The sequence below is a fragment of the Micromonospora sp. LOL_024 genome (genome assembly GCF_048060415.1).
GTDB lineage: Bacteria > Actinomycetota > Actinomycetes > Mycobacteriales > Micromonosporaceae > Micromonospora.
On the sequence record NZ_JBHMIS010000003.1, the window covers coordinates 1 to 115,343 of the forward strand.

The 115,343-nt window shown below is 71.7% G+C and carries 106 protein-coding genes and 1 pseudogene (1 of these 107 running past the window's edge); 23 read left to right on the forward strand and 84 right to left on the reverse strand.

Annotation, left to right across the window (positions count from 1 at the left end):
* Nucleotides 1-540: 540 nt before the first annotated feature.
* Nucleotides 541-1,827 carry a tyrosine--tRNA ligase gene (gene tyrS, locus ACFHWY_RS05680; protein WP_416579277.1) on the reverse strand — a complete coding sequence of 429 codons (1,287 nt, stop codon included), beginning with the start codon at nt 1,825-1,827 and terminating at the stop codon, nt 541-543.
* 106 nt (nt 1,828-1,933) lie between these two features.
* On the opposite strand from tyrS, the gene ACFHWY_RS05685 reads away from it, so the two are divergent.
* The 8 genes from ACFHWY_RS05685 to ACFHWY_RS05720 all read left to right on the forward strand — a co-directional run bounded on the left by ACFHWY_RS05685 (nt 1,934) and on the right by ACFHWY_RS05720 (nt 10,011).
* Entirely contained in the window at nt 1,934-2,323 is a 390-nt protein-coding gene (locus ACFHWY_RS05685; protein ID WP_416579278.1) for a PaaI family thioesterase, read from the forward strand.
* Between the two features lie 279 nt (nt 2,324-2,602).
* Complete coding sequence (locus ACFHWY_RS05690; protein WP_416579031.1) at nt 2,603-3,673, forward strand: Gfo/Idh/MocA family protein; 1,071 nt, start codon at nt 2,603-2,605, stop codon at nt 3,671-3,673.
* Nucleotides 3,674-3,743: 70 nt separating this feature from the next.
* Nucleotides 3,744-4,709 carry an NAD-dependent epimerase/dehydratase family protein gene (locus ACFHWY_RS05695; RefSeq protein WP_416579032.1) on the forward strand — a complete coding sequence of 322 codons (966 nt, stop codon included), beginning with the start codon at nt 3,744-3,746 and terminating at the stop codon, nt 4,707-4,709.
* Nucleotides 4,710-4,726: 17 nt separating this feature from the next.
* On the forward strand, nt 4,727-5,839 hold the full coding sequence (locus tag ACFHWY_RS05700; RefSeq protein WP_416579033.1) for a DegT/DnrJ/EryC1/StrS family aminotransferase: 1,113 nt from the start codon (nt 4,727-4,729) through the stop codon (nt 5,837-5,839).
* On the forward strand, nt 5,839-6,582 hold the full coding sequence (locus tag ACFHWY_RS05705; RefSeq protein WP_416579034.1) for an acetyltransferase: 744 nt from the start codon (nt 5,839-5,841) through the stop codon (nt 6,580-6,582). The genes ACFHWY_RS05700 and ACFHWY_RS05705 overlap by 1 nt, the downstream gene beginning before the upstream one ends.
* A gap of 1 nt (nt 6,583) precedes the next feature.
* A complete protein-coding gene (locus ACFHWY_RS05710) occupies nt 6,584-7,705 on the forward strand; it encodes a DegT/DnrJ/EryC1/StrS family aminotransferase (protein WP_416579035.1) in 1,122 nt (373 codons plus the stop codon).
* A gap of 117 nt (nt 7,706-7,822) precedes the next feature.
* On the forward strand, nt 7,823-8,971 hold the full coding sequence (locus tag ACFHWY_RS05715) for an MFS transporter (RefSeq protein ID WP_416579036.1): 1,149 nt from the start codon (nt 7,823-7,825) through the stop codon (nt 8,969-8,971).
* Nucleotides 8,968-10,011, forward strand: a complete 1,044-nt coding sequence (locus tag ACFHWY_RS05720) for a TolB family protein (RefSeq protein WP_416579037.1) — start codon at nt 8,968-8,970, stop codon at nt 10,009-10,011. The genes ACFHWY_RS05715 and ACFHWY_RS05720 overlap by 4 nt, the downstream gene beginning before the upstream one ends.
* Before the next feature lie 18 nt (nt 10,012-10,029).
* Here ACFHWY_RS05720 and ACFHWY_RS05725 read toward each other — a convergent pair whose 3' ends face one another.
* The 5 genes from ACFHWY_RS05725 to ACFHWY_RS05745 form a co-directional block, all read right to left on the reverse strand.
* Nucleotides 10,030-11,088, reverse strand: coding sequence for a hypothetical protein (locus ACFHWY_RS05725; protein WP_416579038.1), 1,059 nt, complete (start codon nt 11,086-11,088; stop codon nt 10,030-10,032).
* An 83-nt stretch (nt 11,089-11,171) separates the two neighbouring features.
* On the reverse strand, nt 11,172-11,435 hold the full coding sequence (locus ACFHWY_RS05730; protein WP_416579039.1) for an acyl carrier protein: 264 nt from the start codon (nt 11,433-11,435) through the stop codon (nt 11,172-11,174).
* Nucleotides 11,436-11,460: 25 nt separating this feature from the next.
* On the reverse strand, nt 11,461-12,684 hold the full coding sequence (locus tag ACFHWY_RS05735; RefSeq protein WP_416579040.1) for a pyridoxal-dependent decarboxylase, exosortase A system-associated: 1,224 nt from the start codon (nt 12,682-12,684) through the stop codon (nt 11,461-11,463).
* A complete protein-coding gene (locus ACFHWY_RS05740; protein ID WP_416579041.1) occupies nt 12,681-14,243 on the reverse strand; it encodes an acyl-CoA ligase (AMP-forming), exosortase A system-associated in 1,563 nt (520 codons plus the stop codon). Before ACFHWY_RS05740 ends, ACFHWY_RS05735 begins: the two co-directional genes overlap by 4 nt.
* 49 nt (nt 14,244-14,292) lie before the next feature.
* Nucleotides 14,293-15,153, reverse strand: a complete 861-nt coding sequence (locus ACFHWY_RS05745; protein WP_416579042.1) for a hypothetical protein — start codon at nt 15,151-15,153, stop codon at nt 14,293-14,295.
* A 368-nt stretch (nt 15,154-15,521) separates the two neighbouring features.
* On the opposite strand from ACFHWY_RS05745, the gene ACFHWY_RS05750 reads away from it, so the two are divergent.
* Both ACFHWY_RS05750 and ACFHWY_RS05755 read left to right on the forward strand, forming a co-directional pair.
* Entirely contained in the window at nt 15,522-16,655 is a 1,134-nt protein-coding gene (locus ACFHWY_RS05750; RefSeq protein WP_416579043.1) for a hypothetical protein, read from the forward strand.
* Between the two features lie 116 nt (nt 16,656-16,771).
* Complete coding sequence (locus ACFHWY_RS05755) at nt 16,772-17,434, forward strand: class I SAM-dependent methyltransferase (protein ID WP_416579279.1); 663 nt, start codon at nt 16,772-16,774, stop codon at nt 17,432-17,434.
* Between the two features lie 4 nt (nt 17,435-17,438).
* Here the strand turns inward: ACFHWY_RS05755 and ACFHWY_RS05760 are convergent, their stop codons facing one another.
* From ACFHWY_RS05760 to ACFHWY_RS05785, 6 genes are all read right to left on the reverse strand, one after another.
* Complete coding sequence (locus ACFHWY_RS05760; RefSeq protein ID WP_416579044.1) at nt 17,439-18,896, reverse strand: lipopolysaccharide biosynthesis protein; 1,458 nt, start codon at nt 18,894-18,896, stop codon at nt 17,439-17,441.
* Entirely contained in the window at nt 18,893-20,116 is a 1,224-nt protein-coding gene (locus ACFHWY_RS05765; RefSeq protein WP_416579045.1) for a glycosyltransferase family 4 protein, read from the reverse strand. The genes ACFHWY_RS05760 and ACFHWY_RS05765 overlap by 4 nt, the downstream gene beginning before the upstream one ends.
* Nucleotides 20,117-20,216: 100 nt before the next feature.
* Nucleotides 20,217-23,915: a DUF4082 domain-containing protein gene (locus tag ACFHWY_RS05770; RefSeq protein ID WP_416579046.1), complete on the reverse strand. Its 3,699-nt coding sequence runs from the start codon at nt 23,913-23,915 to the stop codon at nt 20,217-20,219.
* Nucleotides 23,916-24,113: 198 nt separating this feature from the next.
* The gene (locus ACFHWY_RS05775) at nt 24,114-24,956 is read right to left on the reverse strand and encodes a glycosyltransferase (protein WP_416579047.1); all 843 of its coding nucleotides are present in this window, start codon (nt 24,954-24,956) and stop codon (nt 24,114-24,116) included.
* Nucleotides 24,953-26,296, reverse strand: coding sequence for an O-antigen ligase family protein (locus ACFHWY_RS05780; RefSeq protein ID WP_416579048.1), 1,344 nt, complete (start codon nt 26,294-26,296; stop codon nt 24,953-24,955). Before ACFHWY_RS05780 ends, ACFHWY_RS05775 begins: the two co-directional genes overlap by 4 nt.
* 35 nt (nt 26,297-26,331) lie before the next feature.
* Nucleotides 26,332-27,312, reverse strand: coding sequence for a hypothetical protein (locus ACFHWY_RS05785; protein WP_416579049.1), 981 nt, complete (start codon nt 27,310-27,312; stop codon nt 26,332-26,334).
* A gap of 370 nt (nt 27,313-27,682) precedes the next feature.
* On the opposite strand from ACFHWY_RS05785, the gene ACFHWY_RS05790 reads away from it, so the two are divergent.
* The 3 genes from ACFHWY_RS05790 to ACFHWY_RS05800 all read left to right on the forward strand — a co-directional run bounded on the left by ACFHWY_RS05790 (nt 27,683) and on the right by ACFHWY_RS05800 (nt 31,071).
* Nucleotides 27,683-28,993: a glycosyltransferase family 4 protein gene (locus tag ACFHWY_RS05790; RefSeq protein ID WP_416579050.1), complete on the forward strand. Its 1,311-nt coding sequence runs from the start codon at nt 27,683-27,685 to the stop codon at nt 28,991-28,993.
* A gap of 83 nt (nt 28,994-29,076) precedes the next feature.
* Nucleotides 29,077-30,072 (forward strand): glycosyltransferase, encoded by a 996-nt coding sequence (locus tag ACFHWY_RS05795; RefSeq protein WP_416579051.1) that lies wholly within the window; start codon nt 29,077-29,079, stop codon nt 30,070-30,072.
* 24 nt (nt 30,073-30,096) lie between these two features.
* Complete coding sequence (locus tag ACFHWY_RS05800; RefSeq protein WP_416579052.1) at nt 30,097-31,071, forward strand: glycosyltransferase; 975 nt, start codon at nt 30,097-30,099, stop codon at nt 31,069-31,071.
* On the opposite strand, the gene ACFHWY_RS05805 is transcribed toward ACFHWY_RS05800, so the two are convergent.
* Nucleotides 31,055-31,720: a polysaccharide deacetylase family protein gene (locus ACFHWY_RS05805; protein ID WP_416579053.1), complete on the reverse strand. Its 666-nt coding sequence runs from the start codon at nt 31,718-31,720 to the stop codon at nt 31,055-31,057. The genes ACFHWY_RS05800 and ACFHWY_RS05805 overlap by 17 nt on opposite strands.
* A 385-nt stretch (nt 31,721-32,105) precedes the next feature.
* On the opposite strand from ACFHWY_RS05805, the gene ACFHWY_RS05810 reads away from it, so the two are divergent.
* A complete protein-coding gene (locus ACFHWY_RS05810; protein WP_416579054.1) occupies nt 32,106-32,447 on the forward strand; it encodes a divalent metal cation transporter in 342 nt (113 codons plus the stop codon).
* Nucleotides 32,435-32,635, forward strand: a complete 201-nt coding sequence (locus ACFHWY_RS05815) for a hypothetical protein (protein WP_416579055.1) — start codon at nt 32,435-32,437, stop codon at nt 32,633-32,635. The genes ACFHWY_RS05810 and ACFHWY_RS05815 overlap by 13 nt, the downstream gene beginning before the upstream one ends.
* A 291-nt stretch (nt 32,636-32,926) precedes the next feature.
* Here the strand turns inward: ACFHWY_RS05815 and ACFHWY_RS05820 are convergent, their stop codons facing one another.
* From ACFHWY_RS05820 to ACFHWY_RS05830, 3 genes are all read right to left on the reverse strand, one after another.
* Complete coding sequence (locus tag ACFHWY_RS05820) at nt 32,927-34,282, reverse strand: hemolysin family protein (protein WP_416579056.1); 1,356 nt, start codon at nt 34,280-34,282, stop codon at nt 32,927-32,929.
* Between the two features lie 188 nt (nt 34,283-34,470).
* Nucleotides 34,471-35,106: a hypothetical protein gene (locus tag ACFHWY_RS05825; RefSeq protein ID WP_416579057.1), complete on the reverse strand. Its 636-nt coding sequence runs from the start codon at nt 35,104-35,106 to the stop codon at nt 34,471-34,473.
* Nucleotides 35,103-35,636 (reverse strand): GNAT family N-acetyltransferase, encoded by a 534-nt coding sequence (locus ACFHWY_RS05830; RefSeq protein WP_416579058.1) that lies wholly within the window; start codon nt 35,634-35,636, stop codon nt 35,103-35,105. Before ACFHWY_RS05830 ends, ACFHWY_RS05825 begins: the two co-directional genes overlap by 4 nt.
* A 220-nt stretch (nt 35,637-35,856) precedes the next feature.
* On the opposite strand from ACFHWY_RS05830, the gene ACFHWY_RS05835 reads away from it, so the two are divergent.
* Nucleotides 35,857-36,753: a universal stress protein gene (locus ACFHWY_RS05835; RefSeq protein ID WP_416579280.1), complete on the forward strand. Its 897-nt coding sequence runs from the start codon at nt 35,857-35,859 to the stop codon at nt 36,751-36,753.
* A 97-nt stretch (nt 36,754-36,850) separates the two neighbouring features.
* Complete coding sequence (locus tag ACFHWY_RS05840) at nt 36,851-37,717, forward strand: universal stress protein (RefSeq protein WP_416579059.1); 867 nt, start codon at nt 36,851-36,853, stop codon at nt 37,715-37,717.
* Nucleotides 37,718-37,759: 42 nt separating this feature from the next.
* Here ACFHWY_RS05840 and ACFHWY_RS05845 read toward each other — a convergent pair whose 3' ends face one another.
* The 22 genes and pseudogenes from ACFHWY_RS05845 to ACFHWY_RS05950 all read right to left on the reverse strand — a co-directional run bounded on the left by ACFHWY_RS05845 (nt 37,760) and on the right by ACFHWY_RS05950 (nt 59,558).
* Nucleotides 37,760-38,404 (reverse strand): FMN reductase, encoded by a 645-nt coding sequence (locus ACFHWY_RS05845; RefSeq protein WP_416579060.1) that lies wholly within the window; start codon nt 38,402-38,404, stop codon nt 37,760-37,762.
* On the reverse strand, nt 38,401-39,537 hold the full coding sequence (locus ACFHWY_RS05850; RefSeq protein WP_416579061.1) for an LLM class flavin-dependent oxidoreductase: 1,137 nt from the start codon (nt 39,535-39,537) through the stop codon (nt 38,401-38,403). The genes ACFHWY_RS05845 and ACFHWY_RS05850 overlap by 4 nt, the downstream gene beginning before the upstream one ends.
* A gap of 286 nt (nt 39,538-39,823) precedes the next feature.
* On the reverse strand, nt 39,824-41,287 hold the full coding sequence (argH, locus tag ACFHWY_RS05855) for an argininosuccinate lyase (RefSeq protein WP_416579281.1): 1,464 nt from the start codon (nt 41,285-41,287) through the stop codon (nt 39,824-39,826).
* Nucleotides 41,288-41,360: 73 nt separating this feature from the next.
* On the reverse strand, nt 41,361-41,876 hold the full coding sequence (locus ACFHWY_RS05860) for an arginine repressor (RefSeq protein ID WP_416579062.1): 516 nt from the start codon (nt 41,874-41,876) through the stop codon (nt 41,361-41,363).
* The gene (gene argF, locus ACFHWY_RS05865; RefSeq protein WP_416579282.1) at nt 41,873-42,784 is read right to left on the reverse strand and encodes an ornithine carbamoyltransferase; all 912 of its coding nucleotides are present in this window, start codon (nt 42,782-42,784) and stop codon (nt 41,873-41,875) included. The genes ACFHWY_RS05860 and argF overlap by 4 nt, the downstream gene beginning before the upstream one ends.
* Nucleotides 42,753-43,947: pseudogene (locus tag ACFHWY_RS05870) on the reverse strand (acetylornithine transaminase); the annotation flags it as partial. The pseudogene ACFHWY_RS05870 and the gene argF, both read right to left, overlap by 32 nt.
* Before the next feature lie 44 nt (nt 43,948-43,991).
* Nucleotides 43,992-44,879: an acetylglutamate kinase gene (argB, locus tag ACFHWY_RS05875; protein WP_416579063.1), complete on the reverse strand. Its 888-nt coding sequence runs from the start codon at nt 44,877-44,879 to the stop codon at nt 43,992-43,994.
* Between the two features lie 2 nt (nt 44,880-44,881).
* Nucleotides 44,882-46,054: a bifunctional glutamate N-acetyltransferase/amino-acid acetyltransferase ArgJ gene (argJ, locus tag ACFHWY_RS05880; protein WP_416579064.1), complete on the reverse strand. Its 1,173-nt coding sequence runs from the start codon at nt 46,052-46,054 to the stop codon at nt 44,882-44,884.
* 55 nt (nt 46,055-46,109) lie between these two features.
* On the reverse strand, nt 46,110-47,111 hold the full coding sequence (argC, locus tag ACFHWY_RS05885; RefSeq protein WP_416579065.1) for an N-acetyl-gamma-glutamyl-phosphate reductase: 1,002 nt from the start codon (nt 47,109-47,111) through the stop codon (nt 46,110-46,112).
* A 148-nt stretch (nt 47,112-47,259) separates the two neighbouring features.
* Nucleotides 47,260-48,285 (reverse strand): NAD-dependent epimerase/dehydratase family protein, encoded by a 1,026-nt coding sequence (locus tag ACFHWY_RS05890; RefSeq protein ID WP_416579066.1) that lies wholly within the window; start codon nt 48,283-48,285, stop codon nt 47,260-47,262.
* A gap of 8 nt (nt 48,286-48,293) precedes the next feature.
* Complete coding sequence (locus tag ACFHWY_RS05895; RefSeq protein ID WP_416579067.1) at nt 48,294-49,073, reverse strand: glycosyltransferase family 2 protein; 780 nt, start codon at nt 49,071-49,073, stop codon at nt 48,294-48,296.
* Nucleotides 49,070-50,272: a nucleotide sugar dehydrogenase gene (locus ACFHWY_RS05900; protein ID WP_416579068.1), complete on the reverse strand. Its 1,203-nt coding sequence runs from the start codon at nt 50,270-50,272 to the stop codon at nt 49,070-49,072. The genes ACFHWY_RS05895 and ACFHWY_RS05900 overlap by 4 nt, the downstream gene beginning before the upstream one ends.
* A gap of 235 nt (nt 50,273-50,507) precedes the next feature.
* On the reverse strand, nt 50,508-53,087 hold the full coding sequence (gene pheT / locus ACFHWY_RS05905; protein ID WP_416579069.1) for a phenylalanine--tRNA ligase subunit beta: 2,580 nt from the start codon (nt 53,085-53,087) through the stop codon (nt 50,508-50,510).
* A 38-nt stretch (nt 53,088-53,125) separates the two neighbouring features.
* Entirely contained in the window at nt 53,126-54,196 is a 1,071-nt protein-coding gene (gene pheS / locus ACFHWY_RS05910; protein WP_416579070.1) for a phenylalanine--tRNA ligase subunit alpha, read from the reverse strand.
* Between the two features lie 211 nt (nt 54,197-54,407).
* Nucleotides 54,408-55,205: a TrmH family RNA methyltransferase gene (locus ACFHWY_RS05915; protein ID WP_416579071.1), complete on the reverse strand. Its 798-nt coding sequence runs from the start codon at nt 55,203-55,205 to the stop codon at nt 54,408-54,410.
* A gap of 69 nt (nt 55,206-55,274) precedes the next feature.
* The gene (gene rplT / locus ACFHWY_RS05920) at nt 55,275-55,667 is read right to left on the reverse strand and encodes a 50S ribosomal protein L20 (protein ID WP_088645192.1); all 393 of its coding nucleotides are present in this window, start codon (nt 55,665-55,667) and stop codon (nt 55,275-55,277) included.
* 32 nt (nt 55,668-55,699) lie between these two features.
* Complete coding sequence (rpmI, locus tag ACFHWY_RS05925; RefSeq protein WP_416579072.1) at nt 55,700-55,894, reverse strand: 50S ribosomal protein L35; 195 nt, start codon at nt 55,892-55,894, stop codon at nt 55,700-55,702.
* 20 nt (nt 55,895-55,914) lie between these two features.
* Nucleotides 55,915-56,550 (reverse strand): translation initiation factor IF-3, encoded by a 636-nt coding sequence (gene infC, locus ACFHWY_RS05930; RefSeq protein WP_416579073.1) that lies wholly within the window; start codon nt 56,548-56,550, stop codon nt 55,915-55,917.
* Nucleotides 56,551-56,865: 315 nt separating this feature from the next.
* Complete coding sequence (locus ACFHWY_RS05935; RefSeq protein WP_416579283.1) at nt 56,866-57,339, reverse strand: PH domain-containing protein; 474 nt, start codon at nt 57,337-57,339, stop codon at nt 56,866-56,868.
* 35 nt (nt 57,340-57,374) lie between these two features.
* Nucleotides 57,375-58,403 carry a DMT family transporter gene (locus ACFHWY_RS05940; RefSeq protein ID WP_416579074.1) on the reverse strand — a complete coding sequence of 343 codons (1,029 nt, stop codon included), beginning with the start codon at nt 58,401-58,403 and terminating at the stop codon, nt 57,375-57,377.
* A complete protein-coding gene (gene hisG / locus ACFHWY_RS05945; protein WP_416579075.1) occupies nt 58,400-59,245 on the reverse strand; it encodes an ATP phosphoribosyltransferase in 846 nt (281 codons plus the stop codon). Before hisG ends, ACFHWY_RS05940 begins: the two co-directional genes overlap by 4 nt.
* A 43-nt stretch (nt 59,246-59,288) precedes the next feature.
* Nucleotides 59,289-59,558, reverse strand: a complete 270-nt coding sequence (locus tag ACFHWY_RS05950; protein ID WP_416579076.1) for a phosphoribosyl-ATP diphosphatase — start codon at nt 59,556-59,558, stop codon at nt 59,289-59,291.
* 132 nt (nt 59,559-59,690) lie between these two features.
* On the opposite strand from ACFHWY_RS05950, the gene ACFHWY_RS05955 reads away from it, so the two are divergent.
* From ACFHWY_RS05955 to ACFHWY_RS05965, 3 genes are read left to right on the forward strand one after another with little or no spacing between them, the layout of a single operon-like run.
* The gene (locus tag ACFHWY_RS05955) at nt 59,691-60,551 is read left to right on the forward strand and encodes an ABC transporter substrate-binding protein (protein ID WP_416579077.1); all 861 of its coding nucleotides are present in this window, start codon (nt 59,691-59,693) and stop codon (nt 60,549-60,551) included.
* Nucleotides 60,548-61,393 (forward strand): amino acid ABC transporter permease, encoded by an 846-nt coding sequence (locus ACFHWY_RS05960; protein ID WP_416579078.1) that lies wholly within the window; start codon nt 60,548-60,550, stop codon nt 61,391-61,393. The genes ACFHWY_RS05955 and ACFHWY_RS05960 overlap by 4 nt, the downstream gene beginning before the upstream one ends.
* Nucleotides 61,394-61,395: 2 nt before the next feature.
* On the forward strand, nt 61,396-62,205 hold the full coding sequence (locus tag ACFHWY_RS05965; RefSeq protein ID WP_416579079.1) for an amino acid ABC transporter ATP-binding protein: 810 nt from the start codon (nt 61,396-61,398) through the stop codon (nt 62,203-62,205).
* A gap of 81 nt (nt 62,206-62,286) precedes the next feature.
* On the opposite strand, the gene ribH is transcribed toward ACFHWY_RS05965, so the two are convergent.
* The 7 genes from ribH to rpe all read right to left on the reverse strand — a co-directional run bounded on the left by ribH (nt 62,287) and on the right by rpe (nt 68,547).
* Nucleotides 62,287-62,787 (reverse strand): 6,7-dimethyl-8-ribityllumazine synthase, encoded by a 501-nt coding sequence (gene ribH / locus ACFHWY_RS05970; protein WP_416579080.1) that lies wholly within the window; start codon nt 62,785-62,787, stop codon nt 62,287-62,289.
* A 4-nt stretch (nt 62,788-62,791) separates the two neighbouring features.
* The gene (locus ACFHWY_RS05975) at nt 62,792-64,084 is read right to left on the reverse strand and encodes a bifunctional 3,4-dihydroxy-2-butanone-4-phosphate synthase/GTP cyclohydrolase II (protein WP_416579081.1); all 1,293 of its coding nucleotides are present in this window, start codon (nt 64,082-64,084) and stop codon (nt 62,792-62,794) included.
* The gene (pnuC, locus tag ACFHWY_RS05980) at nt 64,081-64,782 is read right to left on the reverse strand and encodes a nicotinamide riboside transporter PnuC (RefSeq protein WP_416579082.1); all 702 of its coding nucleotides are present in this window, start codon (nt 64,780-64,782) and stop codon (nt 64,081-64,083) included. Before pnuC ends, ACFHWY_RS05975 begins: the two co-directional genes overlap by 4 nt.
* Nucleotides 64,779-65,438: a riboflavin synthase gene (locus ACFHWY_RS05985; RefSeq protein ID WP_416579083.1), complete on the reverse strand. Its 660-nt coding sequence runs from the start codon at nt 65,436-65,438 to the stop codon at nt 64,779-64,781. Before ACFHWY_RS05985 ends, pnuC begins: the two co-directional genes overlap by 4 nt.
* Before the next feature lie 2 nt (nt 65,439-65,440).
* Entirely contained in the window at nt 65,441-66,502 is a 1,062-nt protein-coding gene (ribD, locus tag ACFHWY_RS05990) for a bifunctional diaminohydroxyphosphoribosylaminopyrimidine deaminase/5-amino-6-(5-phosphoribosylamino)uracil reductase RibD (protein WP_416579084.1), read from the reverse strand.
* Nucleotides 66,503-66,884: 382 nt separating this feature from the next.
* Nucleotides 66,885-67,874 carry a response regulator gene (locus tag ACFHWY_RS05995; protein WP_416579085.1) on the reverse strand — a complete coding sequence of 330 codons (990 nt, stop codon included), beginning with the start codon at nt 67,872-67,874 and terminating at the stop codon, nt 66,885-66,887.
* On the reverse strand, nt 67,867-68,547 hold the full coding sequence (gene rpe, locus ACFHWY_RS06000; protein ID WP_416579086.1) for a ribulose-phosphate 3-epimerase: 681 nt from the start codon (nt 68,545-68,547) through the stop codon (nt 67,867-67,869). Before rpe ends, ACFHWY_RS05995 begins: the two co-directional genes overlap by 8 nt.
* Nucleotides 68,548-68,793: 246 nt before the next feature.
* On the opposite strand from rpe, the gene ACFHWY_RS06005 reads away from it, so the two are divergent.
* Nucleotides 68,794-69,681: a septum formation family protein gene (locus ACFHWY_RS06005; protein WP_416579087.1), complete on the forward strand. Its 888-nt coding sequence runs from the start codon at nt 68,794-68,796 to the stop codon at nt 69,679-69,681.
* Nucleotides 69,682-69,812: 131 nt separating this feature from the next.
* Nucleotides 69,813-70,697 carry a septum formation family protein gene (locus ACFHWY_RS06010; protein ID WP_416579088.1) on the forward strand — a complete coding sequence of 295 codons (885 nt, stop codon included), beginning with the start codon at nt 69,813-69,815 and terminating at the stop codon, nt 70,695-70,697.
* Nucleotides 70,698-70,736: 39 nt separating this feature from the next.
* Here the strand turns inward: ACFHWY_RS06010 and ACFHWY_RS06015 are convergent, their stop codons facing one another.
* The 18 genes from ACFHWY_RS06015 to pyrR form a co-directional block, all read right to left on the reverse strand.
* Nucleotides 70,737-72,194 carry an RsmB/NOP family class I SAM-dependent RNA methyltransferase gene (locus tag ACFHWY_RS06015; protein WP_416579284.1) on the reverse strand — a complete coding sequence of 486 codons (1,458 nt, stop codon included), beginning with the start codon at nt 72,192-72,194 and terminating at the stop codon, nt 70,737-70,739.
* Nucleotides 72,149-73,075 carry a methionyl-tRNA formyltransferase gene (gene fmt, locus ACFHWY_RS06020; RefSeq protein WP_416579089.1) on the reverse strand — a complete coding sequence of 309 codons (927 nt, stop codon included), beginning with the start codon at nt 73,073-73,075 and terminating at the stop codon, nt 72,149-72,151. Before fmt ends, ACFHWY_RS06015 begins: the two co-directional genes overlap by 46 nt.
* 4 nt (nt 73,076-73,079) lie before the next feature.
* Complete coding sequence (def, locus tag ACFHWY_RS06025) at nt 73,080-73,640, reverse strand: peptide deformylase (RefSeq protein ID WP_416579090.1); 561 nt, start codon at nt 73,638-73,640, stop codon at nt 73,080-73,082.
* Between the two features lie 98 nt (nt 73,641-73,738).
* Nucleotides 73,739-74,722 carry an AAA family ATPase gene (locus ACFHWY_RS06030; protein ID WP_416579091.1) on the reverse strand — a complete coding sequence of 328 codons (984 nt, stop codon included), beginning with the start codon at nt 74,720-74,722 and terminating at the stop codon, nt 73,739-73,741.
* Nucleotides 74,723-74,987: 265 nt separating this feature from the next.
* On the reverse strand, nt 74,988-76,946 hold the full coding sequence (locus tag ACFHWY_RS06035) for a primosomal protein N' (RefSeq protein ID WP_416579092.1): 1,959 nt from the start codon (nt 76,944-76,946) through the stop codon (nt 74,988-74,990).
* A 65-nt stretch (nt 76,947-77,011) separates the two neighbouring features.
* Entirely contained in the window at nt 77,012-78,205 is a 1,194-nt protein-coding gene (metK, locus tag ACFHWY_RS06040) for a methionine adenosyltransferase (protein ID WP_416579093.1), read from the reverse strand.
* A gap of 100 nt (nt 78,206-78,305) precedes the next feature.
* A complete protein-coding gene (gene coaBC, locus ACFHWY_RS06045; protein ID WP_416579094.1) occupies nt 78,306-79,508 on the reverse strand; it encodes a bifunctional phosphopantothenoylcysteine decarboxylase/phosphopantothenate--cysteine ligase CoaBC in 1,203 nt (400 codons plus the stop codon).
* A 14-nt stretch (nt 79,509-79,522) separates the two neighbouring features.
* Nucleotides 79,523-79,786 (reverse strand): DNA-directed RNA polymerase subunit omega, encoded by a 264-nt coding sequence (rpoZ, locus tag ACFHWY_RS06050; RefSeq protein WP_007075826.1) that lies wholly within the window; start codon nt 79,784-79,786, stop codon nt 79,523-79,525.
* A 51-nt stretch (nt 79,787-79,837) separates the two neighbouring features.
* Entirely contained in the window at nt 79,838-80,371 is a 534-nt protein-coding gene (locus ACFHWY_RS06055) for a guanylate kinase (protein WP_416579095.1), read from the reverse strand.
* 25 nt (nt 80,372-80,396) lie between these two features.
* Nucleotides 80,397-80,714, reverse strand: coding sequence for an integration host factor, actinobacterial type (gene mihF, locus ACFHWY_RS06060; RefSeq protein ID WP_007458370.1), 318 nt, complete (start codon nt 80,712-80,714; stop codon nt 80,397-80,399).
* Nucleotides 80,715-80,884: 170 nt separating this feature from the next.
* The gene (gene pyrF / locus ACFHWY_RS06065; RefSeq protein WP_416579096.1) at nt 80,885-81,721 is read right to left on the reverse strand and encodes an orotidine-5'-phosphate decarboxylase; all 837 of its coding nucleotides are present in this window, start codon (nt 81,719-81,721) and stop codon (nt 80,885-80,887) included.
* A 176-nt stretch (nt 81,722-81,897) separates the two neighbouring features.
* Nucleotides 81,898-83,172, reverse strand: coding sequence for an adenosylmethionine--8-amino-7-oxononanoate transaminase (locus ACFHWY_RS06070; protein WP_416579097.1), 1,275 nt, complete (start codon nt 83,170-83,172; stop codon nt 81,898-81,900).
* Nucleotides 83,169-84,209 carry a quinone-dependent dihydroorotate dehydrogenase gene (locus tag ACFHWY_RS06075; protein ID WP_416579098.1) on the reverse strand — a complete coding sequence of 347 codons (1,041 nt, stop codon included), beginning with the start codon at nt 84,207-84,209 and terminating at the stop codon, nt 83,169-83,171. Before ACFHWY_RS06075 ends, ACFHWY_RS06070 begins: the two co-directional genes overlap by 4 nt.
* On the reverse strand, nt 84,206-87,562 hold the full coding sequence (gene carB, locus ACFHWY_RS06080; RefSeq protein ID WP_416579099.1) for a carbamoyl-phosphate synthase large subunit: 3,357 nt from the start codon (nt 87,560-87,562) through the stop codon (nt 84,206-84,208). The genes ACFHWY_RS06075 and carB overlap by 4 nt, the downstream gene beginning before the upstream one ends.
* Nucleotides 87,555-88,718, reverse strand: coding sequence for a glutamine-hydrolyzing carbamoyl-phosphate synthase small subunit (gene carA, locus ACFHWY_RS06085; protein WP_416579100.1), 1,164 nt, complete (start codon nt 88,716-88,718; stop codon nt 87,555-87,557). The genes carB and carA overlap by 8 nt, the downstream gene beginning before the upstream one ends.
* A gap of 54 nt (nt 88,719-88,772) precedes the next feature.
* Nucleotides 88,773-90,104 (reverse strand): dihydroorotase, encoded by a 1,332-nt coding sequence (locus ACFHWY_RS06090; protein WP_416579101.1) that lies wholly within the window; start codon nt 90,102-90,104, stop codon nt 88,773-88,775.
* Nucleotides 90,101-91,015, reverse strand: coding sequence for an aspartate carbamoyltransferase catalytic subunit (locus ACFHWY_RS06095; RefSeq protein WP_416579102.1), 915 nt, complete (start codon nt 91,013-91,015; stop codon nt 90,101-90,103). The genes ACFHWY_RS06090 and ACFHWY_RS06095 overlap by 4 nt, the downstream gene beginning before the upstream one ends.
* A 55-nt stretch (nt 91,016-91,070) precedes the next feature.
* Nucleotides 91,071-91,655, reverse strand: a complete 585-nt coding sequence (pyrR, locus tag ACFHWY_RS06100; protein WP_416579103.1) for a bifunctional pyr operon transcriptional regulator/uracil phosphoribosyltransferase PyrR — start codon at nt 91,653-91,655, stop codon at nt 91,071-91,073.
* A 314-nt stretch (nt 91,656-91,969) separates the two neighbouring features.
* On the opposite strand from pyrR, the gene ACFHWY_RS06105 reads away from it, so the two are divergent.
* Nucleotides 91,970-92,458 carry a transcriptional regulator gene (locus tag ACFHWY_RS06105; protein WP_007458348.1) on the forward strand — a complete coding sequence of 163 codons (489 nt, stop codon included), beginning with the start codon at nt 91,970-91,972 and terminating at the stop codon, nt 92,456-92,458.
* Nucleotides 92,459-92,535: 77 nt separating this feature from the next.
* Here the strand turns inward: ACFHWY_RS06105 and nusB are convergent, their stop codons facing one another.
* The 21 genes from nusB to alaS form a co-directional block, all read right to left on the reverse strand.
* On the reverse strand, nt 92,536-92,946 hold the full coding sequence (gene nusB / locus ACFHWY_RS06110) for a transcription antitermination factor NusB (RefSeq protein WP_416579285.1): 411 nt from the start codon (nt 92,944-92,946) through the stop codon (nt 92,536-92,538).
* Between the two features lie 23 nt (nt 92,947-92,969).
* Entirely contained in the window at nt 92,970-93,527 is a 558-nt protein-coding gene (gene efp, locus ACFHWY_RS06115) for an elongation factor P (RefSeq protein ID WP_416579104.1), read from the reverse strand.
* A gap of 314 nt (nt 93,528-93,841) precedes the next feature.
* Nucleotides 93,842-94,282, reverse strand: a complete 441-nt coding sequence (gene aroQ / locus ACFHWY_RS06120; protein ID WP_416579105.1) for a type II 3-dehydroquinate dehydratase — start codon at nt 94,280-94,282, stop codon at nt 93,842-93,844.
* Nucleotides 94,279-95,355, reverse strand: coding sequence for a 3-dehydroquinate synthase (aroB, locus tag ACFHWY_RS06125; RefSeq protein WP_416579106.1), 1,077 nt, complete (start codon nt 95,353-95,355; stop codon nt 94,279-94,281). Before aroB ends, aroQ begins: the two co-directional genes overlap by 4 nt.
* A 111-nt stretch (nt 95,356-95,466) precedes the next feature.
* Nucleotides 95,467-95,982: a shikimate kinase gene (locus ACFHWY_RS06130; protein WP_416579107.1), complete on the reverse strand. Its 516-nt coding sequence runs from the start codon at nt 95,980-95,982 to the stop codon at nt 95,467-95,469.
* Nucleotides 95,979-97,157 carry a chorismate synthase gene (gene aroC, locus ACFHWY_RS06135; RefSeq protein ID WP_416579108.1) on the reverse strand — a complete coding sequence of 393 codons (1,179 nt, stop codon included), beginning with the start codon at nt 97,155-97,157 and terminating at the stop codon, nt 95,979-95,981. Before aroC ends, ACFHWY_RS06130 begins: the two co-directional genes overlap by 4 nt.
* An 86-nt stretch (nt 97,158-97,243) precedes the next feature.
* Nucleotides 97,244-98,212 (reverse strand): glycosyltransferase family 2 protein, encoded by a 969-nt coding sequence (locus ACFHWY_RS06140; RefSeq protein ID WP_416579286.1) that lies wholly within the window; start codon nt 98,210-98,212, stop codon nt 97,244-97,246.
* Nucleotides 98,161-98,751 carry a glycosyltransferase gene (locus ACFHWY_RS06145; protein ID WP_416579109.1) on the reverse strand — a complete coding sequence of 197 codons (591 nt, stop codon included), beginning with the start codon at nt 98,749-98,751 and terminating at the stop codon, nt 98,161-98,163. The genes ACFHWY_RS06140 and ACFHWY_RS06145 overlap by 52 nt, the downstream gene beginning before the upstream one ends.
* On the reverse strand, nt 98,748-99,230 hold the full coding sequence (locus tag ACFHWY_RS06150; protein ID WP_416579110.1) for a UDP-N-acetylglucosamine--LPS N-acetylglucosamine transferase: 483 nt from the start codon (nt 99,228-99,230) through the stop codon (nt 98,748-98,750). Before ACFHWY_RS06150 ends, ACFHWY_RS06145 begins: the two co-directional genes overlap by 4 nt.
* The gene (locus ACFHWY_RS06155; protein ID WP_416579111.1) at nt 99,227-100,495 is read right to left on the reverse strand and encodes a hypothetical protein; all 1,269 of its coding nucleotides are present in this window, start codon (nt 100,493-100,495) and stop codon (nt 99,227-99,229) included. Before ACFHWY_RS06155 ends, ACFHWY_RS06150 begins: the two co-directional genes overlap by 4 nt.
* Nucleotides 100,492-101,394: a sulfotransferase domain-containing protein gene (locus tag ACFHWY_RS06160; RefSeq protein ID WP_416579112.1), complete on the reverse strand. Its 903-nt coding sequence runs from the start codon at nt 101,392-101,394 to the stop codon at nt 100,492-100,494. The genes ACFHWY_RS06155 and ACFHWY_RS06160 overlap by 4 nt, the downstream gene beginning before the upstream one ends.
* 7 nt (nt 101,395-101,401) lie before the next feature.
* Nucleotides 101,402-102,946: a lipopolysaccharide biosynthesis protein gene (locus ACFHWY_RS06165; RefSeq protein ID WP_416579113.1), complete on the reverse strand. Its 1,545-nt coding sequence runs from the start codon at nt 102,944-102,946 to the stop codon at nt 101,402-101,404.
* On the reverse strand, nt 102,943-104,181 hold the full coding sequence (locus ACFHWY_RS06170; RefSeq protein WP_416579287.1) for an O-antigen ligase family protein: 1,239 nt from the start codon (nt 104,179-104,181) through the stop codon (nt 102,943-102,945). Before ACFHWY_RS06170 ends, ACFHWY_RS06165 begins: the two co-directional genes overlap by 4 nt.
* 96 nt (nt 104,182-104,277) lie before the next feature.
* Nucleotides 104,278-105,870 carry a lipopolysaccharide biosynthesis protein gene (locus ACFHWY_RS06175; protein WP_416579114.1) on the reverse strand — a complete coding sequence of 531 codons (1,593 nt, stop codon included), beginning with the start codon at nt 105,868-105,870 and terminating at the stop codon, nt 104,278-104,280.
* Nucleotides 105,863-106,405, reverse strand: a complete 543-nt coding sequence (locus tag ACFHWY_RS06180) for an acyltransferase (protein ID WP_416579115.1) — start codon at nt 106,403-106,405, stop codon at nt 105,863-105,865. The genes ACFHWY_RS06175 and ACFHWY_RS06180 overlap by 8 nt, the downstream gene beginning before the upstream one ends.
* Nucleotides 106,406-106,496: 91 nt before the next feature.
* The gene (locus ACFHWY_RS06185; RefSeq protein ID WP_416579116.1) at nt 106,497-108,515 is read right to left on the reverse strand and encodes a hypothetical protein; all 2,019 of its coding nucleotides are present in this window, start codon (nt 108,513-108,515) and stop codon (nt 106,497-106,499) included.
* 164 nt (nt 108,516-108,679) lie between these two features.
* Nucleotides 108,680-110,407 (reverse strand): glycoside hydrolase, encoded by a 1,728-nt coding sequence (locus ACFHWY_RS06190; RefSeq protein ID WP_416579117.1) that lies wholly within the window; start codon nt 110,405-110,407, stop codon nt 108,680-108,682.
* 344 nt (nt 110,408-110,751) lie between these two features.
* Nucleotides 110,752-111,582, reverse strand: coding sequence for a shikimate dehydrogenase (locus ACFHWY_RS06195; protein ID WP_416579288.1), 831 nt, complete (start codon nt 111,580-111,582; stop codon nt 110,752-110,754).
* 222 nt (nt 111,583-111,804) lie between these two features.
* Nucleotides 111,805-113,001: an endolytic transglycosylase MltG gene (gene mltG / locus ACFHWY_RS06200; RefSeq protein WP_416579118.1), complete on the reverse strand. Its 1,197-nt coding sequence runs from the start codon at nt 112,999-113,001 to the stop codon at nt 111,805-111,807.
* On the reverse strand, nt 112,998-113,459 hold the full coding sequence (ruvX, locus tag ACFHWY_RS06205) for a Holliday junction resolvase RuvX (RefSeq protein WP_416579119.1): 462 nt from the start codon (nt 113,457-113,459) through the stop codon (nt 112,998-113,000). The genes mltG and ruvX overlap by 4 nt, the downstream gene beginning before the upstream one ends.
* A 99-nt stretch (nt 113,460-113,558) precedes the next feature.
* Nucleotides 113,559-115,343: the 3' portion of an alanine--tRNA ligase gene (alaS, locus tag ACFHWY_RS06210; protein WP_416579120.1), read on the reverse strand. 894 nt of this gene lie beyond the right edge of the window; 1,785 of the gene's 2,679 nt are visible here — the last part of the coding sequence; its start codon lies beyond the right edge, outside the window; the stop codon is at nt 113,559-113,561.

Genomic DNA, 115,343 nt, shown 5'->3' on the forward strand with positions numbered 1-115,343 from the left:
ACAATTGGCACTGGCTTATCAAGCACCCTGTTGAGTTCTCAAAGAACAACCACACACCATCAAGCAACCCACCCAAGCAGGCAACCCTCCGGGGCCACACCACACCCACCTCGCAGCGGGCACTTTTTACAAAACTACCGGATGGTTTCCAGCACGTCAAACTGGCTTGTGCCACTCTGTCGCGCTTCGTACCATTACCCCGGACACCATGGAAACAATCGGCGTTGCCGTCGTTTCAATAGTTTCGGCAGGCCAGCCGCCACGGTCTCCCGTGAGCGTGTCCGGCGCCCTGCCAGCGACCAACACTACCCGGTCGGTTCCGCCTCCCCAAATCCGCCTCGCGACGAATATGGGAGCACCACCCGGTCTCGACGTTGATGGGCAGACCCATCCAGCCCGAGAAAGGTTGACCTACGCTCCGGCCTGAGGTCCTTCGACCCGTTACGTCCGTTCCGCGCTGGCAAAGAGAAAGCTACGCGCCCAGCTGATCCGTCGTCAAATCAGCCGGACGCGTCCCGCGTCACACCGGCCGACGGACGACTATCCGTCCAGCTCCACGCCGGCGAAGGACCTCTTTCCGCGCCGCAGCACGAGGTAGCGTCCGTGCAGCAGCGCCCCCGGATCCACCACGGCGTCTGCCTCGGTCACGCGGTGGTTGTTGACGTACGCACCCCCCTCGGCGATCACCCGCCGTGCCTCCTTCATGCTCGGCACCAGGCCCGACTCCTTCAGCAGGGCGGCCACCTCCGGTAGCTGGCCGACCCGGACCAGGCCGGCCTCGGTGAGGGCAGCCCGGAGCGTCGCCGGAGACAGTTCCTCCAACGAACCCCGGCCGAACAGTGCCTGGCTGGCGGCGACCACCTGCGCCATCTCGCGCTCGCCGTGCACGAGGGTGGTCAACTCCTCGCCGAGAGCACGCTGGGCAGCGCGCGAAGCCGGGCGTTCGGCGGTCTCCTTCTCCAGCGCTTCCAGCTCCTCCCGGGAACGGAAGCTGAAGTAGCGCAGGTAGCGGCCCACGTCCCGATCATCGGCGTTGATCCAAAACTGGTAGAAGGCGTACGGGCTGGTCAGCTCGGGATCGAGCCAGATCGCGCCGCCCTCGGTCTTGCCGAACTTCGAGCCGTCGGACTTAGTCACCAGGGGCGTGGTGAACGCCTGCACCGGCCCCCCGCCCCGGCGTCGGACGTAGTCGACGCCTGCGGTGATGTTGCCCCACTGGTCGGACCCGCCGAACTGGAGCTGGCAGCCGTACCGGCGGGAAAGCTCGAAGAAGTCGTGGGCCTGTAGCAGCTGGTAGCTGAACTCGGTGAAGCTGATTCCGCTCTCCAGCCGGGCCCGGACCACCTCCCGGGCCAGCATCCGGTTGACCGGGAAGTGTTTTCCCACCTCACGCAGGAACTCGACCACCGACATCTCGGCGGTCCACTCCAGGTTGTTGACCAGCTGGGCGGCGTTGTCCCCGGTGTACGAGACGAAGGGCGCCAGCTGGTCACGGATCCGCTGAACCCAGGTCGCCACCACCTCTGGCGGGTTCAGGGTCCGCTCCGCGCTCTCCTTCGGGTCACCGATCTGCCCCGTGGCCCCACCGACCAGCAGCAGTGGCCGGTGCCCGGCGAGTTGGAGGCGCGCAGCGGTGGTGACCTGCATCAGATGACCGACGTGCAGGCTCGGAGCGGTCGGGTCGAAGCCCACATAGAAGGCGGCACCGGCGTCGTCGAGCAACGCGCGCAGGTCGTCGAGGTCGGTGGAGTCCTGGATCAGGCCGCGCCACCGCAGGTCGTCGGTCAGGGAGTCCCGCCCGGACGGCGGAAGGTTGCTGTCGGTCACGGTCACCGATTCTCCCCCCATCAGCCCGCACCCGCCCTGCCGGGTTCCGCCCCACCGTGGTCCGGCTAGGCTGGCAATCGTCAAGATCGAGGAGGCTGCCGTGGAGATGTCCACCATGTCGGGCGGTTTCTTCGCCCTACTCGGGCTGAAGTTCGACGAGGTCAGCGGTGACCGGGTGACGATCCGCTGGCAGGTCCGCCCCGAGCTGCTCCAGCCTTTCGGCATCCAGCACGGTGGAGTGTACTGCGCGGTGGTGGAGACAGCCGCCAGCGTGGGCGGCGGGCTGTGGCTGGGTGACCGTGGACAGGTGGTCGGCGTCTCCAACCAGACCGACTTCCTGCGGGCGGTCCGCGAGGGCGAACTCACCGCCGTCGGCACCCCGGTGCACCGGGGACGCAGCCAACAGCTGTGGCAGGTGGAGATCAACGACGCGGATGTCCGGCTGGTGGCCCGCGGGCAGGTTCGCCTCCAGAACCTCTACCCGAACGCCACCTGACCAGGCCGGCAGGGTTCGGCCACCCGTCCACCGTGCGGCGCTGTCGGCCGGCGGGAGAACGGCGGCCCCTCGTCGACAAGGCGAGGCGAGCAGGCCGACGCAGCGAACGGCATGGGCCACCCGGCTACGGCGAACAACCGAATGGCTTCCCCGCCCCGGCGGCATTGTTGGAATTCCGTCACTGCACTGGCGCCGCCGAGGAGGGTCTCGATAGCTTCCCGGACGGACCATTCTGACCCACCCCTCAGCGAACCCCGTCCTGCTAGCGAACGGATGTCCGTGAACTCAACGCACGATGCCGCCGACGAACCGATCGGCGTGGCCGTCGTCGGCGCCGGCTACTGGGGTCCGAATCTCGTCCGCAACTTCCAGGCCTCCGCCGACTTCCGGCTGCGCTGGCTCTGCGACCTCGACCTAGGTCGCGCCGAACGTGTGCTCGGCGGCTACTCGACCGTTCAGGCCACCAACGATCTCGCCGCGGTCCTCGCCGACGAGACGGTGCGGGCGGTGGCCATCGCCACTCCGGCGGCCAGTCACCTCGAGGTGGCGATGTCGGCGCTGCGGGCCGGCAAGCACGTGCTGGTGGAGAAGCCGCTCGCGGCCAGTTCCACGCAGGGACGGGCGCTGGTCGCCGAGGCGGAGCACCGGGGCCTGTCGCTGATGTGCGACCACACCTACTGCTACACCCCGGCGGTGCTGCGCATCCGGGACCTGTTGCACCACGGTGAGCTGGGCGAACTGCAGTACCTCGACTCCGTACGGATCAATCTGGGGCTGGTGCAGCGCGACATCGACGTGATGTGGGACCTGGCCCCGCACGACCTGTCGATCCTCGACTTCGTCCTGCCGCCCGGCGTGGCTCCGGTCGCCGTGGCCGCCCACGGCGCGGACCGGATCGGCGCGGGGCGGGCCTGTGTGGCCTACCTGACGCTGCGCCTGAACACCGGGGCGATCGCGCACATTCATGTCAACTGGCTCTCGCCGGTGAAGATCCGGACCACCATCATCGGCGGCTCCAAGCGCACCCTGGTCTGGGACGACCTGAATCCCAGCCAACGGCTCTCCATCTTCGATCGAGGGGTGGACGTGGCGTCGAGCGAGGAGCTCGGCGACGAACAGCGGCGGGACATGCTGGTGTCGTACCGCTCAGGGGACATGGTCGCACCGGCGCTGACCGAGCGGGAGGCGCTGCGGACCATGGTCGAGGAGTACGCCCGGTCCATCCGCACCGGCACCCCGGCGCTCACCGACGGCCGGTCCGGGCTGCGGGTGATCGCGATTCTCGAAGCCGCCTCCCGAAGCCTCGCCGACGGCGGACGGCTGGTCGAGCTCAGCGAGTGGACAGCGTAGTGACCGGACGCGGTACGAGACCTCGCGCGGCACAGTCGCGGGGCGGCCTGGATAGGAGCGGAACACTGTCATGAGCGCGGTCGAAATCGCCGGGGCGCGGGCCCTGGTCACGGGTGGGGCGGGCACGATCGGCTCCCATGTCGTGGACGAGCTGGTGGCCGGCGGTGCGGCCGAGGTGATCGTCCTCGACAACTTCGTCCGCGGGCGACGGGAGAACCTCGCCCGGGCGCTGCCGCACGGCACCGTGCGACTCGTCGAGGGGGACATCCGGGACACCACCCTCGTGCACGAGTTGGCCCGGGGCAAGGATCTGCTCTTCCACCTCGCCGCCATCCGGATCACCCAGTGTGCCGAGGAGCCTCGGCTAGCCAACGAGGTCCTGGTCGACGGCACGTTCAACGTGCTGGAGGCGGCGGCCGCCGCCCGGGTACGCAAGGTCGTCCTGTCGTCGTCGGCCTCGGTGTACGGCCTCGCCGACGACTTCCCGACCGACGAGCGGCACCACCCGTACCACAACGACACGTTCTACGGTGCGGCGAAGGCGTTCAACGAGGGTATGCTGCGCAGCTTCCACAGCATGTACGGGCTGGACTACGTCGCCCTGCGCTACTTCAACGTGTACGGCCCCCGGATGGACATCCACGGGCTCTACACCGAGGTGCTGATCCGCTGGATGGAGCGGATCGAGTCGGGCCGGCCTCCGCTGATCCTCGGCGACGGCCTGCAGACGATGGACTTCGTGCACGTCGCCGACATCGCCAGGGCCAATGTCCTGGCCGCCCGGGCCGACGTCACCGACGAGGTGTTCAACATTGCCAGCGGCACCGAGACCAGCCTGCGGGAGCTGGCCCAGGCGCTCAGCGACGTGATGAAGTCCGACCTGGCGCCGGAGCACGGGCCGGTTCGCGCCGTCAACGGGGTGACGCGCCGCCTGGCGGACACCGCCGCCGCCGCCGACCGGCTCGGCTTCCGCGCCGAGATCAGCCTGCACGAGGGGCTGCAGGGCCTGGTCGACTGGTGGCGGTCAGAGAAATGAGTGCGCAGATTCCGGTCATGATTCCTCGACTCGGCGAGGAGGAGGCGCAGGCCGCCGCCGACGCGGTCCGGTCGGGCTGGGTGGCCCAGGGGCCACGGGTTGCCCGTTTCGAACAGGAGTTCGCCGCGCTGGTCGGCGCCGGGCACGGGGTGGCGGTCAGTTCCTGTACAACCGCCCTGCACCTTGCCCTGGTGGTACTCGACGTCGGCCCCGGCGACGAGGTGATCGTCCCGTCGTTCTCCTTCATCGCCACCGCCAACGCGGTGCGGTACGTCGGAGCGACCCCGGTCTTCGCGGATGTCGACCTCGACACGGGCAACCTGACGGTGGACACCGTCGACGCCGTGCGTACCTCACGGACCCGGGCGGTCATCGGCGTCCACCAGGGTGGCGTGCCGTTCGACGTGGTCGCGCTACGCGAGGCGGCCGGCCGGTGGGGGGTGGCGCTGGTTGAGGACGCGGCCTGCGCCGCCGGCTCCACGGCGTACGGCCGGCCGGCCGGCACCGGTGCCGCGCTCGCCGCCTGGTCGTTCCATCCCCGCAAGCTGCTGACCACCGGCGAGGGCGGGATGGTCACCACCGACGACCCGGCGTGGGCGGCCCGGCTGCGGCGGCTACGGGAGCACGGCATGAACGTCTCCGCGGCCGAGCGGCACGCCAGCGCCCAGCCGGTGCTGGAGTCGTACCTGGAGACCGCCTTCAACTACCGGATGACGGACATCCAGGCGGCGGTCGGGTTGGTGCAGCTCGGCCGGCTCGCGGAGCTGGTGGCGCAGCGGCGGGCCCTGGCGGCGCGCTACCAGGACCTGCTCGCCACGATCGACGGCCTGGTGCCGGTACGTGATCCGGAGCACGGCGAGACCAACTTCCAGTCGTTCTGGGTGCTGATCAACCCGGAGTACCCGGGCAGCCGCGACGAGGTGCTCGCGGAGTTGGCCGTGGCCGGGGTATCGGCCCGGCGCGGCATCATGGCCGCCCATTTGGAGCCGGCGTACGCGGACCTGACGTCCGGGCCGCTGCCGGTGACCGAGCGGCTGACCCGTGACTCGCTCATCCTGCCGCTGCACCACGCGCTGACCGAGGACGACCAGGACCGCATCGTCGGCGTGCTGCGCAAGCTGGCGGGCTGATGCGCGACCTGGTCATCGTCGGGGCGGGCGGATTCGCGAGGGAGACCGCAGCGGCGGTACGGGCCATCAACGGCGTCCGGCCGACGTGGCGGTTGCGTGGATTCCTCGACGACAATCCGGCACTGCGCGGCACGCAACGGGCCGGCCTGCCGGTCCTGGGCGTGATCGACCTACTGGCCGACCTGCCCGACGCTGCCGTGGTGATCTGTGTCGGCAATCCGCGCGACTACGCGGCCCGGCAGCGGATCGTGCGCCGGCTGGGGCTGCCGGCCGAGCGGTACCCGACGATCGTTCATCCGGCGGCCCAGGTCGGCGCGGGAAGTGCGGTCGGCCCCGGCACCGTGCTGCTGGCCGGGGCGGTGCTGACCGCGGACGTCACGGTGGGTGCGCACGTGGCGGTGATGCCACAGGTGGTCCTCACCCATGACGACCGGGTCGCCGATCATGTCACCCTAGCCTCGGGAGTGCGGCTCGGCGGCGGCGTGGTGCTGGGTACGGGTGCGTACCTCGGCGCGGCGGCGCTGATCCGCGAGTCCGTGACAGTCGGCGAGTGGTCCCTGGTCGGGATGGGCTCCGTGGTGTTGCGCGACGTCCCGCCGGCCGAGGTCTGGTTGGGCAACCCGGCGCGCCGGCTGCGCGCCGCACGGCCGGGCCGGCTGGCACCGCAGGTCGAGCCGGCCGTGGTGTCCGGGCCCGATCCGGCGTCGAGAGAACTGACAGTGTCGAAGGTTGTGGGGAACTAGCATGCCGAAGATTCCGCTCGTCGATCTCGCCGCCGCGCACCTGGAGGTGGCGGAGGAGGTGGAGTCCGGGTTCAAACGGATCGTCGCGGACACCGCGTTCGTCGGCGGTGCCGAGGTCGCCGCCTTCGAGCGGGAGTACGCCGCGTTCAGCGGTGTCACACACTGCGTCGGCGTGGCCAACGGCACCGACGCGCTCGAACTCGCGCTGCGCGCCGTCGGGGTCGGTCCGGGTGCCGAGGTGGTCCTGCCGGCGAACACCTTCATCGCCACGGCCGAGGCGGTCGCCCGGGCCGGTGGACGGCCGGTCCTGGTCGACTGCGACCCGGAGTCCTACCTGATCGACGTCGACGCGGCGCTGGCCGCCGTCACACCGGCGACCCGGGCCGTGGTCCCGGTGCACCTGTACGGGCAGCTCGCCGACGTCCAGCGGCTGCGCGCCGGGTTGTCCGGGCGGGGCGTGGCGGTCGTCGAGGACGCGGCCCAGTGTCAGGGCGCGACCCGGCACGGCGACCAGGCCGGCGCCGGGGGGATCGCCGCCACCAGCTTCTACCCGGGCAAGAACCTCGGCGCGTACGGTGATGCGGGCGCGGTGGTGAGCGCCGACGCGGACCTCGCCACCACGGTACGCACGCTGGGCAGCCACGGCGGTCTGACCAGGTACGCGCACGACATCATCGGGATGAACAGCCGCCTCGACGGTCTTCAGGCGGTGGTGCTGCGGGCCAAGCTCGCCCGGCTCGCGGGCTGGAACACGCACCGCCGCACCGCCGCGGTCCGCTACGACGAGATGCTCGCGCCGTTGGACGTGGTCCGGCCGGTGACGCTGGACGGCAACGAGCATGTCTGGCACATCTACTGCGTCCGGGTCCCGGGTGACGGCACGCCGTCCCGCCGCGACGAGGTGCTGTCGCGGCTGAACGCGGCGGGGGTGGGCGCCGCCATCCACTATCCGGTTCCGGTGCACCGCACCGGCGCCTTCGCCCATCTCGGTCACCCGGCCGGCGCGTTCCCGCACGCCGAGCGTGCCGCTACCGAGCTGCTCTCGCTGCCGATCTACCCGCAGATCACCCCCGCCCAGCAGGCCCGTGTCGTCGAGGCCCTGGCCACCGCGCTGTCCGGCTGAACGACCAGACAGGGCCGGATCGTGTACGTGTCAGTGCGGGACCGACCCCACTCCGACGCAACGGGCAACCGGGGCTTGGGTCGTCGCGTCTCCAGCACCGTGCTCCTGCTGGGCGTCGTGAGCCTGCTGACCGACGTCTCCTCGGAGATGGTGGCCTCGATCTTGCCTCTCTATCTCACCGCAGTGGTCGGGCTCAGCCCGATCGCGTACGGCTTTCTGGACGGGATCTACCAGGGGGTCAGCGCCTTCGTCCGGCTCGCCGGCGGCTACGCCGGAGACCGGGGCGGGCAGCCGAAGTGGGTGGCGGTGCTCGGCTACGGGACGTCGGCGTTGAGCCGGATCGCGTTGCTGCCGGCCGCCGGTTTCGCCGCGATCACCGCGGTCATCACCGCCGACCGGCTCGGTAAGGGGCTACGCACCGCACCGCGGGACGCGTTGATCGCCGAAGCGTCCGAGCCCAGCATGCTCGGCCGCTCGTTCGGGGTGCACCGGGCGCTCGACACGTTCGGTGCGGCGCTCGGCCCGTTGGTCGCCTTCGCCCTGCTGGCCAGCGTGCCGGGCAGCTACGACTCGGTCTTCGTGGTCTCGTTCGCGGTCGCCGTGCTGGGCCTCGCGGTGCTGGTGCTCTTCGTACCGAACCTGCGTACGGCGGGCCGGGGAGCGCGGTTGGGTCTGCGTCGGGTGGCCGCCGAGGTCGGCGGCCGGCGGCTGCGTCGCCCGCTGCTCGCGGCCGGACTCCTCGGCCTGGTCACCGTCGGTGACGGCTTTCTCTACCTGGCGCTAAAGGACCGTGACGAGTTCGCGGCCACCTGGTTCCCGCTGTTGTACGTCGGCACCAGCGTCGCCTACCTCGGACTGGCCGTGCCGCTGGGCAGGCTCGCCGACCGCTTCGGCCGGGGCCGTGTCCTGGTCGCCGGGCACGGCGCACTGCTGGCCTGTTACCTGCTGGCGGCGTTGCCGTCGGGCGGGCTCGGCCTCACCCTCGCCGTGCTGCTCTGCCTCGGCGTCTACTACGCGGCCACTGACGGGGTGCTGCCCGCGCTGGTCAGCCGGCTGGTGTCGGCGCAGACCCGGGGCAGCGGCATCGCCGCCGCGCAGACCGTGGTGGTACTCGCCCGGTTCGGTTCCTCGCTGCTGTTCGGTCTGCTCTGGAGCCTGCAGGGGCCACGGTGGTCATTGCTGCTGTTCGCGGGGCTGCTCGCCGCCGTGGTGCCGGTCGCCGGCTGGCTGTTCCGTGGTGTCGAGCGAGACGAGGTCACGGTATGAGCGGAGAGCAACGGGGTGGCGGGATGAGCCTTCGGGTCCGTCTGGGGTTGCTCGGCATGGTCGCGCTGCTCGCGGTCGTCGGTGCTGCGGGCTACGTGTGGCGGGTCCGGCAAACCCAGGTCAGCCTTGAGGCCGCGGCCACACCGGTGGCCACCGGCGGTGCCCTCGGTCCGTTGCGCGGGCAGCCGCATCTGGTGTTCCGCAGCACCGCCCTCGGCCCACAGTACGGCCGCGTGGCCGTGGTGCCGCTGCGCGCACCCGACGGGCCCCGGACCTTCACCCCGGTCTCCTGTGAGCGGGTGTACGCGACCGCTGACCGCGCCGTCTGCCTCTCCGCCGAACGGGGCATCCTTACCACGTACTCGGCCCGGCTGCTCGGCGCCGACTGGCGGCCGACCCAGGATCTGCCGCTGACGGGGGTGCCGAGCCGCACCCGGCTCTCCGCCGACGGCGCGCTGGTCGCCACCACCAGCTTCGTCTCCGGTGACTCGTACGCCAATCCGGGCCAGTTCTCCACCCGCACGGTGGTCACCAGGGCCGACGGTGCGGTGGTGGGCGACATCGAGCAGTTCGAACTCGTCGTCGACGGCCGGACGGTCACCGCGATCGACAAGAACATGTGGGGGGTCACCTTCGCCGACGCCGACCGCTTCTACGCCACCGCCGCAACGGGTGGTCGGACCTGGCTGGTCGAGGGAAGCCTGGCCCGCCGGACAGTGACGGCGCTGCACTCCGACGTCGAGTGCCCGTCGCTGTCGCCGGACGGCACCCGGGTGGCCTTCAAGAGGCGCGGTGATCTGCCGCCGGGCCGCTGGCGGCTGGCGGTGTACGACCTGACGACCGGAGCCCAGACCCTGCTCGGCGAGGTCCGCAGCGTGGACGACCAGGTCGAGTGGCTCGACGACGACACAGTGCTGTACGGGCTGCCGCGGGCCGACGCGACCTCGGCCTCCAGCGACATCTGGGCGGTGCCGGCCGACGGCAGCGGGCAGCCGCGCCTGCTGGTCGCCGACGCCTGGTCGCCGGCGGTGGTGCGCTGAGGCGGTCAGCGCGTCGGGCTAGTCCGGTGGCAGTGGTTTGCCGTCGCTCCACACGTTGTCCCGCCAGACGTTGCCCGGCGCCGAGCGTGCCCAGGACGTCGCCGGCCCGTACCCGCCGCACTTGCCGTTCTTACCGCGCTGGAACACGTTGCCGGTGACCACGATCCCGCTGACCTGCGTGCCGTATTCCTTGTGCTCGTCGAAGCCGCCGTAGAAGCAGTACGACATCTGCCCGGACGCGACGAAGAGGTTGTTCTGGATGGTGTAGTTCGTGTTGGGCCCGAAGTCGCCGAAGATCGACGCGTTGGCCGTGCAGCCGCCGCCGGCGGCATTGGTGGGCCGATCGCAGGACAGGGTGTTGTGCACCAGCCGGATGTCGCTGCCGCCGTTGGACAGGAAGGCGTTGAGGTGCCAGTCCCCGCCGTCGGGCAGGTACTGGCTGTGCAGCCAGGAGTCCTGCACGTGGCAGTTGCGGTAGCAGTTGACGCTGGCCTGGCCGCCCCGCAGCTCTGAGCGCAGCACGGTGATGTTCTCGAAGCCGACGGCGGGTGCCTGCGCCGGGCCGCCGTCGATCTCGGCGTCCTCGATGCGCACCGAGTAGCCGCCACCCTCCAGCCGGACGGTGCCGTCGACCCGACTGGATTTGATCACCACGTTCTTCGCCTTGATGAGCAGCGAGCAGCCGACGTGCCGCTTGTCGATAACGGTCCCGGCCTTGGTGATCGTGCAGGGGCCCGAGTACCTGGCGAGCTGCACACCGTCGGGTATCCCGGTGTCGCCGGCCCCCGGAAAGCCCGTCAGGGTGGTGCTGGCCGGCGGTGCGGCGGCCGATCCCGTGGCGCTGGCCGTGGCGCTGGCCGACGGGGTGGGGCGGCTACCCAGTCCGGCGCTCGCGCCGGGCGCGGGCGACGACGGTTCCGGCAGCGGCCCGCTCGGCAGCGGGGGCGGTGCCACCGGCTCGGGGGTTCCGCCGGTCGCAGCGGCCGGATCGGCATCTCGGTCGATCATCCGCGCTGCCGCGACCGCGCCCCCGACAGTGACGGCGACCAGCACGGTGAGGGCCGCGCCGAGCGCCACCGGTGCGCGTCGACGGTGGCGCGGGGCGGCCGATGGGCGACCGCGGGTGGGTTCCGTTGGTTGCGGCACGTCTGGTCCGGCCGCTACGGGCGGCGGTCGGCGACTAAGGCGGCCAGGCTGCCGAGCGTCTCGAAGAGTTCGGTGGTCATGTCACCGTCGTCGAGGGCGAAACCAAAGCGCTCCTCCATTGCCGCGACCAGTTCGACGACGGCCATCGAGTCCAGCTCCGGCAGGCTGTCCAGCAGCGGTGTCGAGGCGTCCAGCGTGGCAGCCCGGTCCTCGATGCCGAGCACCGAGACCACGACCTCCCGGACCTCGTCGAGGGTTTCCGCGTAGGTGACGTTCACAATCTCTCTCCTAATTCTGCGGCGATCAGACCAGCACTTCGGCCGGAGCCGGGTGACTGAGGAAGGCGGTCGGGCTGGCGGTGAGGCCGTACGCGCCGGCCTGGAACAGGACGATCAGGTCGCCGACGTCCGCCCGGGGCAGCTTCACGGCGTCACCGAGCAGGTCCAGTGGGGTACAGAGGCAACCGACGACGGTCACCGTCTCGGTCGGCTCGGCGTCGATCCGCTCTGCCACCGCGATCGGATAGTTGCGGCGGATCGCCTGGCCGAAGTTGCCGGAGGCGGCGAGCTGGTGGTGCAGACCGCCGTCCACCACCAGGTAGGTGCGGCCCCGGGAAACCTTGCGGTCGACCACCCGGGTGACGTAGACACCACATTCGCCGACAAGGTAACGGCCGAGTTCGACGACGACCCGGGCTTCGGGAAGCGCCTGCCGGATCGGCCCGCGGACCAGGTCGGCGAGGTTGGCCCCGACGGCGTCGAGGTCCAGCGGCTGGTCACGGTCGGTGTACGGGATGCCGAAGCCACCGCCCAGGTTGAGGTAGCGCACCGGCAGCGGGGACTCCTCGGCCAACCGGATCGACAGTTCGACTGTGCGGCGCTGCGCCTCACAGAGACTGTCGGCGCGCAGGTTCTGTGAACCGGCGAAGATGTGGAAACCGAGCAAGTCGACGTCGGCGTTCGCGAGTTCCTTCAGCAACGCCGGTACCCGCTCGGAGTCCACGCCGAACTGTTGCGGCCCGCCACCGAGTCGCATGCCGGAACCCTTGACCGAGAAGTCCGGGTTGATCCGTACCGCGACGCGCGGCCGGATCCCGAGCAGGCGGCCCAGGGCGGCGACCCGATCGGCCTCGTTCTCGGATTCCATCTCGATGGTCACGCCGGCCGCCACGGCCTGGCGCAGCTCCGCGTCGGTCTTGCCCGGTCCGGCGAAGCTGACCCGGTTCGCCGGCATCGGGGTGTCGAGGGCGGTCCGCATCTCCAGGGCGGAGGCGACGTCGAATGAGTCCACCAGCCCGGCGAGGTGCTGCACCACGGCGGGCATCGGGTTCGCCTTCACCGCATAGCTGAGCTGCACCTCGCTGGGCAGCACCGCGCGCAGGCGCTGCACCCGACCGGTGAGCAGTCCCCGGTCGTACGCGAAGAAGGGCGTGCCGCCGACGCGGTCGGCGAGGCGGGCGACCGGGACGCCGCCCACGGCGAGCTGGCCGGCGTCGCGGGCGAAGGCGGCGGCGGGGTGGTTGGTCACGAGGTCAACTCCTGGCGTAGCAGGTTGCGGTCGAACTTGCCGTTGGGTGATCTGGGCAGCGCGGGCAGCACCACGATCTCGCGAGGCAGCAGATACGGCGGCAGTTCCTGCTTGAGGGCGGCGAGCAGCGTGCCCGGTTCCAGGTCACCGGCGTCGGGTGGGCTCACCACCAGCGCCACCCGCTGGCCGAGGGCCTCGTCGGGCAGGCCGAGGGCCACCGCGTCACCGACGAGGCCGCTGTCGTAGGCGACCTCCTCGATCTCGGTGGGGCTGACCCGGTACCCGGACGTCTTGATCATTTCGTCGGTCCGGCCGACGAAGTAGAGGAATCCCTCCTCGTCCCGCACGACCGTGTCGCCGGACCAGACGGCCGGCTCCGGCGGCAGCTGACCGGGCTGGTCGGGCACCGGGCGGAACCGCTGCGCCGTGCGGGCCGGATCGTTCCAGTAGCCGAGGGCCACCAGCGCACCCCGGTGTACCAGCTCACCCTCCTCGCCCGGTCCGCAGGGGGTGCCGTCGGGGCGGACCACGAGGACCTCCGCGTTGGGGACGGCCCGGCCGATCGAGTCGGGCCTGCGGTCGACCTCGGTCGGGTCGAGATAGGTGGAACGGAACGCCTCGGTCAGGCCGTACATCAGGTACGGCAGGGCGGTCGGGAAGATCGCCCGCAGCTTTTCCAGGGTGGCTCTCGGCATCCGTCCACCGGTGTTGGCGAAGTACCGCAGGCCGACCGTGGCCTCCGCCGGCCAGCGCTGGCCGGCCAGCTGCAACCACAGCGGCGGTACGCAGGTCAGCCCCGTGACGCGGTGCCGGGCGCAGAGCCGCACCACCTCTGCCGGCAGCAGGTAGTTCATCAGCACCACGTGGGCGCCGACGGTGAAGGCCGTGGTGAGCTGGCTGAACCCGGCGTCGAAGCTGAGCGGCAACGCCGCCAGGATGACGTCGTCGGCGCGGTTGTCCAGGTAGTGGCTGACGCTCTCCGCCCCGGCGAGCAGGTTGCGGTGCGAGAGCACGACGCCCTTCGGTCGGCCGGTGCTGCCGGAGGTGTAGAGGATGGCCGCCACGTCGAGGTCGACGCCGGTCAGCTGCGGCGGGAACGGTTCGGCGTCCCGCAGCGCCGACCAGACGGCTACCGGCTGCCGGGCGGCCGGCACGTTGCCCGCGGCACCGACCAGCACCACGTGCTCGACCGACTTGGCCTGCTCCAACTCGTCGCGCAGCAGCGCGTACCGTTCCGCGGTGGTGACCAGCACCCGCACCGCGCAGTCGGCCAGGATGTGGCCGACCTGCCGGGGCCGCAGCAGCGGGTTGACCGGCACGAAGACGGCGCCGGCGGCGGCGGTCCCGAAGATCGCCTCGACCGCCTCGATCCGCTTCTCCGTCCAGATCGCCACCCGATCGCCGCGGGTGACGCCGAGCCGGCGCAGGCCGGCGCCGACTGCGGCCACCCTCCGCCACAGCTGCGCGTAGCTGACCGTCTCCTGCTTGTAGGACAGCGCCGGCGCGTCGCCGCGCCGGGTGGCCGCGTCGGCGACGAGATGGTGAAGTGAGGTGCGCATCTTGGGGTTGGTCCCTCTCGTCGGGGCATAGGTCAGCAGCTCAAATCGGTCACCAGCTGAGGCAGACCAGCTCGCTGTAGAGGTAGTCGACGTCGTCGGGGTCGAGGCTGTCGCTGCGGAACATCTTGCGTCGGGTGTCGGGCAGCCGCACCGACAGCGGCGGGCGGTCACCGACCAACCGCAGTTCCGCCAGGGTCGCGAGCGCGCCGTGCCGCACCAGTAGGTGACGGAGCAGCATCCGGTGCATCCGGCGGAACAGGGCCCGGTTGCTGACGTGCAGGATCGACGCGAACAGCGGCAGCCGCTTGCGGCGGTCCCGCCGGAACACGACGTAGCACCACTCGTCGCCGTCGACCAGCACGATGTGCCGGGCCGCCGGGGCCCGGGCGTGGTCGAGGTAACGCGCCAACTCCGGTCCGGTCAGCGTCCGCCGGATCACCTCCGGGTCGGCGCTGACCCGGCGGCGGCCGGGCAGCGACGGCCAGGGCAGGTTCGGCGTCAGGGTGGTGGTGGTGTCCAGGAAACGGAATCCGTGCCGCTCGTTGATCGGCACCACGTTGCCGCTGGGCGAGAGGTCGGTGAAGTGGTAGCCGGGCTGGGCCAGCAGCGCCCTCAGCAGCTTGAGGCTGTGAAAACGGAACTCCGGCAGCACACACCAGGCACCGAGGTTGCAGAGGCGCTCCGTACGCCCGGCCACCATGCGTTCGGAGTAGAAGGCGAGCAGCGCGCCGACCACCTGCCCGTCGTCGGCGCGTAGCAGCATGCCGTGGTTCGGGGCGTCGACCTGCCACGGCACCTCGGCCGCGCGTACCCACGCCTGAACGGCGACTCGGCCATTGTGGTGGGCATGGAGGAACTCTCCCGCTGCCCTCACCCGCGCCTCGGTGATGGGCTCGACCCGGACTCCCATTCAGGTCGTCCGGCCCGGAGCAGGATTCCGGTCCATTACCGCAGACTCCCTCGAACGTCCGACATACCCGGCCCCGACCCGACATGAATGGTTCCGGCCGGGCGGCCGGCGCGTCGAGGGCTTCGCAGAAGATACCTCGCCTTCGGGTGGCCGGGCCGCCGCTGCGCCGGATATCCGTCACTCGTCGCCCGTAACCGGACCGGCCGGCCCGCCGTTGACCGACGGACGCGGGACCAACCCGTCCCAACCGGGTCATGTTCTCGGCCGTCCCGTCCTTGCCCGCCACCCCGCCCGGCTCCGCCGGGACGACACACCGGTCCGGACCGCGCCCGCGAGCCGCGCGGAGCCCCAACCGCGAGGAGCGCGCCATGAAGCCCAGAAGTGGGAACCGTCCCTACCGCAGACTCACCGTCGTCGGCGCCCTCGGGGTGCTGCTCGCGACGTCCGGGGTCCTCGCGGTCGACTCTTTCGCGGCGAGCCGCCAGCGACCGCCGGAGGCCCGCTCCGGCGAGGTGGCCGGGACTCCGACCGCGGAGGGCCGCCCCGGCGGGTACGACCGGTGGCGCCGCCGGCCGCCACAGCCGAGCCCGTCCACGCCGGCGCCAGCACCCGTACCGCCACCCCGGCCCACCTCGTCGCCGAGTCCCACTGCACCGCCGGGCCCGGCCCCGTCACCGAGCGCCAGCCGCGGCTGTGCTCTGCCGGGCTATCCCACCGCCGCCTGCACCGGGGTGCCGGCAGGCTGGACGCCCAGGGTGCGGCACCAGGGCGACCTCGTCATCACCCGGCCCGGCACCGTGCTGGAAGATCACCTGGTCACCGGGAGCATCCTGGTCAAGGCGGAGAACGTGGTCATCCGCCGCACCCGGCTGCACGGCACCGTCGACAACTTCGTCGGTGACCGCATCTACGGACGGCTGCTCATCGAGGACTCCGAGGTGGTGAATCCACCCGGCCAGCAGTTCTCCACCAACCAGCACTACGCGTTCGGGGTTGCCAACTACACCTGCCGCCGGTGCAAGGTGGTGAACCGGATGGAAGGCTGGCGGGTCGGGGCTAAGGAGTTCCCCGGCGCCGGACCGGTCACGATCGAGGACTCGTACGCCCGCCTGGCCGTGCCGGCCGGCATGTGCCGGAGCGTGGATCCGCACGGTGACGGCGTGCAGGGCTACCACGGCCCGACCGTGGTGCTCCGGCACAACACCATCGACCAGCGCCTCGACGACTGTCCCACCGCGCCGATCTTCATCCCCGACCAGCACAACGACGGCGGGACGATCCGCGACAACCTGCTCGCCGGCGGCGGCTACGCGCTGCGCGCCAGCGGCGGCTGGTTCCCGGCGATCACCGGCAACAAGATCGTGCACGACTCGTACGCCTTCGGCCCGATCGACATCAACTGCCGGAAGGTCGGCACCTGGAGCGCGAACGCCACGGTCCGGTACGACTGGACCACCGGCCGTGTGCTCGGCGAGGTCACGCCGCTCGCCCGCTGCGGCTGACTCCTCGGCGGGCTTCGGGCACTCCTCCAGCCGGGCGGCGGCGGCAGCACGACCGGGTGGGCGACCCACCACAGCGGTGGGTGCCAACGGTGAGCCGTGACGGTAATCTCGCCGCCATGCCCCGACTGCGAAATCTTCTCGTGGACACGGATCGATCCTGGGGCGGACGGCGCCGTGCCCGTCGCGCCCGCTGGCTGGCCGACACCTTCCCCGACCTCGCCGACATGACCGTCATCGATCTCGGCGGCAGGGTCGACACCTGGCAGCACACCCCGGTTCGTCCTGCCCACGTGCACGTCGTCAACCTGGAAGTGGCGCCCGCCGACCTACCCGACTGGGCCGAGGTTGACCACGGCGACGCCTGCCAACTACCCGAGCGGATCGCCGCCCGCCGCTACGACCTCGTGTTCAGCAACTCGGTGATCGAACACGTGGGGGGGCATGAGCGACGGGTGAGGTTCGGCGAGGCGGTACACCAACTCGCCGACCGGCACTGGGTCCAGACCCCGTACCGACACTTTCCGATCGAACCGCACTGGATCGCCCCCGGCATGCAGTACCTGCCGGTGTCGGCCCGCGCGCGACTGGCCCGACGGTGGCCACTCGCGCACACCCGCCCCAGCACGCGGGACGAGGCGGTGCGGGAGGTGCTGTGGACGGACCTGGTGGACTATACGCAGATGCGGATGCTCTTTCCCCGTTCGCGGATACTCACCGAGCGGCTGGCGGGGCTGCCGAAGTCACTCATCGCCATCGCCGGCGAAACCCTAGGGCGGTGACCGGCTAGCCGACCGTCCTCAGGTCCCGGACGACGTGCCGCAGCCGGTAACCGAGGATCCCGATGGCGGCGAGCGCGGAGACACCCGAGACCGCGAGCACCACCAGGTCGGCCGCACCGGTCCGAGCCATCAGCAGGGACACCGCCGCGACCGCCGCGGCACCCAGCAGCGGCGCTCCCAACCGGGTTGCCACCGGCCGGGGCCCGATACCGGTCCGGCGCAGCGACGCGAGGTAGAGCGGGAGGATGACCAGCAGCGCGACGGCGAACTGCACCGCCGAAGCGCTCCACAGCCCGCCGGACACGCAGGCCGCGTAGAGGGCGGGCAACAGCACGACGAACCACACCGCCTGGACGGTGAGCACCACCTGGGTGTCGGCGATCACCACGAAGTAGTCGTAGAAGAGCTCGAAGAGGATGCGTAGCGCCGCCAGCGGCCCCAACCAGAGCAGCACCACCGACGCCGGCTGCCAGACCTCGCCGTAGAGGAGACGGATCAGCGGGCCCGACGTCGCGGCGAGCAGCAGGCAGGCCGGGACGGTTATCGCGGCGAGCAGGCCGAGGGCGGAGAGCAGCGATCGGCGCATGGCCGGCGGATCGTGGTGCAACCGGGCCAGCGCGGCCGGCACCACTGCCCGGATCGGCTGGGAGAAGACGGTGACCGGCCACTGGGCGAGTTGCAACGCCAGCACGTAGTAGCCGAGCGCGGTCGGACCGAGCGTCACGCCCACCACCACCCGGTCGAGGTTGGTGGTGGCGAAGACGACGATGCTGGAGCCGGCGAGCGGCAGGCCGAAACGGAGCAGGGCGCGGGCCTTCGCCGGGTCGAAGCCGAATCGCAGGCCCTGTGGCGCGAAGGCGAAGAAGAGCACCGCGCCGGCCAGCGAGCCGGCGAGCTGCCCGACGGCCAGACTCATCGCCCCGTTGCCGGCGAGTGCCAGGCCGATCGAGACCAACGCGCTGGTCCAGTTCGTCACCAGGTCGGCCACTGTCTTGCGGCCCTGACGGAACGCGCGTTGCAGCAGTGCCACCGGCGTCGCGACGAGCCCGCTGACGATCACGCTCAGCCCGAGGATCCGGATGACGGTAGTCGCCTCTGGGTCGCCGAGCGCGCGGGCGAGAACGGGCGCACCGAGGTAGAGCGCGCCGTAGACGGCGGTGCTGGTGAGTACCGAGAGCGTGGCGACCGTCGGAGCGATCTCCCGGGGGTCGCCGGGCCAGCGGACGATCGCCAGGCTCACCCCCAGTTCGTTGAAGCTGAGCACCGCCAGCAGGACCACCAGGGCCACCGCGAAGGTGCCGAAGGCGTCGGGGCCGAGGATCCGGGCCAACGCGATGCCGATCGCCAGGGTGCTGAACCGGCCGATGATGGTGCTCGCCATGCTCCAGCCCAGGGCCCGGGACGCCCTGGTGAAGAGCGTGGGTTCGGCGGCCGGTGCGGACGGGCGTTCCTCGACACTCACCCGAGCAGCCGCCGGATCCTCTGGCGGGCGGCGGGCGGCATCAGGTCGGCGGCGGCCTTGTGCCCGGCCACCCGGAGCCCCTCCCGCAGCCGGGTACCCGCCGCGGGCCGGTGCCGCAGCGCCCCGGCGTAGACCTCCTGCAGGGTATGGGTGGCCGCCTTCAGGCTGAACCGGCTCAGCACGAGCCGCCGCCCCCAGTCGCCACGGTCGGCGCGCAGGCGCCGGTCGCCGATCAGTTCGCCGATCTGTGCCACGAGCGGGGCCGGATCCAGGTCGCCGTCGCCGACGCCGTAGAAACCCCAGCGGAGGAAGTAGTCGATGGTCTCCGGTGCGCAACTCCGGGAGAAGCCCCCGATGCCCAGCACCACCAGCGGACGGCCGAAGGCCATCGCCCGCAACGCCGAACCACCCATGCCCAGAGCGATGTCCGCGGCGGCGTACGCCTCACGCGGATCGTCCATCGGGCCGGTCAGCACCACCGCCGGTCGGCCGAGCATCCGGTTCACCCGCGCCGCCTCGGCCGCCACGTCGGGTTCCGACGGGCCGCCGCCGGTCACCACGAACCGGAGCCGGTCGTCGTCGAGCAGCGGCAGCGCACGGATCGTCCGCAGCACGCCCTCCGCCTTCATGTCCGGTTCGAGCCGGGAGACGACACCGATCACGATCTCGTCGGCGGAGATGCCGTGGCGCCGGCGGAACGAGTGGCCGTCGACGACCGCCGGATCGTCGACGTCGGTGTTGACCGGAGGCTCGATCAGCGCCGCTCGGGGCCGGATCGCGGCGGTCTCCGCCACCAGTTGTGCGGTGCCGACGACAAGGCCACCGTAGCGGGGCAGCCAACGTGGCACCCGCATGCCGTAGACGGTGGTGACCATCGGAGTGCCCAGGCGCAGGTGCGGGCCGTAGAAGGCGTCGAGGGCCACCGAGAACTCGTACGCGTGCACCAGGTCGGCCCGGAAGCCGCGGACGGCGCGGGTCAGCGCCCGGGACAGTCCCGGCCGGACCGGCATTGTGTGGCCCAGACGCTCGGCCCGGTGCCGTACCGCGATCACCGGTAGTCCCGCCTGCCGCGCCAGGTCGACCACCGGCCCCGGCTGGTCCCGATAGTTACCGAAGACCGCGACCTCATGGCCCTGGTCCCGGACGCTGACCGCGAGATCCAGGGCGTTGAGTTGACTGCCCCCGAGTTCCAGATGGTGCAGGCCGACGAGCAGTCGCACCTTGTCCCCCACTTCGAGCGGTCGGCGGACGTACCGCCGGTTGGTGGATCGACGCCACGGGCGGGGCGTCGAGATCCGCGACGCTCCCGCCCGCCGGCGGTCAGTTCGTGGCGAACACCAGATCGACCCAGTAGTTCGCGCTCGACGACGAGGACGGGAATCCGTCTCCGGAACCGTAACGGTAGGTCGCGCCCGAAGCGGGCACGGTCAGCTGCCCGACAGTACGCGCCTCGGCCAGTCCGCCACCTGTCACCGAGTACCGGCCGACCGTGGTGTGGTAGGAGACGATGTACTGCTGGCCCTCGCTGACCGGCACAACCTCCGGGAAGTACGCGGTCTGCCATCCCGATGCCGTCTCGTCGGTGAAGGTCACGGTGGCCAACCGGCTACCGCCGGCGGACCAGAGAGACCCGGTGTGGGTGCCGGTGTTTCCCGGTCCCTTGTAGAACCGCACGCCGTAGACCTCACCGTCGGCGGACGGGGTGACCCGCATCCCCACCTCGACCGCGGCGTTGTCGTCCCAGTTCGCGACCGCCGGCTCGTCGGTCGAGGCGAAGACACCGTGGGCGCCGGGTGGCGGCGAACCCGGCTGCCCCGCCGGTGGGATCTCCTCGTCGGTCAGGAAGAGCGGGTCGACCCAGTAGTTCGTCGACTCGTAGGACTGGCTGGGAAAGCCGCTGGAGCCGTAGCGGAACACGCCGTTGTTGCCGCCGGGAGCCACCAGCGGCCCGATCGTCTGGGTGCCGGCGAAGTACCCGTTGTCGCCCGGGTAGAAGCCGTTGGGAGCGAAGTAGGAAGCCACGTAGTTCGTGCCGGCCTCCACCTCGACCGGGGAGGCGAAGTACGCGGTCCGCCATCCCACCGTGGTCGTGCTCGGCAGGGTGCTGACGCGCAACGGGGTGCCGGCGGCCGACCAGAGCGTCACCGGGTGGCTGCCGGTGTTGCCCGCCCCCTGGTAGAAGCGGACGCCCACCACCCTGCCGTCGGCCCGGGGCCGGAACGTCACACCCAACTCGACCGCCTCGGGATCGCTGTGCGCCGCAGTCTCCGGAACGTCGTCGGCGGCGAAGAGGGTGTGCACCTCACCGTCGATGGTGGTGAAGAACGACCAGGTGGCGTTCCCGGAACGCCCTTCGGTGTCCTCGGCCACGACGGTGGCGGTGTAGCTCGTCGAGGGGTCCAGCGGCGTCGACGGGCTGAAGGTCACCTTCTTCAGGCTGCCGTTGTAGGCGGTGGCCCCACCGACCGTGGCGCCGCCGCTGCTCAGGCTGAAGGAGATGGTGTCGGGTTCGAGTGCCTTGGAGAAGACGGCGGAGGGGTTGGCGTCGACGTCGACGTCAGCGGCGCTGTCGGCCGGAGTGGTGGTGGTGACGGCCGGGGGCAGTTCCTCGCTGACCGCGAAGGTCACGTCGACGTAGTAGTTCGCCGCGCCGAACGACTCGTTCGGGAAGCCACCCGAGGAGCCGTACCGGAACAGACCGTTGCCGGCGCCGGCCGCCGAGCGTGGTGCGACGAGCGGTCCGCTGGCCCAGTCGCGGGTGAAGGCCCAGTTGTCGGCGGCATAGTTGCCCGTGGGCGTGAAGTACGACGCGACGTAGGTCTGCTCCTCGGCGACCGGCACGGGCTCGGCGAAGGTGAGGGTCTGCCAGCCGGTCGCCGTCTCGTCGGTGAAGGTGCCGTCGGCGAGGAGTTGGCCGGAGTTGGTCCAGAGTCGGCCGAGGTGGGTGCCGACGTTGCCGGCGCCCTTGAAGAACCGCACACCGGTGACGTATCCGCCGGTCTGCGGCGTGAACCGGACGCCCAACTCGACCGCGCCGGCGTCGTCCACCGCGGGCTGCTTCGGCTCCCGCAGCCCGAACAGGGTGTTCGGGCCGCTGAGCTGGAACTCCCGGACGGCCGGGTTGCCGGTGTTGACGCTGTCGTCGGTCGCTCGTACCCGCACCACCTGGGTGCTCAGGCCCGCGGCGTGGAAGCTGTAAGACCAGGAGGTGGTACCCGTCGCCGGGTGCCAGCTCTCCCCGTCGTCGGTGGAGACCTCCACGGCGGCGACCCGTCCGCCGACGTCACTGGCGGTGCCGGTGATCGTCGCCTCGGCGCCCCGGGCCAGGGTCGTTCCCCCGGCGGGTGCGGAGATCGTCACGGTCGGCGCCGTGGTGTCCGTCGACGCCGTGGCCGCGGCCAGGGCGCTCATCCGGGTGGCCGGCTGCACGTCCATGTCGGCGAAGAGGTTGAGCACCGCCTGTTGCATCCGGCTGTCCGTCGGCGTGGACTGCCCGTCGTGCACCTCGTCAAGACCCCAGGTGTACTGGATGGTGCCGGCGCCGAAGACCAGTGCGCCGCTGTCCGCGCGGTACAGGGTCAGGTGGTGGGTGGTGACACCCGGTTCGACCTTGTTGCCGAAGTCCTGTAGCCGCTGCGGCACCTCGCCGGTGGTGGTGGAGAGCCGGATCAGACCCGGCGGCCGGAAGCCGTTGTCCTGGTCCTCGTCGGACTCGTAGCCCACGGTGTGCGGCGCCAGACTGGCGGACGTGCCGGCCGCCAGTGAGGTGAGGTTGGTGTTGCGCCAGAGGCGGTACTTGCCCTCCTCGGCCCGCACGGTCAGCGCGAGGTCGCCGTCGTTGACCATGAACATGGTGCCCATCAGTTCGTTCTCCGGGCGGCCACCGTTCGACGGCGGGCTGAACCGCGGGTCACGCCAGGTGCCGGTCCATTCGTCCGACGGGTCGATTTTCGCGTCGGCCCAGGTCTCCTTGTAGGTGACCAGGGTGCGGTAGGGGATGTCGGCGCCGTCCTTGCTGGTCTCGTACCGGGTCTTCCAGTAGACCGAGTTGCCGCTGAAGAAGGCGAGGTGGGTGCCGGCGTCGCGGGCCGCCTCGACGTTCTGCCGCTGGGCGCCGGACCAGTACTCGTCGTGCCCGACGGAGAGGAACACCTGGTGGTTCTGGATCAGCTCGCCGCGCCGGTCGCTGTCCACGTTGGTGGTGTAGCTGACGTCGTATCCGTTGCGCTCCAGGAATCGGATCATCGGATACTCGGCGCCGAAGAGGAAGTCCCGCCGCTCGACGCTGTTGCGGGTGGCGAAGGGCCGGTTGTAGCTCACCTTGTACGCGCGGCCGACCGAGCCGCCGCCGGAGTAGAAGTCGGAGCCTCCGTACTTGTTGTAGGCGTGCCAGGTGGCGTCGGAGGTCTGAAAGAAGAGGTCCGAGGTGCTGCTGTCCTGCCGGACGACGAAGGTGATGTGGCTGTCACCGCCGGTGTCGGTGCGCCGCAGCCGGGCGATGTGCACGCCGGAGACCGCCGTCGACGGCACGGTCCAGGACGCGGAGACCGCCCAGTTGCCGCAGTCGAACAGCGCGGTGGCCACGTCGGTGACGCACTCGGGCTGGTTCTGGGGCAACGACACCGAGGGGCTGACGTCGGCGACCTTGCGGGCGCCGTCCCCGCCGTACCAGCCGAGCCGGTAGATCTCGACGGTGTACGCCGCCGCATCAGTCTTGATCTTGAAGTCGACCTGTTGACCCGCGTTGACGCTGATGTCGGTCGCGAAGCCCTGGATCGACGGGTCGCCACTTCCGTCGATGTCCCACACCGAGGCAGGGGTTCCCGGCTTGCTGTTCTCACAGACGACCGGATTGACCATCGGGTCGCAGGGATCGGCGGAGGCGGCGCCGGGGAGCACGAAGGCACCCACCGCTGCCGCCACGACCAGCGCCACCGCGCCCGCCAACCGACGCCTGGCCACTGTGGACGATGACAACGCCTTTCGACGGTCGGCCCACCGCCCCTGATCTGTACTCACGACGTTGCTCCCTCGGACGTATCCCCACACCGACCTGTACGCAACGCCGTCAGGCTGCTACCGTCGGCTCTGATCGATCGACTAGCCTCGACGGCCGATCACGTCGGCGACACTGGCTTGCAAACAGTTTCGGCGGAGCCTATCGCCGTGCCGCCGGCCTGCACCCTGCGGCATCGGCCAGTTCTGCCGTACGACCGGTCAAGCTTTCCTACCGGCGGCTCGGCTCGTTCGGTCATGGCCCCAGGCGACCTGGCCGGCACGCCGTGCTCGACGGGCACCCCGGGCGGCCAGGAGGGTGATCGCGACGTAGCAGACGGCCGCCGGCGCCAACCACGGGGCGCGGGCAACCACATCGGTCAGCCAGGCGCGCCTGTTCGAACGGCGGACCCCCGGCAACGTCTCGCGCAGGTCGGCGTTGCCGGCACGGACCCGCACCAGGCGCCGGATCAGGTCGTCCGCCCCGATCGGCGCCGCCACCCGCACCGACGTCGTGGTCACGAGGAGCCGTTCCTGCTCGGTGAAGAGAGAATCGAGGAAGAGGTCGTCGGCGGTCTCCGCGGGAAACAGCCCGAACCGCTCCCGGCCCGTGCGGGAGAGTGCGACCACCCCGCGGCCGTACAGACCTCCGACGACGGCGGGCAGCCGGGAGTGGATGGCGTAGTAGGCGCGCACCGCCGGTGACCGCCCGGACAGTTCCATCCGCCGGGCCGGTACGGCCGCCAGCGCACCGGAGCGGTCCAGTTCCCGGGCGAGCACGTCGAGGGCACCCTCGTCGAGGAGCACGTCGGCGTCGAGAAAGACACGCGGAAAGCCGGTGGCCACGGCGTCACCGGCGTTCAGGGCCGCCGCCTTCCCGGGCTCGGCCACCTCCACGACGGTGACGCCACGGCGACGGGCCACCGCCGCGGTCTCGTCCGAGCAACCGTTCGGTACGACGATCACCTGCGCCGGATCCGCGACGACGGCGTTGCGCAGCACGTTGTCGAGGCAACGGTCGAGGACCGTGGCCTCGTTGTGCGCGGCTATCACGATGCTGGTCAATCGAATCCCCGTACGGTCGAGGTGCGGATGATACGGGCAGGGTGGGTCAACCGCCAGACCGCGCCGCTCAGTCCCACGAAGAGGGCCAGGCTGATGGCGAAGGTCGTGTAGTAGAGCGAGTCGAAGGTCCCCCCGACCACCACGGCGACCAGTTGGGCCGAGACGAGGGCCGTGCAGAGGTGGCGGTCCTCCTCCCGGGTAGCGCGACGGAACGCGATCACCGCGAGCGCGATGCTGACCACGTGCACGGCGAGCAGGGCGAACACGCCGACGACTCCTCCGGTCACCACGGTGTAGAGCCACTGGTTGTCCAGAATCGTGTCGCGCACCGGATCGGCCAGCAACGTCCGTGGCCCCCGGCCCAACCACGGACGCTGGTCGAAGAAGTGCCCCACCAGCTCGTAGTCGTTGGTCCGCCCTTCGATGCTCGGGTCGACCCCCACGTTCAGGAACATCGACTTGAGCGTGCCCAGCACTCCCGGCTTGAGGAACATGATCGCCATCACCGCGCCGGCGCCCAGGAACAGGAACGTGTACCGAAGTCGCCACGACCAGACAGGCACCATGACGAGCAGGGCGAGCGCGAGCGCCACGATGCCGGTGCGGGAGATGGACATCGGGTTGGCCACGGCAGCGAGCATCGCGCACACCGCCGCCAGCCGCCGGTGGCTTCGGCGGGGAGCGAACCGGGCCACGTGGATACCGAAGGGCACCATCATCGCCATGACCGCGCCGTACTCGATGTAGTGGACCGTGGTGCCGGCCACCCGGAACTGGCCCTCGTCCCCGCGCTGCCCGAAACCGGCCAGACCGCCCTTGACCTCCAGGCCCGGGATCACCAGGTGTGTCGAGACGTCGTACTTGAAGACCGCCTGGATGATGCCCACGATCGCCATGAATCCGGTACACCAGACGGCCACCTGGAGCACGCGGTTGAGCCGGTCCCAGTTTCGGATCCCGTCGGCGGCGATGAGCGCCACGCCCAGGAACTCGAGCAGTTGCAGCGTCGCGAAGTCCTGCGCGTTCGCCTCCTGGGTGGGCAGGCCACGCAGCAAACCGGCCAGGTACGACATCAGATGTGCGACGAGGTAGAGGCCGAGCACCCAGCGGATGGGCTGCGGCCCGACGAGCAGCAGCCTCGGATTGAGCCGGACCAGGCACCACCACGCGAAGAGCAGCAGCGCCAGTAGCAGCGCCGGGCGACCGGCGTAGGTCAGGTTGGGCACGATCAGGGTGCCGGGCAGCACGTAGAGCAGGACGATGGTCAGGCCGAGCAGTACGGAGACGTCCAGCCGGGACCGGGACCGGCGGATGCCGTACGTGCCGTGCGACAGGAGCATCGGCTCGAGGTCGACAGGGTGGTACGCAGTTGCCGTCACTGCCGGTCGGCGCCGCTCCTACGCGGCCAGTTGGCGGAGTGGGAGATCGGCAGCACGACCGTGGCGTCGCTGTCGGCCGGTGGGGGGGCGGGTGCCGGGCGTCGCTGGTCGGCGTCACCGCGCTGGGTGGGATGTTCGCCGGCGGAGTGCTCCCGTCGGACCGGCTGAGGCGCGGCCCCGCCGCCCGCCGGCTGGTTCGCGCCAGGTCCCGGCTGCGGCCGGGCCGGCCGCGGCACAGCCGCGGTCGCGGTCGCAGCGGAAGCCCGGCCCGCCGACCCGATCACCTGGGTGGCCTCGCTGTCGAAGGACGCGGCCGCCGGACGCCTCGCGGGCTGGGAGCCGGCCTCGCCGGGCGTCGCCGCCCCGCCTCCGGCGCCGGCCCGTCGGCGGCCCCGACGGCGCAGCAGCGCGTCCGCCGCGACCGTCACCCCCGCCGCGATCAGCAGCCCGCCGCCGAGCGTCACGACCAGCACCCGCATAACCTTCGAGTTCTGTACCTCGACCTCGGTGCCGTCGTCGAGCGCAAGGGTGGTGATCAGGTCGCCCTCCCCCACCTGCAACGAGCTCTGCCGTTCGGCGACCGCGTCTGCGATCAGATTGAGCATCCGCCTGGCGGTGGCGGTGGCCTGCTCCGGAGAGCTGCCCACCGCCTCGATCTCGAAGAGCGGCACCCGGTCCATCACGACGGTGACGTTGTCGGAAAGGCCGTCCGCCGCCATCTGCTTGAGCACGGCCTGTCGGGTCACATCGATCATCGCGGCGTTGCCCAACGCGATGTAGCCGAGGTCGAACCAGGGATTCTTGATCGGCTTCTGCCGACCGTCCGCTCCGGTGACGACCGGCGGCGGGATCAACTGGATGTGCGCCCTCGCGCTGTAGTCCGGTTTCACCACCTGGCTCGTCACACCGCCGAGCAGGAGGACGACCAGCATGAGGGGCAGGGAGATATACCAGCGCCGGAAGAGCAGCTTGGTCATGTCCCACAGGTCCACTAGATCCCCTTGCTGAATTCCAGGTGAAGTCGAGGGGCGCGCCGCAGCACGGAACGCCGGGACCAGCCGGCGGACTCGATGCTACGGGGCCCAGGCAAGTGTCTCCGCGCCGGCAATACCTTGGCAAGAAAGAGCGAACACTCGGACGAAACTTAGATCTGGGACGAGGACCACAATGCCGACTTATTGACCAATCAGTCGGCGGGTTGACAGACGGCACAGTACCAACGGGGGATGTACCGACGCCCTGATTCCACGATCGTGACACCGGCGACACGGTCCTCGCCGTCAGCCGATGACGGCACGACCGGCCTCCTCGCGGGCGGCGATCGACCTGTCGCCGGAGGGGGCATCCATGACCGCAGCAGGGTCGCGGGCGAACGCGCACGCGGAAACCACCACCACCGGCCCGACGGTGCGGCGGCCACACGTCGCCATCGCCGTCGTCAACCTGCCGGCCGAGCGGGACCGGCGGGTGATCCGGGAGAGCCTCGCGCTGGAGAGTGCGGGCTACCGCGTGACCGTCATCTGCCCGCGTGGCCGAGACGGGCTGCGTCAGCTGCCCGGCAGCCGGGACACCGCGATCCGCTCCTTTCCCCAACCCTTCGCCGGCGCCGGGCTGCTCTCCTTCGCCGCGGAGTTCGCCTGGGCGTTCCTCTGCGTCGCGTGGCACCTCGCCGTGCTGGTCGCCCGGCACCGGGTGGTGGCCGCGCAGGTCTGCAACCCGCCGGACGTCTTCTGGCCACTGGCGCTGGTGATGCGGGCCACCGGCCGTGGCTGGATCTTCGACCACCACGATCTGAGCCCCGAGTTGTACGCCTGCAAGACCGCCACGCCGCGGCCCGCGGTCAGCCGGCTGCTCACCTGGTTCGAACGGCTCTCGATGCGGTTCGCCGACGAGGTGGTCGCCACCAACGAGTCCTACCGTCAGATCGCACTGACCCGGGGTGGCTGTGCGCCCGAGAAGGTGACGATCGTGCGCAACGGGCCCGCCGCTGGCGAGATCGCCGCCCCGGCACCGGGAGACCCGGCGGACGACAAGCAGATCGTCTACATCGGGGTGATCAACGAGCAGGATCACGTGGACCGCGCCGTCCTGGCGGCCGAACGGCTCGTCGGGCTACGGGGCCGGGACGGCTGGGAGATGGTCATCGCCGGGGACGGCGAGTGCCTGCCCGTGCTGCGGGCCATGGTCGACGAGCGTGGGCTAGGCGATGTGGTCCGCTTCACCGGATGGCTCCAGGCACCGGAGGTCGACGCGCTGCTGCGCGGCGCCACCCTCGGCATCCAACCGGACGTCTTCAGCGACATGACCAATCTGTCGACGATGGCCAAGACGGTGGAGTACCTGGCCAGAGGGCTACCGGTGGTGGCGGTCGACCTGCTGGAGACCCGCCGCACGGCCGGCGCGGCCGGGCGGTACGTCGCCACCGGCAGTGGGGACGAGTTCGGCAAGGCGATCGACGAACTGCTCGACGACGAGGCGCGGCTGGCGCAGATGAGGGCGGTCGCCCGCGACCGGTTCACCGCCGTCCTCGCCTGGGAGCACCAGGCAGCCGCCTACCTGGGTGTCTGGCGCCGGCTGGCGCCAACGCCGAACTCTTTGCCACCCGCCGCGCCCACCGACGCGACCCCGCCACCCGCCGCCCCCGACGGCTCCTCGTGATCGGCACGGCGAGGCGCGCGGGGCGGGCCTGGCTCGGGCGGCTCGGCCACGCTCGGGAACTGCGGCAACGGACCCCCCCGACGATGCGGTACGAGACCAACCACGCCGGGGCGGGCGCCGTCTACTACCTCAGCCCCGACGACAACAAGCCCAGCGGCGGCATCCGCAACCTCTACCGGCATGTCGACCTACTCAACGAGTCGGGCACGGCCGCCACGGTGCTGCACTCCCGGCCGGGCTTCCGCGCCGACTGGTTCGCCAACGACACCCGGGTCACCGCCGCCGGGCAGGTCACGCTCGGCCCGACGGATCTCCTGGTGGTGCCCGAGTACTACGGGCCTGGGCTGCACCGGCTACCCGCCCAGGCCCGGAAGCTGATCTTCAACCAGAACGCCTACCAGACCTTCGCCGAGGTACCGTTCGCCGGCACCTCGGCCGGTGCGCCCTATCGGGGCTGCCCCGGCGTCGAGGCGCTGCTGACCGTCTCCAGGGACAACGTCGCGCTGCTGCGCCATGCCTTCACGGACCTCGACGTCCGGCTGGCCCGGGTGGTGGTCGACCCGGAGGTCTTCCACCCCCCGGATCGTCCGGCCGCACGGCGAATCGGCCACATGCCGCGCCGCCGCACCGCCGAGCAGGAGCAGCTGCTGCACATCCTGCGGTCCCGGGGCGCGCTCGACGGTTGGGAACTCGTATCGATCGACGGGCTGACCGAGACGGCGACCGCCGAGGCGTTGCGTGGCTGCGCGATCTTTCTCAGCTTCAGCGAGCGGGAGGGATTCGGCCTCCCGCCGGCCGAGGCGATGGCGAGCGGCGCGTACGTGGTCGGCTTCACCGGCCTCGGCGGACGGGACTTCTTCGACCCCCGGTACTGCGCCCCGGTCGCCGAGGGTGACCTGCTGAGCTACGCGGTCGCGGTCGAGAAGGCGATACGCCGTTACGAGGAGGACCCGGCCGCCCTGGTGTCGGCCGGGCACACGGCCGCCGAACGGATCCGTGCCGAGTACCACCCCGACGGCCTGCGCGCCGACCTCGCCGACGTGTACCGGACCTTCCGCGACCGTGCGGTGCCCACCTAATCCCGCCCCGAGGAGCCCAGCCGCGTGAGCACAACCGAGACACCCGGTTCCGGCGACATGCTCGCCGTCATCGTCGTCACCTACAACAGCGCCGCCGTCGTGCCGGGCCTGCTGGACTCCCTGGGGCCCGGGCTCGCTGGTCTGCGCTGGCAGCTCACGGTCGCCGACAACGCCTCGTCGGACGGCACGGCGGAGACGGTCCGGCGGCTGATGCCCGTCGCGCGCGTCGTGGAGACCGGCCACAACGGCGGCTACTCGGCCGGAATCAACGCCGCTGCGGCCGCCGCCGGGCCCTTCACCTCGGTGCTCATCCTCAACCCGGACATCCGGCTCGCGCCGGGCTGCGGACGGCACCTGGTCGACCTGCAGCGCCGGGGCGGCGACGGCATCGTGGTTCCCCTGGTGACCATGGCCGACGGCGGCCCCGAGCACACCCTCCGCCGGGAACCGACCGTGCTGCGTGCGCTCGGTGACGCGTTCGTCGGTGCCGAACGGGCCGGCCGCCTTCCCGTGCTCGGTGAGGTGGTCACCGATCCCGCCGCCTACCGCCGGGAGTCGACCTCGGACTGGGCTGTCGGCTCCGCGATGCTCGTCAGCGGGCGGTGCTGGTCGGCGTGCGCACCGTGGGACGAGTCGTTCTTCCTCTACTCGGAGGAGACGGACTTCGCCCTGCGGGCACGCGACGCCGGGTTCCCGACCCGGTTGGCCCCGGCCGCCCGGGCCACCCACATCGGCGGTGATTCCCGGGCGGCTCCCTGGATGTGGCGGTTGCTGACGCTCAACAAGGTGCGCCTGTACCGACGCCGGCACGGCCGGGTGGCCACGGCCGCCTACTGGGCGGCGGTGCTGCTGCGCGAACTCAGCCGCGCCGCCCTCGGCAGCCCGACCAGCCGGGCCGCGGCGGCGGCGCTGCTGCGCCCGGGGTCCCTGCGTGAGGCGCCCGGTCCGCCCACCGACCAGCGAGCCGCGGTCGGTACCGGCCTCAACGCCAGCGCTTGACCAGCCCGGCGGCGTGCGACCGGGCCCGGCCGAGCAGTCCCGGCCCGAGGACGATGTCGCGCAGGCCCGCGGCGGTGTCCTCGGCCCGCACGCTGTAGCGCGGCTGCAACCACGCCCCGGCTCGCGCCGGACGCCGGTCGCTGGTGAACACCCGCCGGTAGCCGGCCGCCCTCAGCCGGGCCAGCACGGCCCGGTCGTACCGGCCGAGTGGGCAGGCGGCCTGATCCACCGTCTCGCCGGTGATCTCCGCGAGCCTGTCACGGGCCGTGTCGAACTCCTCGGTCGCCTCGGCGGCGGTGAGGCGACGCCACGGACGGTGCCACATTCCGTGGCTACCCACCGGCATCCCGTGCCGCCGCAGCTCCCGGACGCCGTCGCCAGCCACACTGCCGGGCGCACCGAGCCTGCCGGCGATGATGAAGAAGGTGGCACTGACCTGCCGCTCAAGCAGCGCGGGCAGCCCCACGTCGAGGTCCGAGGCGTTGCCGTCGTCAAAGCTGAGGCGCGCCTGCGGCCAGGTCACCACCTCGTCGAGGAGTTCGTGGAACCGGTCGACGCTGACCCAGTAGCGTTCCTCGCCCGGCTCCAACTCCCGGCGCGGCGTACCGATTCCGTGGAACAGGATGTTGATCACGCGTTGGTCGGTCATGACTCTCCTGTGCGCAGGGATGACGGGAACGAGTCCGTCAGCCGGTCGGGGTCGTTCGCTCAGCAATGTACGGGCCGGACGCGAGGGCGCAGGTGGCGGCGCGTTGCGAACCGCGACGACCGGACCCAGGTGGTAAATCCGGAAGTCGTCGACCATCGCGCCGCCCAGGTTCCCGAGATTCGGGCCAGCCGGCACATATAGCAGCAGATGCCGTCTTCTTCTTGGATCGCATGCTTCTCGGCCATATCGTCGGACGATGACCGAGCCCGGGCCGCCGACGTGAAGAAGCTCCTCGCCGCCACGCTCGGCATCCTGTCCGCGGTGGGAGGCTTCGCCCGACATCGGCGATCTCGTCGCCGCCAGTCAGGCCGGAGCCCGGTTCGGCATGGCCCACACCTGGGTGCTGCTGCTCGGCGTGATCGCGATCTGCGCGTACGCCGACATGGCCGGACGAATCGCGGCGATCACCGGTCGGGCCGTGTTCGACCTGATCCGGGAACGACTCGGTGCGCGGACGGCGCTGGTCAACCTGGCCGCCTCCTACCTGGTCACCGTGATCACCCTAGCCGCCGAGCTGGGCGGGGTGGCGCTGGCACTGCGGCTGGCAGTGGGGCTAGCGGGTCAGCGCTCGGTCCGGACGGCGTGCCGTACCTTCGGGCGCTGCTCAGCGGGCCGGGCGCGCTCGGGCTGCGGGTCGGCGGCCGGCTCGGCCGGATGTTGGTGCTGACCGCCGAGCGGTTCGTAACCGACCGGCCGATGGCACCGCTACGCATCCCGTACACGCTGGTCGAGCGGGTCGGCAGCGCGGTGCGGCTACGCATCCGGGCCGAGGAGCTGGCCGCCCCACCGGTGGAGGCGTGGCTACGTCGCAACGTGATCGGCCGGATCCCCGGAGCCGACCGTGCGAGCGGGTGAACTGCTGGGCCGGACCGCGTACGACGAGCGGGGACGGCGCCTGGGGCGGGTGGTGGACCTGGTGGTAAGGGGCTCCCCCGACGGCCCGCTGCGGCTGACCGACCTGCTCGTCAGCCGGCACTGGTACGGCCGGGTCAGCGGACGGCTGATCGGATCGGGGCGGCCCCGGCAGGACCGTCGGCGATTCGGGCGATGGCTCGGCTGCTCAGCCGCAGCACCGTGCAGGTGCCACTGCACCTGGTCCGGCTGGACCCGCCGCTGCCGGAGCCGACCAGCCGGTCGAGGGCTGACTCAACCACGGGTGCCGTCCAGCACGCCGGATGCGTCGGCAGCCTGCTCATCATGCTGGCCGTCGGGCGCGGCGCAGGCCGGTTCCTCGGCGAGGCGCCGCAGCCGTACCTCGGAGACGGCCCGGTCGTCGGCGAGGGTGACCTCCAGTCGCCAGCCGTCGACGGTGAGACGCTCACCGGGCACCGGAATCCGACCCAGGCCGGCCAGCACCAGGCCGGCGACGGTGGTGTAGTCGCCCTCCGGACGCCCGGGCAGGTCCACGCTGATATCCGGCAAATCGTGCACCGGGAAGGTCCCGGGCAGCACCAACGCGCCGTCGCCCTCGCTGATCACCTGACGGATGTCCCGGTCGGTCTCGTCGTAGATCTCCCCGACGATCTCCTCCAGAATGTCCTCCAGCGTGACGATGCCCTCGACGGCACCGCGCTCGTCCACGACCAGGGCCATGTGCTGCCGTTCGGCTTTGAACAGCCGCAGCGCGTCGATCACCAGTACCGAGTCCGGCAACAGCATCGGCGCTCGGGCGTAGTCGTCGGCCGGCTGGTCGTCCCGTACGCCCACCAGGTCCCGCAGGTGGATGACGCCGACCGTCTCGTCCAGGCCGCCGTGGCGCACCACCGGCGCGCGGGAGTGTCCGGAGGCGGCCAGCACCAGCCGGGCGTCCACGGCGGTGGTGCCGCTGTCCAGGCAGAAGACCTGAAGCCGGGGTACCAGCACCGCACGCAGCTTGCGCTCGGCGATCTCGACTGCGCCGGCGATGATGGTCTGCTGCTCCTTGGTGAAGCCGTGGTGGCCGGCGACGATGTCCCGCAGCTCGTCCGGGCTGATTTCATCCCGCTCGGGCTTCGGGTCCAGCCCGAACAGCCGCACCACCAGGTCACTGGTGGCGCCGAGCACCCAGACGGCCGGCCGGGTGATGGCGGCAAGCAGATCCAGCGGGCGGGCCACCAGCAGCGCCCACCGCTCCGGTATCTGCATGGCGATCCGTTTCGGGGCCAGCTCGCCGAAGACCAGGGTGACGAAGGTCAGCACCAGGGTCACCAGCACGACCGAGACCGGCCCGGCGGCCCGACCGAACACGCCGTCCAGCAGCGGGACCAGCGGCCGGGCCAGGGACACCGCGGCGGCCGCCGAGGCGAGGAAGCCGGCCAGGGTGATGCCGATCTGGATGGTGGCCAGGAAACGGTTGGGGTCCCGGGCCAGCCGGGCCAGCACCCGGCCCGCGCGGCCGGTCCGTTCCAGTCGCTGGACCTGGCTGTCCCGCAGCGACACCAGGGCGAGTTCGCTGCCCGCGAAGATCGCGTTCAAGACGATCAGGACTCCGACCAGGGCCAGCTGGCTCCAGTAGCTCTGCACGCCCGGCTCTCCCTCGGTGGACCGCGCCTCGTGGCGCCGCCGGCGGAGGTCCCGTCGGCGTAGCGGAGGCTATGCCCACTGGCTCCGACGGCGAACCATCACCCGCTGTCTACCGAGACGAAACCGCCGACCAGAAACCGCTGACGGTCCGGGCGACACCACGACGAGCTGGGTCCACGGACACGTCCTCAGCTAGTGCGGCCCGCCGGTGCGGGCAGATCCAGCACGAACGAGGTGCCCTCCCGTCGGAAGCCGAGCCGGTGGTAGTAGGGGGCGATCATGCCCGGCGGGCTGACCACCCGGCGGAACCCCCGGTCGGTGAACAGGCTGCTGCGTCGGTACACGAACTCACCGGGGGTGAAGTCACGGAACGGCGGGATGACGTAGTCGAGGTCGACCTGGGCCACCCCGTCACCGGCGTCACGGATCAGGACCACCCCGACCACCTCGTCGGCGCGTACCACGAGCAAGGCCAACCGGCCGACCGACCGCCCCGGGTGGAAGCCGGGGTTGAACCGGTCGATGTCGGCGGCGTGCACCCGCAGCGTGTGCGCCAGGAACGCGTCGTCGGCGCCCACCTCGACCACCTGGTAGGTCTGCTCGTCGTGGCGGGTGGCGAGCAGCCGCCGCAGGTACCAGACGTTGATCACAGCCAGCACCACGTTCAGCCCCACCATGGGCCACACCTGCACGGCGGCGTTGTAGCCGATCAGGACGACACAGCCGACCAGGTTGACGGCGCGCAACCGTAGGATGCGCGTCTGCAGCAGCGACCACACCAGGATCGCTGAACCGGTCCAGCCGGCCAGTTCCAGCCAGTTCACCCCGCGAGGGTAGTCGCCGCCCTGGTCAGCCCCGGTGTCAGGGCCCCCGGTCCGGCCGGCAGTTCCAGCACGTACTCGTCGATCTCGTGGCCGCGGCCCGGAGCGTACCCCCGGTCGGTGCCCCGCACGACGAAGCCGCAGCGGACCAGCACGGCCAGCGAGGCGGCGTTGTCGGTGGCCGTGCGCGCGAACAGCGGGCGGCGCGAAACCTCCCGCAGCAGCGCGGTCAGGGCGGCGGTGGCATGCCCACGACCCCAGCGTGCCCGGTCGATCCAGTAGCTGACCTCGGTGCGGTCGCCGACCGGGAAGGCCAGCACGTAACCGACCACCGTGCCGTCGACGGTCACCGTGCGGGCCAGGTTCTCCGGGCCGGTCAGGATGCGTACCCAGTGCGCGGCGAACGCCCGCCGGTCGGTCGGGTCATCGGCGCCGAAGGCGGCCATCCGGTTGGCTTCGGGATCGAGCTGGTGGGCGAAGAACTCCACCAGGTCGTCCTCGCTCACCGGGCGCAGCCGCAGGCCGTCGGTCACCGGCCGACCCTACCCGCCCGGGTTGGGGACCTGCGGCCCGTGCCGGATCGAGTCTGCCGGCAGGGCCGTTGGTCCCGGGCCGCGTGGGCGGATCGGCCCTGCCGGACCTCACCGCAGGGGGCGAGGCTGCAATCGGATGGGCATGCCGCAGGAGGCGTGCCCGCCGCCCGCAGCGGCACGTGGTAGGCCAGGCTGGTAGCGGAACCAAGGAGGGAACGTGATGGTCAGCAACACCGGCGCCCCCGTCGTGGTGGGTGTGGACGGCTCCGAGATCGCCCTGCACGCGGTGCGTGCCGCCGCGCGGGAGGCGGCGTACCGGCACCGCCCGCTGCGGATCGTGCAGGCGTTCATCTGGCCGCTGATGGACGTGCCGCTGGGCCCCGCGCCGGGTGCGCCCGCCGAGGGTGGACTGCGCAACGAGGCCGAGCGGTGCGTCGCCGAGGCCGCCGCCGAGGCCGCCGAGGTGGCCCCGGAGGTGGCCGTCACCGGCGTGGTGGTCGATGGCGCGGCGACCGCCGTGCTGCTCGCCGAGGCCCGCGACGCGGCACTGACCGTGCTCGGCAACCGTGGTTTGGGCGGCTTCGCCGGGCTGCTGCTCGGCTCGGTGGCCGTGCAGGTCAGCGCCCACGCCGACAGCCCGGTACTGGTGGTCGGCGACGGGTCGCGGACGGACGGACCGGTGGTGGTCGGTGTCGACGGCTCGGAGCGGTCCCGGGAAGCCGTCGGGTTCGCCTTCGAGGAGGCAGCCTGGCGCGCCGCCGAACTGGTCGCGGTGCACGCCTGGCTATACCCGACCCCGGTCGGCCCCGGGGACATCCTGCCCCTGGTCTACGACCTGGACGCCTTCCGCGAGGAGGAGGAACGCACGCTCGCCGAGTCGGTGGCCGGCTGGTCGGAGCGGTACCCGGAGGTGACGGTGCGGCGGCGGCCCGTCCGGGGTTCGCCTGCTCGGGCGTTGGTGGCGGAGTCCCGCAGCGCCCAGCTCGTGGTGGTCGGCGCACGCGGGCGGGGTGCGCTGGGCGGGCTGCTGCTCGGCTCGGTCAGCCACGCGGTGCTGCACCACGCCCACGCCCCGGTGGCGATCGTCCGGCAGGTGGGTACGGTCTCCGGGAACTGACCGGACGTCGTACCGATGGGCCGGCCCCGGGTGTGTCGGGGCCGGTCGGCGTTCGAGGACCCGTCGACAATGACTTGACCGACTCTTGGAGGACCGTGTGACGAACCGACCCGTCGTGGTGGGGGTGGACGGATCACCACCGAGCCTGGTCGCCGCGGAACACGCGGCACAGGCGGCGGTGTGGCGGTCACGCCCACTGCATCTGGTGCACGGCTACCTGCACCCGCTCGGCTACGGCGTGCCGATCAACCCGTACGAGGTGGGGGTTCCGACGGCGTCGGAGGACGGCCGGAAGATGCTCGAACAGGCCGCCGCCGAGCTGGTCGACCGGTGGCCGGGGCTGACGGTCGAGGTGCGTCAGGTGGCCGGCGGGCCGGGGGCGACACTCGTCGAGGAGTCCCGTCGGGCGGAGCTGGTCGTGGTGGGCAGCCGTGGCCTGGGCGGCTTCGCCGGGCTGCTGCTCGGCTCGGTCGGCACCCAGGTCGCCGCGCACGGCCACTGCCCGGTGCTGGTGATCCGGCCACCCGATCGCCCGATCCCGACCGACGGGCCGGTGCTGGTCGGTGTGGACGGTTCGGAGTCCGCCGAGCTCGCCGTGGGATACGGCACCGAGGAGGCCGTGCGGCGCGGCGGCACGCTGGTGCTGCTGCACGTCGCCGCCGAGGACGGCGCCGCCGAGGACGGGCCGGCGGCGGACCTGCTCGCCACTGCCGGTGCGGCGGCGCGGGGCAGCCGTCCCGGCCTGACCGTGGAGGAACGACTGGTCGCCGCACCGAAGCCCGACCAGGCGTTGATCGAGGCAACCGGGGACGCCGCGCTGGTGGTGGCCGGATCGCGCGGCCGGGGCGGCTTCGCCGGCCTGCGGCTCGGCTCGGTCAGCCAAGGGCTGGTACAGCACGCCCGCTGCCCCGTCCTCGTCGCCCATCCCCACGCTGCCGCACCCGACCCCACCGCGCCGATCTAGGGACAATCACCGCTAGTTGATCTCCAGCAGCGACGAAAACCCCTAGATCGACGGCCGACGGGGGTCAGTGGGTGGCGGGTGGAGGAGTTGGTGGAAGTTCGTGGTGAGGGTGAACGGGTCGGGCGAGCCCGGTGACGGCGCGGCGCGGTGGATCTGCTCGGCCAGTTCGCGGCCGGCCCGGACGATCCGGGCGCGCAACGCGCCGTCCGCGCCGTCGCCGGACCAGTCCTCGGGTGCGGCGAAGACCGCCGTCGGCACCGTCACCGCCCGCAGGTAGGTGAACATCGGGCGGACCGCGTGCTCCAGGGCCAGCGAGTGCCGGGCGGTGCCGCCGGTGGCACCGAGCAGCACCGGCCGGCCGCCCAGGGCCTCGACGTCGAGCAGGTCGAAGAACGACTTGAACAGCCCGTTGTACGAGGCGTTGAAGATCGGGGTGACCGCGATCAACCCGTCGGCACCGGTGACCTGGTCCAGCACCTGCCGCAACGACTCCGACGGGAAGCCGGTGAGCAGGTGGTTGACGATGTCGTGGGCGTGCTCGCGCAGTTCGACCGGTCGCAGGTCGACCTGCTCGCCGCGCCGGACCAGCTCGTCACGGGTGGCCGCGGCGAGCTGGTCGGCGAGTAGCCGGGTCGACGACGGCTGGCCGAGACCGGCCGACACCACCGCCAGGCCGCGCGCGGTCACCGCTCGATCTCCGCGCCGGCTGCGGCCAGGTCACCGGTCGAGGTCTCGCCGGTCTGCGGCGCACGTTGCGCCGCCCGCAGCGAGGCGTGCGTCGGCGCCAGCGGCACGTGCGCCGGCCGCAGCGAGTCGAACTCCTTGCGCAGCACCGGCACGACCTCCTCGCCGAGAAGATCGAGCTGCTCAAGCACGGTCTTCAGCGGCAGCCCCGCGTGGTCGAGCAGGAACAGCTGGCGCTGGTAGTCGCCCGCGTAGTCGCGGAAGCCGAGCGTACGGTCGATGACCTGCTGCGGGCTGCCCACGGTCAGCGGGGTCTGCGCGGTGAACTCCTCCAGCGACGGGCCGTGCCCGTAGACCGGCGCGTCGTCGAAGTACGGCCGGAACTCGCGTACCGCGTCCTGGGAGTTGCGCCGCATGAACACCTGGCCGCCGAGGCCCACGACGGCCTGGTCGGCGGCGCCGTGGCCGTAGTGCTCGAAGCGCTTCCGGTACAGACCGACCATCCGCCGGGTGTGCTCGACGGGCCAGAAGATGTGGTTGGCGAAGAACCCGTCACCGTAGTAGGCGGCCTGCTCGGCGATCTCCGGACTGCGGATCGAGCCGTGCCAGACGAACGGCGGCACGTCGTCGAGCGGACGCGGGGTGGAGGTGAACGACTGCAGCGGGGTGCGGAACTTGCCCTGCCAGTCGACGACGTCCTCACGCCAGAGTCGGCGCAGCAGGTCGTAGTTCTCGATCGCCAGCGGGATGCCGTTGCGGATGTCCTGACCGAACCACGGGTAGACCGGGCCGGTGTTGCCGCGGCCCATCATCAGGTCGACCCGGCCGTCGGCGAGGTGCTGGAGCATCGCGTAGTCCTCGGCGATCTTCACCGGATCGTTGGTGGTGATCAGCGTGGTGGCGGTGGAGAGCAGCAGCCGTTCGGTGCGGGCGGCGATGTAGCCCAGCATCGTGGTGGGCGACGAGGGCACGAACGGCGGGTTGTGGTGCTCACCGGTGGCGAAGACGTCGAGGCCGACCTCCTCGGCCTTGAGCGCGATGGCCACCATCGCCTTGATCCGCTCGGCCTCGGTCGGCTCGCGGCCGGTGGTCGGGTCGACCGTGACGTCCCCGACGGTGAAGACTCCGAACTGCATCACAGCTCCTCGTGTCGTCCGACCGGGCGGCTGGTGCCCGGCGCACTCGACAACATATTTGACGAGTCAACTATTCCACGACCAGGTTACCCCTCGGCCGTCGGCGTTTCGCAGGACGCGGCATCGCTGTCCAGCACGACGAAGACCCGACCGCCTCGCCTCGCCACCCGTGAGCGGGACACAGGCCGTCGACAACTCCACCGCCGCGCAGTGGTACCGCCGCACTTCACCGCGGCGTCGCAGACGAGACCTCGCAGAGAACCGGCCGGCCGCCGCTGGTGCGGGGTCAGCGGGGTACGACGCCCTCGGCGGCCCACTCCCGCCAGGTGGTCAGGTGGTCGGCGACGTCGGCGAGCTGGTCGGCGACCGGGCCAGGACCCGTGGAGCCGGGAGTGACCCGGGCGGCGAGGGCCGAACGGACCGACAGCACATCGCGTACGGCCGGGTCGAGGTGCTCGCTGACCATGCTCAGATCGGTGTCGGAGACCTCGTCGAGGGCGCAGTCCCGGGCCGCGCAGAGCGCCACCAGCCTGCCGGTGATCTCGTGCGCGTCGCGGAACGCCACCCCCTTACGAACCAGCCAGTCGGCCACCTCCGTGGCCAGCGAGAAGCCCACCGGCGCGGCGGCGACCAGGCGGTCGACGCGTACCGTCATCGTGGAGATCATCCCGGCGAGGGCCGGCAGTAGCAGCTCCAGGGTGTCGACGGCGTCGAAGGCCGGTTCCTTGTCCTCCTGCATGTCCCGGTCGTACGCCATCGGCAGGCCCTTGAGCATGGTCAGCACCGCGACCAGCCCGCCGACGAGTCGACCGGACTTGCCCCGGGCCAGCTCGGCGATGTCCGCGTTCTTCTTCTGCGGCATGATCGACGATCCGGTGGCGAAGGCGTCGTCCAGCTCGACCCAGCCGAACTCCTGTGACGTCCAGAGCACCACCTCCTCGCCGAGACGCGACAGGTGCACCCCGATCAGTGCGGTGGTGAAGAGGAACTCGGCGACGAAATCCCGGTCGGCGACCGCGTCCATCGAGTTGGCGAAGGACGTCCGGAAGCCCAGCTCCTTCGAGACCGCCACCGGGTCCAGCGGCAGCCCCGAACCGGCCAGCGCCCCGGCGCCGAGCGGGCTGACCGCCGCCCGGTGGTCCCAGTCGCGCAGCCGCTCCAGGTCACGCAGCAGCGGCTGCACGTGGGCGAGCAGCCAGTGGCCGAAGGTGACCGGCTGGGCGTGCTGGAGGTGGGTCATGCCCGGCGCGGCCGTCGCCACGTGCCGCCCGGCCTGTTCGACCAGCGCCTCGGCCAGCTCCACCAGCCGGCCGGCCACGCCCCGGGCATGATCACGCAGGTAGAGCCGCAGATCGGTGGCGACCTGGTCGTTACGGGACCGGCCGGCACGCAGCTTTCCGCCGAGGCTGCCGAGCCGTTCCAGCAGCCCGCGCTCCAGCGCGGTGTGCACGTCCTCGTCGTCGACGGTGGGACGGAATGCCCCGGAGGCGCAGGCGGCCTCCAGGTCGTCCAGGGCGGCGAGAACGCGGCCCAGTTCGTCCGGGTCGAGCAGGCCGGCGCCGGCCAGCACCCGGGCGTGTGCCCGGGAACCGGCGATGTCGTACGGGGCCAGCCGCCAGTCGAACTGCACGCTCACCGACAGCCGGGCCAACGCCTCGGAGGGGCCGCCGGCGAACCGGCCTCCCCACAGGCTCGTCCGGTTGGTCGCTGCGCTGTTCTCGGTCAGGCTCTTGTCGTCCACTCCGCCCATTGTTGCAGCGCTCACCTTCCGCTCCCGACTGCGGGGCCCACTCGCCGCGCTCGTTCAGTGCCCGCGACAACGGTCATGGTGCGATGTCCCCTTCGGCGTTCTCGTCGCGGCGGGCCCAGCCGGCGAGCCGCTCACCGAGCGCGGCCCCACCGTCGGCCTCGCGGGCCACGACGAAAATGGTGTCGTCGCCGGCGATGGTGCCGACAACCTCCGACAGCCCCGCCCGGTCCAGCGCGCTCGCCAGGTACTGGGCCGCGCCGGGCGGGGTGCGCAGCACCGCGATGTTGCCACTGGAGTCGACCTCGTTGAGCAGCTCACGTAATAGCCGCACGAGGCGGGCCGGCGCCGCCTCGGCATCGCGCAGCGGGCGGTGCCCGTCCTCCGGGATGACGTAGACAGCCCGGCCGTCCCCACCCCGGGCGGTGACCGCGCCGAGTTCCTTGAGATCCCGGGAGAGGGTGGCCTGGGTGACCTGGACGCCCTCGTCGCCGAGCAGCTCAGCCAGCTCGGTCTGCGAGCGGACCGCCTTCTCGCGGATCAACTCGACGATCCGGGCGTGCCGGGCACCACGGCTCGGCGGTGCGCTCATGGCTGCTCCGCGAGCAGGAAGCTCAACAGCGCCTTCTGGGCGTGCAGCCGGTTCTCTGCCTGGTCGAAGACGGCACTGCGGGGGCCGTCGAGAACCTCGTCGGTGATTTCCTCACCACGGTGCGCCGGCAGGCAGTGCAGCACGATCGCCTCCGGCGCGGCGTGCCCGAGCAGGGCCTTGTTGACCTGGTACGGCAGGAACGGGGTGCTTCGGTCCAACCCGTCGCCCTCCTGGCCCATCGAGGTCCAGGTGTCGGTGGCGACCACGTCGGCGGACTCGACGGCGGCGACCGGATCGGCGAGCAGCCGGACCGAGCCGCCGGTACCGGCCGCGATCGCCTCGGCGCGGGTCACCACATCGGCGTCGGGCGCGAAGCCGGGCGGACCGGCCACCCGCACGTGCATCCCGGCGGTCGCCGCGGCCAGCAGGTACGAATGGGCCATGTTGTTTCCCGCGTCACCGACGTACGCGAGCGTCCGGCCGGCGGTGCCGCCACACCACTGGCGGACGGTGAGCAGGTCGGCCAGGAGCTGGCAGGGGTGGAAACCGTCGGTCAGCGCGTTGACCACCGGCACGGTGGCTCCGGCGGCCACCTCGGCGATTCGGTCGTCGCCGTGGGTACGCAGCACGATCGCGGCCACGTAGCGGGACAGCACCCGACCGGCGTCGGCCAGGCTCTCGCCCCGGCCGAAGTGGGTCACCTGGGTGTCCACGACGAGGGGACGGCCACCGAGTTCGGCGATGCCGGCATCGAAGGAGATCCGGGTACGCAGGCTCTGCTTGTCGAAGAGCACCGCCACCGAGCGGGGTCCGGCCAGCGGCGTGTACCCGAACCGGTCGGCCTTCATCCGAGCGGCCAGATCGAGGACGGCGGCCTGCTCGCCGGGCGACAGGTCGTCGTCCCGCAGGAAATGCCGGGTCATCCGGAAACCTCCGTTGTCGCGCAGGTGGTGAGAGCCGCAGGCAGGGCGGACAGGAAGGTGTCGGCCTGGGCGGCGGTGAGGATCAGCGGTGGAGCCAGGCGGAGCACGTCCGGCTGGATCGGATTGACCAGGTACCCGGCCTCGCGCAGCGACCCGGCGACGGCCACCGCGACCGGCGCGGTCAGCGTGATACCGAGCAGCAGCCCGGCACCCCGGACGCCGCCGACGAGCGGGTGACCCAGCGCCTCCACGCCCCGCCGCAGCCGCTCGCCCACCCGCTTGACATGGTCCAACAGCCCTTCGTGGGCGATCGTTGAGATCACCGCCAGCGCCGCCGCACAGCTGACCGGGTTGCCGCCGAAGGTGCTGCCGTGCGAGCCGGGACCGAGCAGGTCGGCGGCCCGACCGAAGGCGAGGGTGGCGCCGATCGGCAACCCGCCACCGAGGCCCTTGGCCAGGGTCACCACGTCCGGCTCGACGCCGTCGGCCTGGTGGGCGAACCAGTGCCCGGTACGACCGACCCCGGTCTGGACCTCGTCGAGCACCAGCAGCGCGCCGTGCCTGGAGGTGATCCGCCGGGCCGCGGCGAGGTAGCCGGACGGCGGGACCACCACGCCGTTCTCGCCCTGGATCGGTTCCAGGATCACCATTGCGGTCGCATCGGTCACCGTCGCCTCCAGTGCGGCCACATCACCGTACGGGACGTGCGTGACCTCGCCCGGCAGCGGACGGAACGGGTCGGCCTTGGCGGGCTGGCCGGTCAGCGCGAGCGCGCCCATGGTGCGCCCGTGGAAGCCGCCGACGGTGGCGACCACCTGGGTGCGGCCGGTCCGCCGGGACAGCTTGAACGCCGCCTCGTTCGCCTCCGCGCCCGAGTTGGCGAAGAAGACCCGCCCCGGCCGGCCAGCCAGCGCCAGCAACAGTTCGGCCAGCGCCACCGGCGGCTCGGCGATGAACAGGTTCGACACGTGCCCGAGAGTGGCGACCTGCTTCGACACGGCGGCGACCACGGCCGGGTGGGCGTGCCCGAGGGAGTTGACAGCTATCCCGCCGAGCAGGTCGACGTACTCCCGGCCGGCCTCGTCGACCACGACGGCGCCGCGACCGGCCACCAGGGCCAGCGGCGGCGTACCGTAGTTGTCCATCATGGACTGCCGCCACCGTTGCACGAGGGCGCTCGTACCTGGCCGACTCACGATGGGATCACCATTGTTCCGAAGCCCTCCGACGTGAACACTTCCAACAGGGTGGAGTGGGCGACCCGGCCGTCCACGACGTGCGCGGCGGGCACCCCACCGCTGACCGCCCGCAGGCAGGCCTCCATCTTGGGCACCATGCCCGACTCCAGCGACGGCAGCAGCTTCGCCAGCTCGTCGACAGTGATCTCGCTGATCAGGCTGGACGTGTCCGGCCAGTTCGCGTAGAGACCGGAGACGTCGGTGAGCACGACCAGCTTGCGCGCCCGCAGGGCCACGGCCAACGCGGCGGCGGCGGTGTCGGCGTTCAGGTTGTGCAGCACCCCGTCGGCGTCCGGCGCCACGGTGGAGATCACCGGGATGCGGCCGGCACCGATCAGGTCGGCCACAGCCGAGATGTTCACCGACTCCACGTCGCCGACCTGGCCGATGTCGACCGGCTGCCCGTCCACGTACGCGGGCCGCCGCACCGCGGTGAACAGCCCGGCGTCCTCACCGGAGAGGCCGACCGCGAACGGGCCGTGCGCGTTGACCAGGCCGACCAGTTCCCGGCCGACCTGCCCGAACAGCACCATCCGGACGACGTCCATCGCCTCCGGTGTGGTAACCCGCAGGCCACCCCGGAACTCGCTGTCGATGCCCAGCCGGCCGAGCATGGCCGAGATCTGCGGCCCACCGCCGTGCACCACCACCGGCTTGAGGCCGACATAGCGCAGGAACACCATGTCGGCGGCGAAGGCCCGCCGCAAGTCCGGGTCGACCATCGCGTTACCGCCGTACTTGATCACGACGGTCGAGCCGGAGAGGCGTACCAGCCAGGGCAGTGCCTCGATCAGGGTGGCGGCCTTGGCCTGAGCGCGGGCGAGGTCGGAGGTCAGATTCATGCTCACGTCGAGTACGCCGAATTCTCGTGCACGTAGGCGTGCGACAGGTCGTTGGTCCACACGGTCGCCTCGGCGGTGCCGGCGTGCAGATCGATCCGGATGATGACGTCCCGGCCGGTGAGGTCGACCTTCGACCGGTCGTCGGCCGCCGCACCCGACCGGCAGACCCAGACGCCGTTGACCGCGACGTCGACAGCGTCCGGATCGAAGGCGGCGGCGGTGGTACCGACTGCGGCGAGAACCCGACCCCAGTTCGGATCGTTGCCGAACAGGGCGGTCTTCACCAGGTTGTTGCGGGCCACCGCCCGACCCACCTCGACCGCCTCGACCTCGGCGGCAGCACCGACGACGTCGATGGTGACCTGCTTGGTCGCGCCCTCGGCGTCGGCGAGCAACTGCTGGGCCAGGTCGTGGCACGCGGCGGTGACCGCGACTGTGAGCTCGGCCTCGCTCGGCGCGATACCGGAGGCGCCGCTGGACAGCAGCAACACCGTGTCGTTGGTCGACATGCAGCCGTCGGAGTCGACCCGGTCGAGGGTGACCCGGGTGGCGGCGCGCAGCGCGGCGTCGAGCAGATCCGGACCGGCCACCGCATCGGTGGTGAGTACGCAGAGCATGGTGGCCATCGCCGGGGCCAGCATGCCGGCGCCCTTGGCCATGCCACCGACGGTCCAGCCGTCACCGCGTGCCACGGTGGTCTTCGGCCGGGTGTCCGTGGTCATGATCGCCTCGGCCGCGGCTGCCCCGCCGCCGGCCGAGAGCCCACGCACCGCGGCGGCCACCCCGGCAAGCAGCTCAGGCATCGGCAGCCGCTCACCGATCAGCCCGGTGGAGCAGACCGCCACCTCGCCCGCGCCGAGCATCCGGCGTGGGCTGGTGGAGGTCAGCGCCGCGGCGGTGTGCTCGGCGGTGGCGTGGGTGTCCTGGAAGCCGGCCGGGCCGGTGCAGGCGTTGGCGCCACCGGAATTCAGCACCACGGCGCGGACCACGCCACCCCGGACGACCTGCTGACTCCAGAGCACCGGCGCGGCCTTGACCCGGTTGCCGGTGAAGACCGCGGCGACCCCGGCGTCGGGGCCGTCGTTGACCACCAACGCGACATCAGGCGCGCCGCCGCTCTTCAGGCCGGCGGCCACCCCGGCCGCCCGGAAGCCCCGCGGCACGGTGACGGTCACAGACCCGACCTCTCGCTCACGACTGCGGGACTCCGCTGCGCTGCGTTCCTCGCGCTCACGGTGCGACCCCCAGACTGGACAGGCCGGTGGTTTCGGGTAGACCGAACATCAGATTGGCGTTCTGCACCGCCTGACCCGCAGCGCCCTTGCCGAGGTTGTCGAGGGCGCAGACCACGATCAGCCGGCCGGAGTCGACGTCGACGGCCGCCTGCAGGTGGCACGAGTTGCTGCCCAGCGTCGCGGCGGTGTGCGGCCACCGCCCCTCGGGCAGCAAATGCACGAACGGCGCGTCCGCGTACGCCTCGGCCAGCACCGCGCGCGGGTCGGCCGCGCCGGCCGGCAGGGCGGTCACGGTGGCCAGGATGCCGCGCGGCATCGGCGCGAGCACCGGGGTGAGGGACAGCCCGGTGGCGCCGGTCGCCTGCTTGATCTCGGGTACGTGCTGGTGCGCGCCGACCTTGTAGGGCGACAGGTCTCCCATCACCTCGCTGGCGAGCAGGTGCGGTTTGGCGGCCCGGCCGGCACCGGAGGTACCCGAGGCGGCGACGACCACCACGTCGGCGGGCTGGGCGACGCCGGCGGCGACCAGTGGGGCAAGCGCCAGGATGACCGTCGCGGCGTAGCAGCCGGTGTTGGCGACCCGGGCCGCGCCCGCGATAAGCTCCCGCTGGCCGGGCAGTTCGGGCAGGCCGTAGGCCCACGCGTGGGCGTGCGGGCCGCCGTAGTAGCGGTCCCAGCTGTCGCTGTCGACGAGCCGGTGGTCCGCCCCGAGGTCCACGACCCGGACGCCGTCGGGCAACTGCGCCGCGATGGCGGCTGACTCGCCGTGCGGCAGGGCGAGGAAGACCAGGTCGGCATCGGCCAGCCGGCCCGGGATGGTTTTGGTGAAGGTCAGGTCCAGGCCGGTGAGCTGGGGGTGAACCGCGTCGACCCGCTGGCCGGCCTGACTGTGAGCGGTGGCGGTCAACAGGTCGAACTCGGGGTGCGCGGCGAGCAGACGCAGCAGTTCGCCGCCGGCGTAGCCACTCGCCCCGGCCACCGAGACCCGGATCCCCATACCCACCTCCGCATGACTATGCACCAAAGGCTAGCAGCAGCGCACCTCGACCTGCAAGGTCATGCAGCAGGCCGCATGGTAATGAGGCCGCACCCTGACGGGCGCAGCCTCGGTCCAGCCGCGACGCAATCAGCCCGGTCACCGTCGGCTAGAGGCGGCCCTCGGCCACCGCCCGGGTCACCCAGGGGATCACCTCGTCGAGCATCTCGTCCAGCGAGGTGGTGGCGGTGAATCCGAGCACCTGGCCGGCCTTGGTGGTGTCCGGGACGCGCTTGCGGACGTCGTACCGGAAAGGCTCGTCGCTGACGTGCCGGAACGGCACGTCAGCGCCCTTGATCTTGCGCCAGATCAGCCCGGCCAGCTCCAGCACCGTCGTCGACTCGGCGGTGGAGAGGTTGAAATCCTCGTTGTGGGCCGCCGGGTGCTCGACGGCCAACGCGATGCCGCGCGCCAGGTCCCCGCCGTAGGTGTAGTGCCGCACCTGGTCGCCCGCACCGAGGATGCGCAGCGGATCCTGACCCTTGACGATCTTCTGCACCAGGTCGGGCACCACGTGCGACATGGCCAGCTTCACGTTGCCGGAGAGCACCTCGGCCTGACCAAGCGCCCGCCCCTCCCCCACCCCGACGCAGTTGAACGGCCGCACGATCGTGTAGGGCACCTGGTACTGATCCCAGGCCGCCCGGGCGTAGTACTCCACGGCCAGCTTCTGGAACCCGTACGAGGACAGCGGCGGCGGGATGCGCCGCTCGTCGCCCTCCCGGCTCGGCCAGCGTTCGGTGGACTCGAACACCATCGAGGACGAGAGGTAGGTGACCTTGGCGAGCCGACCGTCCTGGTGCGCCCGGATGGCCGCGTCGCAGGTCGCCGCCATGATCCGCTCGTTGGTGGCGAGCAGATCGTAGGCGTACGCGTGGAAGTAGGAGATCCCACCGATCATCGCCGCACCGGCGACCAGGTGGTCGCAGCCGTCGAGCAGGCCGGTCAGCAGATCGGTGTCGCGGGCGTCCCCCTCGACGAACCGGAACCGGGCATGCCGATCGTAGCTGTGGGTGACCGGGCCGTACTTCGAGTAGTTGTCCACGCCGACCACGTCGTGACCCCGGTCGAGCAACTCCGAGACCAGGTAGCCACCGATGAAGCCGGCCGAACCAGTAACCAGGACCTTCGCCACGTCGGCTCCTATGCCGTCTGCTCGTACTCGGGGCTGTGCGCGGCCGGCGCGACCACCGGCGCGACCCGGGCGCCCAGCTTCTCCCGGCTCAACCGTCGACCGTAGGCGAACAGGTACCAGCGCAGGTAGCCGGGGAGGAAGCGACCCAGGTCGAAGTGGGACTCGCCGAGCGGCCGATCCAGCCAGATGGTCGGAATCTCGGCCACCGGCAACCGCAGCCGGGTCGCCTTCGCCGTCAACTCCAGCCCGATCTCGAAACCGGTCCGCGACTCGATGCCGACCTCGCGGACGAACGCCGTGTCGTACGCCTTGAAGCTGTTGGTGGCGTCCCGGGTGCCCACCCGGGCGAACCAGTACAGGCTGCGCCCCGCCCAGCGGGACATCGCCCGCTTCAACCTCGGCCCGCCGACCTGCTGGCCGCCCGGCATGTACCGGGAAGCGGCGGCGACCACCACACCCCGGTCCACCAGCCGGGCCAGCTCGTCGATCTGGCGCGGATCATCACAACCGTCGGCCATAGTCACGACCGCGACCGGCGCCAGCGCCGCGTCGATGCCGAACCGGATCGCGTTGGCCGGGCCCCGGCCGTACGTGTTGTGCACCGCCCGCACCCGCGGATCGGTGCGGGCGATCTGCGCGACGTACGCGACCGTGGTGTCCTCGGGCAAGTCGTGCACGATGAGCACCTCGGCGGGAAGCAGCATCTCCCGCAGCATCCGCTCCATGCAGCGGACGATCGCCGCGCCCTCGTTGTAGACCGGCACGATCACCGACACCCGTGGGTTCACACCCGCACCCCCTGCCCGGTCAGCCCCCACATGTCGATCACCGGTTTGTCGGTGTCGAGGCGGGCGTACTGCTCGTGTGGCGCGGCGATGACCAGCAGGTCCGCCCGGCGCAACACCTCGTCCAGGCCGACGAGCCGCTCGTCGGCCACGTACGGGTCGGTGCACAACGTCTCCCGGGTCTTGAGCGCCAGGATCTTGCGCAGCTTGTACGCCAGGCTCTCCCGGGCGTCGTCGCTACCACCCTTGAACGCCATGCCGAGGATGCCCACCGTCGAGCCGGCCAGGTCGAACCGGTCCTCCAACCGGGACACCAGGTACAGGGGCAGCCCTTCGTTGATCAGCATCGCCGAGTGGCCGAGCACGAAGTTGTTCCGATTGAAGGCCGCCAGCTGCATGGTGTCCTTGAACAGGCACGGGCCGGCGGTAAACCCGGGCATCGGCAGATCTGCGGCGCGCGGGTATTCGTACGCCACCGCGTGCCGGATCCGGGCGAAGTCCAGCCCGAAGTCGTTGGCCATCATCCAGAACTGGTTGGCGGTGGCGAACTTGATGTACCGCCAGGTGTTGGTGAACAGCTTCGCCAGCTCCGCCTCCTCGGGCAGCAGCGGCACGATCCGGTCGGTCAGGTGCCGGAACAGCTTCTCCGCCCGCGCCAGCGCCTCCGGCGTACGTGCCGCCACGATCTGCGGCAGGGCGAACAGCTCGGTCATCGCGTGCCCCTCGGCGATCCGCTCGGGGCAGAAGGCGACGTCAGTGCGCACACCCTTGCCGGCAAGCAGCTTCTCGGTCAGCGCGGTCACGCCCGGGTAGACGGTGCTGCGCAACACGATCAGCTGCCCGTCGCGTAGGTGCTCGGCACAGCGCTCCAGGGCCCGGGGCACGGCGCCGAGATCCGGGTTCAGGTGCTCGTCGACCGGGGTACCCACGACGACCACCAGATGCTCGGAGGCACCGACCGCCGCCGGGTCGGTGGTGGCCCGCAGCCGACCGGCGGCGACCGCCTCGGCGAGCGGCTCCGCGCCGCCCGGCTCGGCGAAGGGCAGCGTGGCGGCATTGACGGTGGCAACCGCGTCGGCATTGATGTCGTACAGCACGACGGAGAGCCCACGGGCGGCGAAGGCGATGCCCAGTGGCAGGCCCACCCGGCCACAACCACCGACTATGCAGACGTCGACCGTGGCGGGTCGATCAACGGACATGAGGGGACTCCCGTGGGGTGGCGGGGTGTGGTCGCGACGGGCACTCGGAATCCAAGCAGGCTAACCGCTCGGACATGACTCGCGGGTAACCAAACAGCCATCGGTGTTGACCTTTCGGCCAACCCACCACCCCGCGCATCCCGGCATCCCCGACGGCAGTAGAGCGCCGCTGCCGAGATGTTGAAAAGGGGCCCTTCCTGTACGTGAGGCGTCAAGAAGGGCCCCTCCTTACAGCTCAGGCGCCGCGGAGGGTGGCGCCGAAGCGTTCGGCGGCGCGGGCCACGGCGGCGTCACGGGCGGCGACCGCCTCGTCGACGGTCAGCGTCCGGTCCGGTGCCCGGAAGGCGAGCTTGTAGGCCAGTGACTTGCGCCCGGCGCCGAGCTGCTCCGAGGCGTACACGTCGAACAGGCGCACCGACTCCAGCAGCACGCCGGCGCCTTCGGTGAGGGCCTGCCGGACCGCCTCGGCGGGGACGTGGTCGTCCACCACGAGCGCCACGTCGATGAGGGCCGGCGGAAAACCGGAGACCGTGGGCGAGGGCGCCACCGGGGGCACCGGCAGCGCGTCCAGGTCCAGCTCCATCGCGCAGGTACGCCGCGGCAGCTCCAGCGTCGCGACGACCGCCGGGTGCAGCTCGCCGGCGTGCCCGACGACCACCCCGTCGACGAGCAGCTCGGCGCAGCGGCCGGGATGCCAGGGGGCGTACCCGGTGGCCCGCACCTCGATCCGCCAGCCGGGCACCCCGGCGGCGGCGAGGACCGCGCGCCCCGCCTCGACCGCGTCGGCCCAGTTTGCCGCCCGGCCGCCGCCCCACCAGCCGGCCGGCTCGACGTCGCCGGTCAGCACGACGGCGACGTGCCGGGGCTGGTGCGGCACGATCGCGTCGGCGGCGGCGAACTCCGCCTCCGTGGGGCGCCATTCGACACCCATCGCTGGCGGGCTGCCGGCGTCCACACGCGGATGAAAGACCGTGCCGATCTCGTAGAGGGCCAGGTCACGCAGGCCACGGCCGAGGTTGCGCTTGACGATGCCGAGCAGCGGACCGAGCAGCGTGGTGCGCAGCAGCGGCTCCTCCTCCGACAGCGGGTTGGCCAGCCGCACCGCCTGGCGACGCGGGTCGCCCTCGGTCAGGCCGAGTTGGTCGGCGAAGCCGGGCGTCACGAACGGATGCGCGAGAACCTCGACGTGCCCCCGCTCGGCCAGCGAGCGGGACACCGCCCGGTTGCGCCGCTGCTGCCAGGTCAGCCCCCGACCGGGCGGCGCGGTCGGCAGCAGCGAGGGCACGTTGGCGTAACCGTCGAGGCGGGCCACCTCCTCCACCAGGTCGGCCGGGTCACTCAGGTCGGGCCGCCAGGTCGGCGGGGTGACGCTGAGCACCTCGCCGTCCACAGTGGCGACCCCAGCCGCGCCCGGGTCCTCCGCCGACCGGTCGGCGCTCCGGGCGACGGTGCAGCCGACCTGCTCCAGCAGCGCGACCACCCGGGCCGGCGGGTAGTTCACGCCGACCCGCCGGCCGGGCAGGTCGGCCGGCAGGACGATCGGGGTACGCGGCCGGACGTGGTCGAGATCAAGTACCTCCGCGGCGGCGTCGCCGCCCGCGAACCGGGTGAGCAGTGCGACTGCCCGTTCGAGGGCGACCAGCGGCAGGGCCGGGTCCACGCCCCGCTCCCAGCGCTTCGCGGCCTCGCTGAACAGCTTGTGCCTTCGGGCGGTGCGCCCGACCAGCACCGGGTCCCAGTGCGCGGCCTCGAAGAGCACGTCGACGGTGCCGGCCACCACCTCGCTGGTCTCGCCGCCCATCACGGCGGCGAGCGAGATCGGCACGCCGGCACCCTCGCCGGCGAGCGGGTTCGGCAGCCCGACGTCGCAGATGACCATGTCCTCCGGGGCGAGTGCCCGGGTCACCCCGTCGAGGGTGGTCAGCTTCTCGCCCGGCTCGGCCCGCCGGACCACCAGCGGGCCGGCGATCCGGTCGGCGTCGAAGGCGTGCATCGGCTGGCCGAGTTCGAGCATCACGTAGTTGGTGATGTCGACGGGCAGCGAGATGCTGCGGATGCCGGCGACGGTGAGCCGCTGCCGCATCCAGGTCGGCGTCTGCGCCGTCGGGTCGACGCCGCGCACCAGCCTGGCCGCGAACCGGTCGCAGCCGAGGGTGTCGCGCACCTGCACCGGAAACGCCGGCTCGGCGGTACCGGCGGTCGCCGGGTTGCGGCCCGGGTCCCGGAAGTCGACCCCGAGGGCCTGCGCCAGCTCGCGGGCGAGCCCGCGCAGCGACATCTGGTAGCCCCGGTCCGGGGTGATCTCCACCTCGACGACGATGTCGTCGAGTCCGACCACCGGCCGGGCGTCGTCGCCGGGTTTGGCCGGGGTGTCCGCCGGCAGCACGACGATGCCGGCGTGGTCGTCGCCCAGGCCCAGTTCCCCGGCGGAGCAGATCATGCCGTTGGAGTTGCGCCCGTACGTCCTTCGCGCGCCGATGGCGAAGCCACCCGGCAGCACGCCGCCGGGCAGGATCACCGCGACCAGGTCATCAGGCGCGAAGTTGCGCGCCCCGCAGACGATCTCCTGCGGCTCGCCGGTGCCGTTGGCGGCGCCGACGTCCACCCGGCAGAACCGGATCGGCTTCTTGAAGCCGGTCAACTCCTCGACTTCCAGCACCTCGCCGACCACCAACTGCCCGGTCACCGTGGCAGCCAGGTCCGCGATGGACTCGACCTCGATACCGAGGTCGATCAGGGTCTGCTCCAACTCACCGACGGGCAGGTCGGCTGGGATGTCCACGTACTCCCGCAGCCAACTGACAGAAACTCGCATGACTCGTAACCACCGTCTCCGTGACTCGTACCCGTCGCCTAAACCCCGGCCCCGAACGCGCGGGTGAACCGCACGTCGCCCTCGGCCATGTCCCGCATGTCGCTGACCCCGTGCCGGAACATCACCGTCCGGTCGATACCCATGCCGAACGCGAAGCCGGAGTAGACCTCCGGGTCGATGCCGCAGGCGCGCAGCACCCGCGGGTTGACCATGCCGCAGCCGCCCCACTCCACCCAGCGTGGGCCGTCACGGTGCTCGGGAAACCAGATGTCGAACTCGGCCGACGGCTCGGTGAACGGGAAGTAGTGAGGCCGGAAGCGGGTCTTCGCGTCCGGCCCGAACATCGCCCGGGCAAAGTGGTCCAGCGTACCGCGCAGATGGGCCATCGTGATACCGCGGTCCACCACCAGACCCTCCACCTGGTGGAAGACCGGCGCGTGAGTGGCGTCCAGTTCGTCGGTGCGGTAGACCCGCCCCGGGGCGATCACGTAGATCGGCGGCTTCCGGCTCAGCATCGTGCGCGCCTGCACCGGCGAGGTGTGGGTACGCAGCACCAGGCCGGACGCCTCGGCCGGTGCGATGTGGAAGGTGTCCATCAGCCCACGGGCCGGGTGGTCGGCGGGGATGTTCAGCGCGTCGAAGTTGGTCCACTCCAGTTCGACCTCGGGCCCCTCGGCCACCTCGTAGCCCATGCCGACGAAGAGGTCGCTGACCTGCTCCATCAGCACGGAGATCGGGTGCCGGGAGCCGCGTGGCCGGCGGTCGTAGGGCAGCGTCACGTCGACGCCCTCACTGCCCAGCACCCGCTCGGCCTGCTCCCGTTCCAGCACTTCGGCTCGGGCGGCGTACACCTGCTCGATGGCACGGCGGGCCTCGTTGACCCGCTTGCCGGCGTCGGCCTTGGCGGCCGGCGGCAGCGCCCCGATCTCCCGGCGGGCCAGCGAGATCGGGGCCCGGTCGCCGAGGTGCGCCGGGCGCACCTCGGCCAGCGCGTCGGGGTCACCGGCGGCGGCGAACGCCTGCTCGGCCTCGGTCACGGCCTCGGCCAGTGCGGCCGGGTCGAGCAGGGCGACCTGCTTGGGGTCGTACGGATCGTTGCGGTAACTCATGGCGTACGGGCACTCCTCACGGCGGCGCCGGCCTCACGGGCGGCGAAGCGAGTCTACGGACGCGCGGCTTTGCCGCAGCCCGCCGGTAGGAGTCGTGTGGGGAGCAGGTCAGATCCGCCGCCCGCCGACACCGGCGGGCTGGCTAAACGAACGCTGTGGCGCGTTCACCATGTGGGGCTGCTCTCCTTGTCGCGGTGCGCGTGACCTTCGGTCAGCGCTGTGCTCTCGCCGAAGCGTACAGGCAGACCGCCGCTGCCGCAGCCAGGTTCAGGCTCTCGGCCCGCCCGTGCAGCGGCACCCGAACCCGGGCGTCGGCGGCTCCGGCAAGCTCCTCGGGAAGTCCGTGCGCCTCGGAACCGAACAGCCAGGCGGTGGGTGTCCGGAGCCGACCGTCGTCGGCCAGTTCGTCCAGATCGTCCTCGCCCTGGCCGGTGGCGGCGAACACGGCGAGCCCGGCGGCCCGCGCCGCGGCGAGCACCCCGGCCGGGTCGCGCTCCCGCACCACGTCCAGGTGGAAGAGGCTGCCGGCGGAGGAGCGGACGCACTTGCCGTTGTACGGGTCGACCGCCTCCCCGGCGAAGATCACGGCGCCGGCGCCGGCCGCGTCGGCGGTGCGCAGCACCGTGCCGGCGTTGCCCGGATCACGGATGCCGGCCAGCACGGCGACCAGCCGCGGAGGGTTCACCAACGCGGCCTCCAGGGACACGTCGAGGTGCCGGCAGACGGCGACCAGCCCCTGCGGGGCGACGGTCTCTGCGAGCGCCGCGAGGGCGTCGTCGGTCATCTCGGAGACCGGTACGTCGGCACCGGCGGCGGCTGCCGCCAGGTCGGCGTACCCGTCGAGGGCGGCGGGGGTGCCGAACAGCTCCACGACGGTGCGCGGCCGGCCCAGCGCCTCCCGGACCGCCTGCGGCCCCTCGGCCAGGAAGCGCCCGGTGGCGTCGCGCTCGCGGCGACGCTGGAGTCGACGCGCGGCGACCACCCTGGGCGTGCGCGGTGTGAAGGGCATGGTGTCCTCACCACACGCGCGCGAGGCGTCCCTCGTCACCGAGGGACGCCTCGCTGCGCTGTGCGGGGATCAGGCGGCCTGGGCCGCCGCGCCGCCGGTGCCCTCGGCCGCCACCGCGGCCCGGGCCAGCTCGACGATCGCCGCGAACGCGGCGGCGTCGTGGACGGCCAGGTCGGCCAGGATCTTGCGGTCGACCTCGATGCCGGCCAGCCGTAGGCCCTGGATCAGACGGTTGTAGGTCATCCCGTTGGCACGGGCACCCGCGTTGATCCGCTGGATCCACAGCTGCCGGAAGTCGCCCTTGCGGTCGCGACGGTCCCGGTAGGCGTACTGCATCGAGTGCAGCACCTGCTCCTTGGCCTTGCGGTACAGCCGGGAGCGCTGACCGCGGTACCCACTCGCGGTCTCCAGCAGGGTACGGCGCTTCTTCTGGGCGTTCACAGCCCGCTTGACGCGTGCCATCTCGACTCCTTCTTGGGCTCAGGTGGCGCGCGTCAGCGGCCGAGCAGCTTCTTGAGGCGCTTGACGTCGGACTTGGCGGCCTCGACCACGCCCGTCAGCCGGCGGGTGCGGGTGGACGACTTCTTCTCCAGGTTGTGCCGCAGACCGGCCTGCTGCTTCATGATCTTGCCTTTGCCGGTCACGCGGACCCGCTTGCCCGTCCCCGTGTGGCTCTTCATCTTCGGCATGTGGAACGTCTTCTCCCCTGTTACCCGTCGCTGTTGTCGGCGACGGTGCCGGCCTCACCGGCTGCTGCGGTCTCGCCGGCCTCCGGGCCGGCGGAGTCCTCCGCGGCCCGGTCCCGGGGCGCTCCGCCCCGGGAGGCGACCGCGGCGACCGCGGCGGCCTTGGTGGCGCGGTGCGGCGCGAGCACCATGATCATGTTTCGACCGTCCTGCTTCGGAGCGGCCTCGACGTACCCCAGCTCCGAGATCTCCGACTCGAGCCGACGCAGGAGCCGGTAGCCCAGCTCCGGGCGGCTCTGCTCGCGACCGCGGAACATGATCGTCACCTTGACCTTGTCGCCGGCCTTGAGGAACCGCACCACGTGACCCTTCTTGGTCTCGTAGTCGTGCGGATCGATCTTCGGCCGGAGCTTCATCTCCTTGATGACGGTCTGCTGCTGGTTACGCCGCGCTTCGCGCGCCTTCAGTGCGCTCTCGTACTTGAACTTGCCGAAGTCCATGAGCTTGCACACCGGCGGGCGCGCCATCGGCGCAACCTCGACCAGGTCCAGGTCGACGTCCGCGGCCAGCTGAAGGGCGCGCTCCAGCGGGACGATGCCCACCTGCTCACCCTCGGGGCCGACCAGTCGGACCTCACGTGCCCGGATCTGCTCGTTCACGCGTGGTTCGACGCTGATGGGGCCTCCTCGAGTCGGATCTTAAAAGGTGGCCGACCCGCGGCTCCCCGGTGGGAACCGATCCGGAAAACAGAAGGCCCCGGCGCATGCCAGGGCCCGCTCGACCGGTCGGCACGATCACAGGATCGCGCATCCGGAACCGGGATGTGCCCGGAACCGGGGACCGGACCCGGACGCCGGGAGGGCGACTCGGGTGGGAGCAGGCGCTCCGCTTTCGTGGCCACCCGCAGATGCGGACAGCCTGGTCGACGCCACCACACTACACCGTCAGCGACTGACCTCTCGAACCGGGCACACTCAGCGGCCGGCGACCCGCTCGGCGAGTGCGGCCAGGTGAGCCTGGTGCAGACGGCGTAAGGTGCGCACCCCGTCGACAGCGAGTTGCTTGTCGGCGGCCTGGAGCGCGACCATCGGCAGCAGGTCGTCGTCGTACAGCTCCAGTGCCGCCCACGGTGCACCACGGTCGAACCGGATCCCCCGGACGACCTCCCAGGGCAACTCGTACGAGCCGACGATGTTGCGGACCCGGACGCCCCGCGCGTCCGCCACCACCCGGGGACGGGTGAAGAGCAGGGTGGCGAGGGCGAAGATCACCCCGAGCCCGATCATGGCGACCTGGTCGCCGCGCTGGAAGGTGCCGTAGCCGTTGCCGGTGGGACCGGTCAGCGTGGTGGCGATCACGGTGAACAGAACCACCAGCGCGATCGCCGAGCCCCAGCAGACCAGCCGGATGCGCCGGGGCCGCAGGCGGATCACCTCGCTCTCGCCCATGCCGGCACTTCGCTTCGGTCCACCCCGCCCCTCGCTCATGGCACCAGTTTGCCACCCGGTGCCGGCGAGCCGTCCGGCGCCACACTGGCCGGTACATCAGCACCGGCCCCAGCGGTCCGTTCGGCCGGGACACCAGCCGCCGTGACCGCCACCGACAACCGTGGGTTACGGCCGGCGACCAGCACCGCGAGCAGCGTGAGCAGCGCACCTGCCAGCACCGGCCATCGGACAGTGGGGTTGTCCGGCAGCAGCACGTCCAGTACGAGGGCACCGATGAGCTGCCCGCCGACCAGGGCAAGGCCGGTGCGCAGCACCCCGGCCGCGCGTACCCCCATCACCAGGCTGGCCACGATGCCAACGCCGAGCAGCCCGCCAGTGTAGAGGTGCCAGCCAGCCGGCCAGCTCACCGGCGGGCCGGTGAACGCGCCAGCCAGTGCCGCGACGAGCAGCACCAGCGGCGTACTGACGGCGAAGTTGACCGCGACCCCGGCGGCGGCCGAGCCGGCGGCGGAGATCCGGCCGTTGAGCGCGGCCTGCAACGCGACCCCGACCCCGCCGGCCGCCGCCAGCAGGAGCACGCCGACGGCCAGGTCACCGACCGGTCGGCCGGTCTGGGACAGGGCAACCGCGGCCACCCCCAGCAGCGCGCCGGCGACCCGGGGCGTGTTGAGCGGCAGGCGGCCCACCGGGGCGAGTCCGGCCCGGTCAGACGCCAGCCCGCCGAGGCTTCCGCCGGCGACCTGAGCGATGGTGAACACCGCGACCCCCAGCACCGGGACGGCGTAGGCACCGAGCAGCACGATGGCGGCGCCACCCACCCCGCCCAGGTACGACCACCAGGGCAACCGGGCCCGGCGCAGCGCGCCGAACCCGGTCCGCATCGACGGCAGCACCAGCAGACCGACCAGGACCAGCAGGGTACCGCCGAGGTTGTTCACCACCGCACCCAAGGGGGCGCTGCCGACCTGCTGCCCGAGTTCGGCGTTGACCACACCCTGGGCCGACGAGGCGGTACCGCCGAGAGTGACCAGGGCGAGTGCCGGCGCTGCCGGCCGCAGCCTCACAGCCGGCAGGCGTGAATGTTGGTGACCAGGATCGCCCGGGCGCCAAGCTCGTACAGTTCGTCCATGATCTGGTGCACGTCGTCGCGGAGCACCATGGCCTGCACCGCCACCCAGCCCTCGCGGTGCAGCGGGGAGACGGTGGGCGACTCGATGCCCGGGGTGAACGAGCTGGCCTGCTCCAGCAGCCCGGCCGGCACGTCGTAGGTGAGCATCACGTAGCGGCGGGCCACCAGCACCCCGTGCAGCCGGCGCAGCAGCTGTTCGGCCTGTGCGTGCGACGCGGCGCCCACGCGACGCACCAGTACCGCCGAGGAGCGCAGCAGCGGCTCACCGAAGACCACCAGACCGGCCTGGCGCAGCGTGGCCCCGGTCTCGACCACGTCCGCGACCACGTCGGCGACGCCGAGGCGGATGGCGTTCTCCACGGCGCCGTCGAGGCGGATCACGTCCGCCTTGACGCCCAGCTCGGCGAGGTGACGCTCGACCAGCCCCGGGTACGCGGTGGCGATCCGGTGCCCGCCCAACTCCCGTACGTCGTCGACATCGGCGGGCCGGGCGGCGAAGCGGAAGGTGGCCCGCCCGAAGTTCAGGTCGATCACCGCCTCGGCCGGTGCGCCGGAGTCGATCAGCAGGTCGCGGCCGGTGATGCCGACGTCCAGGTCACCGGAGCCGACGTAGGTGGCGATGTCCTTCGGCCGCAGGTAGAAGAACTCGATGTCGTTGGGCTCGTCCCGGCAGACCAGATCCTTGGGGTCGGTGCGCTGGCGGTAGCCCGCCTCGCGCAGCATTTCGGCGGCCGATGAGGCCAGGGTGCCCTTGTTGGGTACGGCGACACGCAGCATGACGGAGTGCTCCTTCGATCGGGATCGGGTCGACGGCGGGCACTCACAGATGTCGGTAGACGTCCTTCAGTTCGAGCCCGCTGGCCAGCATCAGCACCTGGACCTGGTAGAGCAGCTGGGAGATCTCCTCGGCGGTGCGTTCCGGTCCCTCGTGCTCGGCGGCCATCCACGACTCGGCCGCCTCCTCGACGACCTTCTTGCCGATGAAGTGCACGCCCCTCTCCAGAGCGGCGACCGTACCCGAGCCGGGGGTGCCGGCGGCGGCCTTGGCCTGCAGCTCCGCGAACAACTCCTCGAACGTCTTCACGGACACGGATTCTCGCAGTCGCCCCTCGTCGCCGCGAGCACCGGGTCGGTGGTGCCCGGTGGACGGGACCCGCGTTCCCTACCGAGACGGTGGGACAGCTCTTCGAGCCTCGCCTATGTTGGTCGTACGCTGTCGGCCATGGTCAGCACCCCACGCACCCTCATGCGCGCCACGGCCGGCGCGGTCCTGCTCGCGGTCACCGCCTGCACGCCGCAGGCCGGGCCCGCGCCCATGCCCGCCGTCTCGGCGGCGTGCGCCAAGGAGAGCCTGCCCACCCGGACGCCGGGCAAGCTCACCATCGCCACCGACGAGCCGGCCTACCAGCCCTGGTTCGTCGACGACAAGCCCGACAACGGCGAAGGCTTCGAGTCCGCCGTGGCCTACGCGGTGGCCGCGAATCTCGGCTACGCCCGCGACGACGTCACCTGGACCCGGGTGAGATTCGACGCCGCCATCGCGCCCGGGCCGAAGGACTTCGACTTCGACATCAACCAGTTCTCCATCACCGAGGAGCGCAAACAGGCGGCGGACTTCTCCGCCCCGTACTACCTGGTACGGCAGTCGGTGATCGCACTGAAAACCTCCAAGATCGTTGGCAGGAGTTCGCTGGCCGACCTGCGCGGCGCCAAGCTCGGCGCCCAGGTCGGGACGACCAGTTACCAGGCAATCACCGACCTGGTGCAGCCGACGGCCGAGCCGCAGGTGTACAACAGCAACGACGATGCCAAGAATGCGCTACAGAACGGGCAGATCGACGGGCTGGTCGTCGACCTGCCCACCGCGTTCCACATCACCGGCGCGGAGATCGACGACGCGGTGATCGTCGGGCAGCTGCCCCAGGTCGGCACGCCGGAGGCGTTCGGACTGCTGCTGGACAAGGACTCCCCACTCACCGGCTGTGTCAGCTACGCGGTCGGCCAGCTCGCCACCGACGGCGTACTCAAGCAGTTGGAGCAGCAGTGGCTGGCCCAGGTGGCGGGAGCACCCGAACTCAGTTGAACACCGTGCTGCACGACCCCTCACCGGCCCAGCGGACCCGGGACGCGTACCGCCGCCGGCAGACCGTACTCAGCGTGCTGATCGCCGCCGCTTCCACCGCGGCGGTCGGCACGCTGCTGGCGGTCGCGGTGACCGGCGCACCGGGCTGGGACCGGGTACGCGCCTCGTTTCTCGACCCGGAGATCGCCCGGGACGCGCTGCCCCGGGTGCTCTCCGGACTCTGGCTCAACGTCCGGCTGCTGGCCTGCTGCGCGATCGGTGCCCTGCTGCTGGGACTGCTGATCGCGATCCTGCGGACCCTACGCGGGCCGGTCCTCTTCCCGATCCGGGCGCTGGCGGCCGGCTACACGTACACCTTCCGTGGCCTGCCGCTGATCATCGTGCTCTACCTGCTCACCTTCGGCGTCCCCGGGCTGCGGCTGCAGGGCACCCCGTCGGTGCTGGTGCTGGGCGGGCTGGCGCTGATCCTCACCTACGCCGGCTACCTGGCCGAGGTGTTCCGCGCCGGCATCGAGTCGGTGCACCCGAGCCAGCTCGCGGCGGCCCGGTCGCTGGGGCTCACCCGCCAGCAGACGATGCGGCACGTGGTGCTGCCGCAGGCCGTGCGCCGGGTGGCGCCACCGCTGCTCAACGACGTGGTGGCGTTGCAGAAGGACGTCGGCCTGGTGTCGCTGGCCGGCCCCATCGACGCGGTGCGGGCCGCGCAGATCACCAGCGCCCAGACGTTCAACTACACGCCGTACATCGTGGCCGGGGTGCTCTTTGTGCTGCTCGCCATCCCGTTGATCGCCGTCACCGACCAGGTCACCCTGCGGGCGGCCCGTCGCCAGTCCGGAGGCTGACCATGGACGTGCAGCCGACCTCCGCCCCAGGGCCGACCCCGCGCGTGGGCCGGGACCCGGGGCGGGCGGCGGAAGTGCTGCGGTGCCGGGGCCTACGCAAGGAGTTCGGCGGGCAGGTCGTCCTCGACAGACTCGACCTGACCGTGACCGAGCACCAGGTGGTGGCGCTGATCGGAGCGTCCGGATCCGGCAAGTCGACCCTGCTGCGCTGCGTAAACCTGTTGGAGGAGCTGCACGACGGGACGATCGAGCTGGACGGCGAGGAAATCTCCGCCCCGGGCACCGACCCCGACAGGGTACGCCGCCGCATCGGGATGGTCTTCCAGTCGTACAACCTCTTTCCACACCTTAGTGTGCTGGACAACGTCACCCTCGCGCCGCGCCGGGTGCACCGCCGTTCCCGCGCCGAGGCCGAGGCGCGGGCCCGGGAGCTACTGGACCGGGTGGGGCTGGCGGGGAAGGCCGACGCCTACCCGGACCGGCTCTCCGGCGGCCAGCAGCAGCGGGTGGCGATCGTCCGGGCGCTGGCCAACTCGCCCCGGCTGCTGCTGCTCGACGAGGTCACCTCGGCGCTGGACCCGGAGCTGGTCGGCGAGGTGCTGACCATGATCCGCGATCTCAAGGCGGAGGGGATGACGATGGTCCTGGCCACCCACGAGATGGGCTTCGCCCGCGAGGTCGCCGACCAGGTCTGCTTCCTCGACGCCGGCCGGGTCATCGAGTCCGGACCACCGGCCCAGCTCCTCACCCGCCCCACCCACCCCCGCACCCGCCAGTTCCTCGCCCGCCTGATCGAAGCCGGCCGCCTCTGATTTGAGGCCCGTCGACCAGAAGTTCCGGTCGCCGCGCCGGTTGACTCCGACACAAACCTGATCAACAAGGGAGGGCGTGGGTCAGTGACCGAAGCCGACGCGTTGGTTGGCGGAATTCGTGACCTGGCGGATCGACAGGGCGGCGTCGAGGGCCGCCACCGTCGACGCCCAGCCCTTGTCCTCGGCGGAGTCGGGCAGGCCGGCGCGGTCGCGGGCCTGCTCGATCGTGTTCACGGTGAGTACCCCGTGCGCGACCGGCTTGCCCTCGTCCAGCGCGATGCGGGTCAGCCCGTCGGTGACCGAACGGCAGACGTAGTCGAAGTGCGCGGTGGTGCCGCGCACCACCACACCGAGGGCTACCACCACGTCGCAGCGCCTGGCCAGGGCCTGGGCCACCACCGGCAGCTCCACCGAGCCGGCCACCCGAGCCACCACCGCCCGCGCGCCGCACGCCTGGGCGGCGGCCACCGCCCGGTCGAGCATGTGGTCGGTCAGCTCACCGTGCCACCGCGCGGCGACCACGCCCACGGTCAGCCCGGAGGCGTCGACCGGGGTCGAACCCGGCTCACCGAAACCCGCCATTCTCCTACACTCCAATCTCTGCGCCGGGGACCGTCCGGCCCATCGGGGCTTCGGCCACCTCGTCCAACTGGTCGAGCAGATGTCCCAGCCGGTCCCGCTTGGTACGCAGGTAACGGACATTCTCCGGGTGCGGGCGCACCGGCATGCCCTCCCGCCCGGTGACGGTCAGCCCGTAGCCCTCCAGCCCGGCGCGCTTGGCCGGGTTGTTGGTCAACAGCCGCATCGAGCGCACCCCGAGGTCGTAGAGGATCTGGGCGCCGGTGCCGTAGTCACGCGCGTCAGCCGGCAGGCCGAGGTCGAGGTTCGCGTCCACCGTGTCGCGGCCCTGGTCCTGCAACTGGTACGCCTGAAGCTTGTGCAGCAGCCCGATGCCGCGACCCTCATGGCCGCGCACGTAGAGCACCACGCCCCGGCCCTCCCGCGCCACCCGGCCCAGCGCCGCGTTGAGCTGCGTGCCGCAGTCACAGCGCACCGAGGCGAACACGTCGCCGGTCAGGCACTCGGAGTGCACCCGGACCAGCACGTCCCGGCCGTCACCGATCTCGCCCATCACCAGGGCGACGTGCTCTGCCGAGTCGTCCTCGCTGCGGTAGCCCAGCGCCCGGAACACCCCGTGCTCGGTGGGCATCCGGGCATCTGCGACCAACTCGACCTGCTTCTCGGTACGGCGCCGGTACGCGATCAGGTCGGCGATGGTGACCAGGGCCAGCGAATGCTCGGCGCAGAACCTCTCCAGGTCCGGCAGCCGCATCATGGTGCCGTCGTCGTTGACCATCTCGCAGAGCACCCCGGCAGGACGTAGACCGGCCAGCCGGGTCAGGTCGACGGCCGCCTCGGTGTGCCCGGGTCGTCTCAGCACACCACCCGGGCGGGCCCGCAGCGGCACGACGTGTCCGGGCCGGGCGAGGTCCGCCGGCCCGGTCCGCGGGTCGGCGAGCAGCCGGATGGTGTGTGCCCGATCGGCCGCGGAGATGCCGGTTGCCACCCCTTCCCGGGCGTCGACGGTCACCGTGTACGCGGTCTGCCGTCGGTCCTGGTTGGTGTGGTGCATGGGCGGCAGGTCGAGCCGGTCGCACTCGCTCTCGGTGAGCGGAACGCAGATGAAGCCCGAGGTGTACCGGACGGTGAAGGCCAGCAGTTGCGGGGTGGCCAGCTCGGCGGCGAAGATCAGGTCGCCTTCGTTCTCCCGGTCGGCGTCGTCCACCACCACCACCGGCCGGCCCGCGGCGATGTCCGCCAGGGCCTGCGCGATGTCGGCGAAGACGGCCGGCCCGTTCTGCTCGCTGTGCTCGGTCATGCGGTGGCCTCCGAGTAGGTCGACGGGATCGGGGTCAGGTCCGGTCGGATGGCCCGCGAGGCGCGCCACCAACTGGCGAGGCCCCAGACGCAGAACGCGCCGTAGAGCAGGTACATGGCCGCCGACGGGTAGAAGCCGCCACGCAGCAACAGCGGGACGCCGACGGCGTCGACCGCGATCCAGATCAGCCAGAAGTCCACCCAGCCACGAGCCATCCCGTACGTGGCCAGCAGGCTGCCGACGAGGATCCAGGCGTCGGGCAGCGGCCCCCAGGAACCGAGCGCGGCCAGCACCGGGTACGCCAGGGCGGTGCCCACCACCGCGGCGGCGAGCAGCCCGAGCCGCTCCGCCCCGGTGGCCCACCGGGGCGCGACCGCCGCCCCGCCGGCAGCGGTGCCGAGCCGGCGGGTACGCGTCCAACGCCACCACCCGTAGAGGCTGACGCCGAAGAAGAAGACCTGCCGGCCGGCCTGGCCGTACAGGTCGTGCGCCTGCGGAGTGGCGAACGCCCCGCCGAGGAAGACGGTGAGCAGCAGCGCGTTGCCGACCATGCCGACCGGCCAGGCCCAGACCAGCCGGCGCAGTCCGAGCAGCGCCGAGCCGAGCCCGAAGACGTTGCCGACGACCTCCCGGACCAGCACCGGCGAGCCGGCCACCTGGATCTCGGCGGTGAGCAGCCAGCCGAGTGCGCCGGTCACGACACCACCGACCCGGGCACACCGACGCCGGGCAAATTCACCGGCGGCCCGGCGTCGTCGGCCGCCCGGACACCGAGCAGCCGCTCGACGTACTTGGCCAGCACGTCCACCTCCAGATTGACCGGGTCGCCCGGCGATCGGACGCCGAGCGTGGTCAGCGTCAGGGTGGTGGGGATCAGACCCACGGCGAACCGGTCGGCACCGACCTCGGCCACCGTCAGCGAGACCCCGTCGACGGTGATCGAGCCCTTCTCCACCACGTACCGGGACAGGGCGGCGGGCAGCCGGAACCGGATCGTCTCCCACCGCTGCGCCGGCTCACGGGAAAGCACCTCGCCCACGCCGTCGACGTGCCCCTGCACCAGGTGCCCGCCGAGGCGGCTGCCCAGCGCTGCGGCGCGCTCCAGGTTGACCGGGTCGCCGGCGCGCAACGCGCCCAGCGTCGAACGGCGCGACGTCTCGCCCATCACGTCGGCGGTGAACACCCCGCCGTCGACCTCGACGACGGTCAGGCAGACCCCGTTGACCGCGATCGAGTCGCCGTGCCGCGCGTCGGAGGCGACCAGCGGGCCGCGGACCGCCACCAGGGCGGAGTCCTGCGCCGTCGGGGTCACCTCGACGACCTCGCCCATCTCCTCGACGATGCCGGTGAACATGCCTAGCCCTCCCTCTTTCGGGGCAGCGCGGTGATCCGCAGGTCGGGACCGACCTGCGTAACGTCGGTTGTCTCCAGATCGATGGCCTCGGCGATGGTGGTCACACCGGCGTCGGCGAGCGCCGCCGGCCCGGCGCCGAGCAGCCGGGGGGCGAGGTAGCCGACTACCCGGTCGACCAGGCCGGCCGCGAGAAAAGCGCCGGCGAGCCGCGGGCCGCCCTCCAGCAGCACGGCCCGAACGCCCCGGCCGTGCAGCGCCGCCAGGAACGCGGGCAGGTCGACACCGCCGTCCGGGCCGGCACCCACCTCGGCGGCGGTAGCCACCCAGGTACCGGCGGCGCCGTCGCGGACCCGGGCACGGGCCGGGGTACGCCCCGCCGAGTCGACCACCACCCGTAGCGGCTGCCGGATGGCCAGGCTGCCGTCGCGCAGGTTCCGCACGGTGAGCCGGGGGTCGTCGGCGAGTACGGTGCCCACGCCGACAACCACCGCGTCGACGGTCGAGCGCAATGCGTGCACGTCCATCCGGGCAGCCTCGGAGGTGATCCACATGCTGGTGCCGTCAGCTGCGGCGGAGCGGCCGTCCAGGGTCGCCGCGTACTTCCAGATGACGTACGGCCAGCCCCGGCGCGTTGCGGTCAACCAGGCCACGTTGCCGCTCGCCGCCTCGGTGCCGCGTACCCCCAGATCGACCCGGAGGCCGGCGGCCCGCAACGTCGCGGCACCACCGCTGGCGACCGGGTTGGGGTCGGGCACCGCGATGACGACCCGCAGCACCCCGGCCTGCACCAACGCGGTGCTGCAGGGGCCGGTGCGGCCGGTGTGGTCGCAGGGTTCCAGAGTGACGACCGCGGTGCCGCCCTTCGCCCGCTGGCCGGCCTGGGCCAGCGCGACGATCTCGGCGTGCGGTCCGCCGGCGTAGGCGTGGAAGCCCTCGCCGACCACCTCGCCGTCGATGTCCAGCAGCACACAGCCGACGACCGGATTGGGGCTGGTGGTGCCGAGTCCACGCGCCGCGAGCTCGATCGCGCGACGCATCGCCTCGTCCACGGAGACGCTCGTCATCGCCTGCCCCTGCCCTCTCGCTGGTACGCGCGGGCGGAGAGATCGGCCTGGTGGCCGCGGGCAGGCAGCGGAAATCCGGGTACGGCACGGCCGCCCCGGACGGGAGCGAGGGCACGCCGGAAGCCCGGCGAGCACATGCACCCTTCCGTCCCGCGCGCTGTCTCCCATCCGGACTGTCTGGGCGCGGACGAGCCGCCCCCAACCGTCGGCCCCGGATTCTCACCAGGTCCACCGGGCGGACGAACCGCTCCCGGGTCGCGGGCTTACCACGGTCGGACCGTGGATCACCGCCGGTTCGGAATTTCACCGAGTCCCGCCAGCGCGTGGTGGGTACTGAGCAAAGTCTTACACGGTCGACGGGGTCTCGGGCTACCCGCGCGAGCTACTTCACATGTCGGTAACCGTGGTCGCCGACGCCGCGGCGGCGGTCAATCGCCACGTACGAGCCGGGTTGGCTCTTGGCCACGGTCTTCATCTCGGAGGCGACGGTCATCGCCTCCAGCGGGTTGGTGAGGCGCTTCTCGGCGTCCGAGACGGTGACGCCGATGGAGAGGGTGACCAGCGCGGCCCGGCGGATGTTGCCCCGCCGGTCCTTCAGCTCCACGTAGCCGCGCTCCCGGTCGGTGGCATCGTAGAGCGCGTCCGCGGCCCTCTCGAAGTCCGCCGACACCCGGGAGGTGAGCGGCACGACCTGCTCGGGCGTGCAGACGAAGACGAAGTCGTCGCCGCCGACGTGACCGAGGAACGCCGGCGGCAGCGCCACCGATATCACCGCCCGGTGCAGGCAGCGGGCCAGTGCGGAGATGTAGTCGTCGCCGCGGGAGAACCCGTACCGGTCGTTGACGCTCTTGAACCGGTCGATGTCGATGTACCCGACGGCGTAGTCGGCGCCGCCCCGGATCCGGTCGGCGATCTCCCGGCGGATCCGGCTGTTGCCCGGCAGGCCGGTCAACGGAGAGACCTCGCGGAATTCCTTGTTGCGCCGCAGCGTGGAGCTGACCCGGGCCACCAGCTCTGCCGTGTCGAACGGCTTGACCAGGTAGTCGTCGGCGCCGGCGCTGAGCCCGTGGACCTTGTCCACGGTCATCCCCTTCGCGGTCAACATGATCACCGGCAGGGCCGCGGTCATCGGGTCGGCGCGTAGCCGCCGGGTCAGTTCCAGCCCGTCCACCCGCGGCATCATCAGGTCGACCACGGCCAGGTCGGGCCGCTCCCGCTCGATCAGTTCGAGGGCCTGCTGGCCGTCGGCGGCGAGGATCACGTCGAACCCCTGCAGTCGCAGGTTGAACTCGACGAACCGGGCGATGTCCTCGTCGTCGTCGACGACGAGGATCACGTCCCTACGGTCGTCGGCGGACTCCCCCTCAGGCATCCGGAGCCGCGCGCTCCGCCAGACCACGGAGCCGGTGTACCGCCTCGGCCGGATCGTCGGCGCCGTAGACGGCGGTGCCCGCGACGAACGCGTCGACACCCGCCGCGGCGGCCTGCTCGATGGTGTCGGCGGCGATCCCGCCGTCCACCTCGATCCGCAGGTCGAGGTGGCCGGCGGCGACGTGCTGTCGGACGGCGCGGACCTTGTCCAACATCTGCGGGATGAACCGCTGACCGCCGAACCCGGCCTTGATGGTCATGATCAGCAGCGTGTCGAAGCTCGGCAGCAGGTCGAGGTACGGCTCGATCGGGGTGTCCCGGTCGATCGCCAGCCCCGCCCTGGCGCCCGCCGCCCGTAGGTCCCTGGCCAGCGCCACCGGATCGTCGCACGCCTCGGCGTGGAAGGTGACGTTGTACGCCCCCGCGTCCGCGTAGCCGGGTGCCCAGCGCTTCGGATCCATGATCATCAGATGGACGTCGAAGGGCAGCTTCGTGGCGGCCCGCAGGCTCTGCACCACGGGCAGCCCGATGGTCAGGTTCGGTACGAAGTGGTTGTCCATGACATCGACGTGCAACCAGTCCGCGGCATCCTCGACGGCACGGACTTCTTCGGCAAGACGGGAGAAATCGGCGGCGAGGATGCTGGGCGCGATGATCGGCGGCGGTACGGTCACAGGGCCAGTGTACGAACGCGGCCACCGACCGTGGCAACGCGCCGCCATCCGGACACCCCGTGACCCGAAGGTGACCAATGGTGCAGAATCAGCCCGCCCGGATCGGTGGAACTGGACGAAGCGAGGACCCTGACTGGCCAGACGGCCAGATCGCGGTAACACTCCATCGGGGACGGTCACGGTAACGTGCAGGCCGGTGGGTGCGGGAACCGGCAGCCGGACGTCCGTTCCCGGGAAGGGCGGACGATGCGACGGTGGCTCGCGGCGCTGGCGCTGGCCAGCGCGGCTGTGGTTGTGCTGGGCGGCTGCGTGCAGCCGGGCGGGACAGACGGGGATCTCACCAACGACTGGCCGGCACTACGCGCACCCAAGATGTTCGTGCCGATCACCGATACCTGCCTGCCCCGCGTCACCGCGGTCGTCCAGGCGAGCACCTACGAGACCGTGGACTGCGCCCGCAACCACCTCGCCGAGGCGGTCCACGTCGGCACGTTCGGCACAGCAGCAGCCGAGGGTTCGCGGCCGGAGGCGGGGTCGGCGGCGCTGCGCACCGCCCGGGCCGAATGCGACCAGCGCGCCCGGTTGGTGCTCGGCGGCGACTGGCACACCGCGCGACTCACCCTCAACATCGCCCTGCCGTCGGCGGCGGCCTGGAACAGCGGCGCCCGCTGGTTCCGCTGCGACCTGAGCGAGACCGACAGCATCGACAACACCCGGCCGGTCAACCGCACCGGCAGCCTGCGCGGAGCGCTGATCGGTGATTCGCCGCTGGTGCATCGCTGCTTCGATCCGAAGCTCATCGGCGACAGCCTGAACTACATGGCCCCGGTGCTCTGCACGGAGCCGCACGGCGCCGAGTTCGTCGGGGTGTACATCGAGCAGAACCTGACCTGGGAGCAGTTCGCCGGCACGGCCGGCCAGGCCCACAAACGGTGCATGGAGCTGATCGCGGCCTTCGCCGACGTGCCCGACAACGACGACCTGCCCTACCGCGCCGGGTCCATCTTCTACCCGCCCTCGCAGCGGGAGTGGGAGGAGGGCGACCGGGGGGTCCGCTGCCTGCTCTGGAGCGACGACCGCAAGCTGACCGGCTCGATGCGCGGGGTCGGCCCGCAGGGACTGCCGATCGCCTGAGCCTGGTGCCGTATGCTCGCGCAACGTGGCGGGCCGCGACCGGCGGAACGCGGGGCCGGCGGCGCTTCGACAGCGCAGTGTGCTTCCGCTGCCCGCCGTCGCCGGCGGCGTGGAGCAGGAGGGCGACGGGAATGCGACGGTGGCTGACCGGAGTCGCGCTGGGTGCCGTGGTGACGACGACCCTGATCGGCTGCACGAGACCGGCCGGGATCGACGGTGACCTGCTCGACGGCTGGGCGCCGATGGCCGCACCGACGACGTTCACGCCCGAGGCCGGGACCTGCCACACCCGCCCGCAGGACGTCGGCTACTTCAGCGCCTACGCGCCGGTCGACTGCGCGCAGCCGCACCGGGCCGAGACCCTGCACGTCGGGACACTAGCCGCTGTGGACGGCAGGCGCCCACCGGAGACCGGCAGCACGGGGATGCGCACCGCGTTCGACGAATGCGACCGCACGGCCCGTGCGGCACTGGGCGGCGACTGGCGGGGCGCTCGGATCGGGATCAGCGTCGTCCTCCCGTCGCCGCAGGCATGGACCGGCGGGGCACGATGGTTCCGCTGTGACGCCCACGAGCTGCGCGGGCTCGACACCCCGGTCCCGGTACGCCGCACAGCCAGCCTCGCCGGCTCACTCGACGGGTCGTCGTCGTTGCGGCACAGCTGCTTCAACGCGAAGACCGAGGGCGACGACGTGACCGAGATGGTGGCCGTGAAGTGCAGCGCCCGCCACCGGTCCGAGTTCACCGGCATCTGGCAGGCCCCCGACACCAGCTGGTCCGCCTTCCTCAAGGACGCCGACCGGGCTCACCGCGGTTGCCGCAGCACTATCGCCCGGTTCACCAAGGTGCCGGACGACGGCAACCTCCAGTACCGGGTCGGGACGATCTTCTACCACCCGTCCGAAGGCGAGTGGCGCAGCGGCAACCGGGCAGTGCAGTGCTTCCTGTGGATCAGCGACCGCACGCTCAACCGGTCGATGAAGGGTGCCGGACCGCAGGCCCTGCCGATCAACTGAGACGGCCCCTGGCAGCGGATCGCCTCGGCTGATCGTGCGTCAGGTGCGGCGCAGCAGGGCGAGGAACATCGCGTCCGTGCCGTGCCGGTGCGGCCACAGCTGCACCGTCGGTCCGTCGCCGAGCCCGGGCATCCCGGCCGGCAGCAGCGGCCGGGCGTCGAGGAAGTCCACCGGCGCACCGCAGCGGCGGGCCGCCTCGGTCACCGTCACGTGGGTCTCCACGGTGTGCGGCGAACAGGTCACGTAGGCCACCACCCCGCCGGGGCGGACCGCCCGCAGCCCGGCCACGAGCAGCTCGCGCTGCAACCGGGTCAGGGCGGAGAGATCCGAGGGCTGGCGACGCCAGCGCGACTCCGGCCGGCGGCGCAGCGAACCCAACCCGGTACACGGCGCGTCGACCAGCACCCGGTCGAAGTGTTCCGCCGGCAGCTCCGCCTCCGCACCGACCAGCCGACCGTCGGTGTGCACCACGGTCACCGGCAGCCCCCGGGTCGCGCTCGTGACCAGCCGGGCCCGGTGCTCGGCGACCTCCACCGCGGTCAGCCGCGCGTCACGGTGCGCCGCCAGCGCTCCGAGCAGCGCCGACTTGCCGCCGGGACCGGCACACAGGTCGAGCCACCGACCGTCCGCGCCGTCCACCGGCGCCTCCGCGAGGGCGGCGGCCACCAGTTGGGAGCCCTCGTCCTGGACATGGGCCCGGCCGTCGGCGACCGCGGCCAGCTCACCGGGCGCGCCGCCGCCGAGGTAGACGGCGTACGGCGAGAAGGCACCCGGCGCGCCGTGCACCTCGTCGGCGAGTTCTACCGGATCGGCCAGGCCGGGCCGGGCGCACAGGTGCACGGCCGGACGCACATTGTCCTCGATCAGCAGGCGGGTGGTCTCACCGAGATCCCCGCCGAGCGCCTCGCTGAACGCCCGGACGATCCACTGCGGATGGCTGTAGGCCAGCGCCAGATGACCGATCGGGTCGGTCTGCATCGGCGGTGCCAGTCTGGTCACCCACCCGTCGATGTCGCTGCCGGATACCTCACGCAACACCGCGTTGGCGAATCCGGTGGCACCCTGGCCGACCGAACGGACCAGGTCCACGGTCGACGAGACGGCCGCGTGTGCCGGCACCCGGGTGTGCAGCAACTGGTAAGCGCCGATCCGCAGCGCGTCGCGCACCGGCGGGTCGATCCGCTGCACGTCCCGGCCGGCGGCGGAGCTGAGGATCGCGTCGAGGGTGCCGAGATGGCGCAGCGTGCCGTAGGTCAACTCGGTGGCGAAGGCAGCGTCCCGACCGGTCAGGCCCGCGTTACGCAGCACCGTCGGAAGCACCAGATTGGCGTACGCGTCGTCGCGGTGCACCGCCTCGATCGCCTCGTACGCGGCGTACCGTGGCCGGTCCGCCGCCGGCCGCCCGGCACGCGGCTCCCGGCGCTCCGTGCCCCGGCGGGGTGCGGTGTCTCTCACGCCAACTCCTCCCCACCGCTGACCCGGACACCACGCGCCCAGTCGGCCGCGGGCATGGCCCGCTTGCCCGCCGCCCGGACCTCGCCGAGCCGGACCGGCACGGTGGCCGTGCCGGCGACCACCCCGGTCCTGGCGACCAGCAGTTCCCCCGGTCCGAGTTCGGGCGCGTCGGGGGCCTGGGTCACCGGTCCGAGCTTGATCCGCTCGCCCCGGAACGTCGTCCACGGGCCGGGTGCGGGAGTACAGGCGCGAATCCGCCGGTCCACCGCGAAGGCGGGATCGGCCCAGCGCACCCGGGCGTCCTCCACGGTCAGCTTGGGTGCCAGCGAGACCCCGTCAGCGGGCTGCGGTTCCGCCCGGGCGGAGCCGTCCGCCACCGCGTCCAGCACCGCCACCAGCAGCCCGGCGCCGCTGTGCGCCAGCCGCTCCAGCAGGTCACCGGAGGTGTCGGCGGACTTGATCTCGTCGGTCAGCGTGCCGTAGACCGGACCGGTGTCCAGCCCCTCCTCGAGCTGGAACACGCTGGCCCCCGTCAGCTCGTCGCCATGCAGCACGGCGTGCTGCACGGGCGCGGCTCCCCGCCATGCCGGCAACAGCGAGAAATGCAGGTTGACCCAGCCGTGCCGGGGGATGTCCAGCGCCACCGGCGGCACCAGCGCGCCGTAGGCGACCACCGGCACACAGTCGGGCGCCAACTCCCGTAGCCGGTCCAGAAACTCAGGTTCACGGGGACGCCCCGGGGTGAGCACCTCGACACCGTGCTCGTCGGCCCAGGCTCCGACCGGGGAGCGGTGCAGGCCCCGACCGCGCCCGGCCGGGGCGTCCGGCCGGGTGACCACGGCGAGAAGTTCGTGCCGGGAGTCGGCCACGGCCCTCAGCGCGGGAACAGCAACGGCCGGCGTACCTGCAAAGATCACTCGCACCGGTTCACCGCTCCAGGCCGAATGGGCTGCCGACGGTGTGCGGGCTCAGTTTGACCGTTGGCGGGGCTGCGGCGTCGTACCACTCGGCCTGACGGATCGCCTTCATCGCTTCCTTGCGGCCGACCGGATCCAGCCGGTCGACGAAGAGTACCCCGTCGAGGTGATCGGTCTCGTGCTGGACGCAGCGTGCCATCAGCCCGGTGCCGACGATCTGCACCGGGTCGCCGTAGCCGTTGAAGCCCTTGGCGATCACGTTCTGTCGGCGTCTGGTGTCGAAGTAGAGCCCGGGGATTGAGAGGCAGCCCTCCGGGCCGTCCTGCTCCTCGACGTCCGGGAACTCCAGCACCGGGTTCACCAGGTGACCGAGCACGTCGTCGACGTCGAAGGCGAACACCCGCAGGCCCACTCCCAGCTGCGGCGCGGCGAGGCCAGCGCCGTTGCTCTCACGCATGGTGTCGGTCAGGTCAGCGACGAGCTTGCGCAGCTCGACGTCGAAATCGTCCACCGGATCGGCCGGCGTGCGCAGCACCGGATCCCCGAACAGACGGATGGGCTGGACGGTCACGCGGGTTGGCTCCTTAACGGCGGACGGCAGTGCCGTACCAGTCTACGGAGGGCCCGACGCCGCCCCGCCCGGCGCATCACGAAAGGTGGCCGGTGACCTCAGCCGGCGGCGCCGGGCTCCCCCGCCAGCACCGCGTCGCCGGCGAGCAGGGCGTGCTCCGGCAGCGGCAGGTGGATGTCGTGCGCTGCCTCCCAGTCGTGGATCAGGCTGGGGTGGGCCTGCTCGGCGAAGTAGTCGATCGCGCTGCGGCCACCCACCACGGGCTCCTCGACCTCGGCGACCAGCCGGCCGGGCACCAGCCGGAACCCGTTGCGCACGGCGGCGCTGAGCCGGCGGTGCCCGTTGATCACGAAGAAGTACTCGCCGGTGTAGCCGATCTCGATCGGCTCCAGACCGGTCTCGCCGGCTGCGGCGACCTCGGCGGCCAACGTCGAGTCCCAGAGGCCGCGCAGGCCGGTCACGTCCTCGGTCGGGTAGACGCGGCTCGGGTCCAGCAGCAGCAGCGGCGGAGCGCCACGAAGCACGTCGGGAGCGAGCCGCCCCTCGTACACGTCGACGATGCGCTCGATCACCTCTCCGACGGGGGCGCGGGTGGTGTCGCAGATCAGGTCGTAGTTGCGCAGCCGGGCCTTGTCCACGCCGTACCGGATGAGGAACCGCCCGCGCTCGCTCTCGCTGCGTTCCCTCAGCCGGGCCTTGGCCTCCTCCAGCGAGGCGTAGCTCTCCGCCGGTCCGGAGGGGCGCAGCAGCACCCGCCGGGCGGCCTCGCTCGGTTCGGTGATCATGTGCACCTTGAGCGCATCGGTGAAGAAGTGCCAGGCCAGCCTGGAGTCCATCACGAGGCTCTCACCGGAGGCGGCGATGTCCCGCTGGAGCTGGTCGACGTAGCCGTCTACCGCCTGGTCCAACTCCGCGTGCAGGTTCAGCTGGAGCGCGGTCATCTGCCGGTCCTGCGCCATCTGCCGGTAGAGATCACCGACGCTGACCCGACGCAGGCCGAGCCGCTTGGCGATCTCGACCGAGACGGTGCTCTTGCCGCTGCCGAGGTCACCGTTGAAGACGATCGACTGACGAACGGTCACGACTGGTCCACCCCTGATCACGGCCGGTCTAGCTCATCAATGTCCGCGCCGCACAGACGCGGTTCCGCCGTCGTCGGGCCACCCTCCGACACCTCCAGTTCGACCTGGATCTGTCGCACACCCGGCATGACGGGCGATGCTACCACCTTCCCAGGGTCAGACCCGAGGACGCGGCGACGAGCAGGCGCGCCGACACACAGAGTCATGATCGGCTCACAAATCGCAGCGATTGGGGCGTTGGCCGGTACCCACCGTCACCGACCGATCAGAACAACGTGAGCGGGTCGACCTGGAGACGGACCGGATCCGCCGCCTTGCGCGCGCTCCGAGAACCGGCCGCCAGGTGCAGCGCCTCAGCCAGAGCCGACGCCCGTGCCCGGGGCACCCGCACCAGCATCCGTTCCCGCTCCCCCTCGGCCGGCACCGGGCCCAGCAACTCCGCCCCGTCGGGTAGCCGCGCCTGCGCCAACAGGTCGGCCACCGCGGCGGGCAGGCCGGTAACGCTGGCCATCCGCATGGCCGGCGGGAAGCCCAGCTCCCGCCGCTCGGCCAGTTCCCGGGCGGCGAACCAGCCGGCGTCCCAGCGCAACAGCGCCTGTACCGGGGCGAGGGCACCATCGGCGACCACCACGACCCGACCACCCGTGGCGGCCGGCCGGGCCAATGCGGCCGCCGCCGTCCAGCGACGTAGGGCCTCCTCCCCCGCGCGCAGGTCGGCGCGGGTGAGCAGCGCCCAACTGTCCAGCAGGAGCACCGCGCCGTAGCCGCCGGCCGCGACCGGCTCGGCTCCGGGGGTCGCGATCACCAGCCCGGCGCCATCGGGAACCTCGGCCAGCACCTCCTCCCGCCCGGAGGTGCGCACCGGCACGCCGGGGAAGGCCCGGCCCAACTCCTCCGCCGTCCGGCGCGCACCGGTGACCGAGGCCCGCAGCCGCCGCCCGCCGCAGTGCGGGCAGGCGTAGGCGACGGCGGCCCGGCCACACCAACGGCAGGCCGGCGTGCCACCGGCCGACGGCAGGCCGAGCGGCCCGGCGCAGTGCGGGCAGCGGGCCGGGGTCCGGCAGTCGGCACAGGCCACCGACGGCAGGTAGCCGCGGCGGGGCACCTGGACCAGAACCGGCAGCTCCGACCGCAACGCCTCCCGGGCGGCGGTCCAGGCCAAGCTCGGCAGTCGTGCGGTCGCCGCGCCTGGATCGCGGGCCAGCTGCGGATCGTCGCCGGTCGGCGCGATCGCGGGGGTGCGTGCCCGCAGCACCGCCCGGTCGGCGACCACCTCGCGCGCCCAACCGGTCTCCACCAGCAACTGCGCCTCGGCGGTGCGGGCGTAGCCACCGAGCAACGCGCCGGCGCCCTCGATCTGGGCTCGGGTGAGCAGCACCTCGCGGGCGTGCGGGTACGGCGCCCGAGGCTCGGCGTGCAGGTCGTCGCCGTCGTCCCAGATGGCCACCAGTCCCAGCCGGGCGACGGGGGCGAACATGGCCGCCCGGGTGCCGATCACCACCGGCGCGCCGGCCAGGCGGGCGGCGAGGAAGGCGCGGTAGCGCCGCGCGGGACCGAGTGCGGCGGAGAGGCAGACGTGCCGGGTCGCCCCTAGCCGTACGGTCAGTGCGGCATCGAGTCTGTCCAGGTCCCGTCCGTCGGCGACCACCACCAGGGCACCGCGGCCGGCGGTCACGGTGGCGGCGATCGCGGTGGCGTAGCGGGCGGCCCAGTCCTCACCGGGCAGTGCCGACCACACGGCCCGGGGCTCGCGCCCGTCGGCCAGTGCCCGCAGCAGCGCCGGTCCGGCCGGATAGTCGCCCCATCCGTCGGTTTCCGGCGCCGCCGCGCCCGGGACCGGTTCGGCGGCCGGGACCGGCTCGGCGGCCGGGACCGGCTCGGCGCCGGGCTCGCCGGCCGGAGGCTGGGCGAGGATCTCCTTCTCCACCCGGGCGTGCCGCGGCGGGACCGCGAGGCGCAGCACGTCGGCGAGGCTGCCGGCGTACCGGTCGGCGACCAACCGGGCGAGCCGGGCCACCTCGGGGGCCAGCACCGGCACCGGGGATACCACCTTTTCCAGGTACGCCAGCCGGGGATGGTCGGACCGCTCGACCCGCTCCAGCAACCAGCCGTCGACCAGTTGGCCGGCGAAGCGCACCTTGACCCGCACGCCGGGCACCGCGTCGGCGGCCAACTCCTGCGGCACCAGGTAGTCGAACGGACGGTCCAGGTGTGCCAGCGGCACATCGACGCAGACACGGGCGACCGGCGACCCGTCAGCGGGCCGCCGGTCGTCACGCCTGGTGGTTGTCAGGCTCCCGCGGCCGACTTGAGGTCGGCGGCCCGGTCAGTGTTCTCCCAGGTCAGATCAGGCAACTCGCGGCCGAAGTGCCCGTAGGCGGCGGTCTGCGCGTAGATCGGACGCAGCAGGTGCAGGTCCCGGATGATGGCGGCCGGGCGCAGGTCGAAGATCTCGGTGACCGCCTTCTCGATCGAGGCGACCGGCACCGTCTCGGTGCCGAACGTCTCGACGAACAGGCTCACCGGGTGCGCCTTGCCGATCGCGTACGCGACCTGCACCTCGCAGCGCTCGGCCAGACCGGCGGCCACCACGTTCTTGGCCACCCAGCGCATGGCGTACGCGGCCGAGCGGTCGACCTTCGAGGGGTCCTTGCCGGAGAAGGCGCCACCACCGTGCCGCGCGTAACCACCGTAGGTGTCCACGATGATCTTCCGTCCGGTAAGGCCGGCGTCACCCATCGGGCCACCGATCTCGAACCGGCCGGTCGGGTTGACCAGCAACCGGTAGCCCTCGGTGTCGAGCCCGAGGCTCTCCAGCTCGGGGGCGATGACGTGGTCGCGTACGTCGGGGCTGAGCAGCGAGTCCAGCGAGATGTCCGCGGCGTGCTGGCTGGACACGACGACGGTGTTCAGCCGCACCGGACGCAGTCCGTCGTACTCGACGGTGACCTGGGTCTTGCCGTCGGGGCGAAGGTACGGCACCGTGCCGTCCTTGCGGACCGCGGAGAGCCGCCGGGCCAGTCGGTGCGCGAGCGCGATGGGCAGCGGCATCAGCTCGGGCGTCTCCGAGCAGGCGAAGCCGAACATCATTCCCTGGTCGCCCGCGCCCTGCGCGTCCAACGCGCTCTCGGACGCACCGGTTCGCAGCTCGAAGGCGTTGTCCACACCCTGGGCGATGTCCGGTGACTGGGAGCCGATGGAGACGCTGACGCCGCAGGACGCGCCGTCGAAGCCCTTCTTGGACGAGTCGTAGCCGATGTCGAGGATGGTTTCCCGCACGATCGTCGGGATGTCTGCGTACGCCTTGGTGGTCACCTCGCCCGCGACGTGGACCTGGCCGGTGGTGATGAGGGTCTCCACCGCGACCCGGCTGTGCGGATCCTGGGTGAGCAGGGCGTCGAGGATGCCGTCGCTGATCTGGTCGGCGATCTTGTCCGGGTGGCCTTCCGTGACCGATTCGGACGTGAAGAGGCGGCGTGTCACGGCACTCCTAGGTTATTTGACGTCGTTCCGCGGCAGTGTAGTGGCCAACCGTCTCCGACGGCGTCGACGGTCGTGTTGTGGTCCGAACGGTCAGGAGGTGTCACCGAACGAGCCGGGCGACCACCAGATCCCACACGCCGTCGGCGAGATCCTCCTTGGACTGTTCGGGCATCCGGGTGACCGAATCGTCCGCGCCGATGACGGTGGCCGCGTTGGTCTCGGCGCCGAAGACCTTGTCCGGCCCGACCTCGTTGATGACGATGAGGTCGGCCCGTTTACGGGCCAGCTTGGCCCGTCCGTTGGCCTCGGCGTCGCCCGTTTCGGCGGCGAACACCACCAGGAACTGCTCCGGTCGGCGACGCTGGCCCAACTCGGCGGCGATGTCCGGGTTGGTGACGAGTTCGATGGTGGGTGCCGCGCCGTCGTCCGACTTCTTGATTTTGCCAGGCGTATAGGTCGCCGGTCGGAAATCGGCCGGAGCCGCCGCCATCACCACCACGTCGGCGTCGAGGGCCGCTGTCAGCGTCGCCTCCCGCAACTCGCCGGTGCTGCCGACCCGGACCAGGTCCGCCCCGGCCGGATCGGCCAGCGACACGTTGGCCGAGACCAGCGTCACCCGGGCACCGCGGGCAAGGGCGGAGCGGGCGAACGCGTAGCCCTGCTTACCGGAGGAACGGTTACCGAGGAAGCGAACCGGGTCCAGTGGTTCCCTGGTGCCACCGGCGGTGACCACCACGTGTCGACCGGTCAGGTCGGCCGGGGCGTCGAGGCCACGGACCAGGATGCGGCGGGACACCGCGAAGATCTCGGCCGGGTCGGGCAGCCGCCCCTTGCCGGTGTCCACGCCGGTGAGCCGTCCCACGGCCGGCTCGATGACGTGTACGCCCCGGGCGCGCAGCGTCGCGACGTTCGCGACGGTGGCCGGGTGCTCCCACATCTCGGTGTGCATGGCCGGCGCCAGCACCACCGGGCAGCGGGCGGTGAGCAGGGCGTTGGTGAGCAGGTCGTCGGCGAGCCCGTGGGCCGCCTTGGCCAGCAGGTCGGCGGTGGCCGGCGCGACCACCACCAGATCGGCGCGCTGCCCGAGGCGTACGTGTGGCACCTCGTGCACGTCGGACCAGACGTCCTCGGCCACCGGCTGCCCGGAGAGCGCCGCCCAGGTGGGCGCGCCGACGAACCGCAGCGCGGCGGCGGTCGGCACGACCCGGACCTGGTGACCCGACTCGGTGAGCAGGCGTAGCAGTTCGCACGCCTTGTAGGCGGCGATGCCGCCGCCTACACCGAGGATGACCCGGGCGCCCATCGCCGCGATGGAGGCTACGGCTGGTCGGTCGGCTCGGCGGTGAGCAGGCCCGCGTTGATCTCGCGCATCGCGATCGAGAGCGGCTTCTCCTGGGGGGTGGTCTCGACCAGTGGGCCGACGTACTCCAGCAGGCCCTCGCCGAGTTGGCTGTAGTAGGCGTTGACCTGGCGCGCGCGCTTGGCGGCGAAGATGACCAGCGCGTACTTGGACGTCGTCTTCTCCAGGAGCTCGTCGATCGGCGGGTTGGTGATGCCTTCGGGGTTGGCGATGGATCCCACGGATGAACCTCTGCGTCTTTCGCACGGACCGCGCGAGCGCGGTGCCGGCGCTCAACCGCGCGTACGCGGCCGGGCCGGAGCCAGGAAGGAAGAACCGGTGAATCTTACCAGTTCGTCCACGACCCGATCGGTGTGGTCCTGGGAAAGGCAGTGGTCGAAGGCCGCCACCACCGCCGGGGCCGGAAGCCGACCGGGCGGATGGAGTAGGACCAGTCGCGCCTGCGGCCACTCGGCCCGGACCAGCAACGCCCCGTCAAGGTCGAGCGGGAGCAGGACCGGCTGCCCGGCGGCGAGCCGGGCGCACACCGGCCCGGCTTCCGTGCCGCGCCGGTAGGCCCCGAGCCGGCTCCACTCCAGCAGTCCACCGGAGGCGAGCCGACGATCGAACTCCGCCGAGGTGACGAAGTGCCGGTGGACGCCGTCAAGCTCGCCGTACCGGCGGGGCCGGGTGGTGACCGCGACAGGCGTCCACACGGACGGGGAACGCGCCCGGACCAGCTCGACGACACTCTCCCTGCCAGCGCCGGATGGGCCAGCCAGGACAGTGAGCCGAGCCGCCGGGCGCGCCTCGTCATCCAAGCTCACTGCTTGTTTCTACACGCAGTCGTGCTCAGTTTGCGGCGAACTCCCCAAGCAGGGCCTTGCGCTGCTGCTCGCCGAGGCCACGGAGGCGACGGCTGTCGGCGATCTTGAGCTTCTCCATGATCTGGGTGGCCCGGATCTTGCCGATGCCCGGCATGGCCTGCAGCACGGCCGACACCTTGAGCTTGCCGACGACATCGTCGGACTCGGCCCGCTCTAGGACGGCACCGAGGGTGGTCTTGCCCTGCTTGAGCTGCTCCTTCAGCTCGGCACGGGCTTTGCGGATCTCCGCAGCCTTTTCCAGCGCGGCTGCGCGCTGCTCGGGGGTCAGTGACGGGAGCGGCACCAGTTCTCCTCAGGTCCCTATCGCGACGGGCGGACGCGCCGCCGCATCTGTGAAACGTGGTGTCGCTGTGAACCGAGGGGTTCCCAGCGCGGGGAAAACTAGCGGTCAACGGAGCTTTCGGCAACGTGGGCACGCGCCGATCACCGCAAAGTGACCGAGCTGTCAGTCAGTCAGGACATTGCCAGCACCGCTCGGCAGGCCGCCACCGCCCGGTCCGCGGCAGCCCGCAACGCCTCCGGATCCGGCCCGGCGCCCAACACCTCCCGCGAGTACGCGGGCAGCACGGCAGGCAGCGCGGACCCGAAGACGACCCGCAGATCCGCCGCCGTGGCGCCTTGGGCGCCGAGGCCCGGCGCGAGCAGTGGACCGTTCACCGCGGACAGGTCGCAGCCGGTCTCCCCGACCGTCGCACCAATCACCAGGCCGATGCTCCCGAGCGGCTCGACACCCGCGTTGAGCTGGGATATCTCGTCGATCACCAGCTGCGCCACGGTGCGCCCGTCGGTGCCTCGGGCCCGCTGCACCGAGGCGCCCTCCGGGTTGGAGGTGAGCGCCAGGACAAACACTCCGCCGCCGTGTTCGGTGGCGAGTTCGAACATCGAGGCAAGGGAGCCGACCCCCAGAAAGGGGCTTGCGGTCACCGCATCGACATACATCGGACTGGATGGGTCGAGGTACGCCGACGCGTAGGCCCGGACCGTCGAGCCGATGTCGCCGCGCTTGACGTCGAGCAGAACGAGCGAGCCGCGTTCGCGTAACTGTCGGATAGTTGACTCAAGTACCGCCAAGCCTTGGGACCCGAATCGCTCGAAGAACGCCGACTGGGGCTTGACCACCGCAACCCGGTCACCGAGGGCGTCCACGACCGTCCGGGCGAAGCGCTCGACTCCCCTCACGTCATCACCAAGACCCCAACTCGCCAGCAATGCTGGATGTGGGTCGATTCCCACACAGAGTGGACCGCGCGTGGTGATCGCACGCTGCAATCGGACGCCGAAGCTCTCCATTTCGCCAACGCCTTTCTCTCGTTCTCCGGCTGCCGACGCCGCCACAGCCACCTTGCCGATCAACCAGACCTACTCAAATTCGTCCGATACACGGGTGGCCAGCTACTCAACCTAGATCATCGGCCAAATCTGTCTACTCAACTCCGGCCGTCCCCTGGCATCGGTCTACTCAGCCCTCAGCCAGCCTCGACCGCTGCCGCGACGCCCGCGACGATCAGCGCCAACTCGGCCCCGGTAGTGACGTACGGCGGCATCGTGTAGACCAGATCGCGGAACGGACGCAGCCACACCCCGCGGGCCACCGCCGCCGCCGTGGCCGCCGGCAGGTCCACCTCGTGGTCCAACTGCACCACGCCGATCCCGCCGAGCACCCGCACGTCAGCCACGCCAGGTGCGCCGAGCAGCAGCTCCAGGCCGGCGCGCAGACCCTGCTGGAGCATCGACACCTGCCCCGCCCACTCCCCGGTCCGCAGCAGGCCGAGGGAGGCATTGGCGACCGCGCAGGCGAGTGGATTACCCATGAATGTCGGTCCGTGCGCCAACACCCCGCCGGCCCGGATGCCCCGCGCGACCTCCGCCGTGCAGAGCGCCGCCGCCAGCGTGAGGTAGCCACCGGTGAGGGCTTTGCCCACACACATCACGTCCGGCGCGATCCCGGCGTGCTCGGCGGCGAACATCGTGCCGGTGCGGCCGAAGCCCGTGGCGATCTCATCGAAGATCAGCAGGATCCCTTGCGCGCGGGTCACCTCCCGCAGCACCCGCAGATAGTGCGGATGGTGGAAGCGCATCCCGCCGGCGCCCTGCACCACCGGCTCGACGATCACCGCGGCCAACTCGTGGGCGTGCCGTTCGACCGCGTCGACCAGCGCCGCCTCGTACGCCGGATCGGGCACGGTCTCGAAGCCGCCCGGTGGCGCCGGGGCGAAGACCTGCCGGGGCAGCACGTCGCCCCAGAGGTGGTGCATGCCGCCCTCGGGATCGCAGACGCTCATCGGGTGGAAGGTGTCGCCGTGGTACCCGCCCCGCCAGGTACCCAACCGGCGGCGCTGCGGCCGGCCGGTCGCCCGCTGATACTGCAGGCACATCTTCACCGCGACCTCGACGCTGACCGAGCCGGAGTCGGCGAGGAACACGTGCTCCAAGCCCTCCGGCGCCAGCTCGACCAGGCCGCGGGCCAGTTCGACCGCCGGTGCGTGGGTGAGCCCACCGAACATCACGTGACTCATCCGGCCCAGTTGGGCGGTCAGCGCCGCGTCCAGCACCGGATGCCGGTAGCCGTGGATCGCCGCCCACCAGGACGACATCCCGTCGACCAGCTCACGACCGTCGGCCAGGCGCAGCCGCACCCCCTCGGCGCCGTCCACCAGATACGGCGGCACCGCCGGCGGCAGCGCGGCGTACGGATGCCAGACGTGCGCGGCGTCGGCGGCGAGCAGCTCCTGCGGCGTCACGACCCGGACACGGCGGGCACCGGTGCGGCCCGTGCCGCGCGGGCCACCGCGCGGGGCAACGCCGGGCCGTGGTAGATGAAACCGGTGTAGAGCTGCACCAGGCTAGCGCCGGCGTCGAACATCCGGGTCGCGTCGTCGGGGTCGACGATGCCGCCCACGCCGACGATCGGAAGTTCTCCGCCCGTCTCTGCGTGGACGAAGGCGACCACCTGCCGTGCCCGGTCGGCCAGTGGCCGACCGGACAGCCCACCGGCCTCGCCCGAGCGGCCCTGGTCGGTCAGGGCCAACCCGTCCCGGCCGAGAGTGGTGTTCGTGGCGATCACACCGGCGGCACCCCGGGCCAGGCACACCTCCAGCAGGTCGGCGATGGCCGACTCGGTCAGGTCGGGGGCGATCTTCACAAGCACCGGCTTCTCCCCCGCCAGCGCTGCCAGCAACGCGTCCAGGTGGCCACGGTCCTGCAACGCCCGCAGCCCGGGGGTGTTCGGGGAGGAGACGTTCACCGCGAAGTAGTCGCCGTACCCGCGCAACGCCCGGTACGACGCCTGGTAGTCCGCCACCGCGTCGTCCAGCGCCGCCACCTTCGACTTACCCAGCGAGATCCCCAGGGGTACGCCGATCGGGCCGGGCAGCGCCGCGAGCCGGTCCGCCAGCGCCTGCGCACCGGCGTTGTTGAAGCCCATCCGGTTGATCACGGCCTCGCTGGCTGGCAACCGGAAGAGCCGTGGCCGGGGGTTGCCCGGCTGCGGGTGCGCCGTCACCGTGCCGACCTCGACGAAGCCGAAACCAAGCGCCGGCCACGCCGGCAGCGCCACGCCGTCCTTGTCCATCCCGGCGGCCAGCCCGACCGGATTCGAAAACCGCACCCCGAACACGGTGCGGGGCGCCGCCACGGCGTACCGGGCCCGCACCGCCGCCAGCGCCACCGGCATCCGCGACAACGCGGCCAGCCGCCGAAGGGTGAACTCGTGCGCCGCCTCGGCGTCGCCGCCGCCGAGGCGGAACAGTCCACGCCGCACGGTCCGCTCGAAGATCACCGTTGCGCCCGCAGTTTGGCGTGCAGGTCCTGCAGCGGGCGCACCTGCATGTCGCCACGCAGGCGGGCCTCGATTCCCATGACCGCGGCCGCGGCCCCGGGCACCGTGGTGACGCACGGTATGTCCGCGGTGACCGCCGCGCTACGGATCTCGTACCCGTCGGACCGGGCACCCGCCCCGGAACCCTGCGGTGTGTTGATCACAAGTGCGACCTGGCCACCGAGGATCAGCGACACCGCATCGTCGTCGGCACCGGCCTCGTAGTGCTTGGGTACCTGCTCACAGGCGATGCCGTGGCGGCGAAGCACCTCGGCGGTGCCGCTGGTGGCGACGATCTCGAAGCCGAGGTCGGCGAGACGTTTGATCGGGAAGATCATGCCGCGCTTGTCCCGGTTCGCCACCGAGACGAAGATCCGACCCTGGGTCGGCAGCGACCCGTACGCCGCCGACTGGGACTTGGCGAAGGCGTGCCCGAACGAGGTGTCGATGCCCATCACCTCACCGGTCGACTTCATCTCCGGACCGAGCAGCGAGTCCACGCCCTTGCCGGCCGGCGTACGGAACCGCTTGAACGGCAGCACCGCCTCCTTGACCGCGATCGGCGCATCCGGCGGCAGCGAACCACCGTCGCCGGTCGCCGGCAGCATCCCCTCGGCGCGTAGTTCGGCGATGCTCGCGCCGAGCGCGATCCGGGCCGCCGCCTTGGCCAGCGGCACCGCCGTGGCCTTGGAGACGAACGGCACGGTACGCGAGGCACGCGGGTTCGCCTCCAGCACGTAAAGTGCGTCATCCTTCAGCGCGTACTGCACGTTGAGCAGGCCGCGTACCCCGACGCCCCGCGCGATCGCCTCGGTGAAGCGACGGACCTGGGCCACGTGCGAGCCGGCGAGAGTTATCGGCGGCAACGCGCAGGAGGAGTCGCCGGAGTGGATCCCCGCCTCCTCGATGTGCTCCATCACCCCGCCGAGGTACACCTCTCCGTCGGCGTCGCAGAGCGCGTCCACGTCGATCTCGATGGCGTCGTCGAGGAACCGGTCCACCAGCACCGGATGGTCCGGGGAGATGTCGGTGGCCCGCCCGATGTAGGCGCGCAGGGTGACATCGTCGTAGACGATTTCCATGCCGCGCCCGCCCAGCACGTACGAGGGGCGGACCAGCACCGGATAGCCGATCTCGTCGGCGATCTCCTTCGCCTGCTCGTACGAGGTGGCGGTGCCGTGCGCCGGCGCGCGCAGACCGGACCGGGTCAGCAGCGACCCGAAGGCACCCCGATCCTCGGCCAGGTGGATCGACTCCGGGGAGGTGCCGACCACCGGCACCCCGGCGTCCTTGAGCCGCTGGGCCAGCCCGAGCGGGGTCTGCCCGCCCAGCTGCACGATCACCCCGACCACACCCGGCCCGCCGGCCGCCCGGCCGCAGTGGTGCTCGGCGTGCCAGACCTCCAGCACGTCCTCGAAGGTCAACGGCTCGAAGTAGAGCCGGTCGGCGGTGTCGTAGTCGGTGGAGACGGTCTCCGGATTGCAGTTGACCATGACGGTCTCGAATCCGCCGCACGGCGCGCTCCGCAACGCCTGGACGGCGTGCACGCAGGAGTAGTCGAACTCGATGCCCTGGCCGATCCGGTTCGGCCCGGAACCGAGAATCAGCACCTTCGGCCGCGCCGAGCCGGCCACCTCGGTCTCCGCGTCGTACGAGGAGTAGTGGTACGGGGTGCTGGCCTCGAACTCGGCGGCGCAGGTGTCCACCGTCTTGTAGATCGGCCGGACGTCGAGCCGGTGCCGCAGCGTCCGCACGCCGTCCTCGGCGGCCAACTCGGGCCGCAGCGCGGCCAGTTGCCGGTCGGACAGGCCGGCCCGCTTCGCCCGACGCAGCAGCCCGGCGTCCAGGACCGGCGCGGCGACGATCTCGGCGCGCAGCTCCACCAGCGCGGCGATCTGGTCCAGGAACCACGGGTCGATCCCGCCGGAGGCCACGCTGACCTCGTCGATCGAGGCGCCCAGCCGCAGCGCCCGCTCGACCGTGTAGAGCCGCCCGTCATGCGGGGTGCCCAGGGCGGCGAGGCTGTTCTGCTTGGTCGCCCCCGCCGGATCCGGCACACTCCAGAAACCGGCCTCCCTGGTCTCCATTGACCGCATCGCCTTGTTCAGCGCCTCGGTGAAGTTGCGTCCGAGGCTCATCGCCTCGCCGACGGACTTCATCGTGGTGGTCAGCTCCGCATCCGCGCCGGGGAACTTCTCGAAGGCGAACCGGGGGATCTTCACCACCACGTAGTCCAGCGTCGGCTCGAACGCCGCCGGCGTTCTGCGCGTGATGTCGTTGGGGATCTCGTCGAGGGTGTACCCGATGGCCAGCTTCGCGGCGATCTTCGCGATCGGGAAGCCGGTCGCCTTCGACGCCAGCGCCGAGGAGCGGGACACCCGCGGGTTCATCTCGATGACCACGATGCGCCCGTCGGCCGGGTTCACCGCGAACTGGATGTTACAGCCGCCGGTGTCCACCCCCACCTCGCGCAGCACCGCGATGCCCAGGTCGCGCAGGCGCTGGTACTCCCGGTCGGTCAACGTCATCGCCGGCGCCACCGTCACGCTGTCGCCGGTGTGCACGCCCATCGGGTCGACGTTCTCGATCGAACAGACCACCACCACGTTGTCGTGCCGGTCCCGCATCAGCTCAAGCTCGTACTCCTTCCAGCCGAGCACGCTCTCCTCGATCAGCACCTCGTGCACCGGGCTGGCGGCCAGGCCGGTACCGGCGATGCGCTCCAGGTCCGCGTCGCTGTGCGCCATGCCGGAGCCGAGGCCGCCCATGGTGAACGACGGCCGGATCACCACCGGCAGGCCCAGCTCGGCCACTGTCTCGCGGACCTCGTCCATCGAGTGGCAGACCCGTGAGCGCGGCACCAGGGCCGACGGCTGCTCGGCGCCGATCCGTACCCCGGCCCTGGCGACGACCTCCTTGAACAGCTGCCGGTCCTCGCCCCGCCGGATCGCCTCGATGTCGGCGCCAATCAGCTCGACACCGTACTTTTCCAGCACCCCGGCCTCGTGCAGCGCCACGGCGGTGTTCAAAGCGGTCTGCCCGCCGAGGGTCGGCAGCACCGCGTCCGGGCGCTCCCTGGCGATGACCAGCTCGACGAACTCGGGGGTGATCGGTTCGACGTAGGTGGCGTCGGCGAACTCCGGGTCCGTCATGATGGTCGCCGGGTTCGAGTTGACCAGGCTGACCCGGATCCCCTCGCTGCGCAGCACCCGGCACGCCTGGGTGCCGGAGTAGTCGAACTCACAGGCCTGCCCGATGACGATCGGCCCCGAGCCGATCACCAGGATGTGCTTGAGATCCGTCCGTCTAGGCATTCGTGCGCCCCTCGCTGTGGGTCCGGCCCTCGATCAGCTCGGCGAAGCGGTCGAAGAGGTAGTCCGCGTCGTGCGGGCCGGCCGCCGCCTCCGGGTGGTACTGGACGGTGAAGGCAGGCACGTCGCGCGCCCGCAGCCCCTCGACCACGTTGTCGTTGAGGCAGATGTGCGAGACCTGGACGCCGCCGAACTCGGTCTCGATCACCTGGTCGGGCGTGACCGCCCCGGCGCCGACACCCGGCACCTCCACCGCGAAGCCGTGGTTGTGGCTGGTCACCTCCACCTTGCCGGTGGTCCGGTCGAGCACCGGCTGGTTGATGCCCCGGTGGCCGTAGCCGAGCTTGTACGTGCCGAAGCCGAGCGCCCGGCCGAGAATCTGGCTGCCGAAGCAGATCCCAAACAGCGGCACCTCGCGGCGCAGCACCTCGCGGGCCAGCGCGACCGGGGCGTCGGCGGTGGCCGGATCGCCGGGACCCGGTGAGAAGAAGACCGCGTCGGCGCCGGTGGCCAGCAGATCCTCGATGGTCGAACCGGCCGGCAGGACGTGCGTCGTCACACCGCGGGCGGCGAGCCGGCGCGGCACGTTGCGCTTTATCCCCAGGTCCAGCGCCGCGACCGTGAACCGGTGCTCCCCGTCGGCGGCGACCACGTAGGGCTCCGCCGTGGTCACCTCGGCGGAGAGGTCCGCGCCGACCATCTGCGGCGCCTGACGGACCCGGGCCAGCAGCGCCTGCGGGTCGTGCTCGACGCTGGAGACGCCGACCCGCATCGCGCCGCGTTCACGCAGGTGGCGGGTCAGCGCCCGGGTGTCGACCCCGCTGATGCCGACCACACCCTCGGTGGCGAGCCGATCCTCCAGCCCGCCGGTCGTCCGCCAGTTCGAGCTGACCCGGGCCGGGTCGCGGACCACATAGCCGGCCACCCAGATCCGCCGTGACTCGTCGTCGTCGGGGTTGACTCCGGTGTTGCCGATGTGCGGCGCGGTCTGCACCACCACCTGACGGTGGTACGAGGGGTCGGTCAGCGTCTCCTGGTAACCGGTCATCCCGGTGTTGAAGACCGCCTCGCCGAAGGTCTCCCCGACGCTGCCGTACGCCTCGCCGTGAAACGAGCGCCCGTCCTCCAGGACCAGGATCGCTGGACGCCTACGACTCATGCCGCGCCTCCGACCCGGACTGGGTGCTCCGCTGCGCTGCGCTCCTCGCTCGGATCACTTGACTGCCTTTCCGTCTAGGACCGTCGCCACGCCACGCAGGAAGGTCGCCACGATGCGACCCGGCAGCGTCATCCGGGCGTACGGGGTGTTGCGGCTGCGGCTGGCCAGCTCCGCCGGTTCGATCACCCGGCGGGCCGCCGGGTCGATCAGCGTGAGGTTCGCCGGCACGCCCGGGGCCGGATCGTGGCCGTGCCCGGTCAGCCCGGCGATCCGGGCCGGGGCGCGCGACATCCGCTCGGCGATCAGATCCCACTCGGCGCCGAGCACGTCGAGGGCGATCGACAGCGCCGTCTCCAGCCCGAGCATGCCCGGCCGGGCGTACGCCCACTCGCACTCCTTGTCCTCCACCGCGTGCGGGGCATGGTCGGTGGCGACGATGTCGATCACCCCGTCGACCAGTGCGGCGCGCAGGGCGACAATGTCGGCGGCGGTACGCAACGGCGGGTTGACCTTGTACAGCGGGTCGTACGCTCCGGCTGGGCTCCAGTTGTTCGCCAGCGCGGGGCTCGCAAGCTCACTTCTCCCGCTCACGACTGCGTCGGTGAGCAGCAGGTGGTGCGGAGTCACCTCGGCGGTGACGCGTACCCCCCGGGCCTTCGCCTGACGCAGCACCTCGACGCTGCCGGCGGTGGAGACGTGGCAGACGTGCAGTCGGCTGCCGACATGCTCGGCCAGCAGCACGTCCCGGGCGATGATCGCCTCCTCGGCGACCGCCGGCCAGCCGGTCAGGCCCAGCCGGGTGGACACCTCCCCCTCGTGCATCTGCGCGCCCTCGGTTAGCCGTGGCTCCTCGGCGTGCTGGGCGATGATCCCGTCGAATGCCTTCACGTACTCCAGCGCGCGGCGCATCAGCCGCGGGTCGGCGACGCAGTGCCCGTCGTCCGAGAAGATCCGCACCCGGGCCGCGGAGTCGGCCATCGCGCCCAGCTCGGCGAGGCGCTCGCCGGCCAGGCCGACGGTGACCGCGCCGATAGGCTGCACGTCGACCAGCCCGGCCTCACGGCCGAGCCGCCAGACCTGCTCGACCACGCCGGCGGTGTCGGCCACCGGAGAGGTGTTGGCCATCGCGCAGACCGCGGTGTAGCCGCCCAGGGCCGCCGCCCGGGACCCGGTCTCGACGGTCTCGGCGTCCTCCCGGCCGGGTTCGCGCAGGTGGGTGTGCAGGTCGACCAGGCCGGGCAGGGCGACCAACCCGTCGGCGTCGACGACGCCCGCATCCGGCGCGGACAGCCCCGGGCCGGTCTCGGTGACGACGCCGTCGCGGATCAGCATGTCGGTCGGCGCGGCACCGAGCACACTGACATTCCTGATCAGGTAAGCGTTCAACGGTTGATCCCCCCGAGCAGCAGGTAGAGGACGGCCATCCGCACGGAGACCCCGTTGGTGACCTGTTCGACGATGGTGGAGCGCGGTGAGTCGGCGACCTCCGGCGTGATCTCCATGCCCCGGTTCACCGGGCCGGGATGCATCACGATCGCGTGCTCGGGGAGCCGGCGCATCCGCGGGCCGTCCAGACCGTATCGGCGGGCGTACTCGCGGGCGGACGGGAAGTACGAGTCGTTCATCCGTTCCCGCTGCACCCGCAGCATCATCACCACGTCCGACGACGGGAGCACCGCGTCGAGGTCATAGCAGACGTCGGTGCCCGCCGCGATGTCGACGGGGATGAGGGTGGGCGGCCCGACCAGGGTGACCTTGGCGCCGAGGGTGGACAGCAGCAGCACGTTGGAACGGGCCACCCGGGAGTGCAGCACGTCACCCACCACCGCCACCGACAGGCCGGCGAGCCGTCCCAGCCGGGAACGCATCGTGTACGCGTCGAGCAGCGCCTGGGTGGGATGCTCGTGGGTGCCGTCGCCGGCGTTCACCACCGAGCCGTCGACCCAGTCGGCGAGCCGGTGCGGTGCGCCGGAGGCGGGGTGCCGGACGACCACCGCGTCGGCCCCCATCGCCTGCAGGGTCAGCGCAGTGTCCTTCAGACTCTCACCCTTGGTGACGCTGGAACCCTTCGCCGAAAAGTTGATCACATCGGCGCTGAGCCGCTTGGCCGCCGCCTCGAAGGAGATCCGGGTACGGGTGGAGTCCTCGTAGAAGAGGTTGACCACGGTCCGGCCCCGCAAGGCGGGCAGCTTCTTCACCTCGCGGCCGGACACGGCGGCCATCTCGGCCGCGGTGTCCAGGATCAGGGTGGCGGTGTCGGCGTCGAGGTCGGCGCCGGAGAGCAGGTGCCTGATCACCGGCCCCACCTTCCGTTCGCGGCTGTGGGGCCCCGCTGCGCTGCACTCCTCGCGCTCACCGTGCGCCCTCTCCGTAGAGGCGGACCTCGTCGGTGCCGTCGGTCTCGGCCAGCGTCACCTTCACGTTCTCGGCGAGCGCGGTCGGAATGTTCTTGCCGACGTAGTCGGCGCGGATCGGCAGCTGCCGGTGCCCGCGGTCGACCAGCACGGCGAGCTGCACCGACGCCGGCCGCCCGAGGTCACCGAGGGCGTCGAGGGCAGCGCGGACAGTCCGCCCGGAGAAGAGAACGTCGTCGACGAGGACCACCCGCATGCCGTCGATCCCGCCGGCCGGCAACTGGGTCGGACCGACCGCCCTGGTCGCGTTGCGGCGCAGATCGTCGCGGTAGAGAGTGATGTCGAGCACGCCGACCGGCACGGCGATGCCCTCGAAGGCGCTGATCCGGGCGGCCAGCCGGCGGGCGAGCGGGGTGCCACGGGTGGGGATGCCGAGCAGCACCGTGTCGGCCGCGCCCTGGGTCTTCTCCAGAATCTGGTGTGCGATCCGGTCGACGACGCGTTGCACGTCGACGCTGGCCAGGATCACCTTCACCGAGGGTTGTCGCGGTGCCGACGATGGGGCAGCCGGGGGGTAGGCCACGACGGACCTCCTTCCCCGCCTCACTGGACGGGTCGTTAAAGGATGTCGGATCCTCCGGGCCGGCCACAGTCGGCCGGTGGAGGGGCTGCGGCCACGTTACCAGTGGTCGGCGCACCGATCGCGCTCGGGCACAGGTGTCCCGAGCCACGCTCGGTTGTCGCCTCCGCGCACCGGTTCAGCAGACGAAACGGGACAACCCAGCCTGGGTGCCGGAAGGGAGGGTCACCACCACTTGACCAGATTTCCGAATCCCCGTACCGTCACGCTCCGTAGCGATCGCTGGGAGAACCCCGAGCAGCACTGGGAGTGTCCGAATGCCCTCTGAATACGCCAAGTCTCTGGGCGCCCGTCTGCGCTCCATCCGCCAGCAGCAGGGTCTGTCCCTGCAGGGGGTGGAGGAGAAGTCGAACGGGCGCTGGAAGGCGGTGGTGGTCGGCTCGTACGAGCGCGGCGACCGCGCCGTCACGGTGTCCCGCCTGGCCGAGTTGGCCGAGTTCTACCGCGTTCCGGTCTCGGAGCTCCTGCCCGACGGCAGCGGCGTGCGACACGAGCCGACCAGCAAGATCGTCCTGGACCTGGAGCGCCTCTACGACGAGGCCAGCGAGGACCTCGCCTATGTCGCCCGGTACGCGCGCGCCATCCAGCAGCAGCGCGGTGACTACAACGGCCGGGTGTTGTCGATCCGCGCCGACGACCTACGCGCCCTCGCCATCGTCTACGACGCCTCGCCGTCGGGCCTGATCGAACGGCTCACCGAGCACGGCGTACTCGTCGCCGACCCCCGGGCGTTCTTCGCCTCCTGAGCGCCGACAGCGAAAGGGCCCGTGCCGGACGGCACGGGCCCTTCTCGTCGTGGTTTCCCGCCAGCCGTCGTGACCTGTCAACGGGTGGCGTACTCGGCGATGCGGCCGAGCAGACCGTTGAGGAAGCGGGGCGAATCGTCGGTCGACATCTGCCGGGCCAGCTCGACCGCCTCACTGATCGCCACCGCGTCGTCGATCTCTTCGACGTAGAGCAACTCGTAGACCGCGATCCGGGCGAGGTTGCGGTCGACCACCGGCATCCGGTCCAGCGTCCACCCCTCGGCGTAGCTGGAGATCAGCTCGTCGATCCGATCCAGGTGCCCGGCCACGCCCTCGACCAGACCGACTGCGTAATCGAGGTGGTCGGGGCGCGGCCTGGCGATCCGATCGAGGTAGCCGGCCAGCACCTCGACCGGCGGACGATCACGCAGGTCGGCCTCGAAGAGCACGTCAAGCGCCCGCTTACGCGCCTTGCGGCGCGCCGGCATCTGCTGCTTCGGACCCTCCGCCATCAGGAGCGGCCGAGGTAACGGCCGTCGCGGGTGTCGACCTTGATCTTCTCGCCGGTGGTGATGAACAGCGGCACCTGCACGGTCGCGCCGGTCTCCACGGTCGCCGGCTTGTTGCCACCGGTGGAGCGATCGCCCTGCAGGCCCGGCTCGGTGTAGGTGACCTCCAGCACGACGGAGGTCGGTAGCTCGACGTAGAGCGGCACCTCCTCGTGGGTGGCCACGGTCGCCTCGGCCTCGGGCAGCAGGTAGTTGGCCGCCTCACCGACCGTCCCGCCGAGCACCGTGATCTGGTCGAACGTCTCCAGGTCCATGAAGACGTAGTCCTCGCCGTCGGCGTAGAGGTACTGCATCGTGCGCTTGTCCACGGTCGCGGTCTCGACCTTGGTGCCCGCGTTGAAGGTCTTGTCGACGACCTTGCCGGAGAGCACGTTCTTCAGCGTGGTGCGCACGAACGCACCACCCTTACCGGGCTTGACGTGCTGGAACTCGACGACGGACCAGAGCTCCCCGTCGAGGTTGAGTACCAGGCCGTTCTTCAGCTCGTTGGTGGTGGCCATTTCCTGCCTTGATCAATTGGTGGACAGACCTGGCAAGTCTACTAGCCAGACCGCTACCCGCCGCCCGCCGCCCACTTCCCCTCCCGCATCCTTCGCTCTGCTTCCACCCACGTAACGGTGACTGCCGGTAACGGCCGCACCCAACGATCTCGATGGGGGTGCCGCGCGCCGACGCTGGTCAGCCGCTGTTGCGTCCGGTGAGGCAGAGCCAAGGATGCACGTACGTGGGTGACGGCTGCGACGACACGTCACGGACCGTGGCCACACGAAGAGTCTCCTCGGGCGGACTCAGGGGTGGCCCGCCCTCGGCGGCCTCAGCCGGCCTGGTCCCGGCCGGCGGCCAGGTACTGCAGGGCGAGGCGGTAGCCGTCGACGCCCAACCCACAGATCACCCCGGTCGCCACCGCCGACACGACCGAGTGGCGCCGGAACTCCTCCCGGGCATGGATGTTGGAGATGTGCACCTCCACCAACGGTCCGCGCAACATCGCACAGGCGTCCCGGACCGCGACGGAGTAGTGCGACCAGGCTGCCGGGTTGAGCACCACAGCCGCCCCGTCGTCCGCCGCAGCGTGCAGCCAGCCGAGCAGTTCGTGCTCGACGTCGGTCTGCCGGACGGTCACGCTCAGCCCGAACTCGCGCCCGGTCGACTCGCAGAGCTCGACCAGATCGGCGTAACTGGTCACCCCGTAGACGTCAACCTCACGAGTGCCGAGACGACCGAGATTCGGTCCGTTGAGCACATGGACCTTCATCGGGACACCGCCCGGTACGCCTCGTGCAGCAGCTCGTCGTCGGGGCCTTCCAATATCGCCGGCCGGGCCAGCCCGTCGAGCACCACGAAGCGCAGCAGGTCACCCCGAGCCTTCTTGTCGACCCGCATGGTTGCCAGCAGCCGTGGCCACGCCTGCGCCGGGTAGCTGGTGGGCAGCCCGAGCGCGGTCACCACGGCACGGTGCCGCCGAGCGGTACCGCCGTCGAGCCGGCCGGCGAGGCGGGCCAGTTCGGCCGCGTACACCAGGCCGACCGCGACCGCGTGACCGTGCCGCCAGCGATAGCCCTCCACCTTCTCGATCGCGTGGGCGAGGGTGTGCCCGTAGTTGAGTACCTCCCGCACACCCGACTCGCGCAGGTCCGCGGAGACCACGTCGGCCTTGACCCGAATCGCCCGCTCGACCAGTTCCCGGGCGACCGGTCCGGCCGGATCCGTCGCCGCGGCCGGATCCCGCTCGACCAGGTCGAGGATGACCGGATCGGCGATGAAGCCGCACTTGACGACCTCGGCCAGCCCGGCAGCCAGGTCGGCCGGCGGCAGACTGTCCAGCATCGCCAGGTCGGCCAGAACCCCGACCGGCGGGTGGAAGGCGCCGACCAGGTTCTTACCGGCTGCCGTGTTGATCCCGGTCTTGCCGCCCACCGCCGCGTCGACCATCCCCAGCAGCGAGGTGGCCACCGGCACCCAGCGCACACCACGCAGCCAGCACGCCGCCACGAACCCGGCCAGATCGGTGACCGCACCACCACCCAACCCGACCACCGCGTCGGTACGGGTGAATCCCGCCTCGCCGAGCCGGTCCCAGCACTGCGCCGCCACGTCGACGTGCTTGGCGGCTTCGGCGTCGGGCACCTCGATCGCCAGCGGGGTCATGCCGGCCGCTGCCAGCCGGGCACCGACCGCGTCGGCCGACGCCTTCAACGGTGGGGCGTGCAGCACCGCCACCCGGGCGGAGTCGGGCAGCAGGCCGGGTAGGGCGTCGAGCAGGTCGCGTCCGACCAGCACTTCGTACGGGCGGTCCCCGCCGACTGGAATTCGGGTCACCTCGTCCATCGCCCGGCAGCCTAGCCCACCAGCCGGCGGCCGAACCGCCGCCCGCACCTCGCGCCCGATGGGTGGAACGAGAGGTTTAGCGCCGGGCTGGCCGGGCACAGGGGCCCTTTCTTACCGCTTGAGCAGGGGGACGATCTCGGCGACAATCGCCTCCGGCGGGCGCCCGTCGGTGATCACCGTGGCGGTGGCCACCTCGGCGTAGAGCGGGCGGCGCTGGTCCATCAGATGCTTGAGGGTGGCCCGGGGGTTGATCGCCAGCAGCGGCCGGCCGATACCGAGCCCGACCCGCTTGACGGCGTCGGGCAGCTCGACGGACAGGTGCACCACCCGGTGTCCCACCAGAATTGCCCGGTTCTCCTCAGCCAGCACCGCGCCGCCGCCGAGGGCGAGCACTCCGGTGCAGGAGGCCAGCGCCGTGGCCAGGGCCGCCCTTTCGAGGGTACGGAAGTGCTCCTCCCCCTCGTCGACGAAGATCTCCGAGATCGGCTTGCCCGCGAGATGCTCGATGTCGGCGTCGGTGTCGCGGAACTCCACGCCGAGCGCGTCGGCCAAGCCCTGCCCGATGGTGGTCTTGCCCGACCCGGGCGCGCCCACCAGCACGCAGACGGGACGCGGCGGACCGGTCACCGGATCACCAGGGCGTCGAGGTAGCCGGCCAGGTTGCGGCGCATCTCGGCAACCGAGTCACCGCCGAACTTATCCACCGCCGCCTCGGCCAGCACCAGCGCGACCATCGCCTCGGCGACGACCGCGGCGGCCGGCACCGCACAGACGTCGGAACGCTGGTTGATCGCGGTGGCCGGCTCGCCGGTGGTGACGTCGACCGTGGCCAGAGCCCGGTTGAGCGAGGAAATCGGCTTCATCGCGGCCCTCACCCGCAGCGGTTCACCGGTGGTGATGCCGCCTTCCAGGCCGCCGGCCCGGTCGGTGATCCGGCGTACGCCGGTGGCGGTGGGCATGATCTCGTCGTGCGCCTCGGAGCCCCGGGACCGGGCCTGCTGCCAGCCGTCGCCGATCTCCACTGCCTTGATCGCCTGGATCGACATCAGTGCGGTGGCCAGCCGGGCATCGAGTTTGCGGTCCCACTGAACGTGGCTGCCGAGGCCAGGCGGCACCCCGTACGCCAGCACCTCGACCACGCCGCCGAGGGTGTCGGCGGCCTTCTTCGCGGCGTCGACCTCGGCGACCATCCGGGCGCTGGCCTCGGGGTCGAGGCAGCGCAGCGGGTCAGCGTCGATCCGTTCGGCGTCCTCCGGCCGGGGCCGCAGCCCAGATTTGACGGCGACCGGACCCAACTCGACCACGTGCGAGACAAGCTCGACGTCCAACGCCTGCCGCAGCAGCGCCTTGGCCACCGTGCCGACGGCCACCCGGGCGGCGGTCTCCCGCGCGCTGGCCCGCTCCAGGATCGGCCGGGCGTCGGGGTGGCCGTACTTCTGCATGCCGGCCAGGTCGGCGTGGCCCGGCCGAGGGCGGGTCAGCGGGGCGTTGCGGGCCTGGCTGGCCAGCTCGTCGGCGTCGACCGGGTCGGTGGCCATCACGGTGCGCCACTTGGGCCACTCGGAGTTGCCGACCCTGACCGCGAACGGGCTGCCCAGCGTCACGCCGTGCCGCAGGCCGCCGATGACCTCGATCTCGTCCTGTTCGAAGGCCATCCGGGCACCCCTGCCGTAGCCGAGCCGGCGGCGGGCCAACTCTCCGGCGATCTCGGTGGAGGTCACCTCGATTCCGGCCGGCACCCCCTCCAGCAACGCGACGAGGGCGGGCCCGTGCGATTCCCCTGCGGTCAGCCAGCGCAACACAGCGGCCAGTCTGTCACGCCCGGTGCCCGCGGTCCCGCACCGCCCACCGCGTCCCGCCCTGCGGACGCGGCGCACGGCGCGGCTGCTCAGATGCCTCGGCCCCGGGCGTGCAGGGCACGCAGCACCGTGTCGGCCCGGAGCAACCGCCCGGCGACCGCCAGGGCCAGGTAGGCGCGGGCTTCGCGCGGGTTGCCGCGGATGGTCCGGCCGGCCCAGCGCATCGCGTCCCGGGGGTTACCCGAGGCGGCCCGGGCGAAGGCGATCTGCCCGGTGACCCGCGCCCGACCCGCCGGCTGACTGTCGAACTCGGGGTAGCGGTCCAGCAGCCACCGCAATGCCACGGCGATGGTGTCCCACCGCTGGGCGAAGTAGGAGCGCCGGTGCCAGCGCACCAGCACGTACGGGGTGGGCAGGTTGACCAGCGGCGCGCTGCGGGCGGCCCGGAGCAGGAACTCGTAGTCCTCGGCGTAGCTGCCCGGGATTTCCTCGTCGACGAGTCCGAACCCGTCGCGCAGTGCGGTCGCCCGGATGAGGAAGGTCGACGGGTGCAACTCGGTCATCCGATCCCGCAGCAGGTCGGCCAGGCTGATCGAGTCGCGGGCCAGCACCCGGTCGACGGAGCGCCCGTCGTAGCTGATCCGGATGCCGCAGCTGACGAAGTCGGTGCCGGGCACGTCGGCCAGCGCGTCGGCCTGGGCCCGCAGCTTGCCGGGCAGCCACTCGTCGTCGTCGTCGCAGAAAGCGACCAGTTCGCCGGTGGCGGCCAGGATGCCCGAGTTGCGGGCGCCTGCCAGCCCGGGGGTGCGGGTGTTCGTCACCACCCGTACCCGCCGGTCCGGGCCGGCGAGTTCGGCCAGTGACGGCTCCGGTTCGCACTGGTCGTACACGGCGACCACCTCGACCGGCCCGGGGTACTCCTGCGCGACGATCGCGCGAACCGCGGCCCGCAGCAGTTCCGGGCGTTCGCGGGTGGGCAGGACGGCACTCACGCTCGGGTACCGGGTCACCGGTTCCGCCTTTCGTCGGGGCCGGACTCGCGCCACGGCCGCCACCAGGGTCGGTGTGGCCGCCGCGCGGCGGTGGCCACCAGGTCCTCGACGATCACCGCCACCCGCCGCACCGCGGCGCGCTGCCCGCTGGCCGCCTCGGCGTCCACCGACACGGCGAAGTGCGAACGGTCGGCCAGCCCGGCGGCGAGCGCGTCGAGCAGTTCCCGTCGGGACTCGCAGAGCGCGATCAGGCCGGCCGCGCCGAGCCGGCGGGCGAACAGCTGTTGGTGGTCGTCGACGTGTTCACCGTGGGTCGGATCCCGGGGCACCACGATCGGCAGGTGCCCGTGCCGGCGGGCCTCCAGAATGGTCGCCGGCCCGCCGTGGCACACCACCAGGTGGGCAGCGGCCATCGCGGCCTGCAACTCGGCGTGGCCGAGGAACGGCACCGCGTCGGGCAGCCCGGCGGTCCGGGTGTGCCCGTGCTGCACGGTCAGGTCGACGCTGTCGGCCACCTCCGCGTGCCACTCCCGCAGCCACTCGACCAGCCGGTCGAAGGGGTGTCTGTCGGTGCCGACGGCCACCAGTAGCCGGAGCCGGGTCACAGCAGGGTCCCCACGACGGTGGCCTCAGGGTACTGACGCCGCTGCTCCTCCCACTGCACCAGCATCACGGACAGGAACGGGCGGCACAGCCGGGCGGTCAACGTCGGTGTGTCGATCCGGTCGTAGACCTCGATGTAGATGGTCGGGATGCGCCGGAGCCGGGCGAGCACGACGAACGGCACCGCCACGCCCGCGCCGGTGGTGACCACCGCGGCCACCCGCCGCCGGCGCAGCAGCCGGGCGGCCAGCACCGTGTTGCGCAGCAGGTTTCGCAGGTCGCGGGTGGTCGGATGGTACGCCGGCACGACCTCCTCCCCGGCGAGCAGCGACAGGGCCTCGGGGGTGTCGAAGGTGACCCAGCACCGTCGCCAGGTCTCGTACCAGGGTCGCAGGGCGAGCAGTTGGGCCAGGTGCCCGCCGCTGGAGGAGACCAGCAGCAGCAGCGGCTGTGTCCCGGGCTGTTCGGTCGTGGTGTTCACGCGACTCCATCACCGCCAGCTCGCTTCTCGAGCGTGTCCAACAGCGCGGGGTGCAGTGCCGCGTTCCAACCGGCGCCGGCGTCGGCCAGCCGCCAGGTGCGCAGCCACATCTCTACCAGGTAGGCATCGAGCACCAGGTGGCGCTGTCGGGCGTCCAGCCCCAGCCGGTCGCCGTACCGGTCCAGCCACCGCCCGGCGATGTCGGCGGCCGGGCCGGCCGGCTCGCCCCGCAGCACCACGGCACGCTGGAAGGCGTCGTGGGCCAGGTCGAAACCGACGGGTACGTCGGGGCCGCTGTGCTCCCAGTCCCAGGCCACCAGTTCGCCGCCGTGCCGGCCCAGGTTCCACGGCACCCAGTCGCCGTGCCAGTGCCCGAACTCGACAGCGACCTGGCCGTGCCGCCGGGTCAGCGCGCCGACCGCCGCGACGGCCCGCCGCCCGGCGGGGCCTGCGGCGGCCCGCTGGGCCTCCGCCGCCAGCCGGGCCAGGAACGGTGAGCCGGCCAGCGGCCGGGGTGCGGCGGGCGGGCGGCCCCGGCGAGCCACCGCCAGCAACGCCGCCAGGTCGGGCGCGGCGGCGGTCCGTACCCCACGGACCTGGGCGGGCAGTGGCTCGATCACCGCGATCACCTGTCCGGCCCAGTTGACCTCGGCGAGCAGCCGGGGTGTGTCGGGGTGCCCCGCGCGGCCGGCCAGGGCGGGCAACTCGCGCAGCGCCGCCGCCTCGGCGCTGACCAGCGTCCGGGTGGCGTCGTTCCAGCCGATCTTCGCGTACCCGCGGGGCCTGCCGCTGTGGTCGAACAGTTGCAGCGTGGGCTTGTGGTTCGGATCCGGCGGGCGGATGCCGCACGCCGCGTACATCGGTGCGCCGAGGGCGGCGGCGAGCCGGTCGGCGAGGAGCACCGCCGCCGGGTCCAGCCGGTTGGGCAGGGCCACGATCAGTACCGGAAAGGGCGCCCTGTCGACAACCCCCACCCGGGCGGCCGCACCGAGCAGGGCCCGCGCCGCCCGCACCGTCGCCGGCCGCAGCGCGTTGTACGCCAGCAGCGCCGCCGCGGCGACCCGGGGCGAACCGTGCGGCAGCAGGAACCGCGCCCCGGTGACCGACGGTACGACCGCGTACCGGGCCACCACGGTGTGTCCGGCCGGCGGGACGGCGTCCACGCTCAGCGCGATCCGGTGGTCGGCGAAGACCGCCCGGGTGGCCCAGCCCAACCCGTCGGTACGCCGGCGAGGGTCGGTGGCGGCCGTGGCCGGCGCGGTCACGCCGCCCGGTCCGGCCAGTCGAGCGGAGACCCGAGCCGCTGCCGGAGCGCCTCGTTGTACGGGCGGTAGTACTCGGTCAGCTCGACGCGCAGCGGCGGCGGCAGCGGAGCGGACCGCCGGCCGTTGTAGACCTTGAAGTCGGGCAGGTCGACGGCCGGCAGGCCGAGGAAGTCCAGGGTGCGCCGGTAGGCCGCCCGTGCGTCGCGGAAGAGTTCCTCGCTGGGTAGGACGAACAGTTGACGTCGGTCGAAGTGGGCCAGCCACGGTTCCAGGTGCTCCAGGTACCGACCTCGGGCCCGATAGCTGTACCAGTCGAACCGCCGGCTGCAGTGATCCGGCTCGGCGATCAGCCGTTCCCGCTCGCCCGCCGTACGCTCCTGTTCGGCGGCCAGCGCGGCGGCGAAATCCAACGGCTCGACGCCGTTGGCCCGCCGCTCCTTCCAGTGCGAGTACGCCCGTTCCACCGGATCGCGCAGCAACACGATCAGGCGTGCCGCGGGCATCGACGAGGCGACCCGTTCGGCGACCAGGGGATGGAACATGTACAGCGGGGCGGCCTCGCCGACGCGGACCGGGCCGCCGTGGCGGCTCTCCAGCAGCTCCCGCTGCCGCACGGTGGGAAAGTGCGAGCGGTACCACGCCTCGCCGTGGCTCCAGTGCTCCTCGAAGTAGTGCGAGGACTTCGTGTTCCAGGCCGGGAAGAGCCGGGGCACCAGCGGGTGCGCGATGAGGTAGTTCCACAGCGAGGTGGTACCGCCCCGCTTGGTGCCGATGATCAGGAAGTCCGGTAGGGGACGGCGTTCGCTGGTGCGGATCCCGTAGTCGACGAGGCTGCCCCGCACCCGGCTCGTCACCTGGGCCGGCACCAGTTGTTTCACTCGGTCCCGAATGGACGACACGACGTTCTCACCTGCCTTTCGAAAGCCGTGGCGGGTCGTCGGCCGGCGGCCCGCCACGGACCTGCAACATGGTCGCCCGAATGCCGTCCCGAACCCGGGTAAAAGTCAGCAAACCGACGCAGATTGCGCCTAACGCGGCCAGCGACGACGCCAGCCCCAACAGGCCCCGGCCGGCCACCACCAGACCGACCACCGAGGCCAGGCCGACCCCGCCCACGGTGACCACCGCCGCGACCAGCATCCGGGCGTCGGCCAGCGGCTGGCCGACCATCAGCCGGGCGCAGGTGGCCGCCGTGAGGTTCTCGGTGACGATGCCGGCAGCCCAGGCCACCGCTGCTCCGGTCGCGCCGTGGGCCGGGATCAGCACCAGCCCGAGACCGACGGTGACCAGCAGCCCGGCCAGCGCCCCGGCCAGGTGCAGGCCGCTGCGCCCACCCATCAGCAGCATGCTCTGCACGTTGCCGACGCCCGTGTTGACCAGCATGGCGAGCGCGAGCACGGTCATCGCGGTGGCGCCGTCGGCGAAGTCGGCGCCGAACAGCGCCAGGAAGGCCGGCCCGAAGACAGCCAGCAGCAGGTACACCGGCCACGAGAGCACCAGTCCCCAGGTGGTCAGCTGCCGGTGCACCGCCGCTGCCGCCCCCCGCTCTCCCCGGCCCAGCAGTCGGGACAGCTGCGGGGAGACCGCCACCCGCAGCCCCTGCATCGCCAGTTGACCGGCGAGCACGTAACGACCGACCGCTCCGAAGACGCCGGCCTCGGCGGAACCGGCGAGCGCCGAGGTGAGCAGCACACCGATCCACATGCTGCCGGCGTCGATCGCCGCGGAAGCGGCGCGCGGCAGCGCGAAACGCCAGAACGTGGACCAGTCGGCGGGCCGGGAACGCAGCCGTGCGCCGGCACCCACGCCGAGCGGACCGACGACCAGGATCAGGCACACCAGCAGGGCGAGGGCGGCGGGCACCAGCCAGCCGGTCAGGCCCACCAACAGCCCGCCGCCGACGAGCAGGGCCGCGCCGACCAGCACCGGTCGGGCCACCGGAAGCAGCAGGAACTGCACCGCGACGTAGGCCCGCATCGGTCGTACGCAGCGCAGCACGGCCAGCAGCAGGTTCATCGCGACCACCACGGGTACCGCCGCGAACGTCACCACCAGCAGCGACCTGCCGGCCGGTCCCAGGAGCCGACCCGCGAGCGGCCCCGCGACCAACGCACCGCCCACGGCGACCAGCACGGCCACCAGCAACGGCGGCACCATGGCCACCGGGAGCACCCGGGCGGCGTCGCCGGTCACGCCGGCCCGGCGCCGGGGCAGGGCCCACATCAGCCCGGTCTCCGCGCCGAGAGTGCAGACCGCGGCGGCGACGGTCACCACGCCGATCGCGGCGAAGAACGCGCCCGCCCCGGCGGGGCCATAGCCATGGGTGATGACGACCGCGAGCAGGAAACCGAAGAGACCGCTGGCCGCCGCGCCGAGCAGCCCGGCGAGCCCGCTGCGGGCACTGCGCCGGGTCTCGGTCACGCCGTCCACCGTGGTCGGGGTGGTGGTCATGCGGGCAACACCGCCGCCCGGTGCCGCGTCGGTCGCTCCCGCTCGGTGAGCGCCATGGCGAAGGCGACCGCGTAGAAGGCGACCGCGAGATTCTGGTTGGCCATCCCGTAGACGGGCACCTGCACCAGGCAGATCACCGGGACCACCGCCAGCCACTGCCCGGCCGCCGAGGTGGCCCGGGCGCAGTACAGCGCGGCGGCGACGAGCCCGGCGAGGAAACACAGCAGCGCGGGTACGCCGTGGCTGAACAACACCAACCAGAGCTGCCCCTGGGTGCCGATCGGCGCGTCCGCCGAGACGGTGTCCACATCCAGCGGTGCGCCGTAGCCCAGCCACGGCGAGTCACCCACCCGGCGCAGCACCTCGGCGTAGAGCGACAGCCGGTCGGTGGTGGTGTCGCTGGACCGGACCCGGGTGCCGATCAGTTCGGTGATCGGGATGAACAGCATCACGATCCCGCCGACCACCAGCACCGCGACGATGGAGGCGGCCACCCGCGTGTTGCCGCGCAGCACCGCCCGCGCCCCGAGCACGGCCAGTCCGGCACCGAGGCTGAGGAACATCGCCCGGTTGAGCGTGAGGAACGCCGGCACCAGCGACAACGGCAGCGACACCAGCAGCGCCCACCGCATCGGCCCGCGTCGGCGCAGCATGGCGTACGCGACCACGCAGGGCAGCGTCATCGCGTACGCGCTGCCGTAGGTGTTGGTGTACGGGTACGGAGCAGCCGGCCGGTAGATCGGGTCGAGCGACCGGGCGCTGAACTCGGCGGTGCCGAGGTGGACCATGTCGTTGACGAACGGCACGCCGGCCAGGCCGCCGGGCAGCAGCGCCTCGACCGGGGTGGTCAACTCGAAGCGTGGCACCAGCACCCCCAGCCAGCCCAACGCGACCAGCCCGAACCAGAAGGCGCAGAGCGGCACCAGGACCCCCGCCTGGTCGGGGCGTTCCCGGGCGACCGTGTACACGTAGACCGCGACGACCAGGGCGGTCAGGTAGAAGCTCAGCCGCAGCGCGAAGGGCAGCAGTGACACCGGTGACTGCAGGCGGGTGGCGCTGGCCACCACGATGGCCAGGAACAGCAGCCAGATCCGCATGGCGGGCGGCGGCGTCACCCGGCCCCGGGTCGCCAGCATCGTGAACAGCAGGGCGCCCAGCAGCGGCCAGCCGAGGTAGAAGAAGCCCGTTAGCCACCAGAGCGGGACCAGCCCGAACATCGCGGCCAGCGGCCACATCGGCAGGCGTGGTGGCGGTGACGGTACGGCCTGCGGTGCGGGTCGGGCTGGCCGGGGGGGCTCGGTCGTCGCCGGCGCGCGGAGCAGCGGCACGCCTCAGCTCCGGCCGCTGCGACAGAGCACGAATCCCAGCGGCTGCACCCCGGCCGCGCGCAGCCGTTCAGCGAGGCGGCGCAGGTCGTCCTGGCGGGTCCGGTCGCGCTCGACCACGACCACCGCGGTGCCCTGCCGGGCCACCACCACCCCCCGCTCGTCGGCCTCGGCCGGCGGGGCGTTGTACAGCACGAGGCGGTGGTCGGCGCCCTGCCGCCAGGTGCCGAACCGGACGCTGCCGGCGCCCACGACCACCTGCTCGTTGCCGGTCGGACGGCCGTTCACGGCGTGGCCGACGGTGTGGGCGACCCGGGGCAGGGTGAGCGTCGCCTCCGGATCGGTCGAGGGCCGGGCGCCCCGTGGATGCGGGGAGGGACGCCGGGTGATCGCCTCGGTGGGGCCGTCATCGGTGTCCGTCGGGGCGGCCCGCGGCCTGGGTACGGCGGGTCGGGTCGGGTCGATGCCCGCCGGCAACCGGTCCCGGCCGGCGAGTACCGCCGCCCGGAGCCGATCGGCACGGCCACTGTCATCGGCCACGAACACCTCCCGCCCGGCCACGGCGAGGGCGACCGCGAGCCCGGCGGTGATCGCGGTGGCGTCCTCGCGGGCGGTAACCACGGCGACCCTGGCGGGCTGGCGCACCCGCTCGGCGACGGCCATCGCGACGTACCGGACGTCGGCGTCGACCGCCCGGCCACGCAGCCCCTTGCGCCGGACGGTGCCGAGCAACGGCAGGCCGGTGCTGTCCCGGGCGTCGGCCACGCTGCGGATCCGTCGGTCCACCGACTCCCAGCCGAAGGCGAGCACCAGCCCGATCACGGTGCCGCCGAGCAGCCCACCGGCCAGCAGCAGCGGGTCGACGGCTGACGCGGTCAGGGCCGGCTCGGCGCTGCGGGTGACCCATCCGGGATTCACGTCGACCGCGGCGATCTCGGTCCGCGCGGAGTTGAGTTGGGTGAGCTGGTTGTTGATGCCGCTCAACTCTGCGACGGCGGCGTTGGCGGTGGTCTGGTCCCGGGCGTCGGTGATCCGCCGCTGCACCGCGCCCTGCTGCTCGACGACCTTGCTGATGCTGGCGTCGTAGGAACGCAGCATCTCACCGCGCTGCCTGTCGTACATCGAGCGCCGGACGTCCAGGTAGCTGCGCGCGGCGAGGTTGGCGCCCTCGACCGCCCGGTCGCCGCTGCCGGCCCGGTAGCCGAAGCGCAGGATCTGTCCACCGGCGGGCACCTCGACCTGGAGCGCCTCGCGGACCGCCCGCTGGTCCGTGCCGAACGTCTCGGCGAGCTTGCCGACCACTTCGGTGCCGGTGGCGATCCCGCTCTCCACGTTCATGTTCACCGCCCGGTCGGCGGCGGCGCCGCTGGGCGTGAAGGCGTCGGTGACCACCGGCCGGACCGCGACCACCGCGCTCGCCGTCACCGCGGCCGGTGCCAGCAGCAGGTAGCCGGACACACCGAGCAGCCCGGCCGCGGCCACCGCCGCGACCAGCCGGATCCGGTGCAGCGGTACCCGCAGCACATCGGTGATCGCGACGGTCCGGGGCGGCGCGGCGCTGCGGTCGCCGCTCCAGATGCTGGTCGGGGCGTCAGTCATGGAACTTCTTCGCTATCTGTTGTGGGTTGCCGATGACCACGACCCCGGGCGGCACGTCCGCCCGCACCACCGTCGCGGCACCCACCACGCTGTCCCGGCCGATCCGTACACCCTTCATGACCATGGCGTGCGCCCCGATCCACACGTTGTCCTCGACGGCGATCGGCGCCCGGCTGGCCGCCGTCGGCGCGTCGTGCCGTCGGACCGGTGCGAGGTTGTGGAAGTCGTTGTCCAACAGTTCGCAGTCCGACAGCAGGCAACGGTCCCCGATGGTCACCGAGGTCCAGGAACCTATCCAGGTCGCGTTGAGCAGGCAGTGCGCGCCGATGCGCACCTCGCCCGAGCCGGCGAAGCGGACCAGCTTGTTCAGCCGGGTATGGTCGCCGATGCTCACCCGTACGCCGCGCCGCAGCCGCAGTCGACCCCGGATCTGCACGCCCACGCCCAGCCGCAGCCGCGGATAGCGCAGCCGGTACCAGCCGCGCTTGGCCGCGAAGACGGTGCGCACCGCGAGTCCGTGCCGGATGGCGGTCAACGAGCCTCCCAGGTCGACGGGCCGGCGGCAAAGCGCCCGAGAGCGGCCCAATGTGAACAAAATATCCGGACATCATGACGAACGGTGAACGTCAGTGCACGGAAAAGAACATCGCTGGGCGTGACCATGTCAGCGCCGGCGTGCCGGACGCGATCACGATCACCTCACTGCCCCTGACCACCGGCGCCGGGGCGGACGTCGGATCGAACGGCACGCTGCGCAGCGCGCCGTCGGTGCCGCCGTACACGATCCGCCCGTTCACCCAGGCCATGCCGCGCACCGTCGACCAGCTGACACCCGTGGTCGGCAGGGTGAACTCCGTGGCGCCCAGGTAGTTGCCGTCGATCTCGAAGTAGCGGTAGTGGAGGCCGTTGGCGCCACCGCGGGTGTAGTAGAGCCGACCGTCCAGGAAGAACGCCCCGGTCAACATGGCCGGTGCGAACCAGTCGTTGTAGCCGGACGCCTCCCAGGGCACGCCGATGGTCGAACCTGCGAACATCGAGATGTCGATGCGGCTGCCCGTCGGGGTGCCCGGTACCAGGCGCGACCAGTAGATCCGGTCATCGACCCGCCAGGTCGCGCCGACGCCGGTGTAGTTCGGCTGATCGACGGTCCCGGCCTCACCGAGGGAGGTGCCCCGCAACGGCACCCTCGCCAGCCGCGAACCGCCGACACCGAGGTACAGGTTTCCACCGCTCGCCGTGGGCGGGTTCTTCGGCGTGATGCCCCGCCCGCCATGGATCGGGAACACGCCGAGCCGCCCGTGGTACTCGCCGCCCATGCCGTCGGAGTTGTGCCCGAAGTAGAGGCCGTCGGTGCCGCGCCAGAGCACCGGCACCGACGAGCCCCAGGAGGTGGCGCCGATGGGCAGCGCGGACCCGCCGGTGCGGCGCGGGTTCCAGTTCACGGGCATGCCGGTCGCTGGGGTGACCGCACCGATACCAAGCCGGTCGACCGCGCCGTCACCGGCCTTGTCGGTGGCGTTCGGGTTGTTCAGCCAACGGAAGTGCCCGCCGAGGTAGATGACGTTGTCGGAAACCTCGACCGAGGTGATGGTGTCGTTGCCGGTGAAGTTGACCCAGGTGGCGAGCTGGCCGGCACCCTGGGACGCGGTCTCGAAGCGGACCAACGCGTCGCAGTACGCGGCCGGCCAGCCCAGGCCGCCGTTCGTGCCGACCACGAACCAGCTGCCGTCGCCGCCGAACCGCACGTCCTGCACGTAGTGCACGAACGACTTCGGCGCGACGCACGGCGGCGCGAACTTCTCGGTGCTCCAGTCGAGCACGCTCGGCGTGCCGACCAGGCCCACCAGGGCCATCTGCTCGCGCGGCAGACCGTTGACCGAGCGGAAGTTGCCGCCGACAACGAGCGTGCGACCGTCGGGAGCCACGTCGATGGTCCAGGCGTACATGCTGGTGCCGTGGCGGCCGACGGTGGTGTTGATGTTGAAGGTCGGGTCGATCGCGCCGGTGGTCGCGTCGAGCCGACCCAGGCCGCTGTGCGCAGTGCCGTTGAGCCAGTTGAACGCACCGGCCACGTAGAGCCAGTTGCCGTGCCGGACCAGGTCACGCACCGTACCGCCGTCTGAGCGACCGGCCCAACCTCCGATGATCATGCCGGTGGACGGGTCGAGCGCCACCAGGTTGCGGCGTTCCACCCCGTTGACGTTCCGGAACGCACCGCCGACGATGAGCGTCCCGCCCGGCCCGGCGACAAGGGAGTTGACCGCCCCGTCGAGCACCGGCAGGAACGCCGGGGCGAGGGCGCCGGTGCTCGCGTCGTACGCGAACAGGTGACGCCGGCTCACCCACGGGGCGTTCACCGCCTGGCGGACCTGGGTGAAGCTGCCTCCCACAAACACCCTGCCGCCCACCTGCGCGAAGGCACGGACCTCACCGTCGCGGGCGTGTGGGGTGTGGTCGACGGGGTCCGTCGCCACCAGGGTCGCCGGCTCGGGTACCGGCACCACGGCCGCCGGCACCACGGCGGGCGCGGCAGCCGACGCCGGGACGGGCGCCGCCAGCACGGCCGCGACGGTGACCACCACGACGGCACCGACGCGCGGTCGACGTCGACGGATCGGACGCCCCAATGGGAGAAATCTGGGCACGCTACGCCTCCATAACGGGTAAGGATGCACGTAGCGTGCCCATCCCGCCCCGGAGGGCGACATCCACCGATTGGCTGGACGACGAATCCGGAAACAGACGCAAGCGGGGGCCGTCGGATGGCCGACAGCGCTCCTGGCCACGCCGGCCGGGAGGCGACCTCAGCTCAACGGCTGCCGCCCACCGGCTGACGCAGGTAGGCGTCCTGCCCGGCGACGGCGAACCCGGCCAACGCCGCCGGGTCGTGGTTCACCGTCATGTTGCAGGTGCCGGTGGTACGCGTCATGCCCGGCGAGTTAAAGTAGACGGCCGCCTTGATCTTCGGATGGGCCTTCAACGCTGCCGGAAACTCCTCGAACCAGCGCCGCTTGGCGCTCGGATCGGAGGCGTCGAAGTTCGTGCCGAACTCGGCCAGCATCCGGGGCTTACCCGCGCCGATGCCGTTCTCGTCGAGCCAGCGGTAGAAGCTCCCGATGGTCGTGGCCGGGCTCTTCCATAGCGAACTGCCGTTGCAGACGTGAAAATTGTACGGGTCCCACGCCACCCAGTCGACGTAGCGGTCGCCGGGGTAGAGCCCGGCGTACCGGTCGTGGTGGCCGGACCAGCCCATCATCGTCCACACCCAGACGGCGTTGCCCGCCCCGGCGGCGGCGAACCGGTCGTGCACGTGCCGCCAGGCCCGGACGAAGTCCGCGTCGCTGCCCTTGGCCGGCTCGTCTTCCGGCTCGTGGTCGAATCCGATGAACACCGGCGCGCCGATCGCCCGGATTCGTCCGGCGACCGCGTCGATGGCCACGTCATACCGCCCACTGGCGACGTCTGTCCAGGTCAGCACCGTACCGGAGGAGAAGATCCGGCTCTCCCAGGCGAAGAACATCAGCCGCCCCTCGCGCATCTGCTGCTGCTGGTACGCGTCGGGGAAGGCGCCGTTGCTGCCGGTGTTGGAGAAGTCGTGGTAGCGGTGGACGATGTCGAAGCTCCGCCCGACCTGCCGCTCCACGTCGGTGACCGCCTTCCCGTGGTCCCACCCGGTGGCGGCGTTCGACGGCGAGTACATCCCCCACCACGCGCCGCACGACGGGACCAGATGCGCGGAGACCTGCCCGCATCCGAGCGGATCGGCCAGTGGCGTCGGTGTGGGGGACGGCGAGGTCGGGCCGGCACTGGACGGCGGGGCCGGCGACACGGGTGCCCGGCTGGGTGCCAGCGAGGGTGTTGGGGGCAGCGACGGCGTGGCGGTCTGCGCCGAAGTGGGCGCGGCGCTCGGCGACGTCGCAGGGGTGCCGACGCCGTAGCTGAGCAGCAGGCGGGGGCGCAGGTCGGAGCTGCGGTTCTCCGCCGACGCCCAGTAGCTGCGGGTGGCCAGACCCGTCTGTGTCAACGCCACCGTCCAGGTGCCGTTGCCGCTGATCAGCGCCGAGACGTCCCACTCGTTGAAGCCCGCCCCGACTCCGGTGACCGCATCCAGGGCCGCGCCGACGAGCGCCGGTGACGGCCGGGCGGCGCGGGCGTCGAGCCGGGAGGCGTGCGCGGTCACCGTAGCGTCGGACGCCTGCCAGGCGTGTACCCGCAGCACCGCGCGCACGTTCGCCGCGTCCGCCGGCAGGGCGGTCACCGCGAAGGCGAGGACAGCCTGCCGGACGCCACGCGGATTGCCGTCACACCGGGCGGGACAGGTCGACAGGGTCGTCTTGACGCCGTTGTCGCCGTCCTGGGGCACCGCCGTGGCGGTCGTGTCGGCCACCACCGGGATCGACAGGTTCTCGTCGGCGAGCAGAGGCACCACGGTCGCGGCGGCGCCGAGGAGCACGGTGGTGCCGATGAGGCCGATGACCACGACCCCGCGCCGGTGCCCGCGGTGCCGGGTGAGGCGGTGCAGTCCACGCCTGCTCACGGATACTCCCTGCGTCCCTGGGGTGACGCTGAGCAGCGTATCCATCGCTGTGAGAATACGAGCGGACGACAGTGGGACCTAAGCGTGTCTTAACCGCCGCCTAAGACGGCATCCTGACGGCTGCCGCCTCGGGGGCAGGTGGTCAGGCGGGCACGAAGAGCCCCGGACTCCGCCGGGGGCCTCGCCTGTCAGGACGTGGGTCAGCCCCACCGGGCCGGACTGCTTGGCCACTTCGACGAAGGAACGCCACGATCCCGCTTCGAGTCGGAGCGTGCCGCCGTACCCGGTAGGGAATGCCCCTGCGAAGCCGGCCAAGATCTGCGTCGTCTCGACGATTCGGAAGGTCACCCGGTCCGGGCGGCGGCGAGGGCGGCGGCCATCGCCGGCCGGGGCGCGGGCACGCCGGTGAACTGCTCGAACTGGCCGATCGCCTGGGCCAGCAGCAGGTCCAGGCCGGAAACCACCCGGCAGCCGGCAGCCCCGGCCGAGGCAGCCAACGGGGTCGGCCACGGGTCGTAGATCGCGTCGAAGAGCACCGTGCCCGGCCGCCAGCGCACCGCGCCGGCCACCTCGTCGACGGCACCCTTGGGCACGGTGGAGACCAGCACGTCGACGCCGGCCAGCAGCGACCCTCCGGACCCAAGCGCCTCCGACCGCAGCGCCTCGGACCATGGCGCGACGGTCATGGCCACCCCGAGCGCCGCCGCGACGGGCGCCAACGCGGCGACCGCCGCCGGCCGGCGGGCCGCCACGGTCACCCCGGCCGCGTGCAGGTGGGCCGCCGCGGCCAGCGCCGCCCGGGCGGTGCCGCCCGCACCCAGCACGGCCACCGTGGCGCCGGGGCGTACGCCAGCCTCGGTCAGCACCTCGACCATGCCGATGACGTCGGTGTTGTCGGCGTACCAGGAGCCGTCGAGGCGACGTACCAGTGTGTTGGCGGCGCCGACGGTGGCGGCGACCGGCGAGACCTCGGCGGCCACCGCGAGCGCCGCCTCCTTGCCCGGCATGGTCACCGACAGACCGGCCCACTCCGGGCCCAGGCCGGCAACGAGGTCGGCCAGCTCCGCCGCCGCGCACTCGATCCGGGTGTACGACCACCCGGTCAGGCCGGCAGCGGCGTAGCCGGCGTTGTGGATCACCGGGGAGAGCGAATGCGCGATCGGCCTACCCAGCACCGCCGCCCTGTGCACCGACGCCCTGTTTACCGGCCCAGCCAACGTCGCTCCTCAACAGCAGGGAAACCTGTCGCCCAACATCCACCGATGTCGACAGCAGCCTGCGGCACACCTCCACCCTCGGGAACATCGGCGTCGGCGTCGTCGACCTACCCTCGACTCCACCAGTACGACGGCGACGATCGAACTCGGGTGCTCCGCCGTCGATCGGCCGGCCGGCCGCTACAGAACACCAGCCTCTCTAGCCTTCTGAATGTTCCTCAGGTGCTGGTCGTAATCCTTGGTGAAGGCAGAGTTGCCCTCCTTGTCGATCGCCACGAAGAAGAGCCAGTCTCCTGCCGGCGGATCCATTGCACCCTCAAGCGCTTCCCTGCCCGGATTGTTGATCGGGGTGGGGACCATTCCCCGCAACTTGCGGTTGTACGGGTTCTTCGGGTTGTCGAGGTCACTCTCCGTCATTTGACCGGAGGTTTTACCCTCCTGGCCGGTCATCTCGAAGTAGTAGTTGACCGTGACGTCCATCTCCAGGCAGCCGCAGGGGAAGGTCTGCGAATAGACCCGGTTGTAGGCGACCCGGGCGACCTTGCCGAGATCCTTCTTGGTGCCGGCCTCGGCCTGGGCCAGCGACGCCACGATCAGCGCCTCGTACGGGCTGATACCGCCGCGCTCCTCCTGCACCCGGTCGGCGAACTCCAGCTCACCGGTGACGGTGAGGAAGTGGTCGACCATCTGCCCGAGGATGGCCTCGGCGGTGGCGTCCGGCGGGATCTCGTAGGTGTCCGGGTAGAGAAAGCCCTCGATCGACTTCTTGACTTTCTTGCCGTCGTCCCGGGTGAACCACCAGTCCGGTACGCCGAGCGTCTCCGGGTCCTTCGCGGCGGCCTCGAACTCCTTGACCGGGATGTCGGTGTGTTCACTGAGCAGCTCGTAGATGCTCTTGGCGGTGCGCCCCTCGGGGATGGTCACCCCGTCGACGATCCGGCTCTGCGGGTCCAGCATCGCGTTGAGAGCGTTCTCGCCGCTCATCTCCTTGCGGAGCTTGTACGTGCCGGGCTGCACGTTGCGGCTGCGCGAGTTGTCCTCCGCCGCCTCCAGAAACGCCTTGGTGCTCTTGATGACACCGGCGTCGCGCAGCACCACGGCCATGTCGGCCAGGAACGCGCCCTGCGGGATCTGGACCGTCACGTCCTCGGTGCCCGCACCGTCGAAGTCCGGCGTGACGAAGTAGTTCTGGATGCGGTCGAAGCTGTAGAAGGCACCGCCACCGATGCTGCCGAGCAGCACCACCGCCAGCAGCAGGGCAAGCACCGTCTTGCCCCGCCCACTGCCGGAACCGCCGTCCTTACGGCGGCCTCGGCGGTGCTTGCCCTTGTCCCCCCGGTCCTGCTCGTCGAACCCGAGGTCCAGTTCGTTCATCATTGCGTCCGCCTCCGCTGCGCATCCAGCCAGCTCTGCAGAATTTCCACCGCGGCGGCCTGGTCGACCACCGCCCGTTGTCTCTTTCCCCGGACACCGCGCTCGGCAAGCCTACGGCTCGCCACGACCGTGGACATCCTCTCGTCGGTGAGCGTCACCGGAACAGGCGCTATCACATCGGCCAGTTGTCGAGCGTACGCCCTCACATGCTCCGCTGCGGGGCCATCTCTGCCGGCAAGGTTGATCGGGAGGCCCACCACCACCTGGACCGCCTCGTGCTCGGCGACCAGCGCGGCAAGCTCGGTGAGATCCGACGGCACCGCGCCTGGCCTGGGCTTCTGCTCCCTGGCCAGGGTGACCAACGGGGTGGCTAGGACCATGTGCGGGTCGGACCGGGACACCCCGATCCGCACCTGCCCGACGTCGACACCCAGCCGCACACCCCGGAGCGACTCGGTCACGTCGCGTCACCTCCCCCGACGGGCAGGTCAGGGCGGACCGACCCGGCCCGCCCTGACCCGCCCCGCTGGTAACTCACGCCGGCGTCCCACTGCACTCGCTCACGCCTCGGCGACCGCCTTCTCCACCGTCAGGAGCAGCTTCGGCAGCTCCGACTCGGGCAGCCCACCACCCTGGGCCAGCTCGGGACTACCTCCGCCGCGTCCGGAGAACGCGGCCTTGACCAGGTCGTTCGCGGCTAGGCCACGGCTGCGGGCAGCGCCGTTCACCGCCACCACCAGCGACGCCTTGCCGTTGGCGCGGGCGGCCACCGCGACCACGCCCGGCCGGGACGTGTCGATCCGGCCCCGGATCTCCTGGGCCAGGGTGCGGACATCGTTGCCGGCCGCGCCCTCGGGCGCCTCGATGCCGACATAGGCGACCCCGCGCACGTCCTTGGCCTGGGCGGCGAACGCCGCCGCGCCACCGAGCACGAGCTGGGCGCGCATCTTCTCCAACTCCTTCTCCGCGTCGCGCAGCTGGGTGACCGTCTGCTCGACCCGGTCGGCGACCTGATCGGAGGGGACCCGGTACAGCTCGGCGAGGCGGGCCACCAGCAGATGCTCGCGGGCCAGAAAGTTGAAGGCGTCCATGCCCACCAGCGCCTCGACCCGGCGTACGCCGGATCCGATGGAGGACTCGGAGAGGATCTTGACCAGGCCGAGCTGGCCGGAACGGGCCACGTGGGTGCCGCCGCACAGCTCGCGGGCGTAGTCACCGACCTCTACCACCCGGACCTGGTCGCCGTACTTCTCGCCGAACAGGGCCATGGCGCCGATGCGACGCGCCTCGTCCAGCGAGGTGACGAAGGCGTGCACCTCCAGGTCGGCCAGCAGCACCTCGTTGACCTGCTGCTCCACGTCCCGCAGCACGCTCGGCGCGACACCGGTGGCAGTGTTGAAGTCGAACCGGAGCCGGCCCGGGGCGTTCAGCGAACCGGCCTGGGTGGCGGATTCGCCGAGAAAGTTGCGCATGGTCTGGTGCACCAGGTGGGTGGCGGTGTGCGACCGGGAGATGGCCCGACGCCGGCTGGCGTCGATCTCGGCGTACCCGGTCTCTCCCGCCTGAACCTCGCCCCGGATCACCCGGGCCCGGTGCACGATCAGGCCCGGCACCGGCTGCTGCACGTCGAGGACCTCGACCTGGCCGCCACCCAACGTGATCATGCCGACGTCGGGCTGCTGGCCGCCGCCCTCCGCGTAGAACGGAGTGGTGTCGAGGACCAGCTCGACCAGGTCTCCCTCGACCGCCGCCGTTCGTGGACCGTCGGTGCCGAGCACCGCCCGGACCGTCGACTCGCGGGCCACCTCGGTGTAGCCGGTGAAGGTCACCGGCCCGCCCGCGTCGAGCACCGACCGGTACGCCGACAGGTCGGTGTGGCCGGTCTTGCGGGCCTGCGCGTCGGCCTTGGCCCGGGACCGCTGGTCGGCCATCAACCGGCGGAAGCCGTCCTGGTCCACGTCGAGGCCCTGCTCGGCCGCGATCTCCAGGGTCAGGTCGATCGGGAAACCGTACGTGTCGTGCAGCTGGAACGCCTTCTCCCCGGACAACGCCTGCCCACCGCCGCTGCGGGTCTGCGTGATCGCGGTGTCCAGGATCGTGGTACCCGCCCGCAGCGTCGCCAGGAAGGCATCCTCCTCCGCGTACGCGTACGCGGAGATCCGGTCGAAGTCGGCAGCCAGCTCCGGATACGACGGGGCCATGCAGTCCCGCGCCACCGGCAGCAGCTCCGGCAGCGCCCGCTCCTGCCAGCCGAGCAGGCGCACCGAGCGGATGGCCCTACGCATGATCCGCCGCAGCACGTAGCCACGGCCCTCGTTGCCCGGGGTCACCCCGTCACCGATCAG

Bases quoted from the DNA above. Each gene is read 5' to 3' on its own strand.
- argC (WP_416579065.1), bottom strand. From the start codon at position 47,111: ATGGGGATCCGGGTCTCGGTGGCCGGGGCGAGTGGCTACGCCGGCGGC.
- ACFHWY_RS05850 (WP_416579061.1), bottom strand. From the start codon at position 39,537: ATGCAGTTCGGAGTCTTCACCGTCGGGGACGTCACGGTCGACCCGACC.
- ACFHWY_RS05860 (WP_416579062.1), bottom strand. From the start codon at position 41,876: ATGAGCGCACCGCCGAGCCGTGGTGCCCGGCACGCCCGGATCGTCGAG.
- mltG (WP_416579118.1), bottom strand. From the start codon at position 113,001: ATGATGAACGAACTGGACCTCGGGTTCGACGAGCAGGACCGGGGGGAC.
- ribH (WP_416579080.1), bottom strand. From the start codon at position 62,787: ATGGCGGGTTTCGGTGAGCCGGGTTCGACCCCGGTCGACGCCTCCGGG.
- ACFHWY_RS05720 (WP_416579037.1), top strand. From the start codon at position 8,968: ATGAGCGGAGAGCAACGGGGTGGCGGGATGAGCCTTCGGGTCCGTCTG.
- nusB (WP_416579285.1), bottom strand. From the start codon at position 92,946: ATGCCGGCGCGCCGCAAGGCGCGTAAGCGGGCGCTTGACGTGCTCTTC.
- ACFHWY_RS05745 (WP_416579042.1), bottom strand. From the start codon at position 15,153: ATGGGAGTCCGGGTCGAGCCCATCACCGAGGCGCGGGTGAGGGCAGCG.
- ACFHWY_RS06165 (WP_416579113.1), bottom strand. From the start codon at position 102,946: ATGACCACCACCCCGACCACGGTGGACGGCGTGACCGAGACCCGGCGC.
- rpmI (WP_416579072.1), bottom strand. From the start codon at position 55,894: ATGCCGAAGATGAAGAGCCACACGGGGACGGGCAAGCGGGTCCGCGTG.
- ACFHWY_RS05695 (WP_416579032.1), top strand. From the start codon at position 3,744: ATGAGCGCGGTCGAAATCGCCGGGGCGCGGGCCCTGGTCACGGGTGGG.
- ACFHWY_RS05805 (WP_416579053.1), bottom strand. From the start codon at position 31,720: ATGACCGACCAACGCGTGATCAACATCCTGTTCCACGGAATCGGTACG.
- aroB (WP_416579106.1), bottom strand. From the start codon at position 95,355: ATGGACGAGGTGACCCGAATTCCAGTCGGCGGGGACCGCCCGTACGAA.
- ACFHWY_RS06175 (WP_416579114.1), bottom strand. From the start codon at position 105,870: ATGACTGACGCCCCGACCAGCATCTGGAGCGGCGACCGCAGCGCCGCG.
- pyrF (WP_416579096.1), bottom strand. From the start codon at position 81,721: ATGGAGAGCTTCGGCGTCCGATTGCAGCGTGCGATCACCACGCGCGGT.
- rplT (WP_088645192.1), bottom strand. From the start codon at position 55,667: ATGGCACGCGTCAAGCGGGCTGTGAACGCCCAGAAGAAGCGCCGTACC.
- ACFHWY_RS05755 (WP_416579279.1), top strand. From the start codon at position 16,772: ATGCCCCGACTGCGAAATCTTCTCGTGGACACGGATCGATCCTGGGGC.
- ACFHWY_RS05795 (WP_416579051.1), top strand. From the start codon at position 29,077: ATGCGGTACGAGACCAACCACGCCGGGGCGGGCGCCGTCTACTACCTC.
- ACFHWY_RS05740 (WP_416579041.1), bottom strand. From the start codon at position 14,243: ATGCGCACCTCACTTCACCATCTCGTCGCCGACGCGGCCACCCGGCGC.
- ACFHWY_RS05705 (WP_416579034.1), top strand. From the start codon at position 5,839: ATGCGCGACCTGGTCATCGTCGGGGCGGGCGGATTCGCGAGGGAGACC.
- hisG (WP_416579075.1), bottom strand. From the start codon at position 59,245: ATGCTGCGTGTCGCCGTACCCAACAAGGGCACCCTGGCCTCATCGGCC.
- argH (WP_416579281.1), bottom strand. From the start codon at position 41,287: ATGGGCGGAGTGGACGACAAGAGCCTGACCGAGAACAGCGCAGCGACC.
- ACFHWY_RS06170 (WP_416579287.1), bottom strand. From the start codon at position 104,181: ATGTGGCCGCTGGCCGCGATGTTCGGGCTGGTCCCGCTCTGGTGGCTA.
- ACFHWY_RS05815 (WP_416579055.1), top strand. From the start codon at position 32,435: ATGTTGGTGCTGACCGCCGAGCGGTTCGTAACCGACCGGCCGATGGCA.
- ACFHWY_RS05975 (WP_416579081.1), bottom strand. From the start codon at position 64,084: ATGACCGAGCACAGCGAGCAGAACGGGCCGGCCGTCTTCGCCGACATC.
- ACFHWY_RS06005 (WP_416579087.1), top strand. From the start codon at position 68,794: ATGCGACGGTGGCTCGCGGCGCTGGCGCTGGCCAGCGCGGCTGTGGTT.
- pheT (WP_416579069.1), bottom strand. From the start codon at position 53,087: ATGCGAGTTTCTGTCAGTTGGCTGCGGGAGTACGTGGACATCCCAGCC.
- carB (WP_416579099.1), bottom strand. From the start codon at position 87,562: ATGCCTAGACGGACGGATCTCAAGCACATCCTGGTGATCGGCTCGGGG.
- ACFHWY_RS05955 (WP_416579077.1), top strand. From the start codon at position 59,691: ATGGTCAGCACCCCACGCACCCTCATGCGCGCCACGGCCGGCGCGGTC.
- ribD (WP_416579084.1), bottom strand. From the start codon at position 66,502: ATGACGAGCGTCTCCGTGGACGAGGCGATGCGTCGCGCGATCGAGCTC.
- ACFHWY_RS05985 (WP_416579083.1), bottom strand. From the start codon at position 65,438: ATGTTCACCGGCATCGTCGAGGAGATGGGCGAGGTCGTCGAGGTGACC.
- aroQ (WP_416579105.1), bottom strand. From the start codon at position 94,282: ATGAAGGTCCATGTGCTCAACGGACCGAATCTCGGTCGTCTCGGCACT.
- ACFHWY_RS05900 (WP_416579068.1), bottom strand. From the start codon at position 50,272: ATGTCCGTTGATCGACCCGCCACGGTCGACGTCTGCATAGTCGGTGGT.
- efp (WP_416579104.1), bottom strand. From the start codon at position 93,527: ATGGCCACCACCAACGAGCTGAAGAACGGCCTGGTACTCAACCTCGAC.
- ACFHWY_RS05785 (WP_416579049.1), bottom strand. From the start codon at position 27,312: ATGACCAAGCTGCTCTTCCGGCGCTGGTATATCTCCCTGCCCCTCATG.
- ACFHWY_RS05995 (WP_416579085.1), bottom strand. From the start codon at position 67,874: ATGCCTGAGGGGGAGTCCGCCGACGACCGTAGGGACGTGATCCTCGTC.
- ACFHWY_RS06010 (WP_416579088.1), top strand. From the start codon at position 69,813: ATGCGACGGTGGCTGACCGGAGTCGCGCTGGGTGCCGTGGTGACGACG.
- ACFHWY_RS05700 (WP_416579033.1), top strand. From the start codon at position 4,727: ATGATTCCTCGACTCGGCGAGGAGGAGGCGCAGGCCGCCGCCGACGCG.
- ACFHWY_RS05780 (WP_416579048.1), bottom strand. From the start codon at position 26,296: ATGCTCCTGTCGCACGGCACGTACGGCATCCGCCGGTCCCGGTCCCGG.
- ACFHWY_RS05835 (WP_416579280.1), top strand. From the start codon at position 35,857: ATGGTCAGCAACACCGGCGCCCCCGTCGTGGTGGGTGTGGACGGCTCC.
- ACFHWY_RS05790 (WP_416579050.1), top strand. From the start codon at position 27,683: ATGACCGCAGCAGGGTCGCGGGCGAACGCGCACGCGGAAACCACCACC.
- ACFHWY_RS05915 (WP_416579071.1), bottom strand. From the start codon at position 55,205: ATGCCCTTCACACCGCGCACGCCCAGGGTGGTCGCCGCGCGTCGACTC.
- coaBC (WP_416579094.1), bottom strand. From the start codon at position 79,508: ATGGGCGCCCGGGTCATCCTCGGTGTAGGCGGCGGCATCGCCGCCTAC.
- ACFHWY_RS05710 (WP_416579035.1), top strand. From the start codon at position 6,584: ATGCCGAAGATTCCGCTCGTCGATCTCGCCGCCGCGCACCTGGAGGTG.
- ACFHWY_RS05935 (WP_416579283.1), bottom strand. From the start codon at position 57,339: ATGGGCGAGAGCGAGGTGATCCGCCTGCGGCCCCGGCGCATCCGGCTG.
- argB (WP_416579063.1), bottom strand. From the start codon at position 44,879: ATGAATCTGACCTCCGACCTCGCCCGCGCTCAGGCCAAGGCCGCCACC.
- pheS (WP_416579070.1), bottom strand. From the start codon at position 54,196: ATGAGTTACCGCAACGATCCGTACGACCCCAAGCAGGTCGCCCTGCTC.
- ACFHWY_RS06105 (WP_007458348.1), top strand. From the start codon at position 91,970: ATGCCCTCTGAATACGCCAAGTCTCTGGGCGCCCGTCTGCGCTCCATC.
- ACFHWY_RS05750 (WP_416579043.1), top strand. From the start codon at position 15,522: ATGAAGCCCAGAAGTGGGAACCGTCCCTACCGCAGACTCACCGTCGTC.
- ACFHWY_RS05685 (WP_416579278.1), top strand. From the start codon at position 1,934: ATGTCCACCATGTCGGGCGGTTTCTTCGCCCTACTCGGGCTGAAGTTC.
- ACFHWY_RS05965 (WP_416579079.1), top strand. From the start codon at position 61,396: ATGGACGTGCAGCCGACCTCCGCCCCAGGGCCGACCCCGCGCGTGGGC.
- carA (WP_416579100.1), bottom strand. From the start codon at position 88,718: ATGAGTCGTAGGCGTCCAGCGATCCTGGTCCTGGAGGACGGGCGCTCG.
- ACFHWY_RS05810 (WP_416579054.1), top strand. From the start codon at position 32,106: ATGGCCCACACCTGGGTGCTGCTGCTCGGCGTGATCGCGATCTGCGCG.